Source organism: Pseudomonas brenneri, assembly GCF_007858285.1.
GTDB lineage: Bacteria > Pseudomonadota > Gammaproteobacteria > Pseudomonadales > Pseudomonadaceae > Aquipseudomonas > Aquipseudomonas brenneri.
This window is the reverse complement of sequence record NZ_VFIL01000001.1, coordinates 226,525-341,867: the sequence shown is the minus strand read 5'-3', so window position 1 is coordinate 341,867 and position 115,343 is coordinate 226,525. Positions and strand designations below refer to the sequence as shown.

The following is a 115,343-nucleotide window of genomic DNA, read 5'->3' as shown; positions in this document are numbered from 1 at the left end:
TGATTCGCGCGGGAGGCGGCAGAATGGGCAGCTTCAGCGTCACCGTGACCAGTGTTCCCGTCCCCAGCTGGCTGCTCAGGTCCAGGCTGCCTCCCATCATTTCGCATAAGTTGCGGCTGATTACCAAGCCGAGCCCGGACCCGCTGCGCCCGGACAAAGTGTTGTTGCTCGCTTGAGTAAAAGGGCTGAACAGTTTTTGCTGATCTTGCGCGCTGATGCCAATTCCGCTGTCTTTGATCCGCACCGACAGTTGCAGTTGGTCCTCATCACTGGCGGGTAGCGCCTGGACACTCAGGGTCACCTCGCCTTCGTGGGTGAATTTCAGTGCATTGCTGACCAGGTTCGACAACACTTGCTTGAATCGAAGCGCGTCCAACAACACGTAGTGATCCGCTGCCGGGTCAAACTGCAGGCTCAGGTGTAGCCCCTTCAGCCGAGCCCCGCCTGCAAACATGCGCATGACCGAACCTACCACCTCATGCAGGAACACCCCGGAGGGCGTCAATGACAGTTGGCCGGATTCGATGCGCACTACATCCAGAATGTCACCCACCAGATTGTGCAGTTCTCTGGCAGCGCCTGCGGCTATTTCCATGGCTCATGATCGCCAGGAATGTGGTTTTGGCGCGGTTGGCAACCTCGGCCTCATCCTTGGCGACTTGCAGCTGATTGAGCAAATACTGACGTTCACTGACATCGATCCAGCCGGAAATGATCCCTGCGATCTGGCCATCGCTGCCTTGATACGGAAACACCCAGTGATACACGGTAAGCGACTGGCCATTGGCGAACGTCATGGTTCGGTCCGATGTCCAGGCCTGCCCCCGTTCCATGACGTGCTGGTAGATGCTTTCGATGTCCGCAGCTTTTTCCGGCCCCAGCAGTTGAACATCCGAGAGGCGCTTGCCCAACACTTCGTCACGGCTGATATTGCATGCCTCCAGGTAGCCTGCGTTGCAAATCAACAGGCGCCCTGCCCGATCACGCACGTAAATCGGATGCGGAGTGCCATCGATCAAGACCCGCAGGAACTCAACCTGTTCGTTCAACGCTTTTTCGGCCTGCTTGCGTTTGAACACTAATTGGCCCAGGTAACCCACCCACACCAAGGTAATGAGCAGAATCAGCAAGCCGGCAATGGCGACCTGGCTTAGCGTATCGCGGTGCCTCACCCAAAAACTGTCGCCAATGACGATATCACCGCGCCAGCGACTTGCCAGTTCATCCATTTCTTCCGGCGAAATACTTAACAGCGCCTTGTTGAGGATCGACAACAGTTCGGGCGAATCGCGGCGTGTCGCAAATGCCGTCTGGGCCCAGAAGTTATCGACGGTGGCAGCGACTTGCAGCTGCCCCTGGTAATGCTGCGCAATTTGATAGCGCACGTTCATCATCGCGCCGACGGCCGCATCGGCAGTCCCGGCACTGAGCAGTGCCAGCGCGTTCGGCACGCTTTGCGCTTCCACTTGTTGAACGTACGGAAACTGGCTGCGTATGAACTCGGCTTGCGCGGTGCCATGGGTCACCGCCACCCGCTTGCCCGACAGGTCAGCCAGTGAGGCCACGCTTTCGTCTGCAGCGCGACTGACGAGCACCACGGGCTCGATCAGGTAGGGCCGACTGAACATCAGGTATTTTTCGCGTTCATTACTTTTGGTAAACGTCGCCAGGAAATCAGCGCGTCCCTTCTTGACCAGGTCCGCCAGGCTATTGACGGTATCGGCGTAGACCGGCTCGAATTTCAAGCCTGTACGCTGGGCGACCTTGGCCAGGACATCGGCACTGATCCCGCGAAAAACGTTACGTCCATCCAGAAAGGAAACCGGCATGAAGTTTTCACTGACGGCCACTTTTAGTCGCGGGTGCTTTGCCAACCAGCGGCGTTCGTTGGGCGTCAGGCTGTGAGAAAGAAAATACTGCCCTGGCAGCCCTTCCGCGCCGGCGCTCCAGCGGCGCAGGATAACCAGGCGTTCCGCCAGGGGAATGGCCTCCAGGGCACTGTTGACCATGCGTAACAAGCGCTTGTCCTGGGATGGCAGGACAAACGCAAAATGCCCGCCATGGCTGATTGATAACTGGGCCAGTTGCAGGTCATTCGGGTAGTTTTTGTTGATCAGGTAACTCGCGGTGATTGCTTCGCCCAGGTACACATCGGCGCGGTTGAACGCCACCGCCCCTACCGCCGTTTGCACTGACGGGTACATCTGGATGCTGGCCTTGGGGTACATCGATTCCAGCTCTTGTGGCGTCCAGTAAAACTCGGCGGCGGCAATCCGTTTACCGGCCAGGTCGGAGCTGCTCAACCCATCGGCATTCTCCCGGCTTACCAGCACTTGACCGTCATCGGCATAGGCGCGCGAAAGGCTCAGCGAAGTATCGCCCTCCTCCGTATCACGGCCAATGGCCAATAGGTCCGCCCGGCCCTGGGAGAGCGCCGTAATGGCGTCTTCCCGCGAAGCAAAGAGTCGCACGTCAATGCGGATCTTCAGCAGCTCACCCAATAACTTCGCATAGTCGGCGATCAGCCCCTCATAGTCGCCACCGTCAGTATTCAGTTCAAAAGGCGCCGTCCCACGGGGCGTAATGCCTAATACCAGTTGACGCTGGTTTCTCAGCCACACCCAGTCATCGGCGGATAAATCCACCTGATAACCTTGTACTTCGGAGCGTCCCAGCAGATACAGGGACTGCGTGTTATCGGCGGCCTGGACGCTTGCACTGAGGCACGGTATCAGCAACCAGCCGACCAGCGCGCCGATACGAGCCAGTGTGCTCATTCAGATCAACGCATTTCGCTTGGCAAAGTCCGCCAGGCCGACTTGTGACGTAAGTTTGAGTTTGTTCAATAAACGTTTCTTGTGAGCGCTGATGGTCTTGTTACTCAGTAGCATGATTTCACCGATCTGTAGATTACTCATGCCTCTGGCCAGTTGTTGCAACACCACCAGTTCACGGTCGGACAGCGTACTGATCAGCTGTTGGTCCGAGGCCTCCAGGTCGCTGCGACGCACCGAGTCTGTTTCCTGGCTGGGGAACACCGTATAGCCCGACATTACCGTCGACAGTGCCTTGCGCAACTCTTCCAGCTCATCCACTTTGCAGATGTAGCCCACGGCCCCCAGGTTTCGACAACGTGACGCGTAGAAGGCGGGCAAATGATGAGATCCGGTTGGTGCTGACGCGCCAATTGCACGGCGTCGGCACCATTATCCGTTTCTGCCACTACATTGAATTTTTCCTGCAACAACACCATTTCTACGGCCGCGCGTATAAACGGGTGATCATCTACTACCAGGGCTGTATACATCCGTACTCCCACGACGTTCAATTCGATGTCGGCTCTGAAGATTCCCACGGGTGAAAATGCACAATCCTTGGTTACATCGTCAGCGTAGCTCAACCGTACCGGTCTTGCGCCAGCCAGAACTGGCCTTTGGCTATTAAGCTGGCAGCGGCCATCCTGCAAGAATTCAGCCGCACAATCGAGCGAGATTTCCCTATAGACGCGCGAAATTTCTCTGTAATCGCGATAGATGAATGTGCCAGTCATAGGCGAGAAAGCAAGGTGCTTTTGAAGGACTAGTACGGAGAGCGTTGGCGCTTTGTACCTGCCAGTAATTCCATGACGCGCATGACGCGCGCCAGCAGATCTACGTCCGGTAGATTCGCAATGGTGACGTTCACCCTCGGTAGCCACAGAGGCATCGCCGTGATGGACGTTTGAGAATCCCCATAAATAATGAAATGACGAATCATAGGACTGCTGCGGCAATACGTCTGCAGGTCGAGGTCTGGATCCCGGCTGACATCATGATGCACCAGCAACAAGTCGATGCAGTTCAGCGCATGCTTGACCACCGACTGCAACTCGCCCATCTGTCTCAACGGCGCAATTCGATAATAGCCCAGCAGGTTCAGCGTGCGCTCTATTTCCAGGCCACGAGCATGACGGTTATCGACGATCAGGATACGCAATGATCGCGTAGGTTTACTGAAGGTGCGGTTCATGCCCAAGGCGCCCTGCGGGGCAGCCAGGCCAGCAACGTTTTGCGGTCCATTGGCTGCGCGCACAGGAAGCCTTGCGCCATGGTGCACCCCAGGGCAATCAGGTTGTTGCGCTGCTCCCAGGTTTCGACGCCCTCGACCACCACCGGCATGTTCAATGCATTGCCCAACGCCAGGGTACTGGTGACGATGGCCTGGCCACGTGAGTCCACCCCCAGCGCGCGAATGAACTCGCGGTCAAGCTTGATCTCGTTGAACGGCAGTTGGCACAGACGCTGCAACGATGAATAGCCGTTGCCGAAATCGTCCATGGACAGCCCGCAGCCCAGCCTGCGCAATTGCTCGCAGTTCTCCAGGCAATCGTCAAGCCTGCCGATAAGGCCGCTTTCCAGTACCTCCAGCGTCAAGCTCTCACCGGCCAGGGCGTAGCGCTTGAGCATCGAGCGAAAGCGCGACACCAGATGCTCATGACTCAATTGCTCCGGCAGAATGTTAAGCGACAGATTCAGCCGATACCCCAGGCCATGCAGTTGTCGCAGCAGAATCGCGCTTTCGTCCAATTGCTGAAACAGCAACTCGTCTATCAAGCCATGGGCCATTAACTGGGAGATAAAGTACGACGGCGCCAATGTCCCCAACACCGGATGCTCCCAACGAGCGAGCACTTCAAGCCCTCTTACTGCGCCGCTGTGCAGGTCGAATTTAGGCTGGAAATACGACTGGAACTGCCCGTTGCGCAGGCCTTGGCGCAATTCTTCTTCGGTGGGTAATGGCAGCAGCGGCTCATGGGCTGCATAAGTCGCTATCTGCCGACTGTACGGGTTGGAGCGCTTCAACGCAGCATCGTCGTGTACCAATAACTGCGAGACCAGGGAAGCAAGCATCTGACGAACCTGTTGTAAGTGAATGCGCGAATTGTCGGAGAAGTGTCCAACCCGGCGCGCGGTGAAATTTCTTCGCTAAAGCCGGGATTTTTCTGTCTGACGCTCTACTCGTAACTCAAGGTGAATGTCGCGTCGGCATTGGCTTTACCGGGTATAACCCGCGCAGCGGTAGCACGGTACTGGCTGAAAAAAACCATCGACGCTGATTGGCTGGTACTCCCCAGCCCAGTGACAGCGATGGTCTGCCCAAGCGGGATTTGTGTTCGGTCCTGATCCAGAATGGCAATGGCAATATTTTGCGCGGCGCCTTGTTCGCTGATCGCGAGCAACGTCGGGTCAGTGGCATCGGCGATGCCGTTGAATGTCAACGAAACGCCCTTTTTCAGGTTGGTGCAGTTTTCCAGGTTAATGACAAAGCGCGTCGGAGTGACCGATTGCCCAGCGCCGGTAAATTGCTTCGCCGCCCAACTGCCCATGTTCACCACAATGGATTGTGAATCGGCGCTGACTTCGCAACTGTCAGTGACCAAAGTGGCCGTCATGATCAAGTTGATCTTGGCCAGTTCGGCACGGGTGATGCCCGGTAAAACTGACAATAACACCAGTGTCGAGAATGCCAGTCGCGTCGTTAAAGTTCGCATAGTCGCCTCGTGTTATTGAAAGTCCACCCGAAGGTAGGCGCGTGAACTCACCGGCCCCTCAGTGGGTTGTTGTCCTGTCACACTGGCCGGGTAGGTTTTGATAACCACATCCGCCCTGCCGGAACTGTCCATTTTAAAAGGGATGACGCTGGTACTGAGATTCGGGGTAAGCGGGTTGCTCCTACCGTCGGTAACCACAAAGCCTACGTCGGGGTTGTCTGAAACAACGATATTGCCGTTGACCTTATCCGCCTCGACACGCATGGTCAGGCTCGCTTGCTGCTCGATATTGCTGCACTGCAAGGCAATCGAACGCGTCTGGGGGTTAACGCCCTCAGCCTTGGCGCCCGCGGTTTTGAAGGCTCTGGTGGGCACTTTCCCGAAGTCCACCGTGACGATGTCACCCGCGTTGAGTTCACAGTTTTCGGGGACGTTGATGTTGTAGCTTAAATACACGTTTGCAAACGTTTCAGTGGGTGCAGCGCAGAGTCCCTGGCATCCACCCCAAGCACCCAAAAAGATGTTTTTCTGATAAGTACCGCCGATCATTTTCCGATTGATTTTTAGTGAGCTCTCCCACGTGGTGGGAGCCCAATGTGTTGGTAAATAGTCAAAAGGTTGACAGGTATGTGATTCCCACGATTGTCGGTTGAACGGAGCATAGATATATCCACATGTCTGGCTGAGCCGAACGGCAACGGAGAGATAATCATCGACGCGCTGATAAACCCAATCGGAAGGCGCTGTACCGTAAGGCGGCAGTGAGCCATTAATATTGGTAAATGAGGTGCTGGTTTGGCCTGCGAAACTGCTATCGAAGCGGCCAACGGTAAAAGCCGATGACGTTTTAGTTTTGCCAGGTGTATTGGTCTGCGCATCCAGTGTATCAACGAGAGTCAAATTAATCGTCTGATTACAACCGCTGCACGCTGCCATTACCTGCGTGCAGCCCAATAACAGCATTAGGCCAATTAATGCGCTTAGCATAACGACCACCCTATTGCGCTCCATCACTGACACTCCGCGTTGACGTAACTGACTGTTTTTCCGCTGTTAGTTGGCAATTGATATCGGGCACGGCAAGCCTGGCGTGTCCCTGCCCCCCACCTCACCGCCAGATCGCCTGTCGGCGGTAAACCCGCCAGATACACCTGCCCGTCGTCCCCCACAATGCTGCCGCCTTTGCCGTCTGCCCGTTCAACGCTGGAGCCAAACGGCACGGGGTTGCCGTCGGGTTGCAGCAGCGTGACCAGTGCCCTGACGCCGATACGCGTGTTGAACTCCGCGCGCACCAGCGCCCCCGTGGGTCGGCACCAGATTCACCACGGGTTCTTCCAGGTCGGTATCGTCTTTGAGCGACGTGGTGTCCAGCGCCACGCGATTGGTGCGGTAAGTGGTTGCATACGGCATCACCGTGTAGCCGCGCCAATCGGTGCTCACGCCGGTTGCATTCTCGACCCGCACGCCACTGGCCCCTGGTGCCTTGATCAGCACGTTGGTGTCGCCCAGGGGTTGACTGAACGTTACGCCGTTGGCATGGGCAACCACACCGCCGCTCACGCCGAGGTTCAATTGCTGATAGTTGCGGTCATAGCTGTAACCGGCTGTACCGTTGCCATAGGCGCCTACATAACGCAGGTTTGCGTTGCCGCTGGCGCCACCCTGGTCGCCATAGCCTTGTTGCACGCTGTAGTTCAAGTTATTGGTGGCCAGCGCGGTACCACTGACCCCTGCGCGCTGGGTGGTTTCGCCACGCGTATCGGAATTGGCCGAATAGGTGCCATATAGCGCGTTGTTGGAGTTGGTGATGTCCCTACCTTTGCCGCCTTTTGACAGCCAATCACCCAACGGGAATGACAGGTTCAACGACAACTGGTTATCCGCCGGCTCCGTGCTGCTGGCGCTTTTGTTATAGCTGTACGTCAGGCTGTAACTGACGTCGCGCCAGCGCGCGCTGTACCCCAGCTGCCACAAATCATCGGTCCTGTCGCTACGCCAGTAGGACTGCCGGCTACCGGACAAGAACACCGAGCCGTTCGTGCCCAACTGCTGGGTAATATTCACCTGGGCACGGCCTTTGCGGCTGTAGTTCAAGTTGTAGTAGTCCTGGTAAGTCGGCTTGACCTGCATCGGGCCATCCTGGGTATCGACCGTATACCCGCTCATCTGGCGATAGCTGGTTTCGTCCAGGGTATAGAAGCCTTGGGTGGAAAATCGGTAGCCCAACAGTTGAAAGTTGGTGCCCAACTGGTTCAGCGACTTGGCGTACAGAAAACGCAAGGACTGGCCCTGGTGCCGGCTGTCATCGGCGAGCACGCTGTTGGCATGGGTCACATCGGCCGACACCGCCCCCCAGGTCCCCAGGTTAACCCCGGAACCCAAGGCCACTGCGGAGTAATTATTGGAGAACTGCGTGCCTCCGTAGAGCGTCACGCCATGGGGACCACCCCAGATGACGGTGCCTTGGCCGAAGCTCGGTTTGCCCTGATCGTTGGTGTTACTTCGGTATTGGCCTGCGGTCAGCGCATATTTCACCCGCCCCTCGCGCTGCAGCACAGGCACCCCCGAGTAGGCGACTGTAAAGGTGTTTTCTGTGCCGTTGGCTTCGGTCACTGTGACCTTCAGGTCGCCGCTGCTGGACGTTGGGTACAGGTCGCCGATTTCGAACGCGCCGGGAGCCACATAGGTCTGATAAATCACATAGCCGTTTTGTTTGATGGTGACCTTGGCATTACTGTTGGCAATCCCTCTGACCGTAGGGGCAAAGCCGCGCATGCTGTCGGCCAGCATGTTGTCGTCTGAGGCCAGTTGAGCGCCGCGAAAGCCCAGGCTGCTGAAGATATCACTGGGCGTGTAGCTGTCGCCCACGGTCAGTTCCGACTTCAAGGGCGCGATGCTGCGCTGCGCGTAGGTGCTGATGTTTTGCCATTCGCGCGTGCTGCTCCCATAGCCGTTGCTGTAATTCCAGTTGGACGTGTTGCGCAAACGCCACGGCCCGAGGTTAAGGCCGCTGTTCAGCCCCAGGAACCCATAGTCAACGCTGCCACCCACCTCGCGGTTACGGGTGTTGCTGCCGGTAAAATCGTAGTTCAACAGTAAGGCGGTAATGCCATCGTCCCACTCTTCGGGAGGCACATAGCCCCGCGCATTATTTTTCAGCGCCGCCTGGGGAATGCTGAGGTACAACCGCTGGTTGTCAAAATCGAATCGCGCGCTGGCCTGAGGGATGGCGCCAGCAAGATCCACGCATTGATCCTTCGTAGCGTTTTGCAGCAAGGGCGAGTTGCTGGTGTTGACCCCCAGTCGCTCCAGTTGTGTGCGGGTGATGCAGGCTTTCAGGCCGGTTTCATCGATGGGCGCGCCAGGTGCTGGTGTGACTTGATTGGGTGCGGGTTGACGCACTTCGAACATCAGGTTCTGAGTGGACACATATTCATCATTCAAATACGTTTCCACGCGATAGCTGCCCGGCGCTTGGCCTTCGCCTTTCTCGAAACGCGAGAGATCAGCCACCGCTGCCGGATCGCCGGACAAAAACGCTGGGTTGAAGAACTCTTCTGCTTGCGTGGTGGTATTAATAGCCCAACTCAGGCACAGGCCGACCGTACAAGGTAGACCGCCTTTGCGGATAGAGGCATTGAAGTTGATCGTAAACATATATTCATACCCGTGCCCGCAGGCACCGCACACCATGTGCATGAGTTAAATTATCAAGGCAGAGGTGCAAACGTGTTGTTCTCAAACGATTTCAATATAAGGAAGTGCTGACGATCGCAGACCTATTACAAAGGCACCGTTTTAACAGGCGTAATAGCGCCGTAATCATTGACGGTCTGATAAGTGGCAGCGCCCGTTGCGCCATCAGGAAGCGGGACGCTGCTACTACTCATCGGTGAAACCATGGTGTTGGGTAACTTGTGCGCGCCGACAGTCAGGCTAACCAACGAAACATAATAAGGTGATGGATTATCAATCTTGAGTACATTGCCCTGGCGCGATACCTTCAGTTGCTCAAGCGCCTCAACGGGTGTCGAGGGCAAGTTGGCAGGTCGCACAAATAACTTGATCCGCGACAAGATTGCGATCTGCAGCACATTCTTGCCTTGCACGGCGTCACGTTCAACCGCAGGAATGGCCTTGCTATTGAGCCAGAAAACACTTTCGCGGTCTTGGGGCAGTGGCGTGCCTATATACATGATGCGCAGCGTGTTCTCGCTTTTGGGTTTACTCACAAACAGCGGTGGCGTGACGACAAAGGCCGCTGTCTTTTTCTCCGCTGCATCGTCTATCCATGACTGGATCAAAAAGCGGTTGCTCTTATCGCTGTTAGTGACTGCCAGCGATATTTGTTTCGCGTCAGCCTGATAGATCACGCGCGTTGCGCCCAGTGCAATGCCACCAGCCTGTGCCGTCAGCGTATAAAAAACCCCGAATATCACACCTAGACCGGCCACTGCGTTACGAACTAATCGAGGGCGATTCATCAGCACGGAAACCTCTTCAGACAAAGCCAAATACAATTAACCAGCACCTGTAACTGTTGGCGTTACACATGCGCAAGTTGTTGAAATAAAAACAAGGTCGCCATCCATGGCGTTAGTACACTCCTTTATAAAACTCAGTAGCTATTACTCATACTGCATGGTGAAAGTGGCATCTGCGTCCGCTGCACCAGGTGTTACGTCCTTGGCAGTAGATTTGTAACGCGCCGTCAGAGGCAAAATGTTATCGCCATCTTTAAGTGTCTTAGCGGTGGAGAAGGCGCCACTGTTGGGCACAATCACCACGCCCTGACTATCAGCGATTTCAATGCCCACGCCGCTGGCTGCACCGGACGCCCCGCCGCCTATATTGCTGATAGCAAGAACGGTGGGATCAACGGCGTCGGCGACGCCGCTAAAAGCGACAGAAGCCTTGGTGGAAACTGTCGTGTCACAGTCCTGCAACTTGATAGTGAAAGGAACCAAGCCAGTTTTATCACCGGCTGCCTTAAATTTCGCGGAACGATATTGCCCAAGCAGTACCGTCTGGTTAGAGGAGTCGGCGCTGACCGCGCAGGCCGCGTTTACAATTTCACCTTTAAAGTGCACGGTACCACCGTTCACTTGAGTGGGTGCAGCCATGGCACTGACACCGGACATCAGTAACGATGCCGCCAAGAGTGCGTGTGCAGTAGGGTTAATACGCATAATTTTTCAGTTCCTCAATGGAAGTTAGTCCGTAAAGACTCGCCGATGAAAACAAATCCGAACTTGCGGCGCATGGCGGGCAAGCACAGCAAGGCTAACGGACGCATCGAGTAAACGAAGTTCGAAATTTCAGGATATGGTGGCGAAATATCTCTGCGTGACGAACGGTATGTTGACGGGTTCAAGATTTTCTGTTGGCTACAGATGGGACACTTGGGAGATACCCCGACGTGGCCGCAGCGGGAACTAGCGCCCTGCCCTGCCCTGCGCTAAGCGCGATTCCACACCGTTACCGTGTGGCCCACATTGAGCAGGTTCGCCGCCATGCGTCTTCCACGGCACCTGTGTCCGAAAGTGCAACTTCACTTATTGGTTCAGCCTCGCAAGGCGAGGTGTCACGTCTGGATTGTCCCGCACCGCAGCATTGAGCAGAGTTTCGCACATGGGATTTACCCGTTCTGCAGCAGGGAGGGCGAAAAAAACGGGGGTCTGAATTTTTTCGCAATTACGCAGGGAATAGGACTTAGGCTCGCGAGCGGCTTATGAACATCTGACATAGCCCACTTGTTAAATAGGATATTATCCTAGTAAGGTCCTATGCGCTGCTGTGGTGACAAATCACCTCTTCGGTCCAGCTAGGATGGCTATCGGGCACGAAGGACTTTATAGATCTCAGAAATCACCTGCATCGTTGCGTCTTCGATCGTTCCTTCATTACGGCATAAAACCCAGCCGTGATCTGCCATGGCTCGCTCGAACCCGTTGGTACAAGCAACGTGCTCCTCCAGCTTATGGATCACAGTACTGCTCAGCCCACGCCGTCGTGCTGCTGCCCTCGCCCATGAAATATCAGGGGCGGTGACCACCCCGACATGCAGGTCTGGCACTCGCACGTTTCGCTCAAGGTTCAACTGTAGAATCTCTGTAAACGGGATGGTCCGGCGAAACGCGGCATCAGACGGGTACCAGCGATCGATCAGGATGATGCTGCCTGGTGGCTGTTTAGTCAGTACGTGCTGGGAAATCCAGGCGCGGCTATCAGCAAGGCGCTCACACACCCTCAACTCCAGATCCCGGGTGGGATTTCTGACGAGTTCGTTAACAAGGGTCATTGTTTCCCCCCTATAGGGATCGCTTTTTTTCTCGCAAAGCCGGATCACCGTGTTGTTGTCTGCCCTCAGTAGTTTCGTCACGGCCTCCAACAGTGTGGTTTTACCGGTTCCCTTGGGCCCATCTAGAGAAACAAACAGTGGACGATTCATTATTCACATGACGATTGATAAACGGTTTTTTGAGTTGGCCATGTTCGCGCCGCAAGGGTGGGAATGACGGCCGCGATACGGGCCCACGGTGATGGCAGCAACGCGTATGATTCTGTCACGCTTTCTAGATGTGGCACTGCATAGGTCGACAATGGCAAAAATCAGCGTTAGCAACAAGGCGACCACGCCCAGCCGAAAAAATCTCACGGCTGCCGATCGTCAGCAGCAAATTGTCGAGCGGGCAATTACCCTCTTCGCTCAGAAAGGCTTTGCGCTGACCACCCGGGAGCTGGCCAAAGGGTTACAAGTGACCCAACCCCTGCTCTACCGCTACTTTCCCAGCAAGCAATTATTGATCGAGCAGGTCTACCAGCAGGTGTTCATGAATCGCTGGGACCCGGAACTGGAGCAGCAGCTCAAGGACCGTACGCGTCCTTTAAGGGAGCGGCTGATTGATTACTTTATCGGCTACACCCGCACGATACTGAGTAATGAATGGGTCCGGATCTTTCTGTATGCCGGCCTGCAGGACCCGGAGTTGAACCAGCGCTATCTCAAGCAATTGCATGAGACGGTGTTCCTGACAATCATTGAAGAGTTGCGCCATCAGAGGCAACAGACCACCGCGCTGGATGGGCCGGCGCTGAGCCTTGAGATCGAAGTGCTGTGGGGCTTTCACAGCAGCTTCTTTTACCTGGGGGTGCGCAAGTGGGTGTATCAGATGCCCGTTGCGCAGAACCTCACCGAGCTGATTACCCTGCGGGTCAATGCCTTCCTTGATGGTGCCCTGCATTGCGACCCACAGTGAGTACACGCCACTAAACGTCTATTTCCGCAAACAGATAGACCAGACAAAAGCCATCCATGGGTATGACCGGGTTGGTCCAGATCATGCGCGAATGCCGGGCTTGCTCAGCGAAGACTTCGACCAGCACATCGGATGCGCCATCCAGGGCCTTGGGGTGCTGGTGAAAGTCCTCAGCCACATTGAGTACACCTTCAAGCCGATAAACCTGGCGGATACGGCTCAATTCGCCCACCGCATCCTTGAGCTGGGCAATCGCATTCAGCGCCGCCAGGCGGCATGCCGCATACCCTTGCTCCAGGTTCAGGTCACGGCCCAGGCGCCCGCGGTAAAGCAGGCAACCATCGACCCAAGGGAATTGCCCGGAGGTCATCAAGGTGTTGCCAACAATGCTCCAGGGCACGTAGTTTCCCAGGGCCGGAGCAGGAACGGGCAAGGTGATACCGGCGGCCTGGAGCCGCAATTCAGGGGTCATCATGATGTGTTCCTGTTTTTTATAGGTTCAACCTGGCGGTATTCCCCACCATCAGCGACCTTGCGCCGCCGGCCCAATGGCTAGATTCGCCATGGCCTGGCCGACAATCCGGGCCCCCGGCACATAGTCAAAAATCATCTCGATGGTGATGCCGTTGGGGTCTTCGAGAAACAACTGGTGCTCGCCAATCTGCGGGATAACCCGCTCGCGAAAGGCAATGCCCAGCGATTGCAGGCGGATCTGGACAGACTCCAGCCCTTCGCAACGCAACGACACATGATCGAGCGCACCTGAACCGTAGCCCCCCTTCTTCTCGCCGAGGTAAGCCTGTAGGTCCTTGTCGGCGCCCACGACACTGGCGATGTGCAAGAGCGGACGCCCACCGGCATACATCCAGCAACCGGGGAAGCGAAAATCCGGGCGCGGGCCGGGTGCCAGGCCAACGACGCGCTCAAAAAACTCGGCGGTCTTGGCCCATTGTTCGGTGCGAATGGTGAAATGGTCGAGCGCGAGTACACCCATGATTTCTCCTGGCATTTTTCAAGCGATGGGATTGCCGTTACGGGACGGCGCAGCTGCATATTTTATCATCCGATAATTTATTTCAAGCAATAATTTATCGACCGATAACTTGCCCGCAGCGTTTACTATCACACCCTTCAATCCACCCAGGGTTCCCCATGGCCAACCACGACCTCAGCTTCACTCCCGACCTCGATCCAGACTCGATTTCTTCAGACGTCATCGGCTTCAATGGCATTCTGGTTTCCACGCAAATCCCGGTGCGGGCCGACGGCAACCTGGAACTGGGCGATATCACCGTGCAAAGCGAATGCACGCTGCAAGCCCTCAAGGTCGCGCTTGAACGTGCAGGCAGCTCCATGGACCGGGTCATGCACCTGACGATCTACCTCACCGACATGGCCGATCGCGCCGCGTTCAACGAGGTCTACAAACGGTTCTTCGCTAAACCCTGGCCAGTACGCGCGGCCGTAGGCGTGGCGTCGTTGGCGGTCGAAGGCATGCGAGTTGAAGTCACAGCGATGGCAGCCAAAGGCTGAGCCCAGCGCGTTATCGGGCATCCAGCGGGTGCCGGTCAGGCGAATCACGGCTACAATGCGCACCTCAACCGTGACAAGCCTGACTAAAAAACTATGTCCTTGCCCAAGCACCATCTGGAATTGCTCAGCCCTGCCCGCGATGTCGCCATCGCGCGCGAGGCTATCCTGCACGGCGCCGACGCCGTGTATATCGGCGGCCCAAGCTTCGGTGCGCGCCACAACGCCTGCAACGACGTGAGCGAGATCGCCCAATTGGTGGAGTTCGCCCGTCGTTACCACGCCAGGGTGTTCACCACCATCAACACCATCCTGCACGATGACGAACTGGAGCCGGCGCGCAAGCTAATCCACCAGCTATACGATGCCGGCGTCGATGCGCTGATCGTCCAGGACCTGGGGGTGATGGAGCTGGATATCCCGCCCATCGAGCTGCATGCCAGTACCCAGACTGACATCCGCACCCTGGCCCGGGCCAGGTTTCTCGATCAGGCCGGGTTCTCCCAACTGGTACTGGCCCGCGAGCTGAACCTGCAGGAAATCCGTGCGATTGCCGATGAGACCGATGCCGCCATCGAGTTCTTCATCCATGGCGCGTTATGCGTGGCGTTTTCCGGCCAGTGCAATATTTCCCATGCACAGAACGGCCGTAGCGCCAACCGTGGCGACTGCTCACAGGCCTGCCGCCTGCCCTACACCCTCAAGGATGACCAGGGCCGGGTCGTGGCCTTTGAAAAGCACCTGCTGTCGATGAAAGACAACAACCAGAGCGCCAACCTGCGCGCCCTGGTAGATGCTGGCGTGCGCTCGTTCAAGATCGAGGGCCGCTACAAGGACATGGGTTATGTGAAAAACATCACTGCCTATTACCGCCAGCGCCTGGACGAGATACTCGAAGACCGCCCGGACCTCGCTCGCGCTTCCAGCGGCCGTACCGCGCATTTTTTCCTGCCGGATCCGGAAAAGACCTTCCACCGTGGCAGCACCGACTACTTTGTCAGTGATCGCAAGATCGATATCGGCGCCTTCGACACCCCGACCTTTACCGGCCTGCCGGTAGGCGTGGTGGAAAAGGCCGGCAAGCGCGACTTGCAGGTGATCACCCATGAGCCGCTGTCCAACGGTGATGGTCTCAACGTGCTGATCAAGCGTGAAGTCGTGGGTTTCCGGGCTAATATCGCCGAGCCCAAGGGTGAATTCGAGGAAGACGGTGAGAAACGCTACCGCTACCGCGTCGAGCCCAATGAAATGCCGGCGGGCCTGCACCAACTGCGTCCGAACCACCCGCTCAACCGCAACCTGGACCATAACTGGCAGCAAGCATTGCTCAAGACGTCGGCCGAGCGCCGGATTGGCGTGTCCTGGCAGGCCAGTCTGCGTGAAGATCAACTGCAACTGACCGCCACCAGCGAAGAAGGCGTGAGTGCCAGCACCACCCTGCCCGGCCCGTTCGGCGTGGCCAACAAGCCGGAGCAGGCGCTGGACACCCTGCGTGATCTGCTTGGCCAACTGGGCACCACCCAGTATCACGCCACGGCGATTGAGCTGGACGCACCGCAGGCGTACTTCATTCCAAACTCGCAACTCAAGGCCTTGCGCCGCGACGTGATCGAGGCGCTGACGGTGGCCCGTGTCGAGGCCCATCCTCGCGGCGGGCGCAAAGCCGAAACCACACCGCCGCCGGTGTATCCGGACTCGCACCTGTCGTTCCTGGCCAACGTCTATAACCAGAAGGCACGCGACTTCTATCATCGTCATGGAGTGAAGTTGATCGACGCGGCCTACGAGGCCCATGAAGAAATCGGTGAAGTGCCGGTGATGATCACCAAGCACTGCCTGCGCTTCTCCTTCAACTTGTGCCCCAAGCAGGCCAAGGGCGTGACCGGCGTGCGGACCAAGGTCGCGCCAATGCAACTGATCCACGGTGATGAAGTGCTGACGTTGAAGTTCGACTGCAAGCCTTGTGAAATGCATGTGGTGGGTAAGATCAAGGGGCATATCCTTGACTTGCCGTTACCGGGCAGTGGCGTGCAGCAGGTCGTGGGGCATATCAGCCCTGCCGATCTACTCAAGACCATTCCTCGCGGCGCCCACTAGTTATCTTTCTTGATGGGCGATAGGGCGATCCCGCGCAGCAGGGTTTGTTTGACCTGCTGTACAGGATTGCTTGTTCAGCCAAAAGCGTTGTGGCATTAACGCAAGCGTTTGTTCCAAAACCGTTGGACTCTGCTGTGCTTCATGCGCCACCACCAGCCACGCTGCAACCCCGCCGCCGCCAGCAGAATCGCCGCCACGCCCAGCCACTGCACCCAGCCCAGGCGATGCCCGTAGGCAATCCAGTCAACCAGAATCGCGGCAATGGGATAGATGAACGACAGCGCCCCGGTCATCGCCGTCGGCAGCTTTTGGATCGCGCCGTAAAGCAACACGTACATCAAGCCGGTATGCACCACACCCAACGTCAACAGCGCGGCCCAAGCCTCAACGGGGGCCGATAGACTCTGCCACGAGACCAGCGGCGCCAGCAGCACCGCGCCGGTACTCACTTGAATCAGGGCCATCAGGTGCGGTGGCACGGCCTTCAAGCGCTTGATGATCAGCGCCGCGATGGCATACAAAAACGCCGCCCCCAATGCCAGCGCCACACCCACCAGGTAATCCCCACCACTGCCGGGTTGTTCGCCATGCGCGGTGACAATGGCCAGCATTCCTACAAACGCCAGGCTGAGCCACGTCAGCTTTTGCAGGGTGATTTTTTCGCCGAGAAACACTGCGGCGAGCATCACCAGCATAAACGGTTGAACGTTATAGACCGCCGTACTGATGGCGATGGAGGCCTTGTCATAGGAAGCAAACAACAACAGCCAGTTCCCGACGATGGCCACACCGCTGAGCATGGCCCAGCCGAGTGTCGAGTAACTCAACAGTTCAACGCGCAGATAGCCCAGCAGCCAGCACACCAGCAGCAGGGTCAAGGCACCCATCACACAGCGCCAGAACACCACCTCGATCACCGGCACGCCAGAGACCAATACAAACCAGCCGATCGTGCCGGAGATCAGCATCGCGCCGACCATTTCCCACGAACCGCGACGCATCAGTTTGTCCATGAACAAGCTCCTCGGATGAGGCTTGATTATGGCAATCTGCGTTAATCCGCCTCCAGCCCTTCAAAAAGGCAAAAGCGCGTGATCACCTATTCTTATTAGGCAAGTTGGCCAATTTTCTTTTGGAGACCGCGATGATTGACCTGATCGACCAACAACTGATTGCAGCCTTGATGGACGATTCACGCTGCTCGCTAAAGACCCTGGCAGGCATTACCGGCCTGTCCTCGCCCAGCGTTGGCGAGCGCCTGCGACGCCTGGAAGAGCGCGGCGTCCTCAAGGGCTACACCGTGGATATCGACCCGAAACATTTTGGCTACCTGCTGCAAGCCATCGTGCGTATCCGCCCCCTGCCCGGCCAATTGCAGGAGGTGGAGCGGCAGATCCAGGCAATCGCGCAATTTACCGAATGCGACAAGGTGACCGGCGACGACTGCTTTATCGCACGCCTGCACGTGCGCACCATGGATCAGTTGGATACCTTGCTTGACCGTCTCAACGCCTATGCCGAAACCAACACCGCCATCGTCAAGAAAACCCCGGTCAAGCGCCGGCTGCCGCCGTTGTCAGATGGATGATGGGGGATTTGCACTACGATGCCTGCGTCAGCTGTGCCATCATGTTGCAATTACGCTTAAGGCTCTTCACGGATGATCGATTTGTCCAGTCAATTCAATTTGTTCATCACCGCGACGCCTACAAAAGACGTCATTGACTTCCATCTCCAGAACGAGCACGGGGGCCAAGTGGCGTACCACCAGGCGGATCTGCGCCAGTTGGGAGCAAGCCTCAAGCGAAGCATGTTCGACCTGCGTGACTACCTTGATCAGTACGTTCCGGCAAGCGAGCAATCCTTAGCAATTGCTGACATTGGCGTGGCGATTTCCCAGCATTTGCTGGGTTCGCAGATTCTCGAAAAGCTCCAGCAAGGGCATCATCAACGGACACTGTGCGTGCACTTACCGCCTGTGGCCGAAGAACAGGACAGCCTGGCTGCCGCCATGGCCCGCGTCGCTTGGGAAGTTGCCCGGCCTGATACTCAATCGCTGTCATTGGGTGAGCGTAACTTGCTGGTGCGTGTCACCCACAAAACTACTGCACATGTCCCCTTTTTGCCGGTCGTATTGGAAACCGACGAAGCCCTGCGCGTGCTGTTTATTTTCGCCGAGTCCCGTGGTTCGCACCCGTTGGGCGCGCGGATGGAAAGACGCGAATTACTGCGGATGTTCGAACACGATATTTATCCCAATCGCCGCGTCGTCGCGCACTTCCTGACCCATGGTGTCACCCGCCAGCGGTTGATCGACCAAATCCAAGAACACAGTGGCTACCACATTGTTCATTGGAGTGGGCACGGCACGCAGAACCAGTTGGAACTTGCCAGCCCTGGCGGCGCGAAGGACAGCATCAGTGGCGATGAGCTGGTGCGGCTGTTCAACGATGCCGGTGGATTCCTGCCCAAGCTCGTGTTTCTAGGCGCGTGTCAGTCCGGGGACAGCCTGCAGCCACGTGGCTGGCGTGACTTTTTTAGCATCGCCCAAGGCAATGATCGGCCAATCAACACCAGCACTGGTCGTTCACCAGGCGCCGCGGGCATCGCATATGCGCTGCTCAATGGCGGCATACCTTCGGTAGTGGCCATGCGATTTGCGGTGAACGACGACTACGCCCGTGAACTGGCAGTCAGGTTCTATCGCGGTCTGCTTGCAGATGTGCGTCCAAAAGACGCGGCAGCGGCGCTCAACCAGGCGCGAAAAGAACTGGCCAACCGCACCAACACGTTCGGTTTTGCCATGGGCGATCACGCCACAGCCGTGCTGTATGGCGTCGAACAACCTGGCCTTACTCTGATCGCAGGCCTGAGTCCCGGTACCCGTGCTCAAAGTAACCGTCTGCACCAGATTGCCGAGTTGAGCAGTATCAGCCATGAACACTTTGTAGGTAGGACATGGGAACTGGCTGACCTGGGCGCCGACTTCATCGGGGCGCGCCACGGGCCCGAAATCACCCCCGTGGCGATTATCACCGGCTTGGGCGGCATGGGCAAAAGCGCTCTGGTGGCCGAAGCACTTGAGTTGTGGGCCGATCGTTTCAAATGGGTCCTGCTCTACCAGGCCAAGCCCTCGGCGCTGTTGTTTGAGGCCACGCTGCTGGACATCCACTGCAAGCTGGACGCAGAGCTGGGCATCTACAACGACCATGTGGCAAGAAATCCTGCAGACAAGATCTATCGCGAGGCAACTCCCACATTCACCGGGAGCGAACGGGTTCAACGGCTGATCCGCAATTTGATCAGGGCCCTGCAGCACGAGCCTATCCTACTGGTTCTGGATAACTTCGAGACCAATCTCAAGCCTGCGTCCGAGCCTGTCGCCGGACAGCCCTTCTGGTCCTGCCAAGACCCAAGCTGGGATGACTGCCTCGCGGCGCTTTGCACCGGACTTGAGGGCTCACGCTCACGGGTATTGGTCACCTCGCGCCTGCCGCTGCGGGCATTGGCAGGCAGCGCGGCGTCCTCGGTGTTGCTGGGGCCATTGCCGCCTCGCGAGGCAGCACTGTACCTGCGCGCCCACCCAGTGCTGAGCCAAATGGCAAATAGCAGCGATGAGACCGTCAGCTCATTGGCCATGCGATTGCTGAATGCCAGCCGGTTCCACCCGCTGTTGATGGATCGCCTGACGCGCCTGGCTGCAGATCCGACACTCCATGACCAGTTGCTGGCAGCCTTGGATACCCTAGAGAGCACTGGCAATTTTGCGAGCCTGCCGGACCTCTTCGCCACGACCTGCGACAACCAGCAGGAGCGCAGTTACCTTGATAACGCGCTGACCGTATCGCTGGACCAGTTTATTCAGCACCTGAGCCCTGATCGGCGTCAGTTGCTATGGGTCGCCTCCCTGGCGAACGAAGTCGTCACCCTGGATTTGTTGAGGGCCGTCAGTACTGAGTTGAAGCTGCCTACAGGATCAACCCCGGGGGACATAGACCCGCTGCTGCGCACTCTGGTCAGCGTAGGCCTGATCTACCAGAATCCTCATCTGAGCTGCCATGAACTGGTTCGCGAGCGTATTCAAGCGTGGATGGAGCAGTCTGTCGAAGATCGCGGCGGGCTGGACGCAAACGCGATCCGGCTTGCTTACGCGCACCTGCTCAAAAGTTATTTCTTGGGCATGCGCCATAAAAATATGAGCTCGGCGCTTAAAGCTGGCAGCCAGGCATTTATCTACTGCGTACAAGCCCAGGCATGGGAGCAGATGGAGTATTTCGTCAGCAGCCTAGTGACCAGTGCCCTTGACCCCAAAATGGTTGAGGCGTTGATTCCACATCTGCAATCGGCTGCTGAATCAGTACCAGAAGATCACCAGCGCTGGTTTTTCCTGAGCTGCCTGGCCGATGCCCTGAGAAAGGCCGGGCGCCTGGATGCCAGCTCGCAGACCTATCATCAGGTGGCAACCCTTGCCCGAGCAGCCACTGAAAGGCTCGACACCGATACTCAGGAGGCCTGGGGCAGGCTCGCGGTTGTGTGTTTCAACTGGGCAATCGTGTACTCCTTGCAGGGTAACTCCATCGCAGCCCGACAGTGCTATGTCGAAGGTAATGAAGCCGAAAAACGCAGCGGCCGTCCCCCCATCCACCTGATAGCCAACGAATTGCAGATGTTGCGCCTGGACGCCGGCATGGGTGACATCGAGCGAGCGGAACCCCAGGTGACAGAACGGGTTGAGCGTCTGACGACGTGGTGGGAGCGCCATTGTGCAGGGCTGCCGGTGCCTGAGGCACCCAACCCCGAGATGCTTGCGCGGGGGATCATCGGTGCACTACATATCTCCCTTCGTATCGACGCTGACAAAAGGGATTGGCCTTCAGCCCTGATCAAGGTTGATAAGGTGCTGGCTATCGAACAATCACTGTCCCGGTCACTGGAAGACATCGCGGAAACCCGGTTTGACAGAGCCAACATTCTGATACAGATGCCTGACCATCTGAATGAGGCACGGGCTGAACTGGAGCGCTGCAATCAGATCTTCCAGAATGTGCCTGCCATGCGAGCCAGGACGCTGACAGCCCTCGCCGGCCTGGCTGAAAAGCAAGGCGAAAGTGACCAGTCAATCGCCTTGGAAAAACGAGCGCTGGTTCTACACGAACAAGGTCCCAGCCCACACATCCGTGCGCGCTCCCATGGCAACCTGGCGACTTATCTTTCTCAGCGGGGCACCCCGGCGGACCTAGAGGCGCAGGCGCTTCATCGCACTGCCAGCCTCATTTACTGCGTTGAAACAGGGCCAGGGCAGGACTTTGTCGATGCCATACGCAATTATCTCTATGATTTCCGGAGTGCCAAGGCCGCTGACAGGGACACCCCGCTACCCACTGTCGCTGAACTGCTGAATACCCCTGGTTTTTCAGCGCTGAGCCAGTGGCTGGCTACACGCCAGGTCAACCTGGATAAGCTTCAAGCCAAATTAGACGCCCTCATTGAGAAGTATCATTCAGTGATGTTGAGCCAACTCAACCCTTCCGAGCCCGCCCCTGATGCCTGAGACCTCCCGTGCGCTGCCCCTGGTCGATCTGCTCACAGAACTCGAAACCGCTGTGCAGTCCTGCAACCGCCCACGTGCGTTAGACCTTTTTCGTCAAATCGAACAACGCCTGTTGCAGGAAACTACCGATTGCGCCGATATCGAGCGTCAGGTGCGCGCCTTGCTCAGTGAGTTGGAACACCCCATCCAGGCCAACAGGCCACTTTCCCTCAAAGATTTGCAACAGCAGCGCAGCGCCGCAGACCTGGTCTACCCCGTCTGGTTCGGCACCAATCGTCAGCCACTGGGCGATGGTTTCAGTGGCCAGCGTCACCCAACGGTGACTTACGGCAGAGCACTGGTGCATGTCCCAGAGGCCCACCGCTTCGGCGAGACCGGCTCCAGCCTCTGGCAGCGTATGCGCCGCTTTGATTTGCGCGACGACCGTTTGCGCCTGCAATGCGCAGACCCTCGGGATCAAGACACGTTCTTTAGCGAACTGCGCGATGAAATGGAGGCTGCACGGGAAAGCGGCGAGACGCCCCATGCCCTGGTGTTTTTACATGGCTATAACACCAGCTTCGAGCAAGCCGCGATCCGCGCCGCGCAATTGGGGGTTGACCTCAATGTCAGCGGTGCGACGGCCTTTTTCAGCTGGCCCTCCCGGGGTTCAGCCCTGGCCTATACCATCGACGAAGCCAGCATCGAAGCCAGCGAGGCAGCGATCACCGAGTTCCTGGTGAAGTTTTCCCGCGAGTGCGGCGCCGACAAGGTTCATATCATCGCCCACAGCATGGGCAATCGCGGCCTGCTACGAGCGTTGCAGCGAATTGCCGGCAATGCACAGACCAGTGCGGCCGTGCAGTTCGGGCAGATCTTCCTGGCCGCCCCCGATGTTGATCGCGACCTGTTCCTTGATTTGTCCGCCCTGTACAGCGCCCATGCCGAACGGGTCACCTTGTATGCCTCGGATGCCGACAAGGCCGTGCATATGTCAGCCAAGTTCCACGACTCACCGCGCGCCGGCTACTACAGTCCGTACACAATCACGGCAAATATCGACACCGTGGCCGTCCCGGATTTTGATGTGGACATGCTCGGCCATGGTTATTTCGCCCAGGCCGATGCCTTGCTCAGTGATATCCATAGCCTGATCCGCAATGACGCCGCGCCTGCTGAACGGCAACGCTTCATCCCCGCGCAATTCAACGGGCAGACGTTCTGGAGGTTCAGGCCCTGAAACCGCAATCACCCTCCGCGGTTATCCACCTGGATCCGGCACCATCCCACCGCCTGCACCGTTCTGGAGCAAGTACCACGCGTATCACGCACTGAACGTGCGCAGGCTGCTCCAGTAACGGGCTGATACACCGTGTAATCCCTACAAACACGGTTTCGGCACAGCCATTGCTTTACTCCTCAAACACCCTGCCTGCCCAGGTGAACACAGGAGCAAATGTTACCCCCCGACTCAGAGCCGACTCCAAAAGAAAGTAAGGACCCAGTCCGTTGGCGCCAAAAGTCACGGGCTCATAACAATGCGTTTTCTAAAGCGGCAGTGCCTGCAACCTTTCACCCGGCACTGACAAGGTAATTGGAATGGCTCGATCTTTCTTTGATGAAATGAATGACGCAAATGGCGTCTGCCGTGCGCACTACCAGGATTTTTCCCGCTGGCTGGCCAATACGCCACCGGAACTGCTGGCCCAGCGCCGCCGTGAGGCCGACCTGCTGTTCCACCGTGCCGGGATCACCTTCACCCTGTACGGTGACGAGCAAGACACCGAGCGCCTGATCCCCTTCGATATCATCCCGCGCAGTATCCCCGCCAGTGAGTGGAGCGTCATCGAGCGCGGCTGTATCCAGCGCGTCACTGCGCTGAACATGTTCCTCGCCGACATCTACCACGACCAGCGCATTATCAAGGCCGGGATCATTCCGGCCGATCAGGTTCTCGGCAATGAAGGCTATCAGAAGGCCATGATCGGGCTGAACCTGCACCGCGATATCTATTCCCACATCTCCGGTGTCGACCTGGTGCGCGACGGCGATGGTACCTACTACGTGCTCGAAGACAATCTGCGCACGCCCAGCGGCGTCAGCTACATGCTCGAAGACCGCAAGATGATGATGCGCCTGTTCCCGGAAGTGTTTGCCAAGCAGCGCATCGCGCCGGTGGATCACTACCCCAACCTGCTGCTCAAGACCCTGAAAAGCGCCAGCCGCCTGGACAACCCCAATGTGGTGGTGCTGACCCCAGGGCGCTTTAACAGCGCGTTCTTCGAGCACGCGTTCCTGGCCCGGGAAATGGGGGTGGAGCTAGTGGAAGGTGCCGACCTGTTCGAGCACGACCTCAAGGTGTTCATGCGTACCACTGACGGCCCGAAAGCCGTGGATGTGATCTACCGGCGTATCGACGACGCCTTCCTCGACCCGCTGGCCTTCAACCCCGAATCCATGCTCGGCGTTCCTGGCCTGGTGGCCGCCTACTGCGCCGGCAACGTGGTGCTGGCCAATGCCATCGGTACTGGCGTGGCCGACGACAAATCCATCTACCCCTATGTGCCGCAGATGATCCGCTTCTACCTGGATGAAGAACCGGTGTTGCAAAACGTGCCGACGTTCCAGTGCCGCAAACCCGAGGAACTGTCCCACGTACTGGCGCACTTGCCTGAGCTGGTGGTCAAGGAAACCCAGGGCTCCGGCGGCTACGGCATGCTGGTGGGGCCGGCCGCCTCGGCGGCTGAGATCGAGGACTTCCGTCAACGCATCAAGGCCCGGCCCCATGCCTATATCGCCCAGCCGACGCTAAGCCTGTCCACCTGCCCGACTTTTGTCGAGAACGGCATCGCGCCACGGCATATCGACCTGCGGCCCTTTGTGCTGTCGGGCAAGGAAACCCGCCTGGTGCCGGGAGGGCTGACCCGTGTGGCGCTGCGCGAAGGCTCATTGATCGTCAACTCGTCGCAAGGCGGCGGAACCAAGGACACCTGGGTGGTGGAGGGCTGAGTATGCTGAGTAGAACCGCCGCAGATCTGTATTGGATGTCACGTTACCTGGAGCGCGCGGAAAACCTGGCGCGCATGCTGGAAGTCAGCTATTCGCTGTCACTGATGCCCCAGGCGGGGCGCAGTGATGGCCTGGACGAACTGGCGATGTCGCTGCTCAGCAGTGGCACCCTGGACAGCTACCTGGAGCGCCATCAACAACTGGACGCCGAGCGCATGCTGCACTTCTTCGCCCTCGACGAGGAAAACCCGGCCAGTATCTACAACTGCCTGCGCGCTGCCCGGGGTAATGCCCATGCCGTGCGTGGGCGGATCACCGCCGACATGTGGGAAAACCTCAACGCTACCTGGCTGGAAATGCGCAGCATCGCCGCTGGCGGCCTGGCGCGTCATGGCATCAGCCACTTCTGTGATTGGGTCAAGCAGCGTTCACACCTGTTCCGTGGGGCCACGTCCGGCACCATCATGCGCAACGATGCCTATCGCTTCATCCGCCTGGGTACCTTTGTCGAACGTGCCGACAACACCCTGCGCCTGTTGGATGCGCGTTACGAAATGTTTGGCGAAGAGTCCGAAGAAGTCAGCGACCTCTCGGCCCGCGGCTACTACCAGTGGAGCGCCCTGCTCCGTGCCTTGTCGTCATTCGAGGCCTACACCGAGCTGTACCCCAATGCGCTGAACGCACGTTCGGTGTCGGAGTTGCTGCTGCTACGCAGCGACGTGCCGCGCTCGTTGCATGCGTGTATCGAGGAGTTGAGTCATATCCTCGCCGACCTGCCGGGCAGCTACGGCCGTACCGCCCAGCGTCTGGCTGCCGAGTTCGAGGCGCGGCTGCGTTATACCGGCATCGACGAAATCCTGGAGGAAGGCCTGCACAGCCGGCTGACCGAGTTTATCGATACCGTGCGCGAACTGGCGCGGGCGATCCACAGCTCGTACCTGGAAGTGGTGTAAATACCGCACTTTCCCTGTAGGAGCGAGCTTGCTCGCGAAAAACGCAAGGTCGCCGCGTTTCTTCAGGCTTCCCGCGTTATCGTTGAACGCCTTCGCTGGCAAGCCAGCTCCTACAGAGGGGATGTGTATTCAGCGCATTTTTGTAGGAGCGAGCTTGCTCGCGAAGAACGCAAGGTCGCCGCGTTTCTTCAGGCTTCCCGCGTTGATGGTCCGCCCCATGAGCGGGCTCCAGGCCCTTGGTGAGGAAATGGGCCGGCGCCTGGCACCGTTCCTGGCCAAGGCCAAAGGCTAACGCTGCAGGAATGCCAGCAGCAGCGTGTTGACCTGCGCGCCCTGCTCCACCTGGATCCAGTGCCCGCAGTTGGCCAGGACATGCTGTTCCAACTGCGGCACCACCTCGGGCATGCGCTTGAGGGTGTGAGCCTCAAACACCCCCACTGGATCGCGGTCGCCGATCAGGAACAGCGTCGGTTGCAGCACCTGCCGGCCCGCCAGGAACTCAGTGCGCTGCCAGTTGCGCTCGAAGTTGCGGTACCAGTTCAACGGCCCGCGAAAGCCATTGGCGAAGGTTTGCACATAGATCTCCAGGTCGTGCTGGCTGCACCAGGCCGGCAAGGCACCCGGCAGCGCGACGCCACCCAGCAAACTGGCCGTGGGCGGCTTTTGCTGGAGGAATACATCCTGATCCTGCATGAACAGGCGCAAGGTGCGCTCGATATCCGCTTCCAACTCCTGCTCCGCCACGCCGGGCTGCTGGAAGTACATGATGTAGTTGAACCGCTCGGCATACAGCTCACGCATGATCTCGATCACCGGCCTGCGGGAGCGACCGGCGAACGGCACCGACAAGGTGACCAAGGCGCTGATACGCGCAGGTTCCAGCAAGGCCAGGTGCCAGGCAACCACCGCGCCCCAGTCATGGCCGACCATCGCCACCCGCTGATGACCGAACAGGTCCATGGCCCCCTGGATGTCCGCACACAGGGTCAACAGGTCATAGTCGGCAATCTCGGCAGGCGCGCTGCTGCGCCCATAGCCACGCATTTCAGGCACAAACACGCGATACCCGGCAGCGGCCAGCACGGGTATCTGCTGGCGCCAGGAGTGCCAGCACTCGGGAAAGCCATGGAGCAACCACACGGGTGGGCCGCTTTCGGGGCCTGCGATGTGCAGGCTCAATTGAATGCCGTTGACCTGGATCGTCTGTTGTTCGATAGCACTCATCACGCAGCTCCATGAGGGGATTGTTGCAGACTGCCCCACCGGCGCGGCTCGTACCAGCATCATTGATGGGGCAAATACCTCAGGTCACCGCCCACCAGCGCGGCAGCAGCGGCCGCACCTTGGGCTCGGCAAAGCGGTCATCGATCAGCATCACCACACCCTGGTCCTGCTGGGTACGAATCACGCGTCCGGCCGCCTGCACCACCTTCTGGATCCCGGGATACAGGTAGGTGTAGTCATAACCGGCACCGAACATCGCACCCATGCGCTGCTTCATCTGCTCGTTGACCGGATTGAGTTGCGCCAGGCCCAGGGTAGCGATAAAGGCGCCAATCAAGCGTGTACCGGGTAGGTCGATACCCTCGCCGAACGCCCCGCCCAGCACCGCAAACCCGACGCCCTGGCTGTGTTGGGTGAACTGGTCGAGGAAGGCCTGGCGCTCGGCCTCGGCCATCCCCCGTGATTGATGCCAGGTGGGGATCGAGGGGTGAAGTTGGGCCAGCAATTGCGCGACTTGCTGCTGGTAATCGAAGCTGCTGAAAAATGCCAGGTAGTTGCCGGGGGTACGCTCAAACTGCTGAGCGATCAACGCGACAATAGGCTCCAGGGATGCCTGGCGATGCACGAAGCGCGTGGAGATGCGGTCGATGATGCGCACCTGCAACTGCGCGGCCTCGAAGGGTGATTCCACGTCAACCCACGCCGTATCTGCCGGTAGCCCCAGCAGGTCGGCATAGTAATGCCGGGGGCTCAGGGTCGCAGAAAACAGCACGCTGCTGCGGGCCGCCGTCAAGCGCGGGCGGATGAATTCGGCCGGCACCACATTGCGCAGGCTCAAGCGCGAGAAGCGGCGCTTGGCCAGCGGGTCGCGCTGGCTGATATCAAAAATAAACTGTTCGTTGAACAGCTCCGCCACCTTGGCGAACTGCAATGCGTCGAAGTAGAAACTTTGCAGTTCGCCATTGAGCGCGTGCGGGTGGTCGTTGAAATACTCACCCATGGCGCTGGTACACAGGGCCAGGGCGTGCAGCAGCTTGTCCGGTTTGTGGGTATAGGCCTGATACACCGCGACCTGCTCCTTGTGCAGCGCATTCCATTCACGGTTGAGCCGCTGCAAGGGCTTTTTCAACGGTTCGGGGGCCGTATCGCGCAGGGTCTTCAGGGCGAACTGATCAAGATCGGCGCTGTACATTGCGCGGCCCCGTTCCACCAGGTTATGGGCTTCGTCCACCAGCACCGCGACCCGCCATTGATTGAGCTGGGCCAGGCCAAACAGCAGCGCGCCAAAATCGAAGTAATAGTTGTAGTCGGCAACCACCATGTCGCACCAGCGCGCCATTTCCTGGCTCAGGTAATAAGGGCAGACATCGTGGGCCAATGCCACTTCCCGCAGGTTGCGCTGGTCCAGCAGGCGGACCTTGGACGCCGCTTCGCGCGCGGCTGGCAAACGATCGTAAAAGCCTTTGGCCAGCGGGCAGGAGTCGCCGTGGCAGGCTTTGTCCAGGTGTTCGCAGGCCTTGTCCCGAGCCACCAGTTCCAGCACACGCAATGGCAGGTCGGCGCTTGCGTGCAGTACCTGCACCGCGTCCAGGGCCAGTTTGCGGCCGGGGGTCTTGGCCGTCAGGAAGAACAGCTTGTCCAACTGCTGCGGCGCCAGGGCCTTGAGCATCGGGAATACCGTGCCAATGGTCTTGCCGATCCCCGTGGGCGCCTGCGCCATCAGGCATCGCCCGGTACTGACCGCCTTGTACACCGACTCGGCGAGGGTGCGCTGGCCGAGGCGAAAGCCTGCGTGGGGAAAGGCCAACGCCTTGGCCGCAGCATCGCGGGCCTGGCGCTGGCGGGCCTGCTGCTCGGCCCAGTCGAGAAACAACACGCATTGCTGATTGAAGAATTGTTCCAGCTCATCCACCGGGTAAACCTGGCTGATCACTGTTTCACGCTCACTGACGATATCGAAGTACACCAGCGCCAGTTCTATCTCGGGCAACCCCAGCTTGCTGCACATCAGCCAGCCGTACACCTTGGCCTGGGCCCAGTGCAGTTGCCGGTGGTTGGCCGGCTGAGCATCCAGGTCGCCACGGTAGGTCTTGACCTCTTCCAGCACATGGCGATCCGGGTCAAAGCCGTCGGCACGACCACGCACGGTCAGTTGCTGGTAGAGCCCTTCCAGCGCGACTTCGCTCTGATAGTGCGCGCTACGGCGTGACGCCACGGTGCGATGGCCGAGCATGCCTTCCTGGGCACTGGGCGACGGCGTGAACCGCAGATCGAGGTCCCCGACCTTGGCGGTGAACTCGCACAAGGCCCGTACGGCGACCGTGTAGCTCAAGCGCCCTGCTCCGCCCAACGCACATAACACACAGTGACTGGCATCTGGTGCTCGCCACAGAACTCCAGCCAGCGCAGTTGGTTGTCTTGCAGGCGGTCGCCCGGGCCTTTGACTTCGATCATGCGGTAGGTTTTCTGCGCCGGCCAGAACTGGATCAGGTCCGGCATCCCGGCGCGATTGGCGCGGATATCCAGCAACAGGCGCTCGAACCAGTGCCGCAGGTGGTCGGCGGGCAGGCAATCGAGGGCCTGGTCGAGCAGTTCTTCGCTCAACACATTCCAGAATACAAAGGGCGACTGGATCCCCCACTTTTCGGCGTAGCGCTGGCGGATCGTGGTTTTGTAGCGCTGGTCGTGCAGTTGGTCCAGGCAGGCGGCAAACAGCTCGGCACGCCGCTGGTGGAAGTCCTCACTGTGTAAATCCACCGGCCCGCGCTGGAACGGGTGAAAGAACGAGCCGGGCAACGGCGCAAAGATCGCCGGCCAGCACAATAGGCCGAACAGCGAGTTGATCAGGGTGTTCTCGACGTAGTGCACCGGCCCCTCCTCATCCCCCAAGTGCGCCTGCACGCAAAACTCCACGCCAGCCACCGGTTCCGGGAATGGCAGTTCCAGGTCCAGGCGCTGGATCACCTGGGGTTTGGGCCTGGGCTGCGCCGGCTCGCCCAGTTTACGCCGCAACCGCGGCAGCACACGTAACAGGTGCTGCTGCTCGGCCGCGCTGTGGGGGGCGGCGTGCGCCTGCAGTGCCAGGGCCAGCGCCTGGGCAAAATCCTCCTGGCGCTCCAGCACCCGGATCAGCCGTGCGCGAGCGCCGGGATAGGCACAATCGCGGTAGATCGTTTGCGCCAGGGCCAGTTCGGCGAGGCGTTCGCAATGCTGGCCGACCTGGAACAACAGCTTGGCCCGGCGTTTTTCCAGCCAAGGGTTATCGGTGTTCAGTGTGGCAATCTGGGCCAGTACCTCTTCCAGTGGTGCGCCTGCCTCGAAGGCTTGCTGGCACTGGTGCAGGAACAGCAGGCCAGACACATCGTCACGATGGCGCAACCCACGGGACTCGGCGCAGAACTCGACCTTCTCGTAGGTGTAGATCCCCAGGTCCGCCAGTACAAACTCCGACCAGTCCTGGTACAGATTGCCGAAGAACATCAGGCGCAGGCGGTCACACAGGTCCATCACCGTGAGGCTGTAAAGCCGGTCGTCCAGCGCCGGGCACCATTGGTCGAAGGTGCGTTGCTCTGTGAATTGGCTGGATAACGGCGCCAACCAGTCGGTTTTCTTGCCTTTGGGTTGCTCGATCCAGGGCTTGAACGCCTGCAGGATCTCTGCTTTCTGTAACTGGCCCCACAGCTCGTCAATCGATAACAGCCCCTGCTCACTGACCCAGCCTTGCGCCAACAGCGGCTGCACCGCCGCCTCGGCCGCGCCGATTTCCCCATAGTTGAGCTTGCTGGCGCGAAAGTGCACGCCCTTGCGCATCACCATCCGCACCAGCAACGCCTGGGAAGGCTGCGGCAACTGGGCAAACTGCGTCATGAAGCGCTGCTCTTCGGCGTCCAGCAGATCGGCATAGCGCTGCTCCAGCCAGTCGAGCACTTGCTGAAAGTTATGCAGGTAGTAGAACGGCTCTTCGAGGGGATTGGACATGACAGGCACTTGGGCAACCACTGGTTATGCATACAGAGTGCCGTTGCATGGCGAGTGTTGCAATCGGTAATAGATCAGTGGCGCACGCAACTTTTTGTATAAAAACGATCAGATGGGGGTGTATCCGCGTAACATTTGTTACCCGCTGCCGTTGAGCACGGGGTTTTCGAAGGATGAAGGTAAGGGTTATGAACATGAAAAACTGTGGCCTGGCGCTGGTTGCAATGACTTTTCTGGTATTGGCCGGCTGCTCGACGCAAACCGTCGTGACCTTGCAAAACGGTACCCAGTACCTGACCAAGGACACGCCGAATGCCAAGACACCGGATGGTTTCTACGAATTTACCGATATCGCGGGCAAGCGTGTACGCGTCAAGGCCGCTGATGTAGCCACCGTACGCGAAGAAAAATAAGAGATTCCCTGTAGGAGCTGGCTTGCCAGCGAAAAACGCCCAGGCACTGCAGTGATCCAGGTGCCCAGCGTTTTCGTTAACGACCATCGCCGGCAAGCCGGCTCCCACAGGGGCAGTGCCTTGCCTCAGGTGATGACGATCCCATCCGCCGACAGACTGCCAAGCCCTACGCCCACCAACGTCACCGAGTTATCCCCGAACGTCAGCAGCGTGTCGCTACCCACCGCCTTGGCATGATCGAGGTAGTTGTACTGCCCATTCACGCCCTCGACACCCATGAACACCAATTTGTCGCTCGACTGGTAGCCCACGATCCGGTCCTGGCCAAAGTCCCCGTCAAACAGAAAGGTATTGCGCCCTCCCCCCGCTTCCAGCAGGTCATTGCCCGCACCGCCCACCAGCACATCATTGCCCTTGCCGCCGATCAGGTGGTCATTGCCGTCCAGGCCAAACAGCCATTTCCCGCCATCGCCCGCCTTGAGCAGATTGGCACCGGCATCACCCTTGAGCGATGCGGCGTAGGCCGTCAGGTCCCGGCCCGCCAGCAGACCTTGGTCGGTGACGCTGTGGGTCACGTCCTTGCTGAGAATCCACAGGTAGCTTTCCTTGCTTACCACCGCGCCCATATCGCGGGTCATGCTGATGCCGCCTTGTCCGTCGCGGATATACAAAGTACCTGCGCCATCGTTGGCCACTTCGACGTTTTTCAGCGACTGCTGCAAGTCCAGGGTATTGAACCCTTTGCCGCCCAGCAGGATGTTGTAGCCACCGCCATCGCGGAAGGTGTCGTTGCCTGCACGGCCTTCCAGATAGTCATTGCCCCGGCCACCCTGGATCAGGTCATCGTTATCGCTGCCGATGATGAACGTGCTGCCCTTGTGGGTCTCGGCATTGCGATTGAGATCCTGCACCCAGGTATTGGCCCGGGCCGGGTCGGACAGGTTGGCGACAATGATGGTCGAGTCCCGCGTGGTGAGGTCATAGAACTTCGACTCAAGGATGCGCCCCATGCCATCGCCATAACCGGTGGGTAAATGGGAGATCCAGGTCGGCAGGTTGAGAATGGAGAACGGCAGGATGTTCCACAGCGTCGAGGCGTAGTGGTCGTTGAAGCTGACGATGTTATCGGCGCTGGATGCGTGCGGTTGGTCGTGCACCCCAAGGGACGACAGGTTGAACGACGAACCGTCGAGCGCCCGATACACCGGGTCGTTCTCATAGCCGATGTTCAGCACCTTGTCGCCACTGCTCTGGGTCGGCGAGGCATAGGCTACGTAGTTGGCGTCCTTGTAGAAACCCGCCCAGCTATTGTTGCTCAAGTCCGCCATGCTGTTGACCGCCAGGCCACCCAGGCTATGGCCACTGACCAGTACATCCTGGCCACTCAGGCCCTGGGCGCTGGCATACGCGGCGACCTTGCCCAGCAAATCGCCAAACGCTTGGCCCGCGTAGTTTTTCGCATAGTCCGCAGGGCCGAAAGCGGCCAGCAAGTCATTGATCACATCGCCGATTGAATCAAGGATCAGGTTCTCCCTGGGCCCTGAAGTCCCACGAAAGGCGATGCCGATTTCCAGCAGTTTGCCGGCGTCATCGTATTTGCCCAGCACCTCGACCTGGGCGCTGGTGTAGCCGGCTTTCTCGCCAAAGAACGTGCCCCGGGCATCGACCTTGCCGCCATAGTCGAGGGTGCTCGCGCTGATGGGTGTCCAGCCAGCCTTTTGCACCGCATCCAGGGCAGCCTTTTCCGAGTCGGGGTTCCACGGGATACCCGGGATCACGCCTTGGGAGGTGCCGCTGCCTATCAATGCCTGCACCAGGGTGGCCGGCAACCCTAGGCCGAAGCCGTATTGCTGGTACCCCGCGGCAAAGCCGTTATCCAGGTTGTGGTAGGAATACAACGTGATCGCCATGGCATCGGCGAACAGTGCTTTGGAATCCTCGGTCGTGAGGTTTTTGTAGTCATAGACACCCATGGTATTGCCTCTCTTTTGTTGGAATTGTCGAGAAAGCCAAAACAGTTGGAATGCGGTCAGTGTGGGAGCGGGTTTGCCCGCGATAGCGGTTTACCTAGCAAATACGCGTTATCGTTGACGTCCTTCGCGAGCAAGCTCGCTCCTACAGTTTCAATCTTCAGCGTTTAAAAGGCCCAGTCGAGGCTCAAGCCCACGCCGTGGATTTTCTCCTTGCTGGCCAGCAGGCCGTTGTAGTCAAAGTTCAGCCGCGCCTCCTTGCTCAGCGCCAGGCTGGCGCGCGCGCCCACCAAGGCGGCATCGCGCACCATTGGCGAACTTTCTACGGCAAACGAGGTGCCGCCCGAAGCAAACGCCAGGTGACGTTCGGAGTCGGTGGAGCTGAGGTTGTGCTGCCAGCCCAGGGTGCCGGAAACGTCCAGCGCCTGATGGTCGGTGAGGTTGAAGGTCTTCAAGGCCCGTACACCGAGGGTGCTGAGGACCAGGTCGCGCGTGTCGTCGCCGCCCTTGAGCGCTGCGGCATCGCCTTTCTCGCTGAACCCATCGCTGTCCAGGTGCACATAGGCCAGGTTGGCGAACGGCTCCAGTGCCAGCGGTTGCAGGTTCAAACGGTAAGCCGCTTCGGTGAAGACCTGGGTACTGCGAGCATCGACCTTGGCTTTTTGCTTGCCGGCAACCTCGCCGTATTGCAATTCACGCTTCACATCGGCGCGATGCCAGCTGTAGGTCGCCCCACCGCTCAGGCGCCAGGCACCGATTTCGTGACCGGCATAGGCGCCAAAGTGGTAGCTGTCCACTGATGCCCGCGAGTGGGTGCCATCGCCCATGTTCAGCGAGGTGTCGCTGTAGCCGGCAACCAGTCCCAGGCGCGTGTCTTCATCCAGCGCACCGTCCACACCGGCCAGCAGGCCGCCGATGGAGGTGGTGTAGCCCGCCGTGTCGCTGCTGCTGTCGGTTTTACCCCAGGCGCCGAGGGCCTTGACCCAGACGTTGCCACGCGTGTCGATGGTCTGTGGCGAGGTGCCCATTTCCCCCTGCTGCAGGCGCTCGCCCACCGCTTCACGCAGGTAGCGGTTGTCATTGACCAGCGCGGTTTCCAGGGCCGGGTAGATTTCCCCCGACAGCTGTTGGAACGCACCTTGCGCCGACGCCGCACTCGGCGCCAGCAGCAGGCTTTCATAGACACCGTTACCAGCGCCCAGTTGCTCGGCAGCGGCCGCCACGGCACGTTGGTTATCGGTCACTGCCACGCTGGCGAAGCTGTTGGCCGTGCGCGCGACATCCAATTGCACACCATTGGCGCCATAGTTCAGGTTGCCGCCGACAAACAGGTAGTTGGGCAATACCTGCGCGAAGCTACCGGTAATTCCCCCGGCCGCCTGCAAGATGTTGTACTGGCGGCCGATCAGGCTTTGGGCTTCAGGCTGGCTGAGCAGTGTCGGGCTGTTCTCCAGGGCCAGGGTCACGGTGCCGCCGTTGAGGGTCGCCTTGCCGCCGGCGACGATGCGGTCACTGCTGGTGTTCGACAGCTCTACCGCATAGGTGGAACCTGCATCGAAGTTGACGTCGCCAGCCACGTTCAAGGTGCCGATGGAATTGCCCGGGGCCACGGTGCCGCCGCTTTTCGCCGTCAGCGCGCCGATGCTGCCGGAACCGCCCAGCACCCCGCTGTTGCTGACCGTAACCTGCGATGTAAGCGAACCATTGACCGCCAACAGCCCTTGATTGAGCAGGGTCGGCCCGCTGTAGGTGTTGTTGCCGGTCAGGACCAGCGTGCCGATGCCTTGCTTGGTCAGGCCGCCGTGACCGGAAATGTCGTTGCTCCACACATCCCGCCCGCAGTGCACATCGTTGCACACACGCTCGGTGGGTTTGCCTGCGTCGACCACCGCCCCAACCCCCGGCAAGTCTGCGACAAACTGGCCGCTGCCATAGCCGCCGTCGATGCGAAACTCAGCCGGAATGTCCTCGGCAGTGATGAACATCCCCGGCCCGCTGACCGCCTTGCCCAGGTTGATCATGCCCCAGCCGTACAACGAGTCGATGCCTGCTGCGCCAAGGTCGGTGGCCGTGGTCTTGAGCAGCGTGGAAATCTGCTCGCCGCTCATATACGGGAACCGCTCCATCAACACGGCGGCGGCGCCAGCCACGTGGGGGGCGGCCATCGAGGTGCCGTTTTTATTGTTCCAGCCCAAGGTCATGTTATCGACCGTAGTGCCTACCATCACCGAGCTGTAAATCGCGGTACCCGGTGCCGACACACAGAAGCTGGCGGCATAACCGCAGCGCGATGAGAAGGTGCTGATCACATAAGGGTTGGCGCTGCTGGTGTCCGGGTTGCGCTGCAACGCCGCCACCGACAACCAGTTGGGCACGATCTCCGGCACAAAATAGGCCAGGCCAGAGATTGCATCGGGGTTGTTCAGGTTGTAGTCGTTACCTGCGGCAAAGATCGTCAGCACCCCGCTGCGCGCTGCATTGATCGCCCCCGTATAGGCGCCACCGGGTGCCGTGCCCAGCAACGGCTTGATCTGGTCGAACTGGGCCTGCGCATCGCTGAGGCTGAAATGCGGGAACGCCGGATCCTTGCCGCCCTTGGCAAACTGGTCACCGATGCCGATGCCCCAGCTGTTGTTGATGATGCGCGCGCCATGGGCCACCAGGCTGTCCCAGCCGGCCTGGTACACCGCACCGTCGTTGCCCAGGATGATCCCGTCTTCGGGCCCCGGGTCGCCGTTCTCGGCGCTGAGGATCTGCGCGTTGTACGCTACGCCATGCATCGGCCCACCGTTACGGTCACCGGCAGCAATACCGCCGACATGGGTGCCGTGGTCACCCAGCTTGCCGTTGGAGCCCAGGGACGGCGTGCCGTCGTAGCGGAACGCATCACCGGCCTTCACCGGGATATACGGGTCGGTGTATTGGCGGATGCCTTCGGTGACCAGCACCTGCACCTTGCCAGGGCTGGAAAACTCCGGGTGCTGGGCATACACCGGCTGGTCGAAAATCCCCAGCTTCACGCCCTTGCCGCTATAGCCGGCGGCATAGGCCACATCGGCGTTGACCGCGCCCAGGCCCCAATCAGCCTTGAATTCACTGCTGCGCCAACTGGCGACATCCCCCAGTTTGCCGGTTTCCACGTAGGGTGCGGCCTGGGCGGTACCCAGGCTGGCCAGGCAACACAGCAACGCGCCGTATGGCACGCAGCTCAGGGCCTTGAGCGGGTAGCCCGGGCCTGTTGGGATGGCGGAGTGAAACCCTCGTTGTTTTACGTTCACGGTGACCTTCCTTAGTTTTGTTGCGTTTGTTGTTCTTTTTGTTGGAGCCGATTCAGAACTGCCAATCGAGGCTCAAGCCCACGCCTTGGTTCTTCTCCCTGGAAGCCAATTGGCCGCTGTAGTCGAGGTTGACCCGCGTCGCCGCGTTCAACGCCAGGCTGGCCTTCAACCCCACCAGCGCGGCATCGCGTTGCAACGGTGTACTGCGCACGGCGAACGATGGACCGCCGGCAACAAAGGCCAGGTGCTCCTCGGATTCCACCGGCGACAGGCTGTGCTGCCAGCCCAGGGAAGCGGAAAGCTCCAGTTGCTGCTGGTCATTGAGCGCCAGGGTTTTGAGGGCGCGCAGGCCCAGGGTGCCGAGGGTTGCGTCACGACGATCACCGCCGCGCTGCAGGGCTGCGCTATCACCTTTTTCATGGAAACGTTCGCTGTCCAGGTGCACATAGGCCAGGTTGGCAAACGGCTCCAGGGCCAGCGCTTGCAGGTTCAAGCGGTAGGCCGCTTCGGTGAATACCTGGAGGCTGCGCGCATCCAACTTGGCCTTTTGTTTGCCGCTGACGTCGCCGTATTGCAGGTCGCGCTGCACATCACCGCGATGCCAGCTGTAGGCGCCGCCTGCGCTGAGGCGCCAGTTACCCAGCTCGCGCCCGGCATAAGTACCCAGGTGATAGCTGTCGACATCAGCCGACGAGTGCGTGCCATCGCCCATGTTCAGCGAGCTGTTGCTGTAACCGGCCATCACGCCCACGCGGGTCTGTTCGTCCAACTGGCCATCAACCCCGAGCAGCATCCCGCCGATCGAACGGGTGTAACCGGCATATTCGCTACGGCTGTCGGCCTTGCCCCAGGCACCGAGGGCCTTGATCCAGAGGTTGCTTTCGCCCGTGGCCGGCACATGGCGCAGGCGCTCACCGACCGCATCGCGCACATGGCGGCTGTCATTGATCAACATCGCGCCAACCGCCGGGTAGATCTCACCGGACAACTGCTGGAAGGCCTGGCGGGCAACCACCGTAGAGTCGGCACTCAGCACGCTTTCATACACCGGGTTGCCGGCCCCCAACTGCTCGGCAGCGGTGGCCACGGCGCGCTGGTTGCGGGTCGCTGCGACGCTGGCAAAGCTCGCGTCATTACGGGCAATCGCCAGTTGCACACCGTTGGCCGCGTAATCGAGGTTGCCCCCCAGGAACAGGTAGTTGGGCAAGACCTCGCCAAAACTGCCGGTAATCCCGCCCGCAGCCTGCAAGATGGTGTACTGGCGGCCAATCAGGCTTTGCGCCTGGGGCTGGCTGAGCAGGGTCGGGCTGTTTTCCAGGGCCAGGGTCACTGTGCCGCCATTGAGGGTGGCCTGGCCGCCCGCGACGATCCGGTCACTGCTGCTATCCGACAGCTCCACGGCATAGGTGGAGCCTGCCTCGAAACGCACATCCCCGGCCACGTTCAAGGTACCGATGGAGTTGCCCGGCGCCACCGTAGCGCCGCTGTTGGCGAGCAGCGCACCGACGCGCCCGGCACCGCCGAGGGTGCCACCCTTGTTGACCGTGACCTGCGATACCAGAGAACCATCGACCTTCAACACGCCGGCGTTGACTGTGGTCGGGCCGCGATAAGTGCTGTCGCCACTGAGCACCAGGCTCCCGGCGCCGGACTTGATCAGGCTGCCTTGATAGATGCGCTGGGAGGCCGCCGCATCGCGGGCCATGCCCACGGCATAGTCGGTCTGCTCCTGCTGGCTGGCATTGGCACCCAAGCCATTTTCCCAGCCCTTGTCCTTCAAGGTCTGCTGCCATGCCAGGTGCTCGGCGCTGTCTTCGGCCTGACGCTGCAGCAGTGCCTTGTCCGAGATGCCATTGCTCCATACATCGCCCTGCCCGGCCGCCAGATTGACGTCCATCGTCCCAAGCAACTGCCCTGGCCCGTGCATCGCCCGATCCAGGTCCGGCACGCCCCAGCCGACCTTGGTGGTTGGCGCCTCGGTCACGGAACCATCCAGTTGCGTGGCGGTGGTCAGCAGCACTTGCAGGGCCTGCTCATTGTTCAGGTACGGGTAGCGTTCCATCACCAGCGCCAAGGCGCCCGTGGCATGGGGTGCCGACATCGAGGTGCCGGACTTCACGGCGTAACCACCGCCGGGAATGGTGCTGTCGATCTTTGCGCCGGGGGTGGAAATGCACCAGTACTTGGCAATGCCACACTGGTTGTATTTCTGGTTGTTCGCCTGGTCCAACCCCGACACCGCCAGCCAGTGGCCTTCCAACTCCGGTTCAAAGTACGGCAAGGCCGAACGCACGCTGGCGTTGGCATAGCCGCTGTTACCGGCGCTGAACACATTGATCACCCCGGCCCGGGCCACATCGGCGGCGGCATCCAGCCACGTGCCCTGGTTGAAGTGTTGCGCGTAGGCGGCGTGCAGGCCGGCCAGGGTCTGATAGCTGACATCCTTGGGTTGGCTGCCCCAACTGTTGTTGATCGCCCGCACTCCAGAGTCGACCATGGCGCTGTACACCGCCTTGAAATATTTGGGGTCGGGTGTTGGGCCAAACAGGAAGCTGTCGTTGGCGTTGGTATTGCCCACATAGATCTGCGCGTTGTAGGCAACGCCATGCATGCCGTTGCCGTCACGGGCCGCGCCCATGGTGCCGGTGACGTGGGTGCCGTGGGAGTCGTTGTTGGGGTTCAGTGCGCCAGTGGTGGAGAACGGGTTGCCATCTACATAAGTACCGCTGGCGGTCACTGGGCGAAAGCGCTCCGGGGAGGCCTCCGGATGGCTGGCATCGAAGCCCGAGTCCAGCGCACCGATCTTGACCCCGGCACCGCTGATTCCCGCGGCATAGGCTTGATCGGCCTGCATACGCCCCAGGCCCCAGTCCCGCTGGAACTCGGCCGAACGCCAACTGGCGGGGTCGCCCAACTTACCGGTTTCCACATAGGGGGCGGCCTGGGCGGTCCCCAGGGTGGCCAGCCCACACAGCATCACGCAGTGATAGCCTCGTTGCTTTACGTTCACGGTGACCTTCCTCTTTTTATTGTGTTTGTTACGCCCCTGTAGGCACCGGCTTACCGGCCCCTACAGGGTCAGCGTTGGGCTGGGCCGAAGGCTTCGTCGACCTTGGCCAGGTCGGTGTCGCGCAGGCTGCCCGCGTAGTAATGCAATTTGGTCCAGGCCATCAGGTAGTCGTAACGGGCCTGGGCCAGGTCGCGACGGGTGCTGTACAGCTGCTGTTCGGCGTTGAGGGCATCGAGGTTGACGCGCTCGCCGCCAAGGATGCTTTGCTTGGTCGACACCACCAGCGCTTCGGCGGAGGCCAGGGCCTTTTGATAGGCGCGCAGCTTGCTCACACCAGACAGGCAAGCGCTGAACTGGCGGCGCAGTTCGATCAGCGTTTCGCGGGTCTTGCCCTCCAATTCGTACTCGGCCTGTTCCATGGAGCGGGCGGCCTGGCGAGTGGACGCCGAGACACCGCCACCGGCATACAGCGGCACGCTGACTTCAATGCCGATGGTGTTGGTGTCGTAGCGCTGGTTGTAGGTGTTACTGCTGTCGGACTCTTGCTGGCGCGAGCTGGCGTAGGCAGTCACCCGTGGCAGGTGCCCGGCACGGTTGCGCTCCACTTCATAACGCGCCACTTCCACGGCCTGGCGCTGGGAGGCCAGTGTCGGGTTGTTGGTGATTGCCAGCTCATGCCAACTGTCATAGTTGGCCGGTGTCAGGGTGAAGGCGGCAAAGTCCTGATTCAACGGTGCCAGGTCGGCGATATCGACGCTGTGCACACCGAGCAATGCCCCCAATTCACGCAGCGACGCATCCTGCTCATCCAGGGCCTGGATCTCTTCGGCGGTGGCCAGCTCATAACGCGACTCCGCCTCCAGAATGTCGGTGCGCGTGCCCTCGCCTTGCTGGAACAGGTGCTGGTTCTGCTGGAACTGCTGCTCGAACGCCTTCTTCTTGGCCCGGGCAATCTCGATCTGGTCCTGGGCGAACAGGGCCTGGGTGTAATAGGTCAGTACCCGCACCAACAGCGCCTGGCTCTTGTCGCGGAAAGTCTCGTCGGCAAACAGCGCCTGGGCCACGCCCTTGCGGTAGTTGGCATAGGCTTCGTAGTCGAACAGCGGCTGTTGCAGGGTGAAGGTCGAGCCGAAGCTGTTGTAGTTGCGATCGTCGTGATAGTGACCACCACGGCCATCGGGCAGGTTGGCCTGGGAGTTGTTGCGGCCCTTGTTGTAGTTGTAGGACAGCCGGGGCAACAGGCCGGCGCGGCCAATGGTGCGGTTTTCCAGGCCGGCGTCACGCTCCTTGATCGCGCCAAGGAATACCGGATCATTACGCAGGGCCTGCTCATACACATCAAACGGTCCCATGGCGGCCTGGGCGCTGCTGCACGCGAGCAGCAAGGCGATGAACACTGGTTTCATGCTCATTCCTCGGTCAGCGCCGAGCCGGCACGATCGAGCAGCGGCTTGAACAGATAGTTGAGCAACGAGCGCTCGCCGGTACGCACAAACATCTCGGCGGGCATGCCGGGCTTGATCACCAGGCCGTGGAGTTTTTCCAGGGCGTCGTCGCTGACCGTGGTGCGCAGCACGTAATACGGCGCCCCGGTCTTTTCGTCGAGCATCTGGTCGGCAGAGATCAGGCTCACTTCCCCCGGCACCCGTGGCGTACGGCTCTGGTTGAAAGCGGTGAACAGAATGTCCACCGGCAGATGAGTGCCGACCTTGTCCACCAGGTTCACCGGCAGGCGCCCCTCCACTTCCAGGCGCGTGCCCTGGGGCACGATTTCCAGCAGGGTTTCCCCGGCCCGCACCACGGCACCTTCGGTGTGTACGCCGAGGTTGACGGCAATGCCATCGGCTGGGGCGTTGATTTCACTGTGTTGCAGGTCGAAACCGGCCGATGTCAGTTGTTGCTCCAGGGTCAGGCTGCGCAGTTGCGCGTCGGCCAACTGGCTGCGGACTTCCTTTTGATACTCCTCGCTGTGCTGTTGCAACTTGAGGCGTGATTCGAGAATGCCTTGCTCGATACGCCCGCTTTCACCGGTGTTCTGCGCCAGGTCCTGCTGCACCTGTGACAGTTGGCGCTGGTACTCCAGCAAGCGGTTGCGCGGGATGTAGCCATTGTCGGCCAACGGTTGCAGGTTGCTCAGTTGATCACGCAGCGATTGCGCCTGGGCGTTCAAGTCCGTGCGCGCACGGCGCATACCATTGAGCTGGGCGCTGGCGCCTTCGATACTGGCGCGGATCCCGGCCTGTTCGCGGGCAAAGGCCTCACGCCGGCTGCTGAACAACTGGCGCTGGCCCTCCAGCACCAAGGCCAGCGCAGGATCGGGGCTAGCGCTCAGTTCGGCGGGAAACATCACCGAAGGTAAGCTGTCGCGCTCGCTCTGCCAGCGGGCAACACTGGCCCAGGCCATGCGGTACTGGGCTTGCAGGGAATGCACATCGGCCTGGCTTTGGGTCTGGTCGAGGCGAAACAACGGCTGGCCTTGCTTGACCACCTCGCCTTCGCGCACCAGGATCCGGCTGACCACGCCAGGGCTCAGGGTTTGCACGGCCTTGCGTTTGCCGGACACCACCACCGTACCCTGCACAGGAATGCCCTGGTCCAGGGGCGCCAGGCTGGCCCAGAGGAAGAACCCGCCGGCACCGACCACCGTCATCAGCCAGCCCAGGCGGGAGAAAAAACGCGCATCGCGCTCGGGAAAGGTCTGTTCGTTTGGCAGGCTGTTATCGGTGCTCATTGGCCTGGATTCCTTGCCGCAGGGTATTGACGGTTGAGGCTGACGCCGGCCTTTTCACGGGGTTGTTCCGGTTGCCCGGACAGCGCTCGCAGCACCTCCTGGCTCGGGCCGAACGCTTGCAGGCGGCCCTCGTTGAGCACCAGCAGTTTGTCGGCCTGGGCCAGCGCCGAAGAGCGGTGGGTCACCAGGATCACGCTGCTGCCCTGGGCTTTCATCTGCATGATGGCGCTGGCCAAAGCGGCCTCGCCCACGGTATCGAGGTTGGAATTGGGTTCGTCGAGCACGATCAGGCGCGGCCCGCCATACAGCGCGCGGGCCAGGGCCACCCGTTGTTTCTGCCCGCCGGACAGGCCGCTGCCGTCGTCGCCCAAGACCGTGTCGTAGCCCTGGGGCAAGCGCAGGATCAAGTCATGCACACCGGCTTGCTGGGCAGCCTGCACCACCTGCTCGGGGTCAGCCTGGCGAAAGCGCGCGATGTTATCGGCGATGCTGCCGCTGAACAGTTCGATGTCCTGGGGCAAGTAACCGACGTGCGGACCGAGGTCGTCGCGGTCCCAGCGATGAATGTCGGCGCCATCCAGGCGCACCGTGCCGGCCAGGGTCGGCCACACGCCCACCAGCACCCGCGCCAGGGTCGACTTGCCGGAGCCGGAGGCCCCCAGCACACCCAGTACTTCGCCGGCCGCCAGGTTGAAACTGACCTGATGCAAGGTCGCCACCCGCCGCCCCGGAGGCCCGGCGCTGACCTGCTCGAAACTCACCTGCCCCTTGGGCGCCGGCAATGCCATGGCCTGCGCCCCAGGCGGAAACTCCTGCAACAGCTCATCCAGGCGCTGGTAGGCCAGCTTGGCCGAGCTCCATTGCTTCCACACCGCGATCAACTGGTCGATCGGGCTGAGCACTCGGCCCATCAGAATGGTCCCGGCGATCATCATCCCGGCGGTCATCTGGCCCTTGATCACCAACAAGGCACCGAGCCCCAGCACCAAAGATTGCAGGAGCAGGCGCAGGGATTTGCTCAGGGAACTGATCACCGAACCGGTATCGCTGGCCTGGTTCTGCAAGCCGAGGAACCGTGAATGCACCTGGAACCAACGGCTGCGCAAGGCCCCAAGCATGCCCATGGCCTGGATGGTCTCGGCATTGTGCAAGTGACTGGTGGCCAATTGGGTGGACTGCTGGGAATAACCGCTGGCTTCGCGCAACGGTTTTTTGGTCAGGTATTCATTGAGGCAAGCCAAAGCGATCAACAACACTGCACCCGCCGTGGCCAACACCCCAAGCCACACGTTGAACAGGAAGATCACCAGCAAGTAGATGGGGAACCACGGCGCATCAAAGAAGGCAAACAGCGCAGGCCCCGTGAGGAACTGGCGAATATGGGTCAAATCCCCCAGGGATTGCCCGGCGTGGCCTTCGCCATGTTGCAGGTTGCGCTCGAAAGCAGCCTTGTACACCTGCAGGTTGAACCGTCGCTCCAACTGGCTGCCGATACGGATCACGATAAAGCTGCGCACCACTTCCAGGGTGCCGATAAAGGCAAAGAAGCCCACCACCATCAGGGTCAGCATGACCAGGGTGGTTTCGTTCTGTGATGACAGCACCCGGTCATAGACTTGCAACATATAAATGGACGGCACCAGCATCAGCAGGTTAATCAACGCCGTAAAACAGCCGACGCTGATCAGGATACTTTTATAAGCGCCAAGGGCCTTAAACAAGGGTGCGGCAGGAGTGGTCTTCGCCATGTTGCTTGATCTTCCCCGGGGCTGAAATACACACAGCAGTTTGCCCGGCGCGCCATAATGGGGCAGGCAACTACTTCAATTATGCTTAGTTCATCAAAAGTGACAGATAGACGACTGTCACTTTCAATAAATGACTCTACGGTCAGTGGTTATAACGATATAACCATTTGTTCAATTATTGTGTGCGCTGCAATATCAAGGCAAGTCCCGACTTGGAAGTCACCGTATATTCACCGTCTTTCTGCCGGCTCAAATGGGCAATCCCCGTCCCCTCGGCATTTATCAGCAGTATTCCATCTGGCGTGGGCAGCCATGTCTGGGGTTTTTCTCCCAGCCACTGTTGCGCACACTGCACATCCCCTTTGAGGCCGTTGGGCTGGGCAATCAGATCCAGCTCGCAGACCTGCTCCTGCTGTCGCAACTGCCAATGGCCGGCCAGTTGCGTGGTGCTGGGTAAAACAAGACTGCTTGCCATTGCGTGGGCTCCTGCCGACACCAGCAATGCCGGGATCAACCAGGCGATTGCGTTGCGAAAAATAGTCATCACCATTACCCGTTCACGGGGTTGTTGCAAGCAAAGAGCAGCGCCAGGGCGCCGCCCTTCGTTAAGCCTTGATCAAGCCACGATGTCGCTGTAGGCCGCCTGGCCTACGGTGGTGACGAGGAAGTCCGCCACGCCGTGCCCAGAGAAGTCCACCGCCAACGTGCCCAGGTTGGTACCCGAGGCGTAGGTCAGCACGGCATCACCGGCGCTGCCTGTGAAGGCGTTGACGAAATTCAGGCCGCTCCCCTGGGTGATACCGGTCAGGTCGATCTTGTCCGAACCCGAGGTGAAGTCGAGGATCTGATCCGCTGCACCTGGCTTGGAATCGGAGCTGGCACCGAACACAAAGGTGTCCGAACCCGCACCGCCCCACAGTTTGTCAGCACCGCCGCCACCGTAGATCAGGTCATTGCCGGCACCGCCCTTGAGGGTGTTGGCCGCCGCATTACCGATCAGCAGGTCGTTGCCCGAGCCACCGAAGGCGTTTTCCACGGTCACACCCTGGGCGATCGACACGTTACCCACCAGGCCGCCCACGTCAGAGAACGAGGTCTCGTTGAGGTTGATTTTCTGGTTCTGGGTAAAGCCGGAGAAGTCCAGGGTGTCATTGCCACCGCCGTCCCACACCGAGAACACCAGCTTGTCGGCATTGGACGTGGCGCTGAGGTGGTCGCGCCCGGTGTTGGAGTTGAACCCGTAGGTGGTATCACTGGCACGGGTGTTGTAGTTGGCACCATAGAGCTTCTGGATCGCCGCAATATCGTCGATCAGCGGGCCGGAGGCATAGGCCTCTACCCCGCCCTTGGTGAAGTTCTGGTTGGTGTTGAACTCACTCCAGTAGCTCATGACGCTGTAGCCACGGGTGTCCTGGCCGTAGTCCGCGTCTTTGTAAGACGGGTTGCCGGTCCCGGCGTTGTAGTCGCCAGGGTGATCCAGGCCCAGGGTGTGGCCGATTTCGTGAGTCAGGGTCTGGCGTCCGTAGTTGTTCAGGCCAGGGTTGATGTTATCGGTGTAGCCTCGGTTGATCAGGTACCAGGAAGTGCCATCCGTGCCACTTGTGTTGTACTTCTCATTGGTGCCCGGCAGATAGGCAAAAGCCGCGGCGCCATCCTGGCCCGCACTGTAGTTGCCGAAGGTCATGTGGAAGTCGCCGCCCGAGGCTTTCTCGGTGAAGGTGACATTGGCCACATCGGCCCAGGATTGCATGGCCAGTACGGCTTGGCCTTTTTGCAGGTTGCTGAACTGGCTGAACCCGGAGATACCATGCTTGTTCATGGTCGCCGAGGAGGCCGAAGTCAGGAAGGTGTAGGTAAGATCGATCCTGCCGTTGCCGTCAACGTCCCGGTAGGCCGCGTTTTCGCGCAGCAAATGGTCCGCTGCCTGGTCGACAGAGAACGAAGGTTTGCCATTGACCGTGAGATTGCCGCCACGGTCATACAAATGGCTAAAGCTATCGATCTGTGAATAGGCACTACTTGCTTGAGCTGCCGAGACAATAGCTTTGTCTTTTACTTTCGACATAAACGTACTTCCTTGTTTGCAAGTGGAACAGTTTTTGTCCGATAGCGACGCTCTCCGGCGAGAGCGTCCTATCACTCGCCTCTTATGAAGGCGAAAGAAAACTGACACAATTTTAAATCAGACGTCCAGCACTTTTTTTGCCAGGAAAGTGCGCAGAACGAATAATGCCTGCAAACATTGGGAAATACGTCTTCTATCCTGCGTAATGAGCAGCGCGCCGCAAGCCCGGCTATTTAAATATTAAATAATGCTAAACAGTTAAATGCCAGACAGGTCACATTTCAATATTGAATGGATCCAATATATTGAGTGGGGTGCACTTTTAAAGTGCCACCGTGTCATTGTAAATATTAAGCAGCCATTGTTTTATTATTATTGACAGCTTGCTAATACGTCGATGATTCGCTGGCGATTTCAAGGTCGTTGCCAACCAGTCTGGTGCAGCGCTTCGAGCAACGTCCGCCCATCCAAACCCGGCACCAGCACACCTTCGGCAGTGGTCATGTCCTCCCCTGCGAGGATCGCGTTGATGATGGCTTCTTCCACCGCCTCCGCCGCCGCACTGAACAACGGCGAAATATGATCGTTATTGACCATGTTCAGTGCCGTGCTGAGCGGTAAATCCTTGCGCCCGTAATCTGCCGCCGGCAGGTCCTGGTTGCCGGTGGCAAACGCCAGGAACAGATCGCCACTGGAATCCTCGGTACCGCCGCCGGTGCGTGCAATACCGATGGATGCGCGTTGCGCCAGGCGCTGACACTGGTGGGGCAATAACGGTGCGTCGGTAGCGATAATCACCACAATGGAGCCCATGCCCGGGGTGCCACGAGCGGCAAACGGCGAGGCAATTTCCATCAGGTGTCGCCCCACCGGATAGCCATCGACTCGCAGTTCCTGGCGCTTGCCGTGGTTGGCCTGCACCAGCACGCCAACGGTCCAGCCGCCCTGCTCCCCTGGCAACTTGCGCGAGGCGCTGCCAATGCCGCCCTTGAACTCATGGCAGATCATCCCGGTGCCGCCACCCACCGCGCCTTCCTGCACCGGGCCCGATTCTGCATTGGCCATGGCCTGGAGCACATGCTCCGGGCCGATGTGCTGGCCCCAGATATCGTTGAGCAGGCCGTCATAGGTTTCCATCACCACCGGCATGCACCAGTACACCGCCGGGTCAGCCAGGCTGTCGCGCTCCAGGGCGATCAAGGTGTCGCGCACAATACCGATACTGTGGGTATTGGTGATCGCCAGGGGCGTGGTCAACAGCCCGGCTTCGCCGATCCACTCAAGGCCCGTGGCGTCGCCGTTGCCATTGAGCACGTGATACCCGGCAAAACACGGCTGCAGGCGAGCAGCACCGGCCCGCGGCTGGATCAGCGTGACCCCGGTGCGCACCTGCTTGCCATCGATCTGCGCCTTGACCGTGCTGTGACCGACCCGAACCCCAGGGACATCGGTAATCGCATTCAATTCGCCGGGTATCCCCAGCCCCAACGTAATGCCCAATTGACGTGCGCGCATAATCACTCCTTACAGTTTCTGAAACGCCGGACTCGACCGGCCGCTGATGCAATACAGGACCACCGACAACGCCAGCAGGCCGATGATAATCATGATGTCGCGCATGGATGCTGCGATAAACAAGGTGAGCAACAGATAACCCGCGCCGGCCACGGCCAGCAATGCCGGTACCGGCCACAGGGGCATGCGGTACGGATGCTCGCGGTCGCGCAATAGCACCCGGCTCATCAGCGCGCTCAAGGCGACGATCAGGTACACCAGCATGATCAGCAACACACTGAAGGACGTCAGGTCGGCCAGGTTGGAGCTGAAACTGAGTAGCGCCGAAGGGACCGCCAGGAACAGCGTGGCCAGCCATGGCGAATCCCAGCGCGGGTGGATACGGGTGAAGAGTTTGTTGATGGTCGGTGTCCACAGTGCATCGCGACCGCTGCTGAACACTACCCGGCCGATCTGGATCACGATGGCGACAATCGCATTGAACACCGAGAGGAAGATCCCGGCACTGACCAGCCGCGACAGGGTTTCGTTGCCATGGCTGGTCAGCAGATAGCCGATGGGGTCCGGGCTGCTGATCATCTCACTGAGCGAGGGAGCGCCGATCAACAGCGCGGTGATTGGCACCAACTCGATCACCACCACCAGGCCCAGGGACCACAGCACTGCCTTGTGCACGCCCTTGCCGCCGCATTTCATGTCTTCGGCCAACAACACCGCCGGGCCATAACCATTGAACGAGAACAGGCCGATGCCGACAGCACCGATCACCAGGGCCCAGGGGGCGAGGTGCAGCACGCCGTTTTCGACGATCTGCGGCTGGAACAGCACGCTGGCGGGCTGCACCGGGTTACCGAAACCGATAAACACAATCACCAGCAAAGCCGCCACCTCCAACAGCAGGCAGGTGCCGGTAATCCATGCATTGAGCTTGATGTTGAGAATGCCCAGGGCGTAACTGCACACCACAATCACCAGGGCCACGGTTTGTGAGTCGAACTTCGTACCCAAGGCGTTATTGAGGTAAGTCGCCGCGCCGGTGGCCAGGACCGGCGGGATAAACAGCAGCATCACCAGCACCGTGAGGAAGGTCGCGTAGCCGGCCATGCCGCCAAACACGCGCTTGGCGTACACATACTCGCCACCTGCACTGTTATGGGCGCGCCCCAGTTCGGCGTAGCAAAAGGCGAACATCAGCGCCAGCAGCCCGGCCATTACAAACGCCAGGAACACACCGCTCCCGGCTTGCTGGATTGCAAACGGGGCGATAACAAACACGGAACTGGCCGGAGTCACCGCCGAAACGGTAATGGCCACCACATCGAACACACTCAAGGTAGGTTTCAGCACGCCGTCGGGCGCGGGGGTTGTGCTCATATCGTTATCCTCTTGTTTATTCTTGGTTTGAGGCAGAAACGAAAAAGTAGGGGCGATCAATTTTTTTATTGTAGGAGCGAGCTTGCTCGCGAAAGACGTCAACGCAAACGCGTGCTGACTGGGTAACCGCAGCGCGCTCAGGTTTTTCGCGAGCAAGCTCGCTCCTACAGGGAATTTAGGTGTTGCCACTGCGCCGGCCAATTCCCCTATTGGAGTACTCCCCTTGACGGGGCCGGGTAAAAACCGAACCCTTGGCCAATCTTTCAGCCATCGGAACCCTTCACATGAGCCTGTTTCGGGAAATCGGCATGCATGCGGGCCTGGGCCGTACGGTGTCGCAAATTGGCACCGAGCGCTTCTGGAAGCAACTGGTGCTGTTGCTGCACCAGAACCTGGCCTTCGATAACGCCCTGGCGATCTTCTACCCGGTGGACGGCCCACCCCAGGCGCTGGAAGAGTACGACGCGCAGCCGACCAGCAAACCGGCGTCGATGCTGGTGTATCTCAATGGTTTGTACTTGCTCGACCCGTTCTTCCAGGCCTGCCGCGAAGGGTATGCCAGCGGCGTGTATCGCCTGGAAGAAGTGGCGCCAGACCATTTCCGCCAGAGTGAATACTTCCTCAATTACTTCCACGACAACGTGCTGGAGGATGAAGTGCAATTCATCCTGCAACTGCCCGGGGTGGGCACCTTGTCGTTGTCACTGGGTATGCAGCGGGTATTTACCGCGACTGAAACCGGGCTGCTGACGCTATTGGCGGCGTGGGTGCTGCCGTTGATGCAGCAGCATTGGCAGCAAAGCACCCAGCGCGCACCGGCGGGCGAAGCCATGGCCAGCCAGATACGCGATGCGTTGAGTCATTTTGGCAGTGGCGTGCTGTCAGAGCGCGAACTGGAAATCGCCCGCCTGGTATTGCGCGGGTTTTCGTCCAAGGCCATGGCCGAACGCCTGAGTATCTCGCCGGACACGGTCAAGGTGCATCGGCGGCACCTGTACGCCAAGCTGGATATCTCGTCGCAGCCGGAGTTGTTTTCGTTGTTTATCCAGTCGTTGGGGCATGACCTGGATAACCCCTAGGGACGCCGCCGCTTGCCCAGTACAGCTCCCACACCCGTGATGTGATCAGATCACGAAGCGCGCGACCATCCCATTCAAGTCCACCGCCAGGCGCGACAGTTCATGACTGGCGGCGCTGGTCTGGTTGGCTCCGGCCGCTGACTGGGTGGCCAGGTCGCGGATGTTCACCAGGTTACGGTCCACCTCGCGGGATACCTGGGCCTGTTCTTCGGACGCACTGGCGATCACCAGGTTGCGTTCGTTGATCAGGCTGATGGACTGGGTGATCTGCTCCAGCGCCACACCAGCGGCGCGGGCCATTTCCAGAGTGCTTTGAGTGCGCTGGTTGCTCTGTTGCATGGACTGCACCGCGTCCCCGGTGCCGTTCTGGATCCCGGCGACCATTTTCTCGATCTCCTGGGTCGACTGCTGGGTGCGATGAGCCAGGGCCCGTACTTCATCGGCTACCACGGCAAACCCACGCCCGGCTTCACCCGCACGAGCGGCTTCGATCGCCGCGTTGAGGGCCAACAAGTTGGTTTGCTCGGCAATCGCCCGAATCACGTCCAGCACCTTGCCGATATCACGCCCCTGGGTGGCCAGGCCTTCGATCAGCACCGAGGTGTTCTGCACGTCCTGGGTCATGGTCTGGATCGCATCCACGGTTTCCACCACCCGGTCGCGCCCTTCCCGCGCGGCCTGGTTCGACTGGGCCGATGCCTCGGAGGTGGAGACCGCGTTGCGCGCCACCTCTTCTACGGCGGCGGTCATTTCATTGACAGCCGTGGCGGCCTGGTCGATTTCATTGTTCTGCTGCTGCAAGCCCTTGGAGGCTTCTTCGGTTACCGCACTGAGTTCTTCGGCGGCCGATGCCAGTTGCGTGGCTGAACCGGCGATGTGCTGGATGGTCTGGCGCAAGTTGCCCTGCATGGTCGCCAGGGCGCCAATCAGGCGGGCGGGCTCGTCCTTGCCGTCGTCCTCGATGACCTTGCTCAGGTCGCCACTGGAGATGGTTTGCGCGGCCGCCACGGCCTTGCGCAGCGGCGTGACAATGCTGCGCGTCAGCAGCCAGGCGAGCAATACGGTCATCAGCGCCGCGACTACCGACACCACAACTATCCCGCTGATCGCATCGTTATAGCTGCGACCGGCGTCTTCACCGGCCTGCTTGGCATCGGCGGCATTGATTGCAATCAGCTTATTGAGCTGTTCGCCCATCTGATCCGTGCCGTCCTTGATGCGACTGTTGATCAAGGCGCGCATCTCCTCGACCTTGTTCTGCTGGGACAGCGCAAGCATTTCAGCCTGGGCTTTGAGGTAGTTGTCCAGCGTGGCCGCAAAGGTCTTGTACAACGCAGCTTCTTCGGCACCCGCCGGCGTCGCGGCATATCCCGCCTGGGCTTGCCGGGCCTTGTCGACCAAGACCCCGATGCGCACCTGAGCCTCTTGCAGGGCGACCGGATCGCGATTGACCAAGACACGGAATGACAGAATGCGCAGGCGCAACACGTTCTCGGTGATGTTGGCCAGGTAACCGACACTGGGCAACTGGTTGGTGCCCATGTCCAGCGAGGCCTGGCGGATCAGCGTCATACGGTTGACGGCAAACACCCCCAGAACAATCACTAACAACGCAATAAACGCAAAACCGAGAAACGCCCGAGGTGCGATGTTCAAATTACGAAGGGACATAGGAAAGCTCTCAAAGAGGGATGACTGCGAGCGTCCTTGCCGCGACACGATCACTTAGCGTCAACGCGCTTAGATGACTGTTCGGCGCCACTGTTATAAAGGTTGTGTGGGCCTATAAGAGGTATCGGCCGGCTTGAGGCTTTTTGCATGGATCGGAGAAATATATTTTCACACTTTTGACAGCGGGCGCTTTCTGGCATCCTGCGCCTCCATTTTCTGACCCGAGCACGTATTTTGTCTGACGCTCAAGCCCCTCAGCCACGTTACAAATCGGACCTGATCTATGGTCTGGAAGACCGTCCGCACTTCACTGCGGCGATGTTTGCCGCCCTGCAGCATGTGCTCGCCAGCTTTGTCGGGATCATTACCCCGACCCTGATCGTCGGGGGTGTATTGGGCCTGGAAAGCGAAGTGCCCTACCTGGTCAGCATGGCGCTGTTCGTCTCCGGCCTGGGCACCTTTGTCCAGGCGCGGCGCTTTGGCCCGGTGGGCTCGGGCTTGCTGTGCCTGCAAGGCACCAGCTTTTCGTTCATCAGCGTGATTCTCAGTGCCGGATTCATGGTTAAGGCGCGAGGCGGCGGCACTGATGAAATACTCTCGACGATCTTCGGCATTTGTTTCTTTGCGGCGTTTATCGAAGTGGTGCTCAGTCAGTTCATCGGCAAGCTGCGCAAGCTGATTACCCCGGTGGTCACCGGCACCATCATCACCTTGATGGGCCTGTCGCTGATCAAGGTCGCCGTCACCGACATGGCCGGCGGCTACGGCGCCGCCGACTTGGGCGCGGCCAGCAATATGGGGCTGGCAGCCCTGGTATTGCTGACCATCGTGGTGCTCAACCGTTTCAATAACCCGTTCCTGCGCCTGGGCTCGATTGTCATCGGCCTGACCCTGGGTTTTATCGTGGCCTGGTGGCTGGGACGGGTCGACCTGGCGGCATTGCCTCAGGTGCCGCTGGTCAGCGTGCCGGTGCCGTTCAAGTACGGTTTCTCGTTTGACTGGGTGGCGTTTATCCCGGTGGCAGTGATCTTCCTGATTTCCCCGCTGGAAGCAGCCGGTGATCTGACAGCCAACTCGATGATTTCCCAACAACCGGTCAAAGGCCCGCTGTACATCAAACGCATCAAGTCCGGCCTGCTGGCTGATGGCCTGAACTCGGTCATGGCCGCCACCTTCAATAGCCTGCCGATGGTGACCTTCGCCCAGAACAACGGCGTGATTCAGTTGACCGGCGTGGCCAGCCGCTACGTGGCGTATTTCATCGCCGGCCTATTGGTGTTGCTCGGCCTGTTCCCGATGATTGGCGCGGTGCTGCAACTGATGCCCAAGCCGGTATTGGGTGGCGCGACCCTGATCATGTTCGGCACCGTAGCCGTGGCCGGGATCAAGATCCTCGCCGAGGCCGGACTGCATCGGCGCAATGTGCTGATCGTGGCCATTTCCCTGGGGATGGGCCTGGGCGTGGCGGCGGTACCGGAAGTGCTGCGCGAACTGCCCAAGGCCTTGCATAACATCTTCGAGTCGCCGATTACCGTTGGTGCATTCTGTGCGATCCTGCTGAACATCTTCCTGCCTGAAGAGTTCATGGAACTGGAAGAAGATGAATTTGATCCGGAAGCCTCGACCCTCAAAGTGATGCAGGACCCGGACCCGACGAAATAGGAACCCTTATGCGCAGATTGATCGGCCTGACCCTGTCCCTGATATTACTCAGCCTGAGTGCCTGCGCCCTGTTTCCCAATCGCGACCCGGTCAACATCAATGTGGTCGGGATCGAACCCCTGCAAAGCCAGGACCTGGAGGTGCGCTTTGCCGTCAAGCTGCGGGTGCAGAACCCCAACGAAACAGCGATCGACTACAACGGTGTAGCCCTGGACCTGGAGGTCAATGGCCGGCCGCTGGCCTCTGGGGTCAGCGATCAACAGGGATCTATCCCACGTTTTTCCGAGACCGTACTGATGGTGCCAGTCAGCGTTTCGGCGTTTTCGGTGTTGCGCCAGACCCTGGGCCTGAGCCAGACCCAGAGTCTGAACAACCTGCCCTATGTGCTGCGCGGCAAACTGGCCGGTGGGTTGTTTGGCACGATGCGTTTTGTTGATCGCGGCACGTTGGACTTACCCAAGTAAACAGCCTGGAGTTCACTGGCACATGGATGCGCTGGCTGCTCCTACTTCGCGGCCATCAGGCGGTTGACTTCACTGCGCACCATGTTGGCAAATTCTGGTGGCGACATGCTGTCCAGTTCCGAACGCACCCATTCGGCCCATTTGCCCTTGCGCTTGGAACGCTCGCCAAACAGCCGGGCGCCCTCGCCCTTGGCCTTGCCCAGGTTGCTTTGCCACAAGTCATACAGGCGGGACTTTTCATCTTCAAGCGCAGCGCGCTCGGCAAGGGGCTTGTTGGCCAGATTGAAGCTCATGTGGAATTACCTGCTGCACAAATAGGTGACATCTTACACTGTAGGTCGAAAGGTCCGAATTCGGATTTTTCATTGCCCCGGCAGCTGACGAAAAAAAACTGCAACTTTTGCCGTGCTTGAAGACTCCATTGTTCACTGCCCACTTACCCCGCAAGGAGCTACTCCATGGCCCGTAAAACCGCTGCCCAAGCTGTCGAAGAGCAAATCAAGGACCAGGCGTTCAGCGAACTCCAGGCCCTGATCGAAGAATCGGACAAACTGCTCAAAAGCAGCGCATCGCTGGTGGGAGAAGAAGGTGAAACCCTGCGTGAACAGGTAGCGATCAAGCTCAAGCAGGCCCTGGACTCGGTGTCCAGCGTGCGTGAGCGCAGCAAGCCGGTGGTGGATGCCACCGAAACCTACATCGGTGGCCACCCTTGGCAGACCGTGGCGATTTCAGCCGGCTTTGGCCTGGTGGTTGGCCTGCTGCTTGGCCGTCGCCACTGATCGATTCCACGGCCGGGGCGGCTCAGTCCGCCCCGACCATCAGCCCTGCGCCAACTTACGCAACCGCGCCAGCTCATCACCGTCCAGAACAATTCCTTCCACTTCTGCCTTGGCCCGCGTGCGATGACGCCGGTCGCCCGGCAAGCGTCGCAGCCCTGCCGCATGCATCTGCCGCACCAGTTCCTGGCTGCGCTCGGCAAAGTCTTGCCCGGCGGCTTTGCTGGGGTCGATCACGATCAGCAACTGGCCTGTCCAGGGGGTCTTGGCGCCGGGATGGTTTGACCAGTCGAATTCGAACGAGAAGTTGCCCCCGGTCAGCGCGGCTGCCAGCAACTCCACCATCATCGACAAGGCCGAGCCCTTGTGCCCGCCAAATGGCAACAACGCCCCGCCTTCGAGGATCGCCTTCGGGTCCTGGGTCGGCTGGCCCAGGCTGTCGACGCCAGTGCCCGGCGGAACACGTTCACCCTTGCGGGCGGCAATCTGGACATCGCCATGGGCGATTGCGCTGGTGGCCAGATCAAACACAATCGGTGGCCCGTCAGCACGTGGCGCCGCGAACGCGATGGGATTGGTGCCGAACAAGGGCCGATCGGCGCCATGAGGGACCACGCAAGTCATGCTATTGACCACGCTCAGGGCGACCAAACCCTCTTCGGCAAACGGCTCGACATCCGGCCACAAGGCAGCAAAGTGGTGAGAGTTACGAATCGCCAGTACGGCAATCCCAGCACTGCGGGCTTTTGCCACCAATAACGGGCGGGCCGCCGCCAGCGCCGGCTGGGCAAATCCATTGGCGGCATCCACACGCACGAACCCCGAGGCCACATCCTCGACCACCGGCACCGCCTGGCCATTGACCCAGCCGCTGTCCAGAGTCGAGACATAGCCGGGTATGCGAAACACCCCGTGGCTGTGCGCACCGTCCTGTTCAGCGCGGGCGCAGTTGTCAGCCAGTACGCTGGCAACATCCGGCGAAGCGCCGTGACGGATGAAAATGGCCTTGAGCAGCGTCACAAGTTGCGTGAAGACAATTGAAGTGTTCGCAGCGGTAATGGGCGTGGCTGACATCTGAAGCTCCAGAATTGTTATTGGAGGGGGCAACAGCCTGCTGGATTCGGCCCATTGATTAACAACGCGCGACAAGTGAGCTGTCAACCACCGACGCGGCTTCGATGTTATTTATTTAATGCCCACCTGATGCCGTCGACTCCAGTTGGAGTGATTTTGGTGCAGCCCCAGAAACCGAGTACATCAAGGGTCAGATACTTGCGCCGCGGGGATGAATTTGAGTAATGCGAGAGGGATGTTCAGGACCAACCTGGCCAGGCGAGTCGGCACTATCCTGGATAATGCCGACTCCGTGGCGTTGCCTATCACTAACCTGAGGCGTCAGTTGAGCCCGATGCCCATCAGTCACAGGGAATCTAATCGGGATCAGTCCTTCTGGTCGCGCAACACATTGCCCGAGGCGCCGTCGATGCGGATTTCATAAACGCTACCATCAGCCTTGCGACCTTTGACTTCCCAATAACCATTGTCGTCAGCTTCGGCCTGGTAGACCTCAATGTAACCAGCCTTGGTCTTGGCAGTTTCGATGGCTTTCTCGATGGTGATCCAGCCGGCCCCAGGTTTGTCGGCCAAGGCGGCGCCAGCGCCGAACAAGGTGGCAGTGGCAAGCATGGCAGTGAGGGTATTCTTCAGCATTTTCTTACTCCGTTAGAGAGAATGACTTACAGATCCAGATTTTTAGGGTGTTTACAGCCCGAATTAGTTCCACATTGATGCTCATTCGCCATGATGGCTGTTCTCGGCACCACGCCGGGAAGGTTAGAATGTAGGAAATCAGGAAGCACCAATGACCGAACAGCCCCTTTCAGAAGCCGAATATGATGCAGTCACCGATGCCGCCGCGCATTGGTGTATGCGTCTGCACGCTTTTGATTGCACCGTGGCAGAACGGCAGGCTTTCGAACAGTGGCACGATGCGCACCCTCTGCATGCCTTCGAATATGCCGCCATGCTGGAAATCTGGGATGTTGCCGACCACTTGCCGCGCACCAGCGAAGCACCACCGCCGGTTGTGCGGGTCACACCACCCAGCCGCTGGCGCACCTATGCAGTCGCCGCCGCCATTTCCCTGGTGGCGTTGCCACTGGCCGCCTTCACCAGTTGGGAGGCCGGTTGGCTGCCCAGCTCTTATGAGCATTACGAAGCCACCAGTGGCCTGCGCCACGTGACGCTGACTGATGGCAGTGAAGTTGAGCTGAACCTGGGCACCGAGCTGGTCTACAGCAACTACAAGGATGAGCGCCGGGCCACGCTGAAAAAAGGTGAAGCGTTCTTCAAAGTCAGCCATGACCTCGCACACCCGTTTGTGGTGCGCGCCGGCACGGGGCAAATCCGGGTGACGGGCACCCAGTTCAACGTCTGGAAGTATGACGATCAAGTACGGGTGATGTTGCTGGAAGGCTCGGTAAAAATCACCAGCGACGCCAGCCACAGCGGCCTGAGCCTGACGCCCGGAATGCAGGCCAGTTACAACCTGGGGGACGCGCAACCGCAATTACAGGCCTTCTCCCCCCATGACCCGGCGCTGGCCTGGCGCACCGGCAAGTTGATTCTCGACAATCTGCCACTGGTGGATGCCTTGCCACTGATCAACCGTTACTTGAGCAAACCGGTGATGCTGGCCGATACGGGCACCGGGAATATTCGCATTGGCGGGATCTACGATATCCATGAAGTCACCCATCTGGTGTCCTCCCTGCCCAAAGTGCTGCCGGTCTACCTGACTCAGAACCAGGACGGCAACACCGTACTCAATTCAATCCCGCGCAAAACTCCCAAGACCTGATCAAGAGCCGTGACTACCGCGTACTGCGGTGGCACGGCTATCGCTCGCAACGCCTTGTCCACTTTTGAAACACCCCTCACCGCGTAACAGCCCGGTGGCTGCGGGTTCATCGTTTCGTCATCACAAGTGTTTCAGCCCTGAAACACCCCGGGCCCAAGCCTGGCGCAGCTCATTGGCCGCCATCCTGTTTCATGCCTGATACACCCTGCCCCCAGCCACCTCGCACATAATCCCAAGCTGTTGAATAACCAGCCAATATAAAAAGCGGCACAGCTTCTGCTCTCTTCCTTGCAACGCTGTTTAGGGTCAGCGTTAAAAAACAAGGAATGCTGCCGTGGCGACTCTCAATCCAGGCTCACTGAGCCTACTGCTGATCAGCTGTGTACTCAGCGCCAGTGTGAGCGTGAGCGCTTCGGCGGGAGACGGCATCATCGTGACCGGGCGCAATGTTCAAGGTTTCCACGTTGGTCGCCCAGCCTTTGGTCCCGACCCTTATCCAACCACAGTGAATGCCAACCCAAGCAGTCAGATTCAGCGTGCTACCGGCGAACTCAGCGATAGCGATTTTGCAGGCCTGAGTAGCGGTTCCGGCATTACCCGCACGATCCTGCCAAACGGCGAACTCCCCGGCCTGAGCAACACTCTGGGCACCAATTCGGCTGGCTTGGGCACTGGCGCAGCTGCGAGTCATGGCGGCGGGAACAGCCTGGGTGGCCAGATCAGCGGCACGATTGAACGTGGCCTGGCCCCCTTGAACAACATCGGCAGCATGATGGGGGCTCAGTAATGAATCGCTCATGGCTGATCCCTGCACTGTTCAGTTGCTCTTGCGCAATGGCCGGCGACGGTCACGAAGCGCTCATCGACAACTCCGGCAAACAATACACCGGCGTTATTTCGGTCAACCAGGCCGCCGGCAATCAGCAACAACAGATCAACAGCCGGAGCATCACAGTCGGCGGTCAAGCCAGCACTGTGCTCATACAGAAGCTCGACGGCAAGGCCGACCCTTCCCTCAACGCCAACACGGCGATCCAGGGAACCTCTTTCAGCAATGGCAACGGTGTACTGGGCGTCAACCAGTCGGCCGGGGCCAATAACCAGATGATCAATGCGGTGCGGATCAGTATCAATCCTGGCCCGCAAAGCATCGATGACAGCGTCTTGTCGCAACAGAACACGACGCTGTTACCAGACTCAAGGTCCTCCTCTACCACTGGCAGCCGCCAGGTCGTTACCAGCGACCAGGCCTTCACCGGCAGCCGTGGAGTGGTACAGGTGAATCAGAGTGCAGGGGTGGGGAACCGAATGGCTAACACCCTCGGTATCACTATCAAGTAACGACTTGATAGGTGTTTGTTAGACCGTACCAACACTTAACCAACTAATTAGAAGCAAGGAGATACACCATGAAACCTACAATGGCTCTCAAACCACTGGTTTTTGCTCTGGCTGCGCTCATGGCTGTTGCTGTACAAGCTGACGCTAACAAGTGGTACCCAACCCCCGCACCCACCGGCACCGTAGCCGCCGTCGTCACGGACACCCAAATCAGCAAAGACAACAAGTTCGATGACACCAAAACCACCAACAATGCCTCGGCCAACCACTCGTTGAACCGCAGCAACGGCAACCTGGGTGGCAACGTCGCCGCTGGCTCCGGCAACCAGCAAGATAACGCCGCAGCAATCACCAGCAGCGCTGACGATTCAAACCTGGTTTTCGCCCTGGTCGATGTCGATCAGCAAAGCAAAAAGAACGACTTCGAAAGCAAGGGCGTGCAAAACAATGCCTCGCTGAACAACTCGGCCAACAACAGTTCCGGCAACGTGGGTGTCAACGTCGCCGCCGGTCAAGGCAACCAGCAGAAAAACAACCTGGCGATTGTAGTTGCAGACGGCAACAACGTCGCCGCAGCCTCGAACACCGTGCAAACCTCGGTGGATAACGAGTTCCTCAATACTGCCTCTACCGGTAATGGCAACAACGGCAACAGCTTCGGTAATGGCAATGGCAATGGCAACGGCAACGGCAACGGCAACGGCAATGGCAACGGCAACGGCAACGGCAACGGCAATGGCAACGGCAACGGCAACGGCAACGGCAACGGCAATGGCCAAGCCTCTTATGTCGTCAACAACGCCAGCCTGAACCACTCGGCCAACAACGCCTCTGGCAACATCGGCGTCAACGTGGCTGCAGGCATCGGCAACCAGCAGAGCAACACTCTCTCCCTCGGCAGCGGCTGCACCGTCTGCGCAGCGGGTAGCGGCGTACGCTTCTGATGCAATCGGGCCTTGGCAACAAGGCCCTTTTTTATTTCCGTGTCCAACAGGTCATCCGATCATGCGCCTCGCGACCCTCACCCTTCTATTACTGCTTGCTGGCCCTTCCTGGGCAGGGCAAATGGCTATTTCCGCCATGCCCGGCGGTGCAGTGATTTTCAAGAAGGTCGAGAGCATCCGCGAACGCCGGTTCGCTAACCTGGTGGAACAAAAAACCGATTTCAGCTGTGGTGCGGCAGCACTGGCCACCATCCTGCGCCAAGCCTATTGGATGGACGTTGATGAAGAACACGTCATCAAGGGCATGCTGGTCAACGCTGACCAGGACCTGGTACGTACCCAGGGTTTCTCCATGCTCGACATGAAACGCTACCTCGAAAGCATCGGCATGCGTGCCAGGGGCTACAAAATCGGCCCGGACACCCTGCTGACCGTGAAAATCCCTGTGGTGGTGTTAGTGGAGATCCGTGGCTATAAGCACTTCGTCGTGATGCAGCGTGCCGAAAAAGACTGGGTCTATATCGGTGACCCTGTCCTGGGCAATAAACGCTATGCACGGGACGACTTTGTCAAAGGCTGGAACGGTGTGGTGTTTGCCGTGTTGGGTGAGGGCTATGACAAGACCAACGCCCTGCTCGATCCTCCCACACCATTGACCGCCAAGACCAAAATGAACGAGTTCCGGCCCGTGGGCGATGCAGAGCTGATGGACTTCGGTTTTATCCAGAGCGATTTCTTCTAGAAGCGCGATAAGGAGCAGGAAGCTCCAGGAGCAAAACATGAACACTTATCGTTGGCTTACGGTCCTGTGCCTGGCAGCCTCGATGCCTGCCTATGCTTCCTCAGCGTTCAAGCCCATCGAAATGAAAGACTCGGAACTGGCTGAACTGCGCGGCCGTTTCGTGATGCCAGGGCGAATTGTCAGCTTCGGTATTGTCATGAGCACCACCTGGACCAACGCCGCTGGCGACACCAGTACGGTGAACGCCAATATGCACATCGACTCCGCCACCATCACCCCGCAATTCTATGTGCAGTCCACCGGCTCAGTCGGCAGCGGTACCAATCGCGACCCTGGCACCGGCACTGTCGTGGGTGGCGCCGGCCTGGGCAGTGGCCAGGGCGTGACCCAAACCGTACGCGCCGCCGGCGATGGCAATACGGCCTATAACAACGTCGGGATCAATGTCAGTGAAAACGGCCTGTCACCGGCCAACGTGGCGCAGTCGGGGCATGCGTTGATGGCGGGCGGCTCCTTCACGACCGACAGTGCGGCCGGTCGAGTCAGTGTTTCGGCCAACAATGGCGGCGTGCAGATGGCCATCCAAGCCAATAACAATCAGGGGAGCGCCCTGCAGCAGATCGGTGGCGGCAATGTACTGCAAGGCACGGTTTTGCAAGGCAACAGTAACTTCGTCAACAACATGACGCAGCTCAATGTGGTGCTAGGCAACAATGGTCTGAACGCGGGCGCATTGAACTGCAACCTGGATCAACTCAAAGGCCTACGCACGCTCGGTTATTGAACTACGCTGACCCTCGACACTTCCGCATTAGAAAAGGACGGCTTATTTCATGCATCGATCGTTATCACTACGTGCCGTTGTCTGTTTAAGTACGCTCTTGCCAACGAGTATGTTGTACGCAGCACCAGACGCGGACATAGAAACCCTCAAACAAGAACTTCTGGAGCTCAAGCAGCGCTACGAAGTCCAGCAAAAAGCCCTGGCAGTCCTGGAACAACGGGTGCGCCAGGTGGAAGACCAGCCAGCAACCCCGGCGCCCAAACGCCTGGCCAAATCGCCAGCCGACTTCAAGCAAAGTGGCAGCACCGTGGCCGCCAGCGGCGGTACGGGTGGAGCCACAGGCGGCAGCTCCTACGGGCAATCGCTCAAGGATGATTCGGCGCCAGCGCAAAGTGTCAGCAACTTGTATAACGAAGCCAGCGGTTTCTTCGGTAACGGCAAATTCAGTTTTGAAACCGGCATTACCTACGCACGCTATGACGCCCGCCAATTGACCCTCAATGGTTTTCTCGCGCTGGACTCGATTTTCCTGGGCAATATCAACCTGGACCGTATCAAGGCAGATAACTGGACCTTGGACCTGACGGGCCGCTACAACCTTGATAACCGCTGGCAGTTCGACGTTAACGTTCCGGTGGTCTACCGCGAGTCGACCTACCAGTCTGGTGGGGCCAGTGGTGGTGACCCGCAAGCGACCTCAGAAGAGTCGGTGAGCCGTGATCCAACCATCGGCGACGTCAACTTCGGGATTGCCTACAAATTCCTCGACGAATCACCGACGATGCCCGATGCCGTGGTCTCAGTGCGCGTCAAGGCCCCCACCGGCAAGGAACCCTTCGGGATCAAGCTGGTGCGCTCAACGGCCAACGACAACCTGTTTGTACCGGAGAACCTGCCAACCGGTAACGGTGTCTGGTCGATAACCCCTGGGATATCCCTGGTCAAGACCTTCGATCCGGCAGTGCTGTTCGGCAGCCTTTCCTACACTCATAACTTCGAAGATTCGTTTGACGATATCAGCAGTGACGTCAACCAGAAGGTCGGTGGCAAGGTGCGCCTGGGCGACAGTTTCCAATTTGGCGTAGGCGTGGCGTTTGCCTTGAACGAGCGCATGAGTATGTCGTTCTCGGTATCTGACCTGATTCAGCGCAAGAGCAAGCTCAAGCCTGATGGCGGTGACTGGCAGTCGATTGTCTCCAGCGACGCCAACGCCGGCTACTTCAACGTCGGCATGACCATTGCCGCCAGTGAGAACCTGACCATCGTGCCCAACCTGGCTATCGGCATGACCGATGACGCGCCTGATTTCACCTTCAGCCTGAAATTCCCGTACTACTTCTAAACGCCATACCCCCTACAGGGGATGGTGGGTTTAGGGAAAGGAAAAGCCCCGCCGCGATAAGGGTCGCGACGGGGCTTTTTTACCCGCCCTAGCGGATCTGGTGTTTGTGCAGCAACCGGTAGAACGTGGGCCGGGAAACTCCCAGCACTCGGGCAGCGACACTCAGGTTGTCGCTGTGCCGGTTCAGCACATCGCACAACGCCTGACGTTCGGCGCGGTGCTTGTAATCTTCCAGTGTAGCCATCGGCAATATGATTGCCTGGTGGCTTTGCAACCCCAGGTCGATCGCTTCGATTTGTCGCCCTTCGGCCAGTACCAACCCGCGCCGTACCCGGTTGGCCAACTCACGCACATTACCCGGCCATCCATGCTTGCCCATGGCGACCAGGGCATCCTCGCTGAAGCTACGCGGGCGACGTCCGGTTTCCTGGCTGTAGAAACGGGAGAAATGGTTGGCCAACATGCCCACATCGCCATGCCGTTCACGCAGGGGGGCGGTGGTCACTTGCAAGACATTCAGGCGGTAGTACAAGTCTTCGCGAAATGTGCCCTTCTCGATCGCCGCCTCCAGATCGATATGGGTCGCCGCCAGTACCCGCACATCCACCGGGATCGGCTGGCTGCCACCGACACGTTCTATGTGTTTTTCCTGGAGAAAACGCAGCAGGTTGGCTTGCAATTCCATCGGCAGATCGCCGATTTCATCGAGGAACAAGGTGCCGCCGTTGGCCGCTTCGATACGCCCGATCTTGCGCTGATGAGCGCCGGTGAACGCGCCCTTTTCATGACCGAACAGTTCGGACTGGATCAAATGTTCTGGAATCGCCCCGCAATTGATCGCCACAAACGGCTTGGCGTGGCGCTGGGATTGCCGGTGCAGGGTCTTTGCCACCAACTCCTTGCCGGTGCCACTGTCGCCACGGATCAGAATCGGCGATTCGGTGGGCGCCAGTTTAGCCAGCAACTTGCGCAACTCGCGGATCGGCCGGCTGTCGCCCAGCAGCTCATGTTCTGGCTCATCCACGTGGGCAATGCCTTTACCACGCAAGCGCGCCATGCCAAACGCACGACCGAGGGTGACCTGGACCCGCGACACATCAAATGGCAAGGTGTGAAAGTCGAAAAACCATTCACAGACAAAGTCGCCGACCTTCTGCAGACGCAGCACTTCGGGGCTGAGCACGGCAATCCATTCAGTACCGCTGCGGCTGATCAGCTCTTTAACCGCTTCGGGCCGCTGCAAGTGAGCGGGCTGCAGCCGTAACAATCCCACATCACAGGTACGATCCCCGAGGGCGTCCAAGGCACAGCTGTCGACATCCCACCCGGCCGCCCGCAAACCAGGTAATAACTGGTGGCAGTCATCACAGGGATCGACCACAAGTAAACGACGCAGTGGGGGTGTAACAATCATGACTATTCCTTGGCGTCAAAATCATTAAAGTTATTTAGAAACAACAGTTTGAGGCGACTGTTGATAACCCTAGCAAGATCTTGACACCCCCTTGTATCGTTTTGCGATAACACCCCCCTGAATACAGCATTTGGCGATCAGGCACCTTTGCACGACGCTACTTCAATCTTTCATTCAGCTTTCAAATGGGCCTCTTACATGACGTTAATCACGAAAAGTTGAATTTTCTTGTTTTAAGATGTGACCCGTACCCCGTCATCGTGCATCAGTACAGGTACTAGCCGAACGGTAAGCCCAACCGACGGCACATCATTTGATTGGGCACTTAGAGAGAAGACCCCATGAACGCCCCGCTCCGTATCAACGAAGCTCTTTTGATCGCAGACCGTGCTTTCCAGCCCTTTCACTGCGTGGCCTGGGCCCCACAAGACGGGACTGGCGAATTGAGCCTGACCGTTATCGACCGCACCGAAAACCGCATCGGGCGCAAGCAGATTCCTTGCAGCACTTATTCCGATCCCAAGCAATTGGAAACCCTGCTGCTGCAAGCCCGCGCCGAACTCAATGGCGAAGGTTATCAACTACAGTCCTGGGCAATGCCTAAGTAAGCTCACGCACTTACTGCAACTTTGTAAGTGCTGATCGGTTATTCGCTGACTGACGCATTTACTGTAGGAGCGAGCTTGTCTCCGGGCGGCGTTCCGACGAAAAACTTTAACAATGCCGCAGGGCACCAGGATGTATGCGGCACCCTCAGGTTTTTCGCGAGCAAGCTCGCTCCTACATTGGGTGAACATCGGGCACCTTGCGCGCTTCTCGCCCCAAGGAGCACCCTATGTCCGGATCAATGGCCCAGGCCTTCGCCCATAATTTTCTTGGGCACTCGCCCCGTTGGTACAAGGCCAGCATCCTCGCATTCCTGATCCTCAACCCTCTGGTACTGTGGTTTTTTGGCCCAGTGGCGGCCGGTTGGCTACTGGTGGCAGAGTTCATTTTCACCCTGGCCATGGCGCTGCACTGCTACCCGTTGATGCCCGGTGGGCTGTTGATGGTCGAGGCGCTGTTGCTGCGCATGACCACGCCCCAGGCGCTGTACGACGAGCTGCTGCACAACTTTCCGGTGATCCTGCTGCTGATGTTTATGGTGGCCGGCATCTACTTTATGAAGGACTTGCTGCTGTTTCTGTTTTCGCGCCTGTTACTCGGTGTGCGCTCCAAGGCGCTGTTGGGGCTGATGTTCTGCTTTTTGTCTGCCTTTCTGTCCGCTTTTCTCGATGCCTTGACTGTGACGGCGGTGATTATCAGCGCCGCCGTGGGGTTCTATTCGGTCTATCACCGCGTGGCCAGTGGCAACGATCCGCGCCAGGACAGTGAATTTAGCGACGACCAACAGTTGCCCACCTTGCACCACGCCGACCTTGAGCAGTTCCGCGCGTTTCTGCGCAGCCTATTGATGCATGGCGCCGTCGGCACAGCCCTGGGTGGCGTGTGCACCTTGGTGGGCGAGCCACAGAACCTGCTGATCGGCCATGAGATGGGTTGGAACTTCAGCGAGTTCTTCCAGCGGATTGCTCCGGTATCCCTGCCCGTGTTGGTCGCCGGTCTGGCCACCTGCGTCCTGCTGGAAAAGTTGCGCTGGTTTGGCTACGGCACGCTGCTGCCGGATAACGTACGCCAGGTGCTGGCCAACTACGCCCGTGAAGACAATGCCGAGCGCACGCCACGCCAGCGTGCGGCGCTGATTGTCCAGGGCTTGGCGGCGCTGATCCTGATCGCCGGCCTGGCCTTTCATATCGCCGAAGTAGGCCTGATCGGCTTGCTGGTGATTGTGCTGATCACCGCCTTTACCGGGATTACCGAAGAGCACCGCATCGGCAATGCCTTCAAGGACGCCCTGCCCTTTACCGCGTTGCTGGTGGTGTTTTTTGCCGTGGTGGCGGTGATTCATGATCAACAACTGTTCACCCCATTGATCCAATGGGTGCTGGCCCTGCCCGCCGAACAACAACCGGGCATGCTGTTTATTGCCAATGGCCTGTTGTCCGCAATCAGCGATAACGTGTTTGTGGCGACGATCTACATCACCGAGGTCAAGCAGGCGTTTGTGTCCGGCCATATGAGCCGCGAGCACTTCGAGACCCTGGCCATTGCGATCAATACCGGGACCAACCTGCCCAGCGTGGCGACGCCCAATGGCCAGGCGGCGTTCCTGTTCTTGTTGACGTCGGCGATTGCACCGCTGATTCGCCTGTCCTACGGGCGCATGGTGTGGATGGCGCTGCCGTATACGGTGGTGATGGGTGTGCTGGGCTGGTACGGGGTCAGTTACTGGCTGTGAAGGGATGGCGAGCGCTCAAGCGCTCGCCAGGATAAACCGCTCAATCGCCTGGGCCGCGCCGTCCTCGACATTGCTGCCAGTGACCACATTGGCCTGACGCTTGACCGCCTCTTCGGCCTGGCCCATGGCAATCGACAGCCCGGCGACATGAAACATCGCCGAGTCATTGCCGCCATCGCCGATAGCCGCCGTTTGCTCCAGCGCCACCCCAAGATGGGCTGCCAGGGTTTTCAGGGCATCGCCCTTATTGGCCTGCATTGCCGTGACATCGAGATAGACCGGCTGCGAACGCGACACCTGCGCCAGCCCCTGGACCTTGGGCTGCAATTGCGCCTCCAGTTCAATCAGCAGTTGCGTGTTGTTACTGGCAGCGACGATCTTATCGATCCGTTCCAGGAACGGCTCGAAACTCTCCACCACCACGGGCGCGTACCCCAGGCCGTGTTGCTCACGCGGCACCATGGGACCGCTGGCGTCGCGTAACAGCCAGTCGCCATCGGCAAACACCCAGACTTCCACATCCGGATGCGGGGAAAACAGCGCCAGTGCTACCAGGGCCGCTTCCGCTGGCAAGTGGTGAGCCACCAGGATGCTGCCGTCCGGATTGACCAGGGTGCCACCATTAAAGCCTGCTGTTGGCACATCGACGCCCAGGGCTTCGATCTGCTGCAGCATGGCCTTGGGCGGCCGCCCGGTGGCGAGGCTGAAAAACACCCCGGCGTCGCGCAACGCACGCACCGCGTCAATGGTGCGCTGGCTCAGGCTGTGATCGGGCAGCAACAGGGTGCCGTCCATATCACTCAACAAAAATCGGATGGGGTGAATCGTCGCCTCACTCATCCCAGGCTATGCCAGGCACGGCCATCACGGGCCAGCAATGCATCCGCCGCTGCGGGGCCGTCTTCGCCTGCCTTGTAGGCCTCAATTCCATCGTCCTCCTTCCAGGCATCGAGGAACGGCTGCACGGCACGCCAGCCATTTTCGATGTTGTCGGCGCGCTGGAACAACGTCTGGTCACCGGTCAGGCAGTCATAGATCAACGTTTCGTAGCCAGTGGAAGGCTGCATCTCGAAGAAATCCTTGTAGGCAAACCCTAGCTGGATGTTGGCCATGTCCAGGGTCGGCCCGGGCTTTTTCGCCAGCAGGTCGAACCACATGCCTTCATTGGGCTGGATCTGGATCTTCAGGTACGTCGGCTTGAGTTCGTCGACTTCGGTGTCGCGGAACTGCGCATAGGGCGCTGGCTTGAAGCAGATGACGATTTCGGTGTCGCGCACGCTCATGCGCTTGCCGGTACGCAGGTAGAACGGCACGCCGACCCAGCGCCAGTTATCGATCATCACCTTCAGCGCCACGAAGGTCTCGGTGCTGCTGTCGGGTGCGACATTCGCCTCTTCCCGGTAGCCCGGCAGTGACTTGCCGCCGATCTCGCCGGCGCTGTACTGGCCACGCACCGAGTTGGCCCGCGCATCCGCAATCGACCATGGGCGCACGGCACCAATCACCTTGGCCTTCTCGCCACGCACCGCGTCGGCGCCAAAGGCCGCCGGCGGTTCCATGGCAATCATTGCCAGCAGTTGGAACAGGTGATTGGGCACCATATCGCGCAAGGTCCCGGTGTTTTCGAAGAAACTGCCCCGGGTTTCCACGCCGACGGTTTCGGCAGCGGTGATCTGCACGTGGTCGATGTAGTGGTTGTTCCAGAACGCTTCGAACAGCACGTTGGAGAAACGGCTGATCAGAATGTTCTGCACCGTCTCCTTGCCCAGGTAATGGTCGATGCGATAGATCTGTTTTTCGCTCATGACCTTGAGCAGGCAGGCGTTCAGCGCCTCGGCCGTGGCCAGGTCGGAGCCGAATGGTTTTTCGATCACCACGCGGCGGAAAGCCTCGGGGCTTTCCTCCAGCAGGTTGGCCCGGCCCAGGCGCTGCACCACTTCACTGAAGAAGCGCGGCGCAGTGGCCAGGTAGAACACCGCATTGCCAGTGCCACTGTCGGCGATCTTCTGTGCGATATCGGCATAGGTGCCGTCATCGAGAAAATCCCCCTGCACGTAGCTGATGCCCTTGGCCAACTGGGCCCACAACTGTGGGTCCAGTGCATGTTCGGCATTGCCCTTGACCTTGCTCGCCGCTTCGGTGCGGATGAAGTCTTCGAGTTTCTTGGCGAAGTCGGCATCGCTGATAGCGTTGTGATCCACCCCGACAATCCGCAGCCCATCGCCCAACAGGCCATCGCGACTGAGGTTGTACAGCGCCGGCATCAGCAGGCGCTTGACCAGGTCGCCATGGGCGCCGAACAGGAACAAGGTAGTGGGTGGAGCGGGTTCGGCCTTGGGTTTCTTGCCGTTGGCCGTCATTTTTTGGAAGTCTCCACATGGCCGCCGAAGCCGAAGCGCATGGCCGACAGCAACTTGTCACCGTAAGTGCTTTGCTGACGCGAGCGGAAACGGGCGAACAACGAGTTGGACAGCACCGGCACCGGCACCGATTGCTCCATGGCCGCTTCAATGGTCCAGCGCCCTTCACCGCTATCGGCCACGGAACCTGAATAACCGTCGAGCTTGGGGTCGGTCGCCAGGGCATCGGCGGTCAGGTCCAGCAGCCAGGAGGAAACCACGCTGCCACGACGCCAGACTTCGGCAATGTCGGCCACGTTCAGGTCAAAACGCTGGTCTTGCGGCAGGTTTTCCGAGTTCTTGGTCTTGAGGATGTCAAAGCCTTCGGCAAACGCCTGCATCATTCCGTATTCGATGCCGTTGTGGATCATCTTCACGAAATGCCCGGAGCCGGCGGGGCCTGCATGGATGTAGCCACGCTCGGCGCGATCATCAGTGGCGGTACGGTCCTTGGTGCGTGGGATATCGCCCAGGCCTGGCGCGAGGGTGGCGAAGATCGGGTCCAAGTGCTTGACGGTCTCGGCGTCGCCACCAATCATCATGCAGTAGCCACGCTCCAGGCCCCAGACGCCACCGGACGTCCCGACGTCGATGTAGTGCAGGCCTTTTTCCGCCAGGGCCTTGCCGCGACGCACGTCGTCTTTATAGAAGGTGTTGCCGCCGTCGATGATCACATCGCCGGCTTCCATCAGTTCGCTGAGGTCGTTGATCGTGGTTTCGGTCGCCTCGCCCGCCGGCAGCATGACCCAGATCGCACGCGGCTTTTGCAGGCCGGCAACCAGGGCAGCGAGGTCGGCAACGCCGGTCGCACCCTCTTCGCTCAAGCCTTTGACGAATGCTTCATTGCGGTCGTAGACCACGGTGGTATGCCCATTGAGCATCAAGCGGCGCGCAATATTCCCGCCCATGCGGCCTAGTCCGATAATCCCCAGTTGCATGTGTTGATGCTCCTAACTACAAATCAAAAAAATGTGTGACACAGTTTATAGCGCAATGAGGGATTAGTCCGGCGCCAATCGCACTAGTTTCATCAGAAAAAGTGGCCATCCTTTCACCATCACCCCCGGAAAAGTCACATCGACCGTGAAAAATAAAAAAGTTCCATTGAGACAAAAAAGAAATCAGAATCGCCCCTGACTCCTGCCATGCGCCTTCAATCACGCGCTCTGGCACCGCAATACACCGGCTATTTGCGAGGTAAGCAATGCGCACTGCACAGATGACACGCCCGCCACAGACCCTTTACGTGACCGTGCGCCGCGACGAACTGCGCCAGTTGAAAGACGAACGTGAACAGTTGCAGCAGGAAGTGCTACGTCTGCGTGCGCAGTTGCAGGCCCAGCTCACGAATCAAGCCATCACCTGCTGACCCTTTGCAGGAGCCGGCAAGAATTGCCACCTCGGATCCAACTCACAAAGTTTTCACCCGCCCTTCCCGATAATCCCCCGCCAGAACGCCGCCTCACGCATGGGCGGTGGTAATTATTGGGTTGGAGCGCTGCATGGCGATGTTCAAACGCAGCACGAAGTCTGCAAAAGGGTTTGATTGGGCCGGCCTTGGCTGGATGTTCCTGTTTTTCTGGTATTTCTCAGGCATTACCCAACTGCTGATCCAGCTGACCGGCACTTCCGGTTTCAGTGGTTTCCGCCAGGCGTTCTTCATGAGCGCATTGTGGTTGGCGCCCATGCTTCTCTTCCCACATCGCACCCGGCTGCTGGCCGCGTTGATCGGCGTGGTGTTGTGGGCCTGTTCCATGGCCAGCCTGGGCTATTTCTTTATTTACCAGCAGGAATTTTCCCAGAGCGTCATCTTCATCATGTTCGAGTCGAACATCTCTGAAGCCGGCGAGTACGCCACCCAATATTTTGCCTGGTGGATCGTGCTGGCCTTCATTGCCCACACCGCCCTGGCCATTTTCCTGTGGACCCGCGTGCGCCCGGTCTATCTGCCCAGGGGCCGGGCAATGATCGCGGCGACCGCGATTGTGCTGGCGATTGTTGGTTATCCGCTGGTCAAGCAGATCGCCACCAACGACACCCTGGAGCGGGCCATCGATGGTTTCGAAACCCGTGTCGAACCGGCTGTACCGTGGCAGATGATCGTCGCCTATCGTCGCTACACCCAGCAACTGAATAACATGCAGGGCATGCTCGACAACGCCAGCAAGATCCCACCCCTGAGCAACTTCAAGGACAGCATGGCCGGCCAGCCGTCGACCCTGGTCCTGGTAATCGGTGAGTCCACCAACCGCCAGCGCATGAGCCTCTACGGCTACCCACGCAAGACCACCCCGGAGCTGGACAAGCTGCGCGACCAACTGGACGTCTTCGACAACGTCATCACCCCGCGCCCCTACACCATCGAGGCGCTGCAACAGGTGCTGACCTTTGCCGACGAAGAGCACCCGGACCTGTACCTCAAGACCCCGTCCATCGTCAGCATGATGAAACAGGCTGGATACAAGACCTTCTGGATCACCAACCAGCAGACGATGACCAAGCGCAATACCATGCTCACCACGTTCTCCGAACAGGCCGACGAGCAGGTGTACCTCAATAACAACCGCAACCAGAACGCCCGCCAGTACGATGGCGATGTGCTGGAGCCGTTCTCCAAGGCCCTCGCCGACAAGGCCGAGCGCAAGCTGATCGTGGTGCACCTGTTGGGCACCCACATGAGTTATCAGTACCGCTACCCGCCGAGCTTCGACACCTTTACCGACCGTCAGAGCGTCCCGGACGGTGTGAACGATGATCAACTGCCGACCTACAACAGCTATGACAACGCGGTGCGCTACAACGATTTCGTGGTGTCGAGCCTGATCAAGGACTACGCCAAGACCGACCCCAATGGGTTCTTGCTGTACCTGTCCGACCACGGCGAGGATGTGTTCGACTCGGCAGGCCACGACACCCTGGGCCGCAACGAAGGCAAGCCGACGGCGCCGATGTACACCATTCCCTTCATGACCTGGGCGTCGCCAAAGTGGCGCGCCACCCACGACTGGAATATGCAAGGCGACGTGCAACGGCCCTACAGTAGCTCGCAGTTGATTCACACCTGGGCCGACCTGGCGGGCCTGAGCTTCGACGAATTGGACCGCAGTCGCAGCCTGGTCAGCGATAGCTTCAAGCCACGGCCGTTGTTGATTGGCGATCCCTACCAGCGTCCGCAGAAGGCCTTGATCGACTTCAGCCTGATCAAGCCCAAGGCCAGCACCGCCCCAAGGAATGTGGTGCAGAAGTAACCCCCTCCGCACGCCATCCAAAGCTAACCGTCCCGTTAACTTTGGATGTTCTTGACGTTAATTCCCACTTAATAAGTTTCCTACAGACTATTCCCATAAATCTGATCAGGGACGGTGCAGATACCGATCACTTTTAATGGGAATACATGCGATGAAACTTTCAGCCTTGATGCTCGCCGGCCTGCTGGGCCTGACCTCCGTTGCCGCCTTCGCCGAAGGCGGCTCGGATCGCGTGAAGGAGCATTTCAACAACTTCAGCTTTATCCAGGAGCAGACCCGCAGCAGCACCGAGCAAACTGCGGCCGCCGATACCAAGGGTGCTAAATCCGGATCCGCCGAACAGGCGCGGGACACCGAGCAACCCAAGAGCTGATGCACTGAGTACTACCCGGCACCATTGTGCTCCGATGGTGAAGGTCAACTTGGCGCCCTGTATCGGGCGCTTTTTTTTGCCCGATGATTCCCATGCTTCGCGTGAAAACCATCAGCATTGATTAGAGCGCCTTGCTCCAGAACAACATGCGGCCATGGGCCGGGTCGAATACCGAATCATCAAAACCAAACTTGCGGTATGACGCCTGTGCCACTGGATTACCTTCCAGCACCTCCAGGGTGATCTTGCAGCAACCGCGCTGACGGGCGATTTCCTCGACCTTTTGCAGCATTTTCTGGCTCAGGCCCAAGCCACGAAATTGCTCCATGACCACCACATCATGCACGTTGACCAGCGGACGACAGGCGAAGGTCGAGAAACCTTCGAAGCAATTCACCAGCCCGGCCGGCTCACCGCCGACAAAGGCCAGCACGCTGAATGCATGGGGACGCTTGGCCAACTCAGCCGGCAGTTGCGCCAACAGATCGGCGGACAAGGCCTTGCCCCCGCCCATGGGGTCTTGTGCGTAGTGATTGAGCAACAGGCCGATGGCCTCGGCCTGTACGGGGTTGCTGTAGCTGGCTTGCAGCACCAGTATTTCTGCGGCTTCCATTTCCTTCCTCGATAGCAGATAGGCAGGGATCACCTCCCCGCAAAACCTCGATTGTAAGCGGGCTGTAGGCCATAGATGAAGGAGATTAATGACAGGTTGGTGCAGGAAAGTGCGATCGCGCTTTCAATCGACAGAAGATGGCTCAAGGCCATTATCTACCAAAGCGCTGCAGCTGCATTTCTTGCAAGCGACTGAGGGTCCGGCGGAACGCAAACTCCAGGTAACCCTCGGTATAAAGCGACACCAAGGGCACCTTGGCCTCGATATACAACGGTACTTTACGGTCGTAACACTCATCGACCAGGGCGATAAAGCGCCGCACGCTGTCGTCGTGCACAGACAGTTGCGGTAACTCACGATCCCCCGCATCCACACGCTGGGCACCGTCTTCGGTGCCGCGGGCGATACGTCCGGGACGCTGCTGTGCACTCAAGCTGGGGACTTCGCCGAGTAATATGGCGCTGTAGCGATCACACAGCTGCATGAAATCCATGGCCGCCAGGGGTTGCTCGCACAAGTCAGCGTAACGGCACCACAGCACCGTCTCGCACGACTGCACCGTGGCAATACTGCGCGAACCCACGACAACCGACGCAGCGCTGCAGGCTTGCCCCTCGCTCAAGCGCGCAAAGACCTGTGCCAGTGCCTGAGGCTCATCCACCCAGTAGCGCTGCTCAGCGGTTCCCGGATGCAAGCGGTGATCTTCACTCCCGGCGACCGGCACCACCTGCATATGGGCCTTGATCGCCTCAATGGCCGGCAGGAAGCGCTCACGGTTGAAACCGCCGGTGTACAACTGCTCCGGCGGTTGGTTGGAGGTGCAGACTATCACCACCCCTTCGTCGAACATCACCTGGAACAGGCGCCCCAGAATGATCGCGTCACCGATGTCATTGACGAACAGTTCGTCAAAACACAACACCCGCACGTCCCCGGCCAACTCACGGGCCAGGGCCTGCAAAGGATCGGGGGTGCCGGTCAACTGGAACGAGCGCTGGTGCACCCAGCCCATGAAGTGATGAAAGTGCTGGCGCCGCGCAGGCACCCGCAGGCTCTGATAGAACTGATCCATCAGCCAGGTCTTGCCACGCCCCACCGGCCCCCAGAGGTAAACCCCGGTGACCGGTGTTTCGGCGCTTTGGTGCAGCGCCGCATGGCATGCCTGCAACGCCTCGACCGCCTGGCGTTGCGCATCGTCAGCCACAAAACCATTGGCCAGGGCCTGCTGGTAGGCGGCCAGGGGTGAGTCAAACGTCATGCGAGGCTTTTGCTGACCACCTCGAACACATCGCTGGACAACTCGCCCGAACCCCGGATGCGCTCAAGCTCGGCCTTCATCAGCGCCTGGCGGGCGCTATCGTATTTGCGCCAGCGAGTCAGCGGCGCCAACTGCCGCGAGGCAATCTGCGGGTTGAAGGCATTGAGCTCGATCACCAGATCAGCCAGGAAGCGATAGCCCGAGCCATCGGCGGCGTGGAAGTTGATCAGGTTCTGCCCGGCGAATGCACCGACCAGAGCACGTACCTTGTTCGGGTTCTTGAGGGTGAACGCCGGGTGTTGCATCAGCGTTTTGACCCGCGCAAGGCCGCCTGGCAACGCACTGCCGGCCTGGACGCTGAACCATTGGTCCATGACCAGCGGGTTGTCCTTGAAGTTCTCGGCAAACACTTGCAGGGCCTTGGCCTTCTCGGCGTCGAACGGCGAATTGACCAGCACCGCCAGGGCCGTCAGGCGTTCGGTCATGTTGTCACAGGCGTCGAACTGCTCCAGGGTCGCGGCCAGCACTTCAGGCTTGCCACTGAGCATCACGTAGGACAGCGCAATATTCTGCAAGGCGCGGCGTGCAAAGTGTTCGGCCGTTGCCACGTAAGGCGTCTTGCGCGACAGGTCGCGATTGGCCTGATAACGCAGCCACAGGCCTTCGAACAGGTTGTCGGCCAACTGCTTGCGCGCAAACTCGCGGGCGGTATGGATGGCTTCGACGTCGGCCACTTCGCTGATTTCGGTCAGGTAGGCTTCGCCCGGCAACGAAAGCATTTCCGCGACCATGGCCTGGTCCAGGCTGTCGTCGCTCAACACGCTGCGCAGCGCGCTGATCAGGCGCGGGTCCAGGACCAGGGGCTTGCCCTGCTGGTGTTGGCCGATCAGTTCCTGCAACACCTGCACCGCCAGTTGCTGGCCGGCATCCCAGCGATTGAAACCGTCGCTGTCGTGCTGCATCAGGAACATCAGTTGGTCGCGGCTGTAGGGGAAGCTCAGCTTCACCGGTGCCGAGAAGCCACGCAGCAGCGACGGCAACGGCTGCTCAGCGATATCAACGAAGGTAAACGTCTGCTCGGCCTCAGTCACCGACACCACCCGCGACGTACCCTGCGCAGCCGCTTCACCGGCCAGGCGCAACGGCAGGTCAGCACCGTTGGCGCCCAGCAGGCCCAGGGCCACGGGAATCACGAACGGCAGCTTTTCCACGTTATCCGGGGTTTGCGGGCAGCTCTGGCGGAAGGTCAGGCTGTAGGTCTTGGCTGCGGCATCGTAGGACTCGCTCACCGCCAGACGTGGCGTACCGGCCTGGCTGTACCAGCGCTTGAACTGGGTCAGGTCGGTGCCATTGGCGTCTTCCATGGCCTTGATGAAGTCATCGCAGGTCACGGCCTGGCCGTCGTGGCGCTCAAAGTACAGGTCACTGCCTTTGCGGAAACCTTCGGCGCCGAGCAAGGTATGGATCATGCCCACTACTTCCGAGCCCTTTTCGTACACGGTCAGGGTGTAGAAGTTGGAAATCTCGATAAAGCTGTCAGGGCGCACGGCGTGAGCCATCGGTCCTGCGTCTTCGGCGAACTGGTGGGTACGCAGGTAAGCCACATCCTGGATCCGCTTGACGGTGGCCGAGTTCATGTCGGCGGAGAAATGCGAATCCCGGAATACCGTGAAGCCTTCCTTGAGCGACAGTTGGAACCAGTCGCGGCAGGTCACGCGGTTGCCCGACCAGTTGTGGAAATACTCGTGGGCGACGATCGCTTCGACCCGCTGATGCGCGGCGTCGGTCGCCGTCTCGGCGCGGGCCAGCACCGCGCTGGAGTTGAAGATATTCAGGCCCTTGTTTTCCATGGCGCCCATGTTGAAGTCGTTCACGGCCACGATCATGAAGATATCCAGGTCGTATTCGCGACCGTAGACCTCTTCATCCCAGCGCATGGACTTCTTCAGGCTGTTCATGGCGTGCTGGCACTTGTCGATGTTTTCCGGCTCGACATAGATGCGCAACGCGACGGTGCGCTGGCTCATGGTGGTGAAGGTGTCTTCGACGCACCACAGGTCGCCGGCCACCAGGGCGAACAGGTAGGCCGGTTTCTTGAAAGGGTCTTCCCAGGTCGCCCAGTGCCGGCCGTCTTCGCCGGGGCCGCTGGCAATCGGGTTGCCGTTGGACAGCAGCACCGGATAGCTGTGCTGCTCGGCGATCACGGTGGTGGTGAACGTGCTCATCACGTCCGGGCGATCCAGGTAATAAGTGATCTTGCGAAAGCCCTCGGCCTCGCATTGGGTGCAGAACATGCCGCTGGATTTGTACAGGCCTTCCAGGGCGGTGTTGGTTTGCGGGTGGATGCGTACGCTGGTATCGACCGTAAAGGTGTCGCTGGCCGGGTGCAAGGTCAGGTGGCTGTCAGTCAACTGGTAGTCGTCGACGCTCAGTTCCCGGTCGCCCAGGGTCACGCTCAACAGCTCCAGTTGCTGGCCGTCCAGTACCAGTGGCGGCAAGCCGGCGCCGCGCTCGGGATTGCGGCGCATCACCAGCTGCGCGTGGACCAGGCTGTGGTCCTCGAACAACTCGAAGGTCAGGTGGGTCTCGTCGATCAGGTACTCGGGCGCCTGATAGTCCTTCAGGTGAATCATCTTCGGTTGTTCGGTGCGCATGCGTGAAATCCTTCTACTGATGCACGGCGAGCTGGTAAGCCGTGTATTTACGAATATTGATAACGCCGGTATCGAAGATCAGGTATTGGCCCTTGATCCCCAGCAGCGTGCCTTCGGCAATCGGGTTCTTGTCCAGGTTGAAGCTGACGATCTTGGCCGGATATTGCTCCACCGGGTAGCGGATTTCGAGGGGTTCGATATCGGTTACCGGTTGGATGGCCTGCAGGCCAAAGCGTTCCTGCAATTGCAGCAGGCCATCGGCGCAGGAGACGAACAGCTCGTCGCGTACCTGCTTGAGGTCCACCGCCGCCGCGTCGCCCTTGAGCAACGCGCGCCAGTTGGTCTTGTCGGCCACTTGGCTGCGCAACACGTCCTCGACGAAGCCCGATTGCTGGCGTGTGGCCACGCGCATGATCGGCAGCGCCTGGCTTGCACCCTGGTCCAGCCAGCGCGTGGGCAACTGGGTGGCGCGGGTGATGCCGACCTTGATCCCCGACGAATTCGCCAGGTACACCACATGGTCGGTCATGCAGAATTTTTCGCCCCAGGCCGGGTCGCGGCAAGTGCCGGCATCAAAATGGCAGCGCTCGGGGCTCATGATGCACAGGTCGCACTGGGCCAGCTTGGTCATGCACGGGTAGCAATAGCCCTGGCTGAAGCTGGTCTTGGTCTTTCGTCCGCAATGGGTGCAGTGGATCGCACCGAGGTATTCCAGGCGCACATGCGTGCCGATCAACGGGTTGACCGGCACCTCGGTATCGCCCAGGCGAAAAGCGTATTGAACGGTCGGCGAACCCAGTTGCGCCGACATCTTGCTGACTGCACCACGGCCAATCTCAATCAATGGATGGCATCCGACTTGAACAGGATGTTTTCCACCGGGGTCGACTTCGATTGGCATTCCTGCGGGCCCATATAGCCGGTGCGCTGGTCTTCCGGCAGGTTTTGCAGCTCCCAGGCGATCATCGCCTGCAGGGACAGCTCGCGCTGTTCGGCGGTGAGCTTACGGCCATCGGACCATTTGCCGATTTCCACGGCGAGCTTGAGGCTCTGGTAGATATCCGGGGTGATGTTTTCGATCATTTCAGCAAAAGAGGACATAAGACTCTTCCTTAACAAATTAGAAGGTTTACTGGGCCTGCCTGTGACGGCTGTACAAGCCGCCCAGCAAGCCCGTCAGGCATCCGACCAGCAAGCCGCCGACATGGGCCGCATTGGCGATTTCGCCGAAACCGATCATCGAGACCAGCCCCGACAGGCAAAGCAACAACCACACCAGCATCATCACCAGCACGCCACGCGGCAGGCGATACGCCGGGTTGGGCGCGAGCATCTGGTAGATCCAGCAATGGCCCAGCAGGCCGTACAGCACGCCAGACAAACCACCGAACAGGCCAGGCCCGCCAAAAGTGTATTGCGCGTAGTTGGACACCAGGCTGAACAGCAGGGTCAGGCCCAGCAGGTTGATACTGCCCTGGCGCGACTCGATGCGCCGCCCCAGTTCCCAGTACCACATGCCGTTCATGGCTAGGTGCAGGATGCCGAAGTGGATCAGCATCGGCGTCACCAACCGCCACCACTGCCCCGCCGCCAGGCTGTCGGCCAGGGGGGTGAAGTACAGGTATTCACCGGCCACGTGGAAATTCAGGAAAGTCAGCCAGCTCATGGTTTGCAGGTTATCGCCAAGCAGGGTCAGCGCAGCGACGATCAGGCTCAGCAGCAATACACCGGCCGTCAGTGGGCTGTGGCGCAATTGCTGGAGAAAACCGGGACGCTTGGCCATCTGTTCCTGGGGAATATCCAGCTGCTGGTCCGGGTCGCCGGCAGGAAAGCGTTGATACAGGCTGCGCACGTCCTCGCTGATCGCGTCCGGCACCCACAGCACTTGCTCGCCGGCCTCTTCGCTGACGCGATGGGGCACCTGCATGCGCTGCAACAGCTTGACGAAGCCGCCCAGGTCCACATTCAGCGGCAAACGTAAAACCGCCACGCTACTCATGAAATCACCTCGGGGCGCTCGACATCGACCCAGACAAACTTGTTCGGATCGAGGCGGGTTTCCTGGTCCAGTCGGTACGCTACCAGCTTGCCGTACAGCACTGCGCTGTAGTCCAGGCAGGCCAGGTTCGAGCGAATCGGCGCCGGTTTGCCACTGCGCCAGTAGTGGCCGACGAACAACAGCGGTTCATCGACGCCATAGCGCAGCAAGGAATTTTTCTCACTCGACGACAAAGGCGTACGCGCCACAGGGTCGGGCAAGGCATCGGGCTGGAACACGATATCGCCGTAGGTTTTCGGATCGTCTTCCCAGAATTTGGTGCGAAAGAACGAGCGGGTCAGCCCGTCGCCGCCGGTCAGCGTCAGGCCGTCCGGCAGGCGCATGTCGGTGCCGCGCAACAGGCGGTCGAAGGCGTTGCAGGCAAAACTGCCAGGTACCGCTGCGGCCTGCAGGAAGTGCTCGTCGATACAGCCGTCCGGGAATTGCCCGCGCAGCGGTTCGATCAGCCCCGAATCCCAGCAGGCGTGTACCACCCGGAAACGCCCGGCGTCGACAAACAACGGCATGTCGTAGAACCAGCCGAGGAAGTCGTGCCAGTCAGCCGGATGGTGTTCGAACTGGGTCAAAGTCTCGTGGATCAGCCGCGCGTGGCGTGGCGAATGTTCACGTACGTACTGCTTGCCACTGCCAGGCGGCGCCAATGTGCTCCAGCCCAGGGCGTTGAATTCATGGTTGCCCATGATGCACAGCGCCTGGCCGGCTTCGGCCATGTCATGGACGATATGCAGCGCCTCGCGAATGCGCGGGCCACGGTCGATGATATCGCCGAGGAACACCGCCATGCGTGAAGGATGGCGCCAGGTGCCGCCCTGCTTGTGGTAACCCATCTGGTCGAGCAGGTGCTCAAGGGTATGAGCGCAACCGTGCACGTCACCAATCAGGTCGTAGCTACGCGCGGGATCGAGCATCAGTCGCCTCCACCCCCCAAGCGGCTGCCCCAGCCCAGCTTGGTGCGGCACACTTCGTAGTAGTTGTGATCCAGCGGGTGGATCAACCGCAACTTCTGCGCCTTTTTGCTCACGGTGATGGTGTCACCGGGGGCGCAGGTGAAGTGGTTCTGCCCGTCACAGGAGACTTGCGGGTAGATCTGCATGTCTTTGGAAACCACGATTTTCAGCTCACTGTTGCCATCGACCACAATCGGCCGGCTCGACAACATATGGGGGTACATCGGCACGATCACAATGGCATCGAGCTTGGGATGCATGATCGGCCCGCCCGCCGACAGCGCGTAGGCCGTGGAACCGGTGGGCGTGGCGACGATCAGGCCGTCGGCTTTCTGACTGCAGACGAACTGGCCGTCGATGTACAACTCGAACTCGATCATCCGCGTCGATTTGCCAGGGTGCAGCACCACGTCATTGAGGGCATCACCCTGGCCGATGGCTTCGCCGTGGCGACGCACTTCGGCTTGCAGCAGGAAGCGGTTTTCCACCAGGTAATGACCGTCCAGCACCTTGGCCACTTCGACTTCCAGGTCGTCGGGGCGGATATCGGTGAGGAACCCCAGGCTGCCCCGGTTGATCCCCAGCACCGGCACGTTATGCCGCGCCAGGGCCCGGGCTGCGCCGAGCAGGCTGCCGTCGCCGCCGACCACGATCACCATGTCACAGACTTCACCGAGCATTTTGCGCGACGAGGTCTGCAGGCCGTGGCCTGGCAGAATCTCGGCGATGGTGTCTTCGAGGATCACATGCAGGTGGCGCTCAAGCAGAAACTTTTTCAGCCGGCGGACGGTGTCCAGAACCTGGGTACTGCCCAGGCGACCGATGATGCCGATATTGCGAAATTGCTCCATGGGGCTCCTGCGGGGTTTGGGTCTGGCAAAAAGAACGATTATGGGCGAAAGGCCGCGTTAGACAAAATCCTTTGTCGCCCCAGGGCCCAGACGACAACGGTTCTCAACACCCGGCACGATCACGCCGGAAGTAGGAAACAGCTATGCTCGGACCATGAATCCGTTCCCAGACTTGCAGTACCTGCCCCGTCAATTACGTCATCCCGAGGTGCGGGACCTGGCGTGGGTGATCCTCGCCCCGCCGATGCTGGAACAGACACCCTGGCCCCAGCGTCATCCCCTGGCCGGCAGCGACTGGGTACAGCAACCCGCGGCACTGGAGCAATGGCTCAAGCAACTGGACCAGGACAGCAGCGCCCTGCTGCATTGGCTGAGCCTGGCCCGTACCCGGCGCCTGGGCCTGTATTACGAGCGCCTTTGGCAGTTTGCGGTGCAACATGCCCCAGGCGTGCAATTGCTGGCGGCCAACCTGCCGATCCGCCAGGCCGGGCATACCCTGGGCGAGCTGGACATGCTGCTGCGCGACCGCGACGGCGTGCATCACCTGGAACTGGCGATCAAACTCTACCTCGGCCCCCAGGACGGCAGCGGCCAGGACACGGCACAGTGGCTGGGCCCTGGCTGCCATGACCGACTGGATCGCAAACTGGCGCATCTGACTGACCATCAACTGCCCATCTCGGCCAGGGCGGAAAGTCGCGAGGTACTGGCGGCGCTGGATATCCAACAGTTCGATGCCCATCTGTGGCTGGGAGGCTACTTGCTGTACCCCTGGCCCGGCGAGGCTGGGCCGCCCCTTGGCGCCCACCCCCAGCACTTGCGGGGGCGCTGGTTGCATCAGCGTGACTGGCTGGACTTTATCCGCAACAGTCCAGCGGGCCGCTGGCAGCCGCTGCCCCGCCATGCCTGGCTTGCACCGGCGCATTACCCTGCCGGGAAAATCTGGAGTGAAGAACAGATGCAGCGCTGGCTGGCCGACCTTGACCCGATGGCGCCGGCACAGTTGTTGGTGCGGATGATTCCGAACGGCGGGGACTGGGAGGAAGCGGAGCGGCTGTTTCTGGTGGCGGATCTTTGGCCGAATGTGCCGGGGGCGGGTTGATATTTGTGGGGTGGGTTTGCGGGCCTCATCGCTACAGACTATCAATATGCCGATAATCGACCTGCAACCCGGCAGCCAGCTCCCGAGCCCGCCCCAGCCGGATCGGCCCACGTTCGATATCCACCAACAACCCCGGACAATCCAGCAGCGGTAATGGACCGATATCCTTGAGCCGGCCATCGGTCATCACCAGCAACCGTTGCTGCTCGGCCGGGTAGCGCTGACGGCGGGCCTTGAGCCAGTGCCCGGCCTCGGTCAATGCCGCCAGCAGCGGCGTACCACCACCGGCGCCCAACGCTTGCAACCAGCGGCCCAAACCTTTGGCAGCCTTCAAGCCTTGTACCTGCCAGCTCGGCACTTGCCCGCTCACCGTCAACAACGCCAATCGCGCGCGCTGGCGATAAGCATCGTCAAACACCTGGGCAAGCACGCCTTTGGCGTCACTCAAGGCTTGATGGCGACGGGTAGACGCCGACGCATCGACGATCACCAACCACAGTTCATGGGGCGAACGACTGCGCAGTCGATACACCAGGTCTGCCCGACGTTGCGGCCGCCCGCCGAGCAAGGTCGCCGGCCAGTTGACCGAGCCCTCGGCGCCATTGCGTGCCCGCCCCTGCCTGCCCTTGTCCAGTCGACCCGCCTTGGGCCGGGCATCCGCCCCCACGTCAGGCCGGGGGCGAATGCCTAGGGCTTTTTTGGCCAGGCCGGCACTTCACGCCGGGCGCCCATGGCTTGCGCAGGCGCAGGCATTTCGCCCCACTGGCCCTGGCCAACAGAAGACTCAGGGGACTCAGAGGGCTTGGGCGCCTGAGCGCTGTCGGGCGGGCTTGCGGGCGATACTTGCTCCTGGCGCCGATGACGCAAGGCAAACTCGGCTACCGCTTCTATATCTTCCTCACTGATCGCCGGGGCCCCACGCCAGGCCGCATGCGCCCGCGCCCCGCGCAGCCACACCAGGTCGGCGCGCAGGCCATCGACACCGGCCGCAAAGCAGCGCTCGGTAATCTGTGCCAGGGCCTGATCATCCAGGGCGATGCTGTCCAGTCGCGCGCGAGCCTGGGTACAACGCTCGCGCAACGCGGCCTGTTGTCCAGCCCACTGCGCACAGAAACCCTGGGCATCGCTGTCGAAATCCAGGCGCCGACGGATGATCTGCCCACGCTCGGCCGGCAACGTCTGCCCGCTCAACGCCACATTGAAACCAAAGCGATCCAGCAGTTGCGGGCGCAATTCACCCTCTTCCGGGTTCATGGTGCCGATCAGCACGAAGCGCGCCGCATGCCGGTGGGAGATACCGTCGCGCTCGATCAGGTTGGTGCCGCTGGCGGCGACGTCGAGCAACAGGTCCACCAAGTGGTCGGGCAGCAAGTTGACTTCATCGACATACAGCACGCCGCCGTCGGCCTTGGCCAATACACCGGGGGAAAACTGCGCCCGGCCTTCGCCAAGTGCTGCATCCAGGTCGAGGGTGCCCACCAGGCGCTCTTCAGTGGCGCCCAAAGGCAAGGTGACAAACTGCCCGCTGGCCAGCAGGTCTGCCAGGCCACGGGCCAGGGTGGACTTGGCCATGCCGCGCGGGCCTTCGATCAACACACCGCCGATCTTCGGGTCGATGGCGGTCAGGCACAGCGCCAGCTTCAGCTCGTCGGCGCCGACCACGGCGGACAGTGGGAAATGCGGGGTGTCAGTCATACTGATATCTCGATGAATTCTGTAGCGCCCCTGTAGGAGCGAGCTTGCTCGCGAAAATAGTCAAGGTTGACGCGAGCATTCTGGATGAGCGCGTTGCCCTTGCGTTTTTCGCGAGCAAGCTCGCTCCTACCGTGAGGCGTGCGCTCTGGTAAGCATCAGGTGTCTTCTTCTATATCCAGCAACAGGTTTTCCAATGCCTCGCGGTACGCCCCCGGTTCCTGCCACATCCCGCGCTGCTGGGCTTCCAGCATGCGCTCGGTCATGTCACGCAGGGCATCGGGATTGTGCTGCTGCACAAACGCCCGAGTGTCGGGGTCGAGCAGGTAGGCATCGGCCAGCAATGCATATTGATGATCGTCGATCAGCGCGGTGGTAGCGTCAAAGGCGAACAGATTGTCCACCGTCGCCGCCATCTCGAACGCGCCTTTATAGCCGTGGCGCTTGACCCCTTCGATCCACTTGGGATTGGCGGCGCGGGAACGGATCACCCGGTTCAGCTCTTCCTTCAGTGTGCGGATTTTCGGCAGGTCCGGCTGGCTATGATCGCCATGGTAGCTGGCGGCCTTTTCGCCGCTCAGGGTCTCCACGGCGGCGAGCATGCCACCCTGGAATTGATAGTAGTCATTGGAGTCGAGCAGATCGTGCTCACGGTTGTCCTGGTTCTGCAGCACCGCCTGCACCTGGCTCAAGCGCCGGACGAATTGTTCGCGGGCGGCGGTGCCTTCATCAGAACCACCATAGGCGTAGCCGCCCCAATTGAGGTAGACCTCGGCCAAGTCTTCGCGACTTTGCCATAAACGACCGTCAATGGCGCCCTGCACGCCCGCGCCATATGCGCCGGGCTTGGCGCCAAAAATGCGCCAGCCCGCCTGCCGGGTCGCCGCGTCTTCGTCCAGGCCAGACGCAATCAACGCCTTGCGCTCACTGCGCACCTTGGCCGCCAGTGGGTTCATGTCGTCCGGCTCATCCAGCGCCGCAACCGCCTGCACCGCAGCATCGAACAGGCGGATCAGGTTGGCGAAGGCATCGCGAAAGAAACCGGACACCCGCAGCGTGACATCAACCCTTGGGCGGTCCAGCAGGCTGATTGGCAGGATTTCAAAGTCATCGACGCGCTGGCTACCTGTGGCCCACACCGGACGCACGCCCATCAACGCCATGGCCTGGGCGATATCGTCGCCGCCGGTGCGCATGGTCGCGGTACCCCACACGGAAAGCCCGAGTTGGCGCAAATGGTCGCCGTGGTCCTGCAGGTGGCGCTCAAGCATCAGGTGTGCGGACTGGAAGCCGATACGCCAGGCGGTGGTGGTCGGCAGATTGCGCACATCCACGGTGAAGAAGTTACGCCCGGTCGGCAGTACATCGAGGCGCCCACGGCTCGGCGCACCGCTGGGCCCGGCCGGCACGAAACGACCGCCCAGGGCATCCAGCAAACCGCGCATTTCCGCCGGGCCGCAGGCATCCAGGCGCGGCGCGACGACGATGCGCAGGCTTTCGATCACCGATTTCACTTCCTCCCAACCGGGCTCCTCAAGCTGTTCGAGCGGTCCTTCCAGTGCTTGTTCGATCAACCGCGCCGCATACAGCTCCAGGCGTTCACGGGTATCGCCAGCGGTGCGCCACAACTGTCCGTCGATCTTCTGCAACACCTCGGGGCGTCGCCCGGTCCAGGGTTCTGCCAGGGCACAGTCCAGCGGGTCAAAACCCAGCTCGAAGGCCTTGGCCAACACCCGCAGCAGGCTCGATTGCGGACCGCGCCCGTCGCCACGCGGGATACGCAGCAGGGCCAGCAAGGTGTCGATACGCAAGCGGCCCTCTGGCGACTCGCCAAAGATATGCAGGCCATCGCGGATCTGCGATTCCTTCAAATCGCACAGGTAGGTGTCCAGGCGCGGCAGCCAGACGGCAGCATCGGCATCATTGTCCAGCTCAAGTTCTTGATCGATGCGGGTTTCGCGCACCAGCTTGAGGATGTCCTTCTGCAGTTCCAGGGCGCGGCGTGGGTCGAGCAACTGCGCTTCGTAATACTCGTCCGCCAACAACTCCAGGTTGCGCAGCGGGCCGTAGGTTTCGGCGCGGGTCAGCGGCGGCATCAGGTGGTCGATGATCACCGCCTGGGTACGGCGCTTGGCCTGGGCGCCCTCGCCCGGATCGTTGACGATAAACGGATAGATATTGGGCAACGGGCCCAGTAGCGCATCCGGCCAGCAGTTCTCGGACAGCCCGACGCCTTTGCCCGGCAACCACTCCAGGTTGCCATGCTTGCCGACGTGGATCACGCCATGGGCGCCATAGGTGTGGCGCAGCCAAAAATAGAACGCCAGGTAAGCGTGGGGCGGTACCAGATCCGGGTCGTGGTAGACCGCGCTGGCATCCACCTGGTAACCCCGGGCCGGCTGGATGCCGACAAAGGTCAGGCCCAGGCGCAGGCCGGCGATCATCATGCGCCCGTCGCGACACATCGGGTCGTTGTGTGGTGTGCCCCAGCGTTCCAGCACGGCCTGGCGATTAGCTTGGGGCAGGCGCATGAACATCGCCTCGTATTCATCCAGGCCCAGGCTTTGCTGGCAAGGGCGCAGGTCGAGGCTATCGAGGTCGTTGGTCACACCGCCGAGCAGCTCGTGGATCAGGGCGGTGCCGCTGCCGGGTAGCGTTTGCGGCAGCGGATAGCCCTCGGCTTGCAGGGCAAGCAGGATATTCAAGGCGGCGGCCGGTGTGTCCAGGCCCACGCCGTTGCCGATGCGCCCGTCGCGGGTCGGGTAATTGGCGAGAATCAGTGCGATACGTTTATCTGCATTTGGCACCCGTGCCAGCTCGACCCAGCGCCCTGCCAGCTCGGCTACGAAGTCCATGCGCTCGGGCGCCGCGCGGTAGCACACCACGTCCGACTGACTGCGTTCGCTGCGCCAGGCCAGATCCTTGAAGCTGATCGGACGGCTGATGATGCGCCCGTCCAGTTCCGGCAAGGCGATGTGCATCGCCAGGTCGCGGGGCCCCAGGCCCTGTTCGCTGGCTTCCCAGCCGGGTTGGTTGTCCTGGGCGCAGATCGCCTGGATCACCGGGATATTGCGGCGAAACGGTCGCAAATGGGGGGCTTCGGGGCTGGATTGGGCAAACCCGGTGGTGTTGAGAATCACCGCCGCCTGAACCTCATCCAGCAGATCCTCGACCACCGCCAGGCAGCCGGGCTCTTTCAAACTGGCCACCGCCATCGGCAGCGGGTTAAGACCCGCCGCCTGCAAGCGCTGGCAGAAAACATCAATAAAACCAGTATTGGCCGCCTGCAAGTGCGAACGGTAGAACAGCACCGCCGCCACCGGCCATTCGGCGTTCCAGTCTGCCTGCCAGTGATTCAGGCGGGCATTGGCCTGGTGCGGGTGATAAATCGCCGTGCGCGGCAGGGTTTGCGGCTCGGCCCACGGGTAATCACGGCCCAAGTAGCTACTGGCCAGGCAGCGATAGAAATCCAGCGCATTACCCAGCCCGCCCTGGCGCAGAAAGTGCCACAGGCGGTCGCGTTCTGCGGCGCAGACGCTACTCAAGCTGCTGAGTTCAGGATCGGGGCGGTCGTCCCCCGGTACCAGAATCAACTGCACGCCTTGCCCGGCCAGCTCCACCAGGCGCTGGATACCGTAACGCCAATAACCGATGCCGCCGTGCAGGGAAATCAGGATGACCTTGGCGTGGCGCAGCACTTGGTCGACGTACAGGTCCACCGAGGCGTGGTTCTGCACCTGCATCGGGTTGGCCAGGCGCAGGCTCGGGTAGTCGTCGGGCAGTTGCTGCGCCGCTTCGGCCAGCAGCGCCAGGCTGGAATCACCGCTGCACAGGATCACCAGCTCGGCGGGGGTTTGTCCAAGGTCGGCGATGTTGTCATCGCTGATGAAACCACCGGGCTGGGTCCTGAGCAGATGCATGGGTTAAACGCTGAGCGCAGCGCGCAGTTGCGCTTCGAGGCCAGCGGCATCCAGATCCTGGCCGATCAGCACCAGGCGCGTGATGCGTGCTTCGTCGGCGCTCCAGGCGCGGTCGAAGTGCTTGTCGAAACGCGTGCCCACGCCCTGGATCAGCAGGCGCATCGGCTTGTTCGGGATCGCCGCAAAACCTTTGACACGCAGGATGCCGTGTTGCACCACCAACTGGGTCAAGGCATCGAGCAGCAGCGCTTCGTCAGCCTGTGGCAGGTCGATGGAGATGGAGTCAAAAGCATCGTGATCGTGATCGTCTTCACCTTCGTGGTGATGATCGTGATGACTGTGGCGCCCATCGATATGTTCCTCGGAACCGGCGCCCAGGCCAATCAATACGTCCAGGGGCAGGCGGCCGCTGCTGGCTTCGACGATCTTCACCGCTGGCGGCAGTTCTTCGGCGACTTCCAGGCGTACCCGGGCCAGGTCTTCGGCGCTGATCAGGTCGGTTTTGTTGAGGATCACCAGGTCGGCGCTGGCCAGTTGGTCGGCAAACAGTTCGTGCAGCGGTGATTCGTGGTCCAGATTGGGATCCAGTTTACGCTGGGCGTCGACCTGATCCGGGAATGCAGCGAAGGTGCCGGCGGCCACGGCCGGGCTGTCGACCACGGTAATCACGGCGTCTACGGTGCAGGCGCTGCGGATTTCCGGCCATTGGAAGGCCTGGACCAGCGGTTTTGGCAGGGCCAGGCCGGAAGTTTCGATCAGGATATGGTCAAGGTCGCCACGGCGCGCGACCAGTTCACGCATCACCGGGAAGAACTCTTCCTGCACGGTGCAGCACAGGCAGCCGTTAGCCAGCTCATACACACGGCCGTTGGCTTCTTCTTCCGTGCAACCGATGGAGCACTGCTTGAGGATCTCGCCGTCGATGCCCAGCTCACCGAACTCGTTGACGATCACGGCAATGCGGCGGCCCTGGGCGTTATCCAGCATATGGCGCAGCAAGGTGGTTTTGCCCGAGCCGAGAAAGCCGGTGACGATAGTGACGGGGAGTTTGGCCAGTGTTTTCATCGGATGCCCTTTGGGGCGGGCATACGGGACGACTGGCCCTGCGGCGGCGCGCAGGCGCTGGATTCGTCACCGGATCACCCCGCCCGGTTGAAATGGAAAATCGGTTGCGAGGCAGGTCTCCTGGCTTGGGGCTTGCCAGCCTGGTGGCTGGCGCTGGCTGCGCCTTCCCGCCGGGTTCAGGCAGTGGCGTAGCAGTCAGATAAACCCTTTACAGTTGCGGGGGCAGCCGCGGCTTGGACCGCGTTCCCTTCTTAGCTTCGACCGGGGCCGAAGAACCTCGAACGTGCAAGGCTACGCAGTGCATGAGGACCGGTCAATTGAAAAGCGGTCGCTCAAGCCTGACCTCCTCGCCACAGGTACAGATTGACGGCCGTCCCGCGCCCATGCTCTCCTACACATCTTGTTTCAGGTGCCCTTCACAGGGTGAAACGGGAAACCGGTGACTCATGCCTGCATGACAGTCCGGTGCTGCCCCCGCAACGGTAAGCGAGCGAAGCGTCAGATCCACTGTGCCCCGGCATGGGAAGGTGATGCTTTCAGGCCCAGAGCCCCTCGCAAGCCCGGAGACCGGCCCGAACAATCAGATAACAAACCCGCGGTGGGCGGGCGCTGTTCAGAACCCTGCGCGCCCGGCTCGCGGGGTTTTCATGCGCTCGTGTCACCCTGCCACTCGAAAGGGACGTGCCATGTCGATCATCAGCAGCACCTCACATACCGCCAGCACCAGCGCCACTTTGAGCCAACGCCTGACCGCCGCCATCGGCGCGTCGATCCTCGGTGCGTGCCTGGTGTATTTCGCCGGGTTCTCCCATATCGAGGCCGTGCACAACGCCGCCCACGATACGCGCCACAGCGCCGCCTTCCCGTGCCATTGAGACCTGCCGCCATGATCAAGCGTATTGCGCAAACCGCAGGGTTCACCGGCCTGCTGGCCGCCCTGTTGCTGACTCTGCTGCAGAGTTTCTGGGTGGCTCCGCTGATTCTGCAGGCCGAGACCTTCGAAAACGCCCCGGCTGCGACCGAAGTGCATGAGCATGCCGCAGGCGCTGCGGCCCATAGCCACGACGCCGAAGCGTGGGAGCCTGAAGATGGCTGGCAACGCGTGCTGTCCACCACCGGCGGCAACCTGGTGGTCGCCGTCGGTTTTGCGCTGATGCTGGCCGGCTTGTACACCCTGCGCGCCCCGACGCGCACCGCCCAGGGCTTGCTCTGGGGCCTGGCCGGCTATGCGACCTTTGTTCTGGCTCCCACCCTCGGTTTGCCGCCTGAGCTGCCGGGCACTGCGGCGGCTGACCTGGCGCAACGGCAGATCTGGTGGATCGGCACGGCAGCGTCTACCGCCGCTGGCATTGCGTTGATTGTGTTTGGCCGCAACTGGCTGCTGAAAATCCTTGGCGTGGCGATCCTGGCGGTGCCCCATGTCATGGGTGCGCCACAGCCGGAAGTTCACTCGATGCTCGCCCCCGAAGCATTGGAAGCCCAATTCAAGATCGCCTCGCAGCTGACCAACGTCGCGTTCTGGCTGGCTTTGGGGCTGATCAGCGCCTGGTTGTTTCGCCGCAATCGTGACGATCAATACGCGGCATGATTCTGACTGTCGGCCTGGGTTGTCAGCGTGGCTGTGAGGTTGAGGCCTTGCTGGAACTGTTCAACAGCGCTCTGGCCGAGGCCGGTATCGACCCCGGCCAGATAAACGCATTGGCAAGTATTGCCCACAAGCGTGATGAACCGGGCATGATCGCCCTGGCCAACGCCTTGAATCTGCCATTGCAGTGCTTTGATGCACAACAACTGCTGCCTTACGAAGGGCGATTGAGCCACAGGTCGGCTGTGGTTTTCGCCCATACAGGGTGCTACGGCATCGCCGAAAGTGCCGCTTTGGCATTGGCAGAACAGCTCGCCAACGCCCCTGCCCGACTGCTGATCACCCGCAAAAAAGCCGCCAGGGCCACGTTTGCATTGGCCTGTGCCGGCTAAAGTCCGATAATTGCCCCTCTCGATCATGAGCCGTCCTCATGCTCGCCCGCTTTTGCACAGGATTTTTCCATGACTGTTTTCTTCATCGGCGCTGGTCCCGGCGACCCGGAACTGATCACCGTCAAGGGCCAGCGCCTGATCCGCAGTTGCCCGGTGATCATCTACGCAGGCTCACTGGTGCCGGCTGCCGTACTCGAAGGGCATCGGGCCGAACAGGTGGTCAACAGCGCCGAACTGAACCTGGAGCAGATCATTGGCTTGATCAAGGTCGCCCATGAAAAAGGCCAGGACGTGGCGCGGGTACATTCCGGTGATCCGAGCCTGTATGGGGCGATTGGCGAACAAATCCGCCATTTGCGCGAGCTGGGGATCCCCTTCCAGATCATTCCCGGGGTCACGGCGGTGGCAGCCTGTGCCGCGCTGCTGGAAACTGAACTGACCCTGCCGGATATCGCCCAAAGCGTGATCCTGACCCGTTATGCGGACAAAACCACGATGCCGGCCGGTGAAGCCTTCGCCAGCCTGGCCAGCCATGGCACGACCATGGCGGTGCACCTGGGGGTCAATCATCTGGAGAGAATCGTCGCCGAACTGCTGCCGCACTATGGCGCGGATTGCCCGATTGCCGTGGTGCATCGCGCGACGTGGCCGGATCAGGATTGGGCCCTTGGCACCTTGGCGGATATTGTCGAAAAGGTCGCGGAGAAGGGTTTCAGGCGCACGGCGCTGATCGTGGTGGGCCGGGTGTTGGCCAGTGATCACTTCAGCGAATCCTCGCTGTATCGCGCAAGTCACGCCCACCTCTACCGGCCCTGATACTACGCAGGACAAAATGTGGGAGCGGGCTTGCTCGCGATGGCGGTTTGTCAGTAATAGATGCACTGACTGGTACACCGCTATCGCGAGCAAGCCCGTCCCCACAGTTGATCTTCTTTGTTAGAAAGGTTGTGTAAGGCAATGATTTATTGGCATAAAAAAACGGCGCTCACGGGGCGCCGTTTTTATCTGCAGTGAACACCTTACTTAGTAGTAGGCGTTTTCTTTCTGCGTGTGGTCGGTCACGTCACGTACACCCTTGAGCTCGGGGATCCGCTCCAGCAACGTGCGCTCGATACCTTCGCGCAAGGTCACGTCAGCCTGGCCGCAGCCCTGGCAGCCACCACCGAACTTGAGCACGGCGATGCCGTCATCCACCACGTCGATCAGGCTGACCTGGCCGCCATGGCTGGCCAGGCCCGGGTTGATTTCGGTTTGCAGGTAATAGTTGATGCGCTCATTGACCGGGCTGTCGGCATTGACGTTCGGCACCTTGGCGTTAGGGGCCTTGATGGTCAATTGGCCACCCATGCGGTCAGTGGCGTAGTCGACCACGGCATCGTCAAGGAAGGCTTCGCTGAAGGCGTCGATGTACGCGGTGAAGCTCTTGAGCCCCAGGGCGGTGTCTTCAGGCTTTTCTTCCCCCGGCTTGCAGTAGGCAATGCACGTCTCTGCGTACTGGGTGCCAGGCTGGGTAATGAAGACGCGGATGCCGATACCCGGGGTGTTCTGCTTGGACAGCAGATCAGCCAGGTAATCGTGGGCGGCGTCGGTAATGGTTATGGCAGTCATGGGAACTCCTCACAGGCTTGCTGGCAGTTTACGCCAATCGCCTGCGCGGTACAAAGTCCTAGTATTTTTGTCAGGCAAATCCGCATCTACAGGTTCTCGTAGCGATTCATGTCCAGCACACCCTCTTCCACCGGCGTGGTTTCGTGCAGGTACTGCGACAAATCGTGGAAGTACTCCCAGAACTGCGGGTGACTGCGGCGGATGCCCCAGCGCTCGACAATCCGCTCAAAACGCTTGGCGTCCCTGGCCAACTCCATGTCTTCGACGAACTCCGGTACATCCTCGGCCGGCACGTTGAAGATGAAGTTGGGGTAGCTGCTGAGCACGCCTGGGTAGATCGTCAGGGTATCCAGGCCCGGCTGATAGCGATAAGCCTCGCCCAACATGAATGCCACGTTACTGTGGGCGCGGTTGCGCAGCAGGCTGTAGACCTCGCGTTTGCCGCTGCGGGTCTGGATGCGCAGCAGGGTGGCTTCGGGCAATTGCTCGATCACCTTGAGCCCGGCCGCCGGCCTTGAGGTCAGGCGACTGAGGGTCTGTTCGGCGTCGCGCAGTTGCGGGTCGATACCGGGACGTGAGCAATAGGCGCTTATGCAGCGATTGATCGGATCCGGGCTGGCATTCAAATGGCCATAACGGGCAAGCAACTGGTTGGCAAAGTCACGCTTCGGGTCCTGTGCATCCAGCTTCAGGCCCGTGGGCCTGTCGTTGTCGATGGCTTCATAGTCCAGCCACAGCTTGACCTTGCCGCTGTTCTGGTACCAGTCATCAAGGAAACCATCCCGTGAGTCCGCAGGCATCAGGCGCAGGAAGTTCTGCTCGGCGCCATTGCGGATCAGGTCGAAATACAGGCGCGTCTGGGCCTGGTGCGAGACATTGCCAAACACATCGAAATTGACCGCCAACTGGTAATAGGTGCGCTCCAGCAGTGGGTAGTCGAATAGCCACATAGTCTGCGGCACTTCGCCAATCAGGCCCTTGGTCACCGAGGCACTGTCGAAGTGGCGGAAAATGCTCAGCAGCGCGTTGTCATTGCCCTCCCACAGGCTCGACCAGCCCGGCGCCGGCAAGTCGGCGTAGTTGTCGCGGCGCAGGGCCTCGTACTCATTGCGTTTGTCGCGGTAGGCCAGCCACAGGCCCAGCACGCTGCCCACGTCATCGTTCTGCCCCGGCATCGCCAGCAACGGCGTGGCCTGGCCGCGATAACGGGCATCGGTGATGTACAAGTCGTGGTCCGGATCCTGGAACAGGGTCCAGAAGTTGTCGCGGATCACGTCCGTGGCAATCTGCCCCCGGCACACCGGCCCACGGATAAAGGTGCGCACGAAGTATTCGGCGTTATCCAGCATGAACTGGTAGCGCGCCTTGGCCGGGATTGCCTCGAAGGTTTCGAACGGGTTGGCCCGGCGGCCAGGCCCATAGCCCGGTAATGCCACGGCTTGCCAGTCGCCGCTGTAGAACAGCGACTTGATCCGCGCCATCTTCGCCGCGCTGAACGGATAGGTGATGTGGGTCTTGTGCACGATCACCCCTTGTACCGGCCACAAGCGGTAGTACACCTGGGTGCCCGGATCGTCATTGGGACGCCGGGTGTTGATCAGGTCGATCGGCTGGCCACTGGGCGTACGCGAGCGTACCCACTGGAAATAATGCCCCGGCTCGCCGCCTTCAAAATAGATATGGGCCAGGAACAGATGCTCGTACAGCCAGCGCGCCACCAGGCTTTCCCGCGCGCCGGGCTGGTTCAGCAGGTTTTCCCATTGCTGTACCTGCAAGGCTTCCTGGGCGCTGGGCGCCAGGCCTTGCTCGTCAATTGGCGCGCCGGACGCCAGCCAGCGTTGCAGGGTCTGGTACTGCTGGTCGGTCAGGCCGGTGACGGCCAGCGGCATGCCTTCTTTGGGGTGCGCGCCAGCGTAGGCCTCGAACTCACCGGGTAACGGGCACATGTTCTCGCGGTTCAGGCCCAACACGATCTCATCAGGCAGCTTGGCATTGGGCGCCAGCGGCGTTTTATGGCCCAATTCCAACATGCGCGCCATCAGCCCGGCCTGGGTGCCCTGGGCGTCCAGCACCGAGCCAAACCCCTGGCGCTGCCAGGCCGTCTTGCCAAAGGCGTCATAAAACAGTCGGGTCGGCTGCGAAGCCTGGCTACGCTCGCCGTTGTACACGGGGATTTTGCTCGCGCCACGTGCCGCACCTTCGCCACTGCCCAGGTTGAGCTGGCAGGCGGAGTCGTAGCAGGCATGGCAAGCCACGCATTTCTCGGTGAAGATCGGCTGAATGTCACGGGTATAGGAAATCGCCGGGGCGGGTCCGTTGGCCTGTGCGATGCAGGCGACCAACGCCAAGGCGGCACTGGTGATGATGCGAAGTGACATGTATCCGGTCCCGATTCAAAGCATGCGCTGAAAAATTGCGGCAATTCTACCGATGTCGACGCGCCATCAACATGAGCGATATTCATGCAAAACCCTGACATGCTCTAAAAGCGCACAGGTTTGCTATGATCCACGCCCTCCGTAATGCCTGATTAGAGTAGTCCCATGTCCGATCGTAGCACTCGCCTGCAAGCCCTCCAGCAAGCCCTCAAGGAACGCATCCTGATCCTCGATGGTGGCATGGGCACGATGATCCAGAGCTATAAGCTGGAGGAAGAGGACTACCGCGGCAAACGCTTCGCCGACTGGCCGAGCGACGTCAAGGGCAACAACGACCTGTTGATCCTCACCCGCCCGGATGTAATCGGCGGGATCGAGAAGGCGTACCTGGATGCCGGTGCCGACATCCTCGAAACCAACACATTCAACGCCACCCAGGTGTCCCAGGCCGACTATGGCATGGAGGCGCTGGCCTATGAGCTGAACCTGGAAGGCGCACGCCTGGCCCGCCGGGTCGCCGACGCCAAGACCCTCGAAACCCCGGACAAGCCACGCTTTGTCGCCGGCGTCCTCGGCCCCACCAGCCGCACCTGCTCGCTGTCGCCAGATGTGAACAACCCCGGCTACCGCAACGTGACCTTCGATGAACTGGTGGAGAACTACACCGAGGCCACTAAAGGCCTGATCGAAGGCGGTGCGGACATGATCCTCATCGAAACCATCTTCGACACCCTCAACGCCAAGGCCGCGATCTTCGCCGTGCAGGGCGTGTACGAAGAGCTGGGTGTCGAGCTGCCGATCATGATTTCCGGGACCATCACCGACGCCTCCGGCCGCACCCTGTCGGGCCAGACCACCGAGGCGTTCTGGAACTCCATCAGCCACGCCAAGCCGATTTCCGTCGGTTTGAACTGCGCCCTGGGCGCCAGTGAGCTGCGTCCATACCTGGAAGAGTTGTCGAACAAGGCTGACACCTATGTATCGGCACACCCCAACGCCGGCCTGCCCAACGAGTTCGGCGAGTACGACGAGCTGCCAGCGCAAACCGCCAAGGTCATCGAGGAGTTCGCCCAGAGCGGCTTCCTCAATATCGTCGGCGGCTGCTGCGGCACCACGCCGGGGCATATCGAGGCCATCGCCAAGGCCGTGGCTGGCTATGCGCCGCGCCCGATCCCGGACATTCCCAAGGCCTGCCGCCTGTCGGGCCTGGAGCCGTTTACCATCGATCGCCAGTCGCTGTTCGTCAACGTCGGCGAACGCACGAATATCACCGGTTCAGCCAAGTTCGCCCGCCTGATCCGCGAGGACAACTACACCGAAGCCCTGGAAGTCGCCCTGCAGCAGGTGGAAGCCGGCGCCCAGGTGATCGATATCAACATGGACGAGGGCATGCTCGATTCGAAGAAGGCCATGGTGACCTTCCTCAATCTGATTGCCGGCGAGCCGGATATCTCCCGTGTGCCGATCATGATCGACTCTTCCAAGTGGGAAGTGATCGAGGCTGGCCTCAAATGCATCCAGGGCAAGGGCATCGTCAACTCCATCAGCATGAAGGAAGGCGCCCCGCAGTTCATCCATCACGCCAAGCTGTGCAAGCGCTACGGCGCAGCGGTGGTGGTGATGGCGTTCGACGAAGCCGGCCAGGCCGACACCGAGGCGCGCAAGAAAGAGATCTGCAAACGCTCCTACGACATTCTGGTCAATGAAGTGGGCTTCCCGCCCCAAGACATTATCTTCGACCCGAACATCTTTGCCGTGGCCACCGGTATTGAAGAACACAACAACTACGCCGTCGACTTTATCAACGCCTGCGCCTACATCCGCGATGAGCTGCCGTATGCGCTGACCTCGGGCGGCGTGTCCAACGTGTCGTTCTCGTTCCGCGGCAACAACCCGGTGCGCGAGGCGATCCACTCGGTGTTCCTGCTGTATGCGATCCGCAATGGCTTGACCATGGGTATCGTCAACGCCGGCCAACTGGAGATCTACGACCAGATCCCCGCCGAGCTGCGCGACGCGGTGGAAGACGTGGTGCTCAACCGTACCCCGGAAGGCACCGACGCCCTGCTCGCCATCGCCGACAAGTACAAGGGCGATGGCAGCGTCAAGGAAGCCGAGACCGAGGAATGGCGTGGCTGGGAAGTCAACAAACGCCTGGAGCATGCACTGGTCAAGGGCATCACCACCCATATCGTGGAAGACACCGAAGAATCCCGGCAGTCGTTCGCGCGCCCGATCGAGGTGATCGAAGGTCCGTTGATGTCCGGCATGAACATCGTCGGCGACCTGTTTGGTGCCGGCAAAATGTTCCTGCCCCAAGTGGTGAAATCTGCCCGTGTGATGAAGCAGGCCGTGGCCCACCTGATCCCGTTCATCGAACTGGAAAAAGGCGACAAGCCAGAAGCCAAGGGCAAGATCCTCATGGCCACCGTCAAAGGTGACGTACACGACATCGGCAAGAACATTGTCGGCGTGGTGCTGGGTTGCAACGGCTACGACATTGTCGACCTGGGTGTGATGGTGCCCGCAGAGAAGATCCTGCAGGTGGCCAAGGAGCAGAAGTGCGACATCATCGGCCTGTCCGGCCTGATCACGCCGTCCCTGGATGAAATGGTGCACGTGGCCCGCGAGATGCAGCGCCAGGACTTCCACCTGCCGCTGATGATCGGTGGCGCGACCACCTCCAAGGCGCACACCGCAGTAAAAATCGAACCCAAGTACAGCAACGATGCGGTGATCTACGTCACCGACGCCTCGCGCGCAGTGGGCGTGGCCACCCAGTTGCTGTCCAAGGAGCTCAAGGCCGGTTTCGTCGAGAAAACCCGCCTGGAATACATCGACGTGCGTGAGCGCACCTCGAACCGCAGCGCCCGTACCGAACGCCTGAGCTACCCGGCGGCCATCGCCAAGAAGCCACAGTTCGACTGGAGCACCTACACCCCGGTCAAGCCAACGTTTACCGGGGCCAAGGTGCTGGACAATATCGATCTCAAGGTACTGGCCGAATACATCGACTGGACACCGTTTTTCATCTCCTGGGACCTGGCCGGCAAATTCCCACGCATCCTCACCGATGAAGTAGTCGGTGAAGCGGCGACCGCGCTGTACGCCGATGCACAGGAAATGCTCAAGAAGCTGATCGACGAAAAGCTCATCAGCGCCCGTGCCGTGTTTGGCTTCTGGCCGACCAACCAGGTGCAGGACGACGACCTGGAAGTCTACGGCGACGACGGCCAGCCAATTGCCAAGCTGCATCACCTGCGCCAGCAGATCATCAAGACCGACGGCAAGCCGAACTTCTCCCTGGCCGACTTTGTTGCGCCCAAGGACAGCGGCGTGACCGATTACATCGGTGGGTTCATCACCACCGCCGGCATCGGCGCCGAGGAAGTAGCCAAGGCCTACCAGGACGCGGGCGACGACTACAACTCGATCATGGTCAAGGCCCTGGCCGACCGCCTGGCCGAGGCTTGCGCCGAGTGGCTGCACCAGCAGGTGCGTAAAGATCACTGGGGCTATGCCAAGGACGAAGAACTGGACAACGAGGCGCTGATCAAGGAGCAGTACAGCGGTATCCGCCCTGCCCCCGGCTACCCGGCGTGCCCGGACCATACCGAAAAAGCTCAGTTGTTCCAGTTGCTGGACCCTGAGGCCCGCGAAATGCAGGCCGGACGTAGCGGTGTGTTCCTCACCGAACACTACGCGATGTTCCCGGCAGCGGCGGTCAGCGGCTGGTACTTCGCCCACCCGCAGGCGCAGTACTTTGCCGTGGGCAAGATCGACAAGGACCAGGTAACGAGCTACACCGCACGTAAAGGCCAGGACCTGGCCGTGACCGAACGCTGGCTGGCGCCGAACCTGGGTTACGACAACTGAGGGTTGCTATCGCCGACAACCCGGCTCCCCCAGGAGCCGGATTGTCCCTTATATGTTCAGCGCTGTTCGTTCCTGCCGGGTAAGGCGGATCGCCAGGGCGGTACGCTGCTCCTTGCTCCAGGCCCCCAACACGGCGTAGTCGCGCAGGTAGTCCGCGCCACCGTCGGGATAGCGCTCATCCAGCGCAGCGGTCTTCTGTTCCAACTCGCGGGCCAGGGATGAGAAGTCAGTGGCGTATTTTTTCTTCAGGTAATTGCACCAATACTCAAGCCCCACCAGCCTCTCCTCGAAATCCGACGTGTTTTCACTGTCCACAATCGTGGCATACGCATGGTCAAGGTCGGCCTGGGAAACCTCCGACAATTCGCCGAACAGCATGCCAGTGGGCTGCCTGGGCAGCTCCAGGCGCTGCGCCAGGCCAATGCGCAAAGCCAGGCGAATTTCTACCAGGTCGATGTCCGGACGCCTTTCGATAGTCGTTTGGGCGATGCCCTCTAACGCCTCCAGCCGGATCATGCTGCGGGCAAACTTCAACAGTTGAGCCCCGTTCTGCCCCTGCTCGGCCAGCCTCAGCGCATCGAACTCCAGCACACGGGTTTCAAGCTCATTGAACAGCAGGATCCTGCCATCACCACAGGTGATATCGGGCACCAGCGCCGTCGCCCTGGCAAACAGGTCACGCCGCATGGCCGGGTTTTGGCTGATTGCTTCCAGCACCGCCCACACGCGCTGCGTCAGTTCGGCAGGAGCCTCAAGGAAGTCCTCGGTATGGCGCAACTGTGAAAGGCTGAAGAAAAAGTCGCGGCTGCCCTCCTGTGCATTGAGTTCGTCCCAGATTCGATGTTTTGCCGAGTGTGGCTCCACCCCGACAAACCACTGGGCCTTCTGCATATGGGGTGTTTCGATTTCCGGATGATCCAGCGAGTAGTCAGAGGTGTCGGAAAACCCCAGCTCATCGCGTTCCCGGTACTCCAGGACCATGAACTCAAGCTGCTCGGCGGAAAACCCCAGGCCATTGCCGGTCTGGCCCAGGTAGACCTGCAAATTCTCACAGCTTTGCTGATCAAGGCGGTTGCCCGATAAGTTGGTATCCGCCATCAATGGGCGATGTTGCGGCTCGAATACCGCATCCGGCAGGGTCTCGATCCAGTTGTCACGCAAATCCAGGGTCCGAAGGCGTGGTAATTCGAGCACCGTCATGGGCCATTCGTCCAACATGTTCTGTTGCAGATACAGGGTGTCGAGCCGGGCCAAACCACTTAACTCCAACTCGCCCATGAGATTCTCGCCCAGATCCAGCCATTCCAGTTCATGCATTTGCGCCAGATAATCCTGTAGCGGGTCGGTGTTCTGCAATTCATTCCTACCCAGGTCCAGCCGCCGCAATCGGCGAAACTCACCAAGAGCCTCAGGCAAGGCGCGCAAGCCGTTGTTGCTGAGCGTCAAGCTGCGCACATGACTGAAGGCCCGCAGGAAGTCGTTGGAGCCCTGGGCCGTGAGTTTGACGCGATTCAGGTTCAGCTCGCTGACGTGCGCAAAGTCCCCGGGCAGCCTCGGCAAGGCTCCCAGGGACAAGCCGGAAAAGTCCAGGCGCTCAGCCCCATTAGCCTCAACCGTGAGCGGCGTGGCGCGCAGGGTAAAACGCCAACTTTCCAATAAGCGATCGGCCGCACGCCGGCGGTCCAGCGCGCTGACCCAGCTGCCATCCAGGTAGCCATGGACATCCATCCACTCATTGAGCAGCGCTACCCATTGCCCATACTGGGTTTCCCATTCTTGCAGCCGCGCGTCGATCTGCGTGGCATCAAGGCCGATGGCGCGCAGTTCTTCGATGCGCAGCGCCGCCAGCGTGGTGTCCAGCGCCGGATCCAAGCGTTGCATGCGCGCTGATGGCGCCAGGTCGGCGGCCGTCGTGGGCAGCGCAACCAGCAAGTCGGGGCGGCGCAGCACGTCCTCGGCAAAGTACTCCGGATCGCCCCCCGCCAAGCCTTGGGCCAACAGTTCGCGAGGGATGCCCAAGGGGCTTTCCTGCGGGCTTGCTGGGTAGTCACGGGCGTAGCGCCGGGCAAATAACCGAGCATCGGCACGTGCCTGCGCACTTAAGCGGCAGCCGCGCAAGCGGGTATTGGCCAGCAGCAGGTCATGCCCTTGCAGCGCTGCTTCGGGGATCGAGGTGATGGCGCTGTGACTCAAATCCAGGCTGTGCAAGGCCGGCAGTTCAAGCACGCCCTGCGGCCAGTCGCTAATCGCACTGTGACTCAGGTCCAGGATCTGTAGCTCGCGCAGGCCGCTTATATCCAGGCCACTGAGGGGGTTGTACGGCAACCGCAACGATACAAGCCCGGCCAACCGGCTCAACTGCGCCTGGATCACAGGGGTGACAACCAGCCAGTTATGGGAGAGGTCCAGGTGGCGCAGGGATGGGTGGTCAACCAGCACCGAGGGCAGTTCGGCCAGATTATTGCGGGCCAGGCTCAGCGTATCCAGCCGGGGGAAGTGGCCAAGCCAGGTATTGATGCCTTCCAGCGGCACACCTATGTCACTGAGGTTCAAACTGCGAACATGGGTAAACCCGGTGGCTGGCAATTTGGGCAAATCAATCAGGTCGGCGTCTGACAGGTCCAGTACGGTTGCCGCAGCTGACACCTGACTGTCGTCGACAATGCGCGGCTCCAGGCCTTGGCGCCAGCAATCAAGCAGCGCTTCGGAAGCGATCTGCCGCTCGACCTCAACCCGGCCAACGCCAGAGTCACGATCTGACCATTGCTCCAGCTCATCGACCAACCGGTGGTGTTCCTCGCGTATGCTGTTGACCTTCTCCAGACGCTGGCGGGAGGTCAGCCCCTGCGCGCTGAAATGGGCCAAGACCCGTTCGATAAAGGCCGGCGCTCCGGGTTGCAGACTGCCCAAGACACCTTCGCAGTAGCTCTTTACCAGCCGCCGCTCTTCAATCAGATGGGCCGGATTGTCATGCAGGTGCTCATAAACCTTCATGAACTCCTGAGGTTCATAGGCTGACCAGTTCATTTGCAGGCCTCGCCACAAGCGCTGGTGCCCGATAAACATTTCATCGGGTACTGAGCGCAACGGGGTCTGGGCTATATCGAGAAACTCCAGGTGCTCAAGTGCCAGGCTTCCTTGCGGCCAGGTTTCCAGCGTCCCGGATACCGTTAAACGACGCAACGCGGTCAACCCGCTGACGTCCAGGGTTTGCAGGTTGCCTGCCAGGGATAACTGCCTGAGCCCGGCCATGCGCTCAAGCAGGCGCAGTACTTGCGCCGAATACGTGAGCGAAGGGCCAGTGAACGATAGTTGGGTGACTCCGGGCGCGCTCGCCAAGCGCTCTGTTACTGCACCCAGGTGCTCGGGGCGCACATACAACTGCAGATGCTGCACGTTGGGAAACGGCTGGAGCAAAGCAGTGGTTTCCTGGGCCAGCAATGCGCGCCCTGACAGGTTCAGGGTTAGCACATGGGAAAAATCGGCCTGCCACTCGGGCAATGCCTCCTCTACCCGCAAACTCAGGCTGCCATGGGCCGCCCTGTCCCGATCAAAGCCTTGGCGCCAACAGTCGATAATATCTTCAACCGAACGCAGGCGCCTCTCATCCTCCCCCGCCCATTGTTCAAGGGTCGTGCGCAATGCCGTCAATTCGTGCTGGCGGTTGGCAAATAGCCGCCAGATTTGCGAGTCACTTTCACCGTCCAGCCGGCGGGCCATTACCAGCGCCTGTGCCTCGGTTTCGCTCATGTTTGGATACACGCTGCGCGCATGGGCGATCAAGCTGTCATCCGTGGCGAAAAGCGCTCCCCGCCCCGACAACTCATACCCCAGGCGCCCGCTCGGCAAGCGTAACGCCGGCCGCGTGCGTGGTGTGCGCAACTTGAGGATGTCGTGGGCGATGATCTCGCGGTGCTCCCTGGCGTAGGTCGCCAACGCCTGCTGCAAGTCCCCGCCCTGGCCGGTCGGCACTAGCGCTCGACGCATCTCATCAGGCAAGGCGTCCAGGATCGACTGGAACAGATTGCGTCCATCGGCGGGCACGCTATTGAGTGCGCGGCCACTGGCATCGTGGGCCTGGAAGCACTCGCCGCTCTTGACCAGGTATCGGCGCACTACGGCGTGCTCATCGCCAATGCTGTCCAGCAAGGGGCCGCGAATGCCCCCTTGGCGCATTTCAAGGCGCACACCTTGGGGCCATCCGGACAGGCGCGCCAGGGCCTGCAAGGCAAGCCGGTCACTGTCAGTGTTAGCCAGCCGGTCACGGTGCAAGCCGCTGATCGCCCGGCTCAATCGCCCCTGTTGCATACTGAGGCGGGCCTGGTGGTCCAGGCGCGCGCTGACACGCCCGCTGTCTTGCAGACGCCTGAGCTCCTGCGGGCTGGCGCGGTCAAGCAGTTCCTCACGAGCGTGCTGGGTCAGGCCGGGAAACCGCCGTTGCAGTGGCCCGCTGTCAGTCACGGGCGCGCCATTACCGTGTAGCTGGGCGTCGAACAGCGCCGCCTGTCGTTGTAGCGCGTAGTCTGCCAGGCGCTCATTGAACACCTGCTCCCTGGGCTGCTCCCCCCAGCTGGAGGCGCTGCCCAGCAAGCCGGTGACTTGCTGTTCATCCAGGCCATTGAGTACCACGTGGGCGAGCTTGCCTTGCTGCAAATCGGTGCGGCTGATTTTCAGGGTTGGGCGGCCATCGTCCGCCGACAACGGGCTGCCATAACGAATCGAGCGCCCCTCCGGCTCCAGGCTCCCGCCCACCCACTCATCGGTCACGGGCACGCCAGGCTGGTCGCCACGCCGCGGCGTGCCCAGCAGGCGCCGGGCCTGCTCCTCACCCAGCCCTTCCTGCCCTGGCTCGCTGCGCCCAACCACGGCTCGCTGCTCAAACACCTCAAGCACCCGCCCTGGGGGCCAGCCGGGCATTTCCACGGCGAGGGGCAAGGCGTACTCGTGGCGGCTGTCCAGGCCTGCACCACGGCGCAGCCGCCCGATCAGTTCATCAACGTCGCGGTCGGCCCTGAACCGCTCCAGGGTATCGGCCAGCACGGCGGGCACCGGCAAACCGTCCAGATGCACTTTGCGCAACAGGTCGTCCTGCACACCACTTACGTCGCCGATCACACTCAAGGCCTCATCCGAAAAACCTGCGGTAATGTGTCCCAATCGGCGCAGCAGGGTCAGGCGATTCCAGGCCAAGGGGTACTCATGGCTATGCCGCCAGGCTCCTGCCCGGTTGTGTTCGAGAATTGGCTGGTACGCCCGGGGGTTGCGTGGGTGTTTGATCCGCCATTTGTTTAGCTGCGGGTCGAAGGTCTTTTCATAGAGCACGTTATCGATGTGCACATGGAGCTTGCCATCGACCTCATACTGCCCCAAGGCATTGGGCTTGCTGCCGGGCATCAGGGCAACGTCACTTTGGTACCCGCCCAGGTCCGGTTTCCATAAGCGAACCTGCCCACCCGGCAGCTTCACCGGGACTAGGCCTTCGATAACCGGTTCAGGCCTTAACTTGCTCAGGGCCTTACCGCCACCAGCCGTCACGCCAAGCAACGCAAGGTTCTGCGCCAGGTCGATCAAGTGCGCCCGGGCAGCCCTGCGGTCGCCCTCGTTCCACTCCTGCGCGGCCTCGATCACCTCCGTCAACAGTTGCTCGGCCATCACCGCCATCATGAGTTCGCCCAGTACCGGCACAAACCCCGCGATAGCACCCAGGCCGAACATCCCGACATTAAGCAGTAGGGCCAGTTTTCGTGTGCGCACCCTGGCATCGACATCCGCAGTGGGCACGGCGTGGGCAGCAGCATCAGCGAGGCTCTTGTCCCGGTGCTGCTCATATAGGTACGTCCACAGATCGACCTTGTCGCTAGCATATGCCTGGTTTTTGAACGCCATCGCCACAGGCGCCAAATAGGGGGCCGGGTTCGGCACTTGAGGGGCCAGGGGCAAGGGCGGGAAGTTCTTCAGCTTGAAAACGGTCACTTTGCTGATCAGCTCATAAAACTGGCCTATACCGGGGAAGTTCGAGCCGATTTTCTCGCGCAAGGTGGCATCCGGCGCATCCAGGGTGAATTGGCTGAAGTAGTGCGAGCGATCGGCATAGTCGACAAACTGACTGAAAAAAACCTGGTAGTCCGTGGGGCGATCCACCCGGGTCGAGGCCAAGCCCGGTGTGCTCAAGCGTTGCTTCAAGGCCGTCAGCAGTGGGGCGCGATGGGTGTAGCGTTTTAGAGGCTGGTAAGGGTCCTGGGGGATGTACAAGATCGGCGAATCGATATGCTCATCATCGAAGGCCAGAAACAGCACGCAGCCGGTCATGCGCAGCTTCATCAGGCCGAGGTCGCAGATCCACACCGGTTGCCCGCCCATCTGCGGCGAGCGTTCGCCAGCGATCACCGACAGCACCATGTTGTAGTCAGCCTGGGTAATGTCCTCGCACAATAGGGCCAACTCAGCCGCCGCACGCATCGCGGCCTTTTGGCTGGCGATGAATTGCTCGCGCAGGGTGGTTTCGTGGGTGGTAAAAAACCCCTTGAGGTAGGTTTGGAACTGACCGCCCAGATCCAGGCTGCGGCACAGCCTTAAAAACTGATGGACCTTAAGGCTACCCAAGCGCACCGGTAGTAAGGAGTCGGCCGCGCTGCCAGGCGATGACGTTTGCCAGCGCAAGCCCGACGATGAGTGAAAGGCCCCTTCCTCGCATTCGCCCTCCTCGAAGTTGTGCAGCGCCGCCTGCAATAGCTCCAGCTTCAAAAAATCGTAGGTTTGCGCCTCGATATTGAGATCACTCACCTGCAGGGACTTTCTCAGGCTTAACCATGTGGCAACCTGGGGGGCCAGGGTTACCTCATACTGGTCCTTGAGCGCCTTGACCAGTAGCGGCCGGGCAAACGCGTCGATGCTTTGCAAGCCAGACAGGGTCTGGTCAAGGGCGGTCTGCGCGGTGAAACTTGCGATAAAACAGGCATGCAACTGCTGGCGTTGCTCAGGTGTTGCGTGCCAATAGGCCGGCGGTAAAGGGGTATCGGCGTGTTTGAGCGCCATTCGGCGTGCGGCCGTGCTATCGACCAACCATTTCGGCATGGCGCTGGTCAATAACGGTCGATGGACACTGGGCGTTGCCGGCAACGCGGGCGAGTCGGTCATGATGCGGCTCCAGGAAAAGGAGCACCAGCACATCACAAGGGCCAAGGCTAACCGTGGTAACTACGTCTATCCTGTGGGGAGCAGTAACTTCTACCAGCCCTCGCAGGAGGACTCATGGACACACCGGACAATAAACCACCGACCTTCTGGCAGATGCTTCATAGCGTGATGGCTGCCGCTTTTGGTGTGCAGAGCGGCAAGAACCGCACGCGGGACTTTACCCATGGCAAGCCCAGCCATTTTGTGGTGCTGGGGATTGTGTTTACCGCCGTATTTGCCCTGACACTCTTTGCCATCGTCAAGCTCGTACTGCTTATGGCCGGGGTATAGGCCCGATTATTTCAACAGCATCTGCAGGCTGAAGGGATATTGGTAGGCCGCAGGCTTGCCCTGGGCCGAGAGTTCACGAAAATTCACGCCATCGCCCTCATGACCACGCTTGTCCAGCAAGCGCTGGGCCTGGGGCTCGTCAATCAGCTGGAACAACTTCACCTGCCGCTCGCGCTCGCCAGGGTCTTGGATGCCCACGCCCCTGGCGTCGTCGTGCAGCAGCACCATGGCCCAGCCACCGACGGTGAAATGCCCGGCCACCAGCGCACTGATTCGTCCCTGCAGGCGCGCTTGCAGGACGTCGGGAGAACTGTTGATCGCACTGAACAAAACCTCCTTGCCGGGCGTGCGCCCGCTGCCATTCAAGGCCTGCATGGCCCCCAGGGCCATTTCATCATTGGCCGACCAGACCAGCGTGGCCTGCGGGTAACGCTTGAACATCAAGGTTGCTTGATCAAAGGCGCGCTGGCGGTTCCATTCGCCATAGACCAACTGGCGCAAATGAACTTCAGGGTGTTCGCGCAAGGCGCGCTGCAGTCCCTGCTCGCGCGCCTGTGCGGTCGGCGTGTTCTTGGCACCGGAAAACGCCAGCAAGTCCAGGGTCGTGCCGGCCGGGACAGGCCCGTGCTGGCGCAACAACTCCTTGAGCATCAGGTAACCGCCCTCCTCATCATTGGCGGTGATGCTGCCCATCCAATTGGGATACTTGCCAGCGTCCAGCAGTTGCACCTGATCGGGTGTCAGGGCGTTATTGACAATCAGCAACTTGACCTGGCTGCCCTGGGCCATCCGCAGGATCTGCGGGGCGATGTACTGCTCGTTGACCAGCACCAGGTAATCCGGGGACTGTGGGCCTTGCAGCGCTTCACGAGCCTGCTGCAGGGTATTTTGCGGGTCACGCTCGGAATAGCGCACACGCAAATCCAGGCCGAGGTCCTTGGCCGCGGCCTGCATGAATTGCGCATAACTGACCCAGAAGGTTTCAGTGGACATACCTGGGTTGAGAAACACCACTGACGTGGCATGGGCCATCGCCCCGAACATCATCCCCACCCACCACAAGCACCCGCAGATAACCTTCGACATTTCTGCCCGAACCCTGAGAATTGACAGATCATAATAGTGGCAATAAGCCTTTTGATCTTGGCTATTTATCAGCAGGTCGGACAGTTTTGTGCGATCAGTTCCCTCTATTGGTGGCTGACCCAGAACACAGCGGCTGAAACCACCAGGATAATCAGAAACAGAATCGCCCAGGCGTCCACGGTACTGTCAGGTTTACGGGCTTTGGTTGGATTGCTCATCGCATCGCCTCTTGTCGGTTTTATAGGTGATTGCACTAAGACTCGACCACAGTAAAGATCATGCTTTCCCGCATGACAAGTGTGGGTATCGCGATAACTGTTCTCATTAGTCGATTTGGTTCTTTGCATATACTAAAACATCACTTTTGCGCATAAACGCAAGCTGGTATCGTGCGCCGGCTCCGTTGGGAGTGCGCGGCCGTGCGCGCAGATTTGCCGAGAACAGGACCTATATGTACGTATACGACGAATACGATCAGCGCATCATCGAGGACCGCGTCAAGCAGTTCCGTGATCAGACCCGACGCTATCTGGCAGGTGAACTGAGCGAAGAAGAGTTCCGCCCTCTGCGCTTGCAAAATGGCCTTTATGTTCAGCGCTTTGCGCCGATGCTGCGGGTCGCCGTGCCTTACGGCCAACTGACTGCGCGCCAGACACGCATGATGGCCAAGATCGCCCGAGACTTCGACAAGGGCTATGCCCACATCAGCACCCGCCAGAACGTGCAGTTCAACTGGCCGGCCCTGGAAGACGTGCCGGACATCCTGGCTGAATTGGCCACCGTGCAGATGCACGCCATTCAGACCAGCGGTAACTGCCTGCGCAACGTGACCACCGACCAGTTCGCCGGCGTAGCCGCCGATGAAGTGATCGACCCGCGCCCGTGGTGCGAGATCGTTCGTCAGTGGACGACGTTCCACCCAGAATTTGCCTACCTGCCGCGTAAGTTCAAGATCGCCATCAATGGCTCGACTTCCGACCGCGCCGCGATCGAAGTCCACGACATCGGCCTGGAACCGGTGTACAACGCCGCTGGCGAACTGGGCTTTCGCGTGCTGGTCGGTGGCGGCCTAGGCCGTACGCCGGTGGTCGGCGCCTTCATCAATGAATTCCTGCCGTGGCAAGACCTGTTGAGCTATCTCGACGCCATCCTGCGTGTGTACAACCGCTATGGCCGTCGTGACAACAAGTACAAGGCGCGCATCAAGATCCTGGTCAAGGCCCTCACCCCCGAGGTGTTTGCCCAAAAGGTCGACGCCGAGATGGAACACCTGCGCGGCGGCCAGACCACCCTGACCGAGGCCGAAGTGCATCGCGTGGCCAAGTACTTTGTCGACCCGGACTACAAGGCCCTGGGCAACCAGGACGCCGAACTGACCGCACTCGACCAGCAGCACCCAGGCTTTGCCCGCTGGCGCACCCGCAACACCCTGGCGCACAAGCAGCCGGGCTATGTGGCGGTGACCCTGTCGCTCAAGCCTACCGGTGTTGCACCGGGCGATATCACCGACAAGCAACTGGACGCCGTCGCCGACCTGGCCGAGCGCTACAGCTTTGGCCAACTGCGCACCTCCCACGAGCAGAACATCATCCTCGCGGACGTTGAGCAGAGCCAACTGTTCACCCTGTGGGGCGAACTGCGCGAAGGCGGTTTCGCTACGCCGAACATCGGTCTGTTGACCGATATCATCTGCTGCCCGGGCGGCGACTTCTGCTCCCTGGCCAACGCCAAGTCGATTCCGATTGCCGAATCGATCCAGCGCCGCTTCGACGACCTGGACTACCTGTTCGACATCGGCGAGCTGGACTTGAACATCTCTGGCTGCATGAACGCCTGTGGTCACCACCACGTCGGCCATATCGGCATCCTCGGGGTGGACAAGAAAGGCGAAGAATTCTACCAAGTGTCCCTGGGTGGCAGCGCCAGCCGCGATGCGAGCCTGGGCAAGATCCTCGGCCCATCCTTCGCCCAGGAAGCCATGCCTGACGTGATCGGCAAGCTGATTGACGTCTACGTCGAACAGCGCACCGAAGATGAGCGTTTCATCGACACCTACCAGCGCATCGGCATTGACCTGTTCAAGGAGCGCGTCTATGCAGCGAATCATTAAGAACAACGAAGTCGTCGACGAAACCTGGCACCTGCTGCCCAAGGATGCGGCGTTCGATGGTGTCTCCAACTGCGACGACCTGATCGTGCCATTGGCCCTGTGGCGTGAGCATGGCCACGCCCTCAAGGCCCGCGATGGCGGCCTGGGTGTGTGGCTGGACGCCGATGAAGAAGCCGAAGAAATCGGTGATGACGTGCAACACTTCCAGGTCATCGCCCTGAACTTCCCGGCCTTCACCGACGGGCGCAACTACTCCAACGCGCGCCTGCTGCGTGACCGTTATGGTTACAAGGGCGAGTTGCGGGCGATTGGCGATGTACTGCGCGACCAGTTGTTCTACCTGCACCGCTGCGGTTTCGATGCCTACGCCTTGCGCGCCGACAAAGACCCGTACGAAGCGCTGGAAAGCCTCAAGGATTTCTCGGTGACATACCAGGCCGCTACAGATGAGCCATTGCCGCTGTTTCGGCGGCGCTAGATACCTTCTGTAGGATGTAGGAGCGAGCTTGCTCGCGAAGATCGTCAACGATAACGCATGCTTTCTGGATTAACGCGTTGCTCTTGAGTTCTTCGCGAGCAAGCTCGCTCCTACAGGGCTCTCCAGTGACGCCAGCACCCGCTCCTGCCCCATGGAACAAGGCACGCCTTCGGGTTGCGCCCGAACCGTCTCGATCACGCCTAGCAACTGTGCCTTGCTGTGCGCCAACTGCACTTGCATCGCCTCGATCTGCTGCACCTTGCGCTCCAATCCTTCAATCAGTTCCTCCCGCTTGTGCTCCCCCGCAACAGGCATCATCGCCTTGAGTTCCTGCAGGGTAAATCCAGCCTGCTGCGCGCTCTGGATCAATTGCAGCATCTGCAGTGCCTCGGGGGCATAGCGCCGATAGCCGTTGGCCTGGCGCCCCACCTGGCTGATCAGCCCTTGCGCCTCATAAAAACGGATACGCGATGCCGCCAGGCCACTTTGTTTTGCCAGCTCGCCAATATTCATCACTCGATCCCGCTTGACATTAAAGTTAACTTTAATCTTAGCCTGAGGCCTCCCTCGCTCAGGAGTCAACTCATGTCACCCTTCGAACCCTTGCAACTGCCCAACGGCCAAGTCATCGCCAACCGTATCGCCAAGGCCGCGATGGAGGAGAACATGGCCGATGCCAACCAAGCACCCTCCCCCGCGTTGAAGCAGTTGTACAAGGCCTGGGCGGACGGTGAGCCGGGCTTGTTGCTGACCGGCAATGTGATGGTCGACCGTCACGCCATGACCGGCCCCGGCGGCGTAGCCCTGGAAGACGAACAACACCTGGACAGCTTCCGCGAGTGGGCAGCGATTGGCCGGGCCAAGGGCATGCACTTCTGGGTGCAACTCAACCACCCAGGGCGCCAGACCATGGCCAATCTGGGCCAGCAAGCCTTGGCGCCGTCGGCGGTGCCCCTGGACCTGGGCGGTTTCTCGAAGATGTTCGCCAAACCCAGGGCGATGACCGAAGACGATATCCAGGACGTCATCACGCGCTTTGCCACTAGCGCACGCCTGGCCGAAAAAGCCGGGTTCAGCGGCGTACAGATCCATGGGGCCCACGGTTACCTGCTCAGCCAGTTCCTCTCCCCCTTGAGCAACCGGCGCAATGATCGCTGGGGCGGCTCGCTGGAAAACCGTGCCCGCCTGCTGGTCGAAGTGATCAAGGCCGTCCGGGCAGTGGTCAGCCCTGGTTTTTGCGTGGCGGTAAAACTCAACTCGGCGGACTTCCAGCGCGGCGGGTTTGATGCCGACGATGCGCACGGCGTTGTGACCATGCTCAACACCCTACCTATCGATTTACTTGAGCTATCCGGTGGCAGTTACGAGGCACCTGCAATGCAAGGTGAGGCACGCGATGGCCGAACCCTCGCCCGAGAGGCGTATTTCCTGGAGATGGCCACTGAGCTAGCAAAACAGGCCAACATGCCGGTGATGGTCACGGGAGGGATTCGCCGTTTGCCGGTGGTGCGACAGGTCCTGAACAGTGGCATCGCCATGGCCGGCATTGCCACGGCCTTGAGCCTGGAGCCGCAACTGATCAAGCAGTGGCGAGAGGGCCGCGACAGTCACCCGCAATTGCGCCCGATTGGCTGGAAACGCAAGGCGCTGGCATCCCTGGCGACCATGGCGGTGGTGCGCTATCAACTACGCCGGTTGAGCCAGGGCCGCCAGCCCAACCCGCGCGTCGCACCGCTGCTGGCGCTGATTCAAGACCAATGGTTCGCCGCCCGGCGCACACGGCAATATCGACTGGCGATGGCCAATCAAGCAGCCTGACCCTATGCAACAGACCCAGCCACCAGGACTGGGTCTGGTTGATCCGTCAGCCCTTCTGCTTCGCCACCCATTTGCCATAGGCATCGATGAACGCTTGCAGGAACGGCTTGGTTTTTTCCGACAGCTTGCCTGACTCATCGAACGCACTGCCTGCGCCACCCAGGTAGGCTTCCGGTTGCTGCATGCAGGGCACATCCAGAAACACCAGGGACTGACGCAAATGGTGGTTGGCGCCAAACCCGCCAATGGCCCCCGGCGACACACTGATGATCGCCCCCGGCTTGCCACTCCAGGCGCTCTGGCCGTAGGGGCGTGAGCCTACGTCAATGGCATTCTTCAAGGCCGCCGGCACCGAGCGATTGTATTCAGGGGTGACGAACAGCACCGCATCGGACGCCGCCAACTGCTGGCGGAACGAGGTGTAGGCCGCAGGCGGCGTGGCACCATCAAGGTCTTCGTTGTAGAGCGGCAACTCGCCGATTTCGACGATGCTGAGCTTGAGGTTGGCCGGCGCCAATTGCGCCAATGCCAGGGCGACCTTGCGGTTGATCGACTCTTTTCTCAAGCTGCCGACCAGTACGGCAATCGTATAGACCTTGCTCATGGGGCTTTTCCGACATCTGACTAAAGGAGCCTGTAGTTATAGAGCCTTCGCCGGCCTATCACCAGCGGGTTTTGCCCAACTGGCGGTTGTTTTGCGCCGAGATCTGCCTATAGGAAAAATAAGCAGAACATCAGCGAATAGTATTTTTCCTATGTAGGTAAACTACCCGCCTTAATGACGGTCTACAGAACCGCAAATCGGTGTTTTTCTCCAGAGGTTCTAAACAGATGGCAGCAGTACTTGTCGGACAATTCCATGCCCGCGACGCGGAAGGCCGCGTTTATTCAGTGCATGAATTTCAGGAGTCCACCTCGTCAGACGGCGGTTCAGAACCGGTAATTTCCTACAAGCTGGCGATTGGTGACCGGGTCAACAAGGTCGATGACAACACCTTTGTATTGGTTCAATCGCAGGTCTCCCTGACCCGCGAACCCGAAAACACGCCTGTTTGATAAGGCTGTGCCTCCAGGCAGAAGTCATATGAGCGGACTTAGGTTAGGATTCACCCGGTGAATCCCTTACCTGCTGAACATGGACTTCATGCATGCGTTTACGTCATATCGAAGTGATTCAAGCCATTTTGCAGACCGGACACCTCGGCACTGCCGCCGAATGGTTGCAACTGGCTGTGTCCGATGTGGACGCCACCCTCAAGGACGCTGAACAGCAGTTGGGATTCATGCTGTTCGCCAGCGTCCGCGGGCGGTTGCAGGCCACCCGTGAAACCATGGCCATGCAGGCGCAGATCGCCCATCTCTACGAAGCCCTGGAGCCTATACAGCGCCTGGCCAGCAGCCTCAAGCACCATCATGCCCCACCGCTGCGCACGCTCTGTACACCGCCGTTGGCCAACCAACTGCTGCCGCAAAGCATTGCGTTGTTGCGCCGACGTTTCCAGGACACCCCCTGCAACCTGTCCAGCCAACCGACACGCGACATCGTCAGGAGCCTGCTGCTGCATGAGGCCGACCTCGGCCTGAGCCTGCATGACCCTGAGCACCCGCAAATCACCAGTACCGTGCTGGCCCAGGGCAAGTTGCAGTTGTTGGCACCCCATGGCTGGCTCAAGCCCCGGCAGAAATACATCGCCCTGCAAGAACTGGCCGGCCAGTCGATGATCGGCCTGGAGGGGCAAGACCCGTTGAGCCAGTGGCTGGACAGCAAGCTACAGGCCCTGCGACCGTTGCCGGTGATCCAGACACGGGTGCAGACCTACCAGATGATGCGCAGCATGGTCGAGGCCGGCGAAGGGTTGGCGGTGGTCGATCCATTCACCGCCAGCGGCGCGCGGGAGGCAGGCCTGGATACTTGCCCGCTGTCGCCGCCGATCCTGGTGAGCCTGTATGGACTGACGGTCAAGGACAGCAGCCCGAGCCCTGCGCTCAATGCGTTGCTGGAGATTGTCACGCAGAAGGCACAAGCCCTGTTGTCCCCGATCGGCTAAGCACGCACTCACAGTGGCCTTGCTACCGTGTAGGAGCGAGCTTGCTCGCTCCTACAGGGCCCTTGCCACAGCTGCAACTCAGTTGAACAAGCGATACCAGAAAATCGCCACTTCCCGCGTCTGCGGGTCAATCCCGCGATAACGCAGGTGGTCGATGCCACCCATCACATAGCCGCTGCGCTCGTATAGCCGGCACGCGCCCAGGTTGTTGTTCTGGGTCTCCAGCATCATCCCCGGCAGGTTTTTCTTGCGGCTCCAGAATTGCGCCACATCAAGCAAGGCCTTGGCCACACCATGTCGGCGGGCCGGCAGTACCACCGCCAGCTCATCAACATGGGCATACCCGTTCCAGTTGGTACTGACGACGATATGGCCAACCGGACGATCATCCAGGTAAGCCATGAACACCGCACTGTCGGCGGCATCGCGGTAGCTGGCGAATTCCTCGGGATCGATACCGTAGCATTTGCGATATGGCAGGATCTGCTCCACCGCCCATTGATCGACAGGCTTGCCCAGCTCTGGCGTGCCATACACGCACACCTCAAAGCTGAAATCATTACCCCATACGTAGGCGTCAAATCCCTCGTCGGCGACTCGCACACTGAGCCCCGGGTACTTCGGATTCACTACAGCTTGCATAACCTTCCTTAACACTTGATGCAATCGACGGTGTAACAACGACCGCTGCCGTCGTCTTCGTGTTGTAACCCATGCACATCGGCGACAAACCCGGGGAAACTGCTATCGAACTCCCGGGCAAAGGCCAGGTAGTCGATGATCGAACGCGTCGATTCAGTAAAGCGCTCCCCCGGCATGATCAGCGGAATGCCCGGCGGATAAGGCACCAGCATCACGGCAGCGATACGCCCTGGCAAGGCGTCGATGGAAACCGCCTCGACCTCGCCACGGACCAGTTGGTCATAGGCATCGGCCGGTTTCATCGCGATTTCAGGTAAAACGGTGTACATGCGCTTGAGGTGCTTGGCTGTGGCATTGCTGCGATAGCAGCCGTGCAACTGGTCGCACAAATCCTGCAAACCCAGGCCCTGATAGCGTGCCGGCCCTTGCTGGAATACCGACGGTAGGCAACTGGCCAGGCTGGTATTGGCGTCGTAACTGCGCTTGAACTCCAGCAATTCCGTCAGCAGGGTACTCCACTTACCTTTGGTAATACCCATGGAGAACAGCACCAGGAACGAATACAGCCCGGTCTTTTCTACGACCAGGCCACGTTCCCAAAGGAATTTGCTGACCACCGCCGCCGGAATCCCGCAGTCACTCAAGGCGCCACCCGCTGTCAGGCCAGGCATGACCAGGGTGACCTTGATCGGGTCGAGCAACACATAGTCTTCGGCGATATCCCCAAAGCCGTGCCAGTCGGCTTCCGGCTGCAACAACCAGTCAGCCGTCGCGACCCGGTCGATACCGGCCACCGAAGGCGGTTGCCAGATGGAAAACCACCAATCATCGGCGGCGATATGCTGGCGCAGATTGGCCAGGGCCCGGCGAAAGCTCAGGGCCTCATCGAACATTTCCTGGAGCAACGAACGCCCTGCCGGGCCTTCCATCATGGCCGATGCCACATCAAGCGAGGCGATGATGCTGTACTGCGGCGAGGTGGAGATATGCATCATGAACGCCTCATTGAAGCGATCACGATCCAATTGCCGCGCCCCACCGTC

92 protein-coding genes, 2 pseudogenes and 2 riboswitches (2 of these 96 only partly in view) are annotated in these 115,343 nt (G+C 60.1%); of the genes and pseudogenes, 38 read left to right on the top strand and 56 right to left on the bottom strand.

Going from position 1 to position 115,343, the window contains the following annotated elements:
* The 12 genes and pseudogenes from FJD34_RS01580 to FJD34_RS01530 all read right to left on the bottom strand — a co-directional run.
* On the bottom strand, positions 1–595 hold the beginning of the coding sequence (locus tag FJD34_RS01580) for an ATP-binding protein (protein ID WP_090291141.1). It extends 779 nt beyond the left edge of the window; only the first 595 of its 1,374 coding nucleotides appear in the window; its start codon is at positions 593–595; its stop codon lies beyond the left edge, outside the window.
* Positions 546–2,777 carry a transporter substrate-binding domain-containing protein gene (locus FJD34_RS01575; protein ID WP_090291142.1) on the bottom strand — a complete coding sequence of 744 codons (2,232 nt, stop codon included), beginning with the start codon at positions 2,775–2,777 and terminating at the stop codon, positions 546–548. Before FJD34_RS01575 ends, FJD34_RS01580 begins: the two co-directional genes overlap by 50 nt.
* Positions 2,778–3,307, bottom strand: a pseudogene (locus FJD34_RS01570) (LuxR C-terminal-related transcriptional regulator).
* Positions 3,308–3,579: 272 nt separating this feature from the next.
* Positions 3,580–4,008, bottom strand: coding sequence for a hypothetical protein (locus FJD34_RS01565; RefSeq protein ID WP_146552170.1), 429 nt, complete (start codon positions 4,006–4,008; stop codon positions 3,580–3,582).
* Complete coding sequence (locus tag FJD34_RS01560; RefSeq protein ID WP_090291144.1) at positions 4,005–4,889, bottom strand: EAL domain-containing protein; 885 nt, start codon at positions 4,887–4,889, stop codon at positions 4,005–4,007. The genes FJD34_RS01565 and FJD34_RS01560 overlap by 4 nt, the downstream gene beginning before the upstream one ends.
* A 104-nt stretch (positions 4,890–4,993) precedes the next feature.
* Positions 4,994–5,530 carry a fimbrial protein gene (locus FJD34_RS01555; protein ID WP_090291145.1) on the bottom strand — a complete coding sequence of 179 codons (537 nt, stop codon included), beginning with the start codon at positions 5,528–5,530 and terminating at the stop codon, positions 4,994–4,996.
* A 12-nt stretch (positions 5,531–5,542) separates the two neighbouring features.
* Positions 5,543–6,517 (bottom strand): fimbrial protein, encoded by a 975-nt coding sequence (locus tag FJD34_RS01550; protein WP_157695981.1) that lies wholly within the window; start codon positions 6,515–6,517, stop codon positions 5,543–5,545.
* A gap of 23 nt (positions 6,518–6,540) precedes the next feature.
* Entirely contained in the window at positions 6,541–6,750 is a 210-nt protein-coding gene (locus FJD34_RS28760) for a FimD/PapC C-terminal domain-containing protein (RefSeq protein ID WP_197677884.1), read from the bottom strand.
* Entirely contained in the window at positions 6,728–9,187 is a 2,460-nt protein-coding gene (locus tag FJD34_RS01545; protein ID WP_197677885.1) for a fimbrial biogenesis usher protein, read from the bottom strand. The genes FJD34_RS28760 and FJD34_RS01545 overlap by 23 nt, the downstream gene beginning before the upstream one ends.
* A gap of 125 nt (positions 9,188–9,312) precedes the next feature.
* Positions 9,313–10,014 (bottom strand): fimbria/pilus periplasmic chaperone, encoded by a 702-nt coding sequence (locus tag FJD34_RS01540; RefSeq protein WP_090293146.1) that lies wholly within the window; start codon positions 10,012–10,014, stop codon positions 9,313–9,315.
* A 144-nt stretch (positions 10,015–10,158) separates the two neighbouring features.
* Positions 10,159–10,719 (bottom strand): type 1 fimbrial major subunit FimA, encoded by a 561-nt coding sequence (fimA, locus tag FJD34_RS01535; RefSeq protein ID WP_090291147.1) that lies wholly within the window; start codon positions 10,717–10,719, stop codon positions 10,159–10,161.
* A gap of 644 nt (positions 10,720–11,363) precedes the next feature.
* Positions 11,364–11,981, bottom strand: a complete 618-nt coding sequence (locus tag FJD34_RS01530; protein ID WP_090291148.1) for a dTMP kinase — start codon at positions 11,979–11,981, stop codon at positions 11,364–11,366.
* A gap of 91 nt (positions 11,982–12,072) precedes the next feature.
* Between FJD34_RS01530 and FJD34_RS01525 the strand changes: the two genes are divergently transcribed.
* Entirely contained in the window at positions 12,073–12,789 is a 717-nt protein-coding gene (locus FJD34_RS01525) for a TetR/AcrR family transcriptional regulator (RefSeq protein ID WP_308425943.1), read from the top strand.
* A gap of 10 nt (positions 12,790–12,799) precedes the next feature.
* Here the strand turns inward: FJD34_RS01525 and FJD34_RS01520 are convergent, their stop codons facing one another.
* Complete coding sequence (locus FJD34_RS01520) at positions 12,800–13,264, bottom strand: Atu1372/SO_1960 family protein (protein WP_162276348.1); 465 nt, start codon at positions 13,262–13,264, stop codon at positions 12,800–12,802.
* Between the two features lie 48 nt (positions 13,265–13,312).
* Complete coding sequence (locus tag FJD34_RS01515; RefSeq protein ID WP_090291150.1) at positions 13,313–13,783, bottom strand: VOC family protein; 471 nt, start codon at positions 13,781–13,783, stop codon at positions 13,313–13,315.
* A gap of 158 nt (positions 13,784–13,941) precedes the next feature.
* Here FJD34_RS01515 and FJD34_RS01510 point away from each other — a divergent pair, with 158 nt between their 5' ends.
* The gene (locus FJD34_RS01510) at positions 13,942–14,322 is read left to right on the top strand and encodes a RidA family protein (RefSeq protein WP_090291151.1); all 381 of its coding nucleotides are present in this window, start codon (positions 13,942–13,944) and stop codon (positions 14,320–14,322) included.
* 93 nt (positions 14,323–14,415) lie between these two features.
* The gene (locus tag FJD34_RS01505; protein ID WP_090291152.1) at positions 14,416–16,416 is read left to right on the top strand and encodes a peptidase U32 family protein; all 2,001 of its coding nucleotides are present in this window, start codon (positions 14,416–14,418) and stop codon (positions 16,414–16,416) included.
* Positions 16,417–16,511: 95 nt separating this feature from the next.
* Here the strand turns inward: FJD34_RS01505 and FJD34_RS01500 are convergent, their stop codons facing one another.
* Entirely contained in the window at positions 16,512–17,429 is a 918-nt protein-coding gene (locus FJD34_RS01500; RefSeq protein WP_090291153.1) for a DMT family transporter, read from the bottom strand.
* 131 nt (positions 17,430–17,560) lie between these two features.
* Between FJD34_RS01500 and FJD34_RS01495 the strand changes: the two genes are divergently transcribed.
* The 6 genes and pseudogenes from FJD34_RS01495 to FJD34_RS01465 form a co-directional block, all read left to right on the top strand.
* The gene (locus tag FJD34_RS01495) at positions 17,561–18,004 is read left to right on the top strand and encodes an Lrp/AsnC family transcriptional regulator (RefSeq protein ID WP_032860318.1); all 444 of its coding nucleotides are present in this window, start codon (positions 17,561–17,563) and stop codon (positions 18,002–18,004) included.
* 72 nt (positions 18,005–18,076) lie between these two features.
* Entirely contained in the window at positions 18,077–21,967 is a 3,891-nt protein-coding gene (locus FJD34_RS01490; RefSeq protein WP_090291154.1) for a CHAT domain-containing protein, read from the top strand.
* Positions 21,960–23,186: an alpha/beta hydrolase gene (locus FJD34_RS01485; RefSeq protein ID WP_090291155.1), complete on the top strand. Its 1,227-nt coding sequence runs from the start codon at positions 21,960–21,962 to the stop codon at positions 23,184–23,186. The genes FJD34_RS01490 and FJD34_RS01485 overlap by 8 nt, the downstream gene beginning before the upstream one ends.
* Positions 23,187–23,545: 359 nt before the next feature.
* On the top strand, positions 23,546–24,955 hold the full coding sequence (locus tag FJD34_RS01480; RefSeq protein ID WP_090291156.1) for a circularly permuted type 2 ATP-grasp protein: 1,410 nt from the start codon (positions 23,546–23,548) through the stop codon (positions 24,953–24,955).
* A gap of 2 nt (positions 24,956–24,957) precedes the next feature.
* Positions 24,958–25,908, top strand: coding sequence for an alpha-E domain-containing protein (locus tag FJD34_RS01475; RefSeq protein WP_029299950.1), 951 nt, complete (start codon positions 24,958–24,960; stop codon positions 25,906–25,908).
* A 202-nt stretch (positions 25,909–26,110) separates the two neighbouring features.
* Positions 26,111–26,200 (top strand): annotated as a pseudogene (locus tag FJD34_RS01465) (nuclear transport factor 2 family protein); the annotation flags it as partial.
* Here FJD34_RS01465 and FJD34_RS01460 read toward each other — a convergent pair.
* The 3 genes from FJD34_RS01460 to FJD34_RS01450 form a co-directional block, all read right to left on the bottom strand.
* The gene (locus FJD34_RS01460; protein ID WP_090291157.1) at positions 26,197–27,132 is read right to left on the bottom strand and encodes an alpha/beta fold hydrolase; all 936 of its coding nucleotides are present in this window, start codon (positions 27,130–27,132) and stop codon (positions 26,197–26,199) included. The pseudogene FJD34_RS01465 and the gene FJD34_RS01460 overlap by 4 nt on opposite strands.
* Before the next feature lie 79 nt (positions 27,133–27,211).
* A complete protein-coding gene (locus FJD34_RS01455) occupies positions 27,212–29,464 on the bottom strand; it encodes an ATP-dependent DNA helicase (RefSeq protein WP_090291158.1) in 2,253 nt (750 codons plus the stop codon).
* A complete protein-coding gene (locus tag FJD34_RS01450; RefSeq protein WP_090291159.1) occupies positions 29,461–31,110 on the bottom strand; it encodes a VRR-NUC domain-containing protein in 1,650 nt (549 codons plus the stop codon). Before FJD34_RS01450 ends, FJD34_RS01455 begins: the two co-directional genes overlap by 4 nt.
* Before the next feature lie 188 nt (positions 31,111–31,298).
* Here FJD34_RS01450 and FJD34_RS01445 point away from each other — a divergent pair, with 188 nt between their 5' ends.
* Positions 31,299–31,523, top strand: a complete 225-nt coding sequence (locus FJD34_RS01445; protein ID WP_032861135.1) for a YgdI/YgdR family lipoprotein — start codon at positions 31,299–31,301, stop codon at positions 31,521–31,523.
* Positions 31,524–31,648: 125 nt separating this feature from the next.
* Here FJD34_RS01445 and FJD34_RS01435 read toward each other — a convergent pair whose 3' ends face one another.
* From FJD34_RS01435 to FJD34_RS01390, 10 genes are all read right to left on the bottom strand, one after another.
* Positions 31,649–33,496, bottom strand: coding sequence for a polyurethane esterase (locus FJD34_RS01435; RefSeq protein ID WP_065943045.1), 1,848 nt, complete (start codon positions 33,494–33,496; stop codon positions 31,649–31,651).
* Between the two features lie 164 nt (positions 33,497–33,660).
* Positions 33,661–36,738, bottom strand: coding sequence for an autotransporter outer membrane beta-barrel domain-containing protein (locus FJD34_RS01430; protein WP_373290013.1), 3,078 nt, complete (start codon positions 36,736–36,738; stop codon positions 33,661–33,663).
* Positions 36,739–36,823: 85 nt separating this feature from the next.
* Complete coding sequence (gene eprS, locus FJD34_RS01425; RefSeq protein ID WP_090291161.1) at positions 36,824–39,748, bottom strand: autotransporter serine peptidase EprS; 2,925 nt, start codon at positions 39,746–39,748, stop codon at positions 36,824–36,826.
* A 101-nt stretch (positions 39,749–39,849) separates the two neighbouring features.
* On the bottom strand, positions 39,850–41,187 hold the full coding sequence (locus FJD34_RS01420; RefSeq protein WP_065943047.1) for a TolC family outer membrane protein: 1,338 nt from the start codon (positions 41,185–41,187) through the stop codon (positions 39,850–39,852).
* 2 nt (positions 41,188–41,189) lie between these two features.
* Positions 41,190–42,512 carry an HlyD family type I secretion periplasmic adaptor subunit gene (locus FJD34_RS01415; protein ID WP_032861144.1) on the bottom strand — a complete coding sequence of 441 codons (1,323 nt, stop codon included), beginning with the start codon at positions 42,510–42,512 and terminating at the stop codon, positions 41,190–41,192.
* A complete protein-coding gene (locus tag FJD34_RS01410) occupies positions 42,509–44,260 on the bottom strand; it encodes a type I secretion system permease/ATPase (RefSeq protein WP_090291162.1) in 1,752 nt (583 codons plus the stop codon). Before FJD34_RS01410 ends, FJD34_RS01415 begins: the two co-directional genes overlap by 4 nt.
* A gap of 175 nt (positions 44,261–44,435) precedes the next feature.
* A complete protein-coding gene (locus FJD34_RS01405; RefSeq protein ID WP_032861439.1) occupies positions 44,436–44,804 on the bottom strand; it encodes an AprI/Inh family metalloprotease inhibitor in 369 nt (122 codons plus the stop codon).
* A gap of 72 nt (positions 44,805–44,876) precedes the next feature.
* Positions 44,877–46,325 (bottom strand): serralysin family metalloprotease, encoded by a 1,449-nt coding sequence (locus tag FJD34_RS01400; protein ID WP_090291163.1) that lies wholly within the window; start codon positions 46,323–46,325, stop codon positions 44,877–44,879.
* A gap of 414 nt (positions 46,326–46,739) precedes the next feature.
* Entirely contained in the window at positions 46,740–47,840 is a 1,101-nt protein-coding gene (locus FJD34_RS01395; RefSeq protein WP_032861148.1) for a DmpA family aminopeptidase, read from the bottom strand.
* A gap of 9 nt (positions 47,841–47,849) precedes the next feature.
* Positions 47,850–49,214 carry an APC family permease gene (locus tag FJD34_RS01390; protein WP_032861149.1) on the bottom strand — a complete coding sequence of 455 codons (1,365 nt, stop codon included), beginning with the start codon at positions 49,212–49,214 and terminating at the stop codon, positions 47,850–47,852.
* Between the two features lie 284 nt (positions 49,215–49,498).
* Here FJD34_RS01390 and FJD34_RS01385 point away from each other — a divergent pair, with 284 nt between their 5' ends.
* The gene (locus tag FJD34_RS01385) at positions 49,499–50,293 is read left to right on the top strand and encodes a helix-turn-helix transcriptional regulator (protein ID WP_032861150.1); all 795 of its coding nucleotides are present in this window, start codon (positions 49,499–49,501) and stop codon (positions 50,291–50,293) included.
* Positions 50,294–50,338: 45 nt separating this feature from the next.
* On the opposite strand, the gene FJD34_RS01380 is transcribed toward FJD34_RS01385, so the two are convergent.
* Positions 50,339–51,964 (bottom strand): methyl-accepting chemotaxis protein, encoded by a 1,626-nt coding sequence (locus tag FJD34_RS01380; RefSeq protein ID WP_032861151.1) that lies wholly within the window; start codon positions 51,962–51,964, stop codon positions 50,339–50,341.
* 234 nt (positions 51,965–52,198) lie between these two features.
* Between FJD34_RS01380 and FJD34_RS01375 the strand changes: the two genes are divergently transcribed.
* Both FJD34_RS01375 and FJD34_RS01370 read left to right on the top strand, forming a co-directional pair.
* Complete coding sequence (locus FJD34_RS01375) at positions 52,199–53,626, top strand: nucleobase:cation symporter-2 family protein (RefSeq protein ID WP_032861152.1); 1,428 nt, start codon at positions 52,199–52,201, stop codon at positions 53,624–53,626.
* An 8-nt stretch (positions 53,627–53,634) separates the two neighbouring features.
* The gene (locus tag FJD34_RS01370; protein ID WP_032861153.1) at positions 53,635–54,090 is read left to right on the top strand and encodes an LEA/WHy family protein; all 456 of its coding nucleotides are present in this window, start codon (positions 53,635–53,637) and stop codon (positions 54,088–54,090) included.
* A 41-nt stretch (positions 54,091–54,131) separates the two neighbouring features.
* On the opposite strand, the gene FJD34_RS01365 is transcribed toward FJD34_RS01370, so the two are convergent.
* A complete protein-coding gene (locus tag FJD34_RS01365; RefSeq protein ID WP_032861154.1) occupies positions 54,132–54,383 on the bottom strand; it encodes a hypothetical protein in 252 nt (83 codons plus the stop codon).
* 165 nt (positions 54,384–54,548) lie between these two features.
* On the opposite strand from FJD34_RS01365, the gene FJD34_RS01360 reads away from it, so the two are divergent.
* Positions 54,549–54,869, top strand: a complete 321-nt coding sequence (locus FJD34_RS01360; RefSeq protein WP_032861155.1) for an ElaB/YgaM/YqjD family protein — start codon at positions 54,549–54,551, stop codon at positions 54,867–54,869.
* Between the two features lie 39 nt (positions 54,870–54,908).
* On the opposite strand, the gene FJD34_RS01355 is transcribed toward FJD34_RS01360, so the two are convergent.
* Complete coding sequence (locus FJD34_RS01355) at positions 54,909–55,940, bottom strand: Ldh family oxidoreductase (RefSeq protein WP_032861156.1); 1,032 nt, start codon at positions 55,938–55,940, stop codon at positions 54,909–54,911.
* A 366-nt stretch (positions 55,941–56,306) separates the two neighbouring features.
* Positions 56,307–56,576: a PepSY domain-containing protein gene (locus tag FJD34_RS01350; RefSeq protein ID WP_032861157.1), complete on the bottom strand. Its 270-nt coding sequence runs from the start codon at positions 56,574–56,576 to the stop codon at positions 56,307–56,309.
* 151 nt (positions 56,577–56,727) lie between these two features.
* Between FJD34_RS01350 and FJD34_RS01345 the strand changes: the two genes are divergently transcribed.
* From FJD34_RS01345 to FJD34_RS01315, 7 genes are all read left to right on the top strand, one after another.
* Positions 56,728–57,726 carry a FecR family protein gene (locus tag FJD34_RS01345; protein ID WP_090291164.1) on the top strand — a complete coding sequence of 333 codons (999 nt, stop codon included), beginning with the start codon at positions 56,728–56,730 and terminating at the stop codon, positions 57,724–57,726.
* Between the two features lie 334 nt (positions 57,727–58,060).
* Positions 58,061–58,513 (top strand): hypothetical protein, encoded by a 453-nt coding sequence (locus FJD34_RS01340; RefSeq protein WP_090291165.1) that lies wholly within the window; start codon positions 58,061–58,063, stop codon positions 58,511–58,513.
* Entirely contained in the window at positions 58,513–59,067 is a 555-nt protein-coding gene (locus FJD34_RS01335) for a hypothetical protein (RefSeq protein ID WP_032861161.1), read from the top strand. Before FJD34_RS01340 ends, FJD34_RS01335 begins: the two co-directional genes overlap by 1 nt.
* A gap of 68 nt (positions 59,068–59,135) precedes the next feature.
* Positions 59,136–60,011 (top strand): hypothetical protein, encoded by an 876-nt coding sequence (locus FJD34_RS28010; RefSeq protein WP_157695982.1) that lies wholly within the window; start codon positions 59,136–59,138, stop codon positions 60,009–60,011.
* 61 nt (positions 60,012–60,072) lie between these two features.
* Positions 60,073–60,753, top strand: coding sequence for a C39 family peptidase (locus FJD34_RS01325; protein WP_032861163.1), 681 nt, complete (start codon positions 60,073–60,075; stop codon positions 60,751–60,753).
* 37 nt (positions 60,754–60,790) lie between these two features.
* Positions 60,791–61,537, top strand: a complete 747-nt coding sequence (locus FJD34_RS01320) for a hypothetical protein (RefSeq protein WP_032861164.1) — start codon at positions 60,791–60,793, stop codon at positions 61,535–61,537.
* Between the two features lie 49 nt (positions 61,538–61,586).
* Positions 61,587–62,879 carry a hypothetical protein gene (locus FJD34_RS01315; RefSeq protein WP_090291167.1) on the top strand — a complete coding sequence of 431 codons (1,293 nt, stop codon included), beginning with the start codon at positions 61,587–61,589 and terminating at the stop codon, positions 62,877–62,879.
* An 88-nt stretch (positions 62,880–62,967) separates the two neighbouring features.
* On the opposite strand, the gene FJD34_RS01310 is transcribed toward FJD34_RS01315, so the two are convergent.
* A complete protein-coding gene (locus tag FJD34_RS01310; RefSeq protein WP_032861166.1) occupies positions 62,968–64,293 on the bottom strand; it encodes a sigma-54 dependent transcriptional regulator in 1,326 nt (441 codons plus the stop codon).
* 341 nt (positions 64,294–64,634) lie between these two features.
* Between FJD34_RS01310 and FJD34_RS01305 the strand changes: the two genes are divergently transcribed.
* Entirely contained in the window at positions 64,635–64,901 is a 267-nt protein-coding gene (locus tag FJD34_RS01305) for a hypothetical protein (protein WP_032861167.1), read from the top strand.
* Between the two features lie 227 nt (positions 64,902–65,128).
* Complete coding sequence (gene nhaB / locus FJD34_RS01300; RefSeq protein WP_090291168.1) at positions 65,129–66,631, top strand: sodium/proton antiporter NhaB; 1,503 nt, start codon at positions 65,129–65,131, stop codon at positions 66,629–66,631.
* 15 nt (positions 66,632–66,646) lie between these two features.
* Here the strand turns inward: nhaB and FJD34_RS01295 are convergent, their stop codons facing one another.
* From FJD34_RS01295 to gnd, 3 genes are read right to left on the bottom strand one after another with little or no spacing between them, the layout of a single operon-like run.
* Positions 66,647–67,471, bottom strand: a complete 825-nt coding sequence (locus tag FJD34_RS01295; RefSeq protein ID WP_090291169.1) for an HAD family hydrolase — start codon at positions 67,469–67,471, stop codon at positions 66,647–66,649.
* The gene (gene zwf / locus FJD34_RS01290; protein WP_032861170.1) at positions 67,468–68,991 is read right to left on the bottom strand and encodes a glucose-6-phosphate dehydrogenase; all 1,524 of its coding nucleotides are present in this window, start codon (positions 68,989–68,991) and stop codon (positions 67,468–67,470) included. Before zwf ends, FJD34_RS01295 begins: the two co-directional genes overlap by 4 nt.
* Positions 68,988–69,968 (bottom strand): phosphogluconate dehydrogenase (NAD(+)-dependent, decarboxylating), encoded by a 981-nt coding sequence (gene gnd / locus FJD34_RS01285; RefSeq protein ID WP_090291170.1) that lies wholly within the window; start codon positions 69,966–69,968, stop codon positions 68,988–68,990. Before gnd ends, zwf begins: the two co-directional genes overlap by 4 nt.
* A 281-nt stretch (positions 69,969–70,249) precedes the next feature.
* Here gnd and FJD34_RS28005 point away from each other — a divergent pair, with 281 nt between their 5' ends.
* From FJD34_RS28005 to FJD34_RS01275, 3 genes are all read left to right on the top strand, one after another.
* Positions 70,250–70,399, top strand: coding sequence for a DUF6026 family protein (locus tag FJD34_RS28005; protein WP_223232685.1), 150 nt, complete (start codon positions 70,250–70,252; stop codon positions 70,397–70,399).
* A 133-nt stretch (positions 70,400–70,532) separates the two neighbouring features.
* A complete protein-coding gene (locus FJD34_RS01280) occupies positions 70,533–72,278 on the top strand; it encodes a phosphoethanolamine transferase CptA (protein WP_090291171.1) in 1,746 nt (581 codons plus the stop codon).
* Between the two features lie 151 nt (positions 72,279–72,429).
* A complete protein-coding gene (locus tag FJD34_RS01275) occupies positions 72,430–72,651 on the top strand; it encodes a hypothetical protein (protein ID WP_032861173.1) in 222 nt (73 codons plus the stop codon).
* A 121-nt stretch (positions 72,652–72,772) separates the two neighbouring features.
* On the opposite strand, the gene FJD34_RS01270 is transcribed toward FJD34_RS01275, so the two are convergent.
* The 8 genes from FJD34_RS01270 to FJD34_RS01235 form a co-directional block, all read right to left on the bottom strand.
* Positions 72,773–73,264 carry a GNAT family N-acetyltransferase gene (locus FJD34_RS01270; RefSeq protein ID WP_032861175.1) on the bottom strand — a complete coding sequence of 164 codons (492 nt, stop codon included), beginning with the start codon at positions 73,262–73,264 and terminating at the stop codon, positions 72,773–72,775.
* A 151-nt stretch (positions 73,265–73,415) separates the two neighbouring features.
* Positions 73,416–74,522, bottom strand: coding sequence for a cell division protein ZapE (zapE, locus tag FJD34_RS01265; protein ID WP_090291172.1), 1,107 nt, complete (start codon positions 74,520–74,522; stop codon positions 73,416–73,418).
* Positions 74,519–77,176 (bottom strand): aminopeptidase N, encoded by a 2,658-nt coding sequence (gene pepN / locus FJD34_RS01260; RefSeq protein ID WP_032861179.1) that lies wholly within the window; start codon positions 77,174–77,176, stop codon positions 74,519–74,521. The genes zapE and pepN overlap by 4 nt, the downstream gene beginning before the upstream one ends.
* A 13-nt stretch (positions 77,177–77,189) precedes the next feature.
* The gene (locus FJD34_RS01255) at positions 77,190–78,020 is read right to left on the bottom strand and encodes a DUF2797 domain-containing protein (protein ID WP_032861181.1); all 831 of its coding nucleotides are present in this window, start codon (positions 78,018–78,020) and stop codon (positions 77,190–77,192) included.
* On the bottom strand, positions 78,017–78,277 hold the full coding sequence (locus tag FJD34_RS01250) for a YeaC family protein (protein WP_029291449.1): 261 nt from the start codon (positions 78,275–78,277) through the stop codon (positions 78,017–78,019). Before FJD34_RS01250 ends, FJD34_RS01255 begins: the two co-directional genes overlap by 4 nt.
* A 28-nt stretch (positions 78,278–78,305) precedes the next feature.
* Positions 78,306–79,175 (bottom strand): rhomboid family intramembrane serine protease, encoded by an 870-nt coding sequence (locus FJD34_RS01245; RefSeq protein WP_090291173.1) that lies wholly within the window; start codon positions 79,173–79,175, stop codon positions 78,306–78,308.
* The gene (locus FJD34_RS01240; RefSeq protein WP_162237648.1) at positions 79,172–80,146 is read right to left on the bottom strand and encodes a metallophosphoesterase; all 975 of its coding nucleotides are present in this window, start codon (positions 80,144–80,146) and stop codon (positions 79,172–79,174) included. Before FJD34_RS01240 ends, FJD34_RS01245 begins: the two co-directional genes overlap by 4 nt.
* Positions 80,143–81,033, bottom strand: coding sequence for an NAD(+) kinase (locus FJD34_RS01235; RefSeq protein ID WP_010210870.1), 891 nt, complete (start codon positions 81,031–81,033; stop codon positions 80,143–80,145). Before FJD34_RS01235 ends, FJD34_RS01240 begins: the two co-directional genes overlap by 4 nt.
* A gap of 154 nt (positions 81,034–81,187) precedes the next feature.
* On the opposite strand from FJD34_RS01235, the gene FJD34_RS01230 reads away from it, so the two are divergent.
* Positions 81,188–82,135: a DUF1853 family protein gene (locus FJD34_RS01230; protein ID WP_090291174.1), complete on the top strand. Its 948-nt coding sequence runs from the start codon at positions 81,188–81,190 to the stop codon at positions 82,133–82,135.
* A 31-nt stretch (positions 82,136–82,166) separates the two neighbouring features.
* Here the strand turns inward: FJD34_RS01230 and FJD34_RS01225 are convergent, their stop codons facing one another.
* The 4 genes from FJD34_RS01225 to cobW form a co-directional block, all read right to left on the bottom strand.
* Complete coding sequence (locus tag FJD34_RS01225; RefSeq protein WP_373290002.1) at positions 82,167–82,802, bottom strand: vWA domain-containing protein; 636 nt, start codon at positions 82,800–82,802, stop codon at positions 82,167–82,169.
* 20 nt (positions 82,803–82,822) lie between these two features.
* Positions 82,823–83,830, bottom strand: a complete 1,008-nt coding sequence (locus tag FJD34_RS01220) for an ATP-binding protein (RefSeq protein ID WP_032861186.1) — start codon at positions 83,828–83,830, stop codon at positions 82,823–82,825.
* A gap of 155 nt (positions 83,831–83,985) precedes the next feature.
* Positions 83,986–87,747 (bottom strand): cobaltochelatase subunit CobN, encoded by a 3,762-nt coding sequence (gene cobN, locus FJD34_RS01215; RefSeq protein ID WP_090291175.1) that lies wholly within the window; start codon positions 87,745–87,747, stop codon positions 83,986–83,988.
* 3 nt (positions 87,748–87,750) lie between these two features.
* A complete protein-coding gene (cobW, locus tag FJD34_RS01210) occupies positions 87,751–88,812 on the bottom strand; it encodes a cobalamin biosynthesis protein CobW (RefSeq protein ID WP_029291434.1) in 1,062 nt (353 codons plus the stop codon).
* A 93-nt stretch (positions 88,813–88,905) separates the two neighbouring features.
* Positions 88,906–89,107, bottom strand: a riboswitch (cobalamin riboswitch).
* 95 nt (positions 89,108–89,202) lie between these two features.
* Positions 89,203–89,402: riboswitch (cobalamin riboswitch) on the top strand.
* A 96-nt stretch (positions 89,403–89,498) separates the two neighbouring features.
* On the opposite strand from cobW, the gene FJD34_RS01205 reads away from it, so the two are divergent.
* The 4 genes from FJD34_RS01205 (at position 89,499) to cobM (ending at position 91,605) form a co-directional block, all read left to right on the top strand.
* A complete protein-coding gene (locus FJD34_RS01205) occupies positions 89,499–89,687 on the top strand; it encodes a CbtB domain-containing protein (protein ID WP_032861188.1) in 189 nt (62 codons plus the stop codon).
* 11 nt (positions 89,688–89,698) lie between these two features.
* Positions 89,699–90,400 (top strand): CbtA family protein, encoded by a 702-nt coding sequence (locus FJD34_RS01200; RefSeq protein WP_090291176.1) that lies wholly within the window; start codon positions 89,699–89,701, stop codon positions 90,398–90,400.
* A complete protein-coding gene (locus FJD34_RS01195) occupies positions 90,397–90,789 on the top strand; it encodes a cobalamin biosynthesis protein (protein WP_032861192.1) in 393 nt (130 codons plus the stop codon). Before FJD34_RS01200 ends, FJD34_RS01195 begins: the two co-directional genes overlap by 4 nt.
* 69 nt (positions 90,790–90,858) lie before the next feature.
* On the top strand, positions 90,859–91,605 hold the full coding sequence (cobM, locus tag FJD34_RS01190; protein WP_090291177.1) for a precorrin-4 C(11)-methyltransferase: 747 nt from the start codon (positions 90,859–90,861) through the stop codon (positions 91,603–91,605).
* A 207-nt stretch (positions 91,606–91,812) separates the two neighbouring features.
* Here the strand turns inward: cobM and nfuA are convergent, their stop codons facing one another.
* The gene (gene nfuA, locus FJD34_RS01185; protein ID WP_003190728.1) at positions 91,813–92,397 is read right to left on the bottom strand and encodes a Fe-S biogenesis protein NfuA; all 585 of its coding nucleotides are present in this window, start codon (positions 92,395–92,397) and stop codon (positions 91,813–91,815) included.
* 86 nt (positions 92,398–92,483) lie between these two features.
* Positions 92,484–94,775, bottom strand: a complete 2,292-nt coding sequence (locus FJD34_RS01180) for a fatty acid cis/trans isomerase (protein ID WP_090291178.1) — start codon at positions 94,773–94,775, stop codon at positions 92,484–92,486.
* A 165-nt stretch (positions 94,776–94,940) separates the two neighbouring features.
* Between FJD34_RS01180 and metH the strand changes: the two genes are divergently transcribed.
* Positions 94,941–98,651: a methionine synthase gene (gene metH / locus FJD34_RS01175; RefSeq protein ID WP_090291179.1), complete on the top strand. Its 3,711-nt coding sequence runs from the start codon at positions 94,941–94,943 to the stop codon at positions 98,649–98,651.
* Positions 98,652–98,699: 48 nt separating this feature from the next.
* Here the strand turns inward: metH and FJD34_RS01170 are convergent, their stop codons facing one another.
* Entirely contained in the window at positions 98,700–105,788 is a 7,089-nt protein-coding gene (locus FJD34_RS01170) for an NEL-type E3 ubiquitin ligase domain-containing protein (RefSeq protein WP_157695983.1), read from the bottom strand.
* Between the two features lie 114 nt (positions 105,789–105,902).
* Between FJD34_RS01170 and FJD34_RS01165 the strand changes: the two genes are divergently transcribed.
* The gene (locus FJD34_RS01165; protein ID WP_032861196.1) at positions 105,903–106,118 is read left to right on the top strand and encodes a DUF2970 domain-containing protein; all 216 of its coding nucleotides are present in this window, start codon (positions 105,903–105,905) and stop codon (positions 106,116–106,118) included.
* A 6-nt stretch (positions 106,119–106,124) separates the two neighbouring features.
* Here the strand turns inward: FJD34_RS01165 and FJD34_RS01160 are convergent, their stop codons facing one another.
* Positions 106,125–107,204 carry an ABC transporter substrate-binding protein gene (locus FJD34_RS01160; RefSeq protein ID WP_032861198.1) on the bottom strand — a complete coding sequence of 360 codons (1,080 nt, stop codon included), beginning with the start codon at positions 107,202–107,204 and terminating at the stop codon, positions 106,125–106,127.
* 451 nt (positions 107,205–107,655) lie between these two features.
* Between FJD34_RS01160 and FJD34_RS01155 the strand changes: the two genes are divergently transcribed.
* Together FJD34_RS01155 and FJD34_RS01150 are read left to right on the top strand one after the other, a co-directional pair.
* Positions 107,656–109,314 (top strand): nitrite/sulfite reductase, encoded by a 1,659-nt coding sequence (locus FJD34_RS01155; protein ID WP_090291181.1) that lies wholly within the window; start codon positions 107,656–107,658, stop codon positions 109,312–109,314.
* A complete protein-coding gene (locus FJD34_RS01150) occupies positions 109,298–109,792 on the top strand; it encodes a DUF934 domain-containing protein (protein WP_032861201.1) in 495 nt (164 codons plus the stop codon). Before FJD34_RS01155 ends, FJD34_RS01150 begins: the two co-directional genes overlap by 17 nt.
* Positions 109,793–109,861: 69 nt before the next feature.
* On the opposite strand, the gene FJD34_RS01145 is transcribed toward FJD34_RS01150, so the two are convergent.
* Positions 109,862–110,305 (bottom strand): MerR family transcriptional regulator, encoded by a 444-nt coding sequence (locus tag FJD34_RS01145; protein WP_065943060.1) that lies wholly within the window; start codon positions 110,303–110,305, stop codon positions 109,862–109,864.
* A gap of 72 nt (positions 110,306–110,377) precedes the next feature.
* On the opposite strand from FJD34_RS01145, the gene FJD34_RS01140 reads away from it, so the two are divergent.
* On the top strand, positions 110,378–111,610 hold the full coding sequence (locus FJD34_RS01140; protein ID WP_065943061.1) for an NADH:flavin oxidoreductase/NADH oxidase family protein: 1,233 nt from the start codon (positions 110,378–110,380) through the stop codon (positions 111,608–111,610).
* 46 nt (positions 111,611–111,656) lie between these two features.
* On the opposite strand, the gene FJD34_RS01135 is transcribed toward FJD34_RS01140, so the two are convergent.
* Positions 111,657–112,214 (bottom strand): NADPH-dependent FMN reductase, encoded by a 558-nt coding sequence (locus FJD34_RS01135; RefSeq protein ID WP_032861203.1) that lies wholly within the window; start codon positions 112,212–112,214, stop codon positions 111,657–111,659.
* Positions 112,215–112,441: 227 nt separating this feature from the next.
* On the opposite strand from FJD34_RS01135, the gene FJD34_RS01130 reads away from it, so the two are divergent.
* Complete coding sequence (locus FJD34_RS01130) at positions 112,442–112,666, top strand: hypothetical protein (RefSeq protein WP_032861205.1); 225 nt, start codon at positions 112,442–112,444, stop codon at positions 112,664–112,666.
* 92 nt (positions 112,667–112,758) lie between these two features.
* Positions 112,759–113,658: a LysR substrate-binding domain-containing protein gene (locus tag FJD34_RS01125; protein ID WP_065943063.1), complete on the top strand. Its 900-nt coding sequence runs from the start codon at positions 112,759–112,761 to the stop codon at positions 113,656–113,658.
* 78 nt (positions 113,659–113,736) lie between these two features.
* Here the strand turns inward: FJD34_RS01125 and FJD34_RS01120 are convergent, their stop codons facing one another.
* The gene (locus FJD34_RS01120) at positions 113,737–114,300 is read right to left on the bottom strand and encodes a GNAT family N-acetyltransferase (protein ID WP_032861208.1); all 564 of its coding nucleotides are present in this window, start codon (positions 114,298–114,300) and stop codon (positions 113,737–113,739) included.
* An 8-nt stretch (positions 114,301–114,308) separates the two neighbouring features.
* Positions 114,309–115,343, bottom strand: partial view of an Orn/Lys/Arg family decarboxylase gene (locus FJD34_RS01115; protein ID WP_032861209.1) — the 3' portion only. Its footprint extends 1,221 nt past the window's final position; only the last 1,035 of its 2,256 coding nucleotides appear in the window; its start codon lies off the right edge, out of view; it ends in the stop codon at positions 114,309–114,311.

What these genes read in the sequence shown, in the direction of transcription:
- FJD34_RS01575 (WP_090291142.1), bottom strand. Translation starts at nt 2,777, where the DNA reads ATGAGCACACTGGCTCGTATCGGCGCGCTGGTCGGCTGGTTGCTGATA.
- FJD34_RS01565 (WP_146552170.1), bottom strand. Translation starts at nt 4,008, where the DNA reads ATGAACCGCACCTTCAGTAAACCTACGCGATCATTGCGTATCCTGATC.
- FJD34_RS01560 (WP_090291144.1), bottom strand. Translation starts at nt 4,889, where the DNA reads ATGCTTGCTTCCCTGGTCTCGCAGTTATTGGTACACGACGATGCTGCG.
- FJD34_RS01555 (WP_090291145.1), bottom strand. Translation starts at nt 5,530, where the DNA reads ATGCGAACTTTAACGACGCGACTGGCATTCTCGACACTGGTGTTATTG.
- FJD34_RS01550 (WP_157695981.1), bottom strand. Translation starts at nt 6,517, where the DNA reads ATGCTAAGCGCATTAATTGGCCTAATGCTGTTATTGGGCTGCACGCAG.
- FJD34_RS01545 (WP_197677885.1), bottom strand. Translation starts at nt 9,187, where the DNA reads ATGTTTACGATCAACTTCAATGCCTCTATCCGCAAAGGCGGTCTACCT.
- FJD34_RS01540 (WP_090293146.1), bottom strand. Translation starts at nt 10,014, where the DNA reads ATGAATCGCCCTCGATTAGTTCGTAACGCAGTGGCCGGTCTAGGTGTG.
- fimA (WP_090291147.1), bottom strand. Translation starts at nt 10,719, where the DNA reads ATGCGTATTAACCCTACTGCACACGCACTCTTGGCGGCATCGTTACTG.
- FJD34_RS01530 (WP_090291148.1), bottom strand. Translation starts at nt 11,981, where the DNA reads ATGAATCGTCCACTGTTTGTTTCTCTAGATGGGCCCAAGGGAACCGGT.
- FJD34_RS01525 (WP_308425943.1), top strand. Translation starts at nt 12,073, where the DNA reads ATGGCAGCAACGCGTATGATTCTGTCACGCTTTCTAGATGTGGCACTG.
- FJD34_RS01520 (WP_162276348.1), bottom strand. Translation starts at nt 13,264, where the DNA reads ATGATGACCCCTGAATTGCGGCTCCAGGCCGCCGGTATCACCTTGCCC.
- FJD34_RS01515 (WP_090291150.1), bottom strand. Translation starts at nt 13,783, where the DNA reads ATGGGTGTACTCGCGCTCGACCATTTCACCATTCGCACCGAACAATGG.
- FJD34_RS01510 (WP_090291151.1), top strand. Translation starts at nt 13,942, where the DNA reads ATGGCCAACCACGACCTCAGCTTCACTCCCGACCTCGATCCAGACTCG.
- FJD34_RS01505 (WP_090291152.1), top strand. Translation starts at nt 14,416, where the DNA reads ATGTCCTTGCCCAAGCACCATCTGGAATTGCTCAGCCCTGCCCGCGAT.
- FJD34_RS01500 (WP_090291153.1), bottom strand. Translation starts at nt 17,429, where the DNA reads ATGGACAAACTGATGCGTCGCGGTTCGTGGGAAATGGTCGGCGCGATG.
- FJD34_RS01495 (WP_032860318.1), top strand. Translation starts at nt 17,561, where the DNA reads ATGATTGACCTGATCGACCAACAACTGATTGCAGCCTTGATGGACGAT.
- FJD34_RS01490 (WP_090291154.1), top strand. Translation starts at nt 18,077, where the DNA reads ATGATCGATTTGTCCAGTCAATTCAATTTGTTCATCACCGCGACGCCT.
- FJD34_RS01485 (WP_090291155.1), top strand. Translation starts at nt 21,960, where the DNA reads ATGCCTGAGACCTCCCGTGCGCTGCCCCTGGTCGATCTGCTCACAGAA.
- FJD34_RS01480 (WP_090291156.1), top strand. Translation starts at nt 23,546, where the DNA reads ATGGCTCGATCTTTCTTTGATGAAATGAATGACGCAAATGGCGTCTGC.
- FJD34_RS01475 (WP_029299950.1), top strand. Translation starts at nt 24,958, where the DNA reads ATGCTGAGTAGAACCGCCGCAGATCTGTATTGGATGTCACGTTACCTG.
- FJD34_RS01460 (WP_090291157.1), bottom strand. Translation starts at nt 27,132, where the DNA reads ATGAGTGCTATCGAACAACAGACGATCCAGGTCAACGGCATTCAATTG.
- FJD34_RS01450 (WP_090291159.1), bottom strand. Translation starts at nt 31,110, where the DNA reads ATGTCCAATCCCCTCGAAGAGCCGTTCTACTACCTGCATAACTTTCAG.
- FJD34_RS01445 (WP_032861135.1), top strand. Translation starts at nt 31,299, where the DNA reads ATGAACATGAAAAACTGTGGCCTGGCGCTGGTTGCAATGACTTTTCTG.
- FJD34_RS01435 (WP_065943045.1), bottom strand. Translation starts at nt 33,496, where the DNA reads ATGGGTGTCTATGACTACAAAAACCTCACGACCGAGGATTCCAAAGCA.
- eprS (WP_090291161.1), bottom strand. Translation starts at nt 39,748, where the DNA reads ATGCTGTGTGGGCTGGCCACCCTGGGGACCGCCCAGGCCGCCCCCTAT.
- FJD34_RS01420 (WP_065943047.1), bottom strand. Translation starts at nt 41,187, where the DNA reads ATGAAACCAGTGTTCATCGCCTTGCTGCTCGCGTGCAGCAGCGCCCAG.
- FJD34_RS01415 (WP_032861144.1), bottom strand. Translation starts at nt 42,512, where the DNA reads ATGAGCACCGATAACAGCCTGCCAAACGAACAGACCTTTCCCGAGCGC.
- FJD34_RS01410 (WP_090291162.1), bottom strand. Translation starts at nt 44,260, where the DNA reads ATGGCGAAGACCACTCCTGCCGCACCCTTGTTTAAGGCCCTTGGCGCT.
- FJD34_RS01405 (WP_032861439.1), bottom strand. Translation starts at nt 44,804, where the DNA reads ATGACTATTTTTCGCAACGCAATCGCCTGGTTGATCCCGGCATTGCTG.
- FJD34_RS01400 (WP_090291163.1), bottom strand. Translation starts at nt 46,325, where the DNA reads ATGTCGAAAGTAAAAGACAAAGCTATTGTCTCGGCAGCTCAAGCAAGT.
- FJD34_RS01395 (WP_032861148.1), bottom strand. Translation starts at nt 47,840, where the DNA reads ATGCGCGCACGTCAATTGGGCATTACGTTGGGGCTGGGGATACCCGGC.
- FJD34_RS01390 (WP_032861149.1), bottom strand. Translation starts at nt 49,214, where the DNA reads ATGAGCACAACCCCCGCGCCCGACGGCGTGCTGAAACCTACCTTGAGT.
- FJD34_RS01385 (WP_032861150.1), top strand. Translation starts at nt 49,499, where the DNA reads ATGAGCCTGTTTCGGGAAATCGGCATGCATGCGGGCCTGGGCCGTACG.
- FJD34_RS01380 (WP_032861151.1), bottom strand. Translation starts at nt 51,964, where the DNA reads ATGTCCCTTCGTAATTTGAACATCGCACCTCGGGCGTTTCTCGGTTTT.
- FJD34_RS01370 (WP_032861153.1), top strand. Translation starts at nt 53,635, where the DNA reads ATGCGCAGATTGATCGGCCTGACCCTGTCCCTGATATTACTCAGCCTG.
- FJD34_RS01365 (WP_032861154.1), bottom strand. Translation starts at nt 54,383, where the DNA reads ATGAGCTTCAATCTGGCCAACAAGCCCCTTGCCGAGCGCGCTGCGCTT.
- FJD34_RS01360 (WP_032861155.1), top strand. Translation starts at nt 54,549, where the DNA reads ATGGCCCGTAAAACCGCTGCCCAAGCTGTCGAAGAGCAAATCAAGGAC.
- FJD34_RS01355 (WP_032861156.1), bottom strand. Translation starts at nt 55,940, where the DNA reads ATGTCAGCCACGCCCATTACCGCTGCGAACACTTCAATTGTCTTCACG.
- FJD34_RS01350 (WP_032861157.1), bottom strand. Translation starts at nt 56,576, where the DNA reads ATGCTGAAGAATACCCTCACTGCCATGCTTGCCACTGCCACCTTGTTC.
- FJD34_RS01345 (WP_090291164.1), top strand. Translation starts at nt 56,728, where the DNA reads ATGACCGAACAGCCCCTTTCAGAAGCCGAATATGATGCAGTCACCGAT.
- FJD34_RS01335 (WP_032861161.1), top strand. Translation starts at nt 58,513, where the DNA reads ATGAATCGCTCATGGCTGATCCCTGCACTGTTCAGTTGCTCTTGCGCA.
- FJD34_RS28010 (WP_157695982.1), top strand. Translation starts at nt 59,136, where the DNA reads ATGAAACCTACAATGGCTCTCAAACCACTGGTTTTTGCTCTGGCTGCG.
- FJD34_RS01325 (WP_032861163.1), top strand. Translation starts at nt 60,073, where the DNA reads ATGCGCCTCGCGACCCTCACCCTTCTATTACTGCTTGCTGGCCCTTCC.
- FJD34_RS01320 (WP_032861164.1), top strand. Translation starts at nt 60,791, where the DNA reads ATGAACACTTATCGTTGGCTTACGGTCCTGTGCCTGGCAGCCTCGATG.
- FJD34_RS01315 (WP_090291167.1), top strand. Translation starts at nt 61,587, where the DNA reads ATGCATCGATCGTTATCACTACGTGCCGTTGTCTGTTTAAGTACGCTC.
- FJD34_RS01310 (WP_032861166.1), bottom strand. Translation starts at nt 64,293, where the DNA reads ATGATTGTTACACCCCCACTGCGTCGTTTACTTGTGGTCGATCCCTGT.
- FJD34_RS01305 (WP_032861167.1), top strand. Translation starts at nt 64,635, where the DNA reads ATGAACGCCCCGCTCCGTATCAACGAAGCTCTTTTGATCGCAGACCGT.
- nhaB (WP_090291168.1), top strand. Translation starts at nt 65,129, where the DNA reads ATGTCCGGATCAATGGCCCAGGCCTTCGCCCATAATTTTCTTGGGCAC.
- FJD34_RS01295 (WP_090291169.1), bottom strand. Translation starts at nt 67,471, where the DNA reads ATGAGTGAGGCGACGATTCACCCCATCCGATTTTTGTTGAGTGATATG.
- zwf (WP_032861170.1), bottom strand. Translation starts at nt 68,991, where the DNA reads ATGACGGCCAACGGCAAGAAACCCAAGGCCGAACCCGCTCCACCCACT.
- gnd (WP_090291170.1), bottom strand. Translation starts at nt 69,968, where the DNA reads ATGCAACTGGGGATTATCGGACTAGGCCGCATGGGCGGGAATATTGCG.
- FJD34_RS28005 (WP_223232685.1), top strand. Translation starts at nt 70,250, where the DNA reads ATGACACGCCCGCCACAGACCCTTTACGTGACCGTGCGCCGCGACGAA.
- FJD34_RS01280 (WP_090291171.1), top strand. Translation starts at nt 70,533, where the DNA reads ATGGCGATGTTCAAACGCAGCACGAAGTCTGCAAAAGGGTTTGATTGG.
- FJD34_RS01275 (WP_032861173.1), top strand. Translation starts at nt 72,430, where the DNA reads ATGAAACTTTCAGCCTTGATGCTCGCCGGCCTGCTGGGCCTGACCTCC.
- FJD34_RS01270 (WP_032861175.1), bottom strand. Translation starts at nt 73,264, where the DNA reads ATGGAAGCCGCAGAAATACTGGTGCTGCAAGCCAGCTACAGCAACCCC.
- zapE (WP_090291172.1), bottom strand. Translation starts at nt 74,522, where the DNA reads ATGACGTTTGACTCACCCCTGGCCGCCTACCAGCAGGCCCTGGCCAAT.
- pepN (WP_032861179.1), bottom strand. Translation starts at nt 77,176, where the DNA reads ATGCGCACCGAACAACCGAAGATGATTCACCTGAAGGACTATCAGGCG.
- FJD34_RS01250 (WP_029291449.1), bottom strand. Translation starts at nt 78,277, where the DNA reads ATGTCCTCTTTTGCTGAAATGATCGAAAACATCACCCCGGATATCTAC.
- FJD34_RS01245 (WP_090291173.1), bottom strand. Translation starts at nt 79,175, where the DNA reads ATGAGTAGCGTGGCGGTTTTACGTTTGCCGCTGAATGTGGACCTGGGC.
- FJD34_RS01235 (WP_010210870.1), bottom strand. Translation starts at nt 81,033, where the DNA reads ATGGAGCAATTTCGCAATATCGGCATCATCGGTCGCCTGGGCAGTACC.
- FJD34_RS01230 (WP_090291174.1), top strand. Translation starts at nt 81,188, where the DNA reads ATGAATCCGTTCCCAGACTTGCAGTACCTGCCCCGTCAATTACGTCAT.
- FJD34_RS01220 (WP_032861186.1), bottom strand. Translation starts at nt 83,830, where the DNA reads ATGACTGACACCCCGCATTTCCCACTGTCCGCCGTGGTCGGCGCCGAC.
- cobN (WP_090291175.1), bottom strand. Translation starts at nt 87,747, where the DNA reads ATGCATCTGCTCAGGACCCAGCCCGGTGGTTTCATCAGCGATGACAAC.
- cobW (WP_029291434.1), bottom strand. Translation starts at nt 88,812, where the DNA reads ATGAAAACACTGGCCAAACTCCCCGTCACTATCGTCACCGGCTTTCTC.
- FJD34_RS01205 (WP_032861188.1), top strand. Translation starts at nt 89,499, where the DNA reads ATGTCGATCATCAGCAGCACCTCACATACCGCCAGCACCAGCGCCACT.
- FJD34_RS01200 (WP_090291176.1), top strand. Translation starts at nt 89,699, where the DNA reads ATGATCAAGCGTATTGCGCAAACCGCAGGGTTCACCGGCCTGCTGGCC.
- FJD34_RS01195 (WP_032861192.1), top strand. Translation starts at nt 90,397, where the DNA reads ATGATTCTGACTGTCGGCCTGGGTTGTCAGCGTGGCTGTGAGGTTGAG.
- cobM (WP_090291177.1), top strand. Translation starts at nt 90,859, where the DNA reads ATGACTGTTTTCTTCATCGGCGCTGGTCCCGGCGACCCGGAACTGATC.
- nfuA (WP_003190728.1), bottom strand. Translation starts at nt 92,397, where the DNA reads ATGACTGCCATAACCATTACCGACGCCGCCCACGATTACCTGGCTGAT.
- FJD34_RS01180 (WP_090291178.1), bottom strand. Translation starts at nt 94,775, where the DNA reads ATGTCACTTCGCATCATCACCAGTGCCGCCTTGGCGTTGGTCGCCTGC.
- metH (WP_090291179.1), top strand. Translation starts at nt 94,941, where the DNA reads ATGTCCGATCGTAGCACTCGCCTGCAAGCCCTCCAGCAAGCCCTCAAG.
- FJD34_RS01170 (WP_157695983.1), bottom strand. Translation starts at nt 105,788, where the DNA reads ATGACCGACTCGCCCGCGTTGCCGGCAACGCCCAGTGTCCATCGACCG.
- FJD34_RS01165 (WP_032861196.1), top strand. Translation starts at nt 105,903, where the DNA reads ATGGACACACCGGACAATAAACCACCGACCTTCTGGCAGATGCTTCAT.
- FJD34_RS01160 (WP_032861198.1), bottom strand. Translation starts at nt 107,204, where the DNA reads ATGTCGAAGGTTATCTGCGGGTGCTTGTGGTGGGTGGGGATGATGTTC.
- FJD34_RS01155 (WP_090291181.1), top strand. Translation starts at nt 107,656, where the DNA reads ATGTACGTATACGACGAATACGATCAGCGCATCATCGAGGACCGCGTC.
- FJD34_RS01150 (WP_032861201.1), top strand. Translation starts at nt 109,298, where the DNA reads ATGCAGCGAATCATTAAGAACAACGAAGTCGTCGACGAAACCTGGCAC.
- FJD34_RS01145 (WP_065943060.1), bottom strand. Translation starts at nt 110,305, where the DNA reads ATGAATATTGGCGAGCTGGCAAAACAAAGTGGCCTGGCGGCATCGCGT.
- FJD34_RS01140 (WP_065943061.1), top strand. Translation starts at nt 110,378, where the DNA reads ATGTCACCCTTCGAACCCTTGCAACTGCCCAACGGCCAAGTCATCGCC.
- FJD34_RS01135 (WP_032861203.1), bottom strand. Translation starts at nt 112,214, where the DNA reads ATGAGCAAGGTCTATACGATTGCCGTACTGGTCGGCAGCTTGAGAAAA.
- FJD34_RS01130 (WP_032861205.1), top strand. Translation starts at nt 112,442, where the DNA reads ATGGCAGCAGTACTTGTCGGACAATTCCATGCCCGCGACGCGGAAGGC.
- FJD34_RS01125 (WP_065943063.1), top strand. Translation starts at nt 112,759, where the DNA reads ATGCGTTTACGTCATATCGAAGTGATTCAAGCCATTTTGCAGACCGGA.
- FJD34_RS01120 (WP_032861208.1), bottom strand. Translation starts at nt 114,300, where the DNA reads ATGCAAGCTGTAGTGAATCCGAAGTACCCGGGGCTCAGTGTGCGAGTC.